This is a genomic window from Parahaliea mediterranea, assembly GCF_003402235.1.
Lineage (GTDB): Bacteria > Pseudomonadota > Gammaproteobacteria > Pseudomonadales > Halieaceae > Parahaliea > Parahaliea mediterranea.
The window spans coordinates 628,542-743,884 of sequence record NZ_QEWO01000002.1; the positions used below are offsets into that span (position 1 = coordinate 628,542).

At 64.6% G+C, this 115,343-nt stretch carries 95 protein-coding genes and 1 tRNA gene (2 of these 96 cut by a window edge); 37 read left to right on the plus strand and 59 right to left on the minus strand.

The window, feature by feature from the left end; all coding sequences use genetic code 11:
- Positions 1-341: the end of a sensor histidine kinase gene (locus DDZ17_RS08280; RefSeq protein WP_116365687.1), read on the plus strand. Its footprint begins 1,189 nt before the window's first position; the window shows 341 of its 1,530 coding nt (coding positions 1,190-1,530); the start codon falls outside the window, past its left edge; it ends in the stop codon at positions 339-341.
- Here DDZ17_RS08280 and DDZ17_RS08285 read toward each other — a convergent pair.
- The 14 genes from DDZ17_RS08285 to ffh all read right to left on the minus strand — a co-directional run bounded on the left by DDZ17_RS08285 (position 292) and on the right by ffh (position 14,584).
- Entirely contained in the window at positions 292-903 is a 612-nt protein-coding gene (locus DDZ17_RS08285) for a hypothetical protein (protein ID WP_241505827.1), read from the minus strand. The genes DDZ17_RS08280 and DDZ17_RS08285 overlap by 50 nt on opposite strands.
- Before the next feature lie 59 nt (positions 904-962).
- Positions 963-2,450 carry a lysine--tRNA ligase gene (gene lysS / locus DDZ17_RS08290; RefSeq protein ID WP_116365689.1) on the minus strand — a complete coding sequence of 496 codons (1,488 nt, stop codon included), beginning with the start codon at positions 2,448-2,450 and terminating at the stop codon, positions 963-965.
- 12 nt (positions 2,451-2,462) lie between these two features.
- A protein-coding gene (gene prfB / locus DDZ17_RS08295; RefSeq protein ID WP_116365691.1) for a peptide chain release factor 2 occupies positions 2,463-3,561 on the minus strand; the annotation gives its coding sequence in 2 pieces (ribosomal slippage) (positions 2,463-3,485 and positions 3,487-3,561; 1,098 coding nt in all).
- A 72-nt stretch (positions 3,562-3,633) separates the two neighbouring features.
- Positions 3,634-4,026: a Cu(I)-responsive transcriptional regulator gene (gene cueR, locus DDZ17_RS08300; RefSeq protein ID WP_116365693.1), complete on the minus strand. Its 393-nt coding sequence runs from the start codon at positions 4,024-4,026 to the stop codon at positions 3,634-3,636.
- 55 nt (positions 4,027-4,081) lie between these two features.
- Complete coding sequence (gene recJ / locus DDZ17_RS08305) at positions 4,082-5,806, minus strand: single-stranded-DNA-specific exonuclease RecJ (RefSeq protein ID WP_241505848.1); 1,725 nt, start codon at positions 5,804-5,806, stop codon at positions 4,082-4,084.
- A gap of 37 nt (positions 5,807-5,843) precedes the next feature.
- Entirely contained in the window at positions 5,844-7,241 is a 1,398-nt protein-coding gene (thrC, locus tag DDZ17_RS08310) for a threonine synthase (protein WP_116365696.1), read from the minus strand.
- Positions 7,242-7,282: 41 nt separating this feature from the next.
- On the minus strand, positions 7,283-8,590 hold the full coding sequence (locus DDZ17_RS08315) for a homoserine dehydrogenase (protein WP_116365698.1): 1,308 nt from the start codon (positions 8,588-8,590) through the stop codon (positions 7,283-7,285).
- 36 nt (positions 8,591-8,626) lie between these two features.
- On the minus strand, positions 8,627-9,823 hold the full coding sequence (gene alaC, locus DDZ17_RS08320; protein ID WP_116365700.1) for an alanine transaminase: 1,197 nt from the start codon (positions 9,821-9,823) through the stop codon (positions 8,627-8,629).
- Positions 9,824-9,975: 152 nt separating this feature from the next.
- On the minus strand, positions 9,976-10,725 hold the full coding sequence (locus DDZ17_RS08325) for a DsbC family protein (protein WP_116365702.1): 750 nt from the start codon (positions 10,723-10,725) through the stop codon (positions 9,976-9,978).
- Positions 10,726-11,001: 276 nt separating this feature from the next.
- On the minus strand, positions 11,002-11,358 hold the full coding sequence (gene rplS / locus DDZ17_RS08330; RefSeq protein WP_116365704.1) for a 50S ribosomal protein L19: 357 nt from the start codon (positions 11,356-11,358) through the stop codon (positions 11,002-11,004).
- Positions 11,359-11,402: 44 nt separating this feature from the next.
- Positions 11,403-12,173: a tRNA (guanosine(37)-N1)-methyltransferase TrmD gene (gene trmD / locus DDZ17_RS08335; protein WP_116365706.1), complete on the minus strand. Its 771-nt coding sequence runs from the start codon at positions 12,171-12,173 to the stop codon at positions 11,403-11,405.
- Positions 12,174-12,219: 46 nt separating this feature from the next.
- Positions 12,220-12,762, minus strand: coding sequence for a ribosome maturation factor RimM (gene rimM, locus DDZ17_RS08340; protein WP_241505828.1), 543 nt, complete (start codon positions 12,760-12,762; stop codon positions 12,220-12,222).
- A 13-nt stretch (positions 12,763-12,775) separates the two neighbouring features.
- Positions 12,776-13,021 carry a 30S ribosomal protein S16 gene (gene rpsP / locus DDZ17_RS08345; protein WP_116365710.1) on the minus strand — a complete coding sequence of 82 codons (246 nt, stop codon included), beginning with the start codon at positions 13,019-13,021 and terminating at the stop codon, positions 12,776-12,778.
- A gap of 168 nt (positions 13,022-13,189) precedes the next feature.
- Complete coding sequence (gene ffh / locus DDZ17_RS08350) at positions 13,190-14,584, minus strand: signal recognition particle protein (RefSeq protein WP_116365712.1); 1,395 nt, start codon at positions 14,582-14,584, stop codon at positions 13,190-13,192.
- Between the two features lie 137 nt (positions 14,585-14,721).
- Between ffh and DDZ17_RS08355 the strand changes: the two genes are divergently transcribed.
- The 6 genes from DDZ17_RS08355 (at position 14,722) to DDZ17_RS08380 (ending at position 23,481) form a co-directional block, all read left to right on the plus strand.
- Positions 14,722-15,522 (plus strand): cytochrome C assembly family protein, encoded by an 801-nt coding sequence (locus DDZ17_RS08355; protein WP_116365714.1) that lies wholly within the window; start codon positions 14,722-14,724, stop codon positions 15,520-15,522.
- Between the two features lie 127 nt (positions 15,523-15,649).
- The gene (locus DDZ17_RS08360) at positions 15,650-16,903 is read left to right on the plus strand and encodes an HlyC/CorC family transporter (protein ID WP_116365716.1); all 1,254 of its coding nucleotides are present in this window, start codon (positions 15,650-15,652) and stop codon (positions 16,901-16,903) included.
- Positions 16,904-16,999: 96 nt separating this feature from the next.
- Positions 17,000-17,791 carry a 2-keto-4-pentenoate hydratase gene (locus DDZ17_RS08365; RefSeq protein ID WP_116365718.1) on the plus strand — a complete coding sequence of 264 codons (792 nt, stop codon included), beginning with the start codon at positions 17,000-17,002 and terminating at the stop codon, positions 17,789-17,791.
- Between the two features lie 48 nt (positions 17,792-17,839).
- A complete protein-coding gene (locus tag DDZ17_RS08370) occupies positions 17,840-18,625 on the plus strand; it encodes an HpcH/HpaI aldolase family protein (protein ID WP_116365720.1) in 786 nt (261 codons plus the stop codon).
- Positions 18,625-20,766 carry a PQQ-dependent dehydrogenase, methanol/ethanol family gene (locus tag DDZ17_RS08375; RefSeq protein WP_116365722.1) on the plus strand — a complete coding sequence of 714 codons (2,142 nt, stop codon included), beginning with the start codon at positions 18,625-18,627 and terminating at the stop codon, positions 20,764-20,766. Before DDZ17_RS08370 ends, DDZ17_RS08375 begins: the two co-directional genes overlap by 1 nt.
- Positions 20,767-20,967: 201 nt before the next feature.
- Complete coding sequence (locus tag DDZ17_RS08380; protein WP_116365724.1) at positions 20,968-23,481, plus strand: TonB-dependent receptor; 2,514 nt, start codon at positions 20,968-20,970, stop codon at positions 23,479-23,481.
- Positions 23,482-23,550: 69 nt separating this feature from the next.
- On the opposite strand, the gene DDZ17_RS08385 is transcribed toward DDZ17_RS08380, so the two are convergent.
- On the minus strand, positions 23,551-24,267 hold the full coding sequence (locus DDZ17_RS08385; RefSeq protein ID WP_170150183.1) for a Crp/Fnr family transcriptional regulator: 717 nt from the start codon (positions 24,265-24,267) through the stop codon (positions 23,551-23,553).
- A gap of 234 nt (positions 24,268-24,501) precedes the next feature.
- On the opposite strand from DDZ17_RS08385, the gene DDZ17_RS08390 reads away from it, so the two are divergent.
- Together DDZ17_RS08390 and DDZ17_RS08395 are read left to right on the plus strand one after the other, a co-directional pair.
- Entirely contained in the window at positions 24,502-26,622 is a 2,121-nt protein-coding gene (locus DDZ17_RS08390; RefSeq protein ID WP_116365727.1) for a TonB-dependent receptor family protein, read from the plus strand.
- A gap of 99 nt (positions 26,623-26,721) precedes the next feature.
- The gene (locus DDZ17_RS08395) at positions 26,722-27,423 is read left to right on the plus strand and encodes a DUF3592 domain-containing protein (RefSeq protein ID WP_206613484.1); all 702 of its coding nucleotides are present in this window, start codon (positions 26,722-26,724) and stop codon (positions 27,421-27,423) included.
- Between the two features lie 13 nt (positions 27,424-27,436).
- Here the strand turns inward: DDZ17_RS08395 and DDZ17_RS08400 are convergent, their stop codons facing one another.
- From DDZ17_RS08400 to DDZ17_RS08430, 7 genes are all read right to left on the minus strand, one after another.
- Entirely contained in the window at positions 27,437-27,628 is a 192-nt protein-coding gene (locus tag DDZ17_RS08400; RefSeq protein ID WP_116365730.1) for a DUF1289 domain-containing protein, read from the minus strand.
- Positions 27,625-28,149 carry a gamma carbonic anhydrase family protein gene (locus DDZ17_RS08405; RefSeq protein WP_116365732.1) on the minus strand — a complete coding sequence of 175 codons (525 nt, stop codon included), beginning with the start codon at positions 28,147-28,149 and terminating at the stop codon, positions 27,625-27,627. The genes DDZ17_RS08400 and DDZ17_RS08405 overlap by 4 nt, the downstream gene beginning before the upstream one ends.
- Entirely contained in the window at positions 28,146-28,748 is a 603-nt protein-coding gene (locus DDZ17_RS08410; protein WP_116365733.1) for an NUDIX hydrolase, read from the minus strand. Before DDZ17_RS08410 ends, DDZ17_RS08405 begins: the two co-directional genes overlap by 4 nt.
- Positions 28,749-29,069 carry a YqfO family protein gene (locus DDZ17_RS08415; RefSeq protein WP_116365735.1) on the minus strand — a complete coding sequence of 107 codons (321 nt, stop codon included), beginning with the start codon at positions 29,067-29,069 and terminating at the stop codon, positions 28,749-28,751.
- 2 nt (positions 29,070-29,071) lie between these two features.
- Positions 29,072-30,175, minus strand: coding sequence for a tRNA guanosine(34) transglycosylase Tgt (gene tgt / locus DDZ17_RS08420; protein ID WP_193940573.1), 1,104 nt, complete (start codon positions 30,173-30,175; stop codon positions 29,072-29,074).
- Between the two features lie 14 nt (positions 30,176-30,189).
- Entirely contained in the window at positions 30,190-31,272 is a 1,083-nt protein-coding gene (gene queA / locus DDZ17_RS08425; RefSeq protein ID WP_116365739.1) for a tRNA preQ1(34) S-adenosylmethionine ribosyltransferase-isomerase QueA, read from the minus strand.
- A gap of 66 nt (positions 31,273-31,338) precedes the next feature.
- Positions 31,339-31,572, minus strand: a complete 234-nt coding sequence (locus tag DDZ17_RS08430) for a hypothetical protein (protein WP_193940563.1) — start codon at positions 31,570-31,572, stop codon at positions 31,339-31,341.
- Positions 31,573-31,755: 183 nt separating this feature from the next.
- Between DDZ17_RS08430 and DDZ17_RS08435 the strand changes: the two genes are divergently transcribed.
- Positions 31,756-31,842: transfer RNA gene (locus DDZ17_RS08435), tRNA-Leu, on the plus strand.
- 26 nt (positions 31,843-31,868) lie between these two features.
- Here the strand turns inward: DDZ17_RS08435 and DDZ17_RS08440 are convergent.
- From DDZ17_RS08440 to DDZ17_RS08450, 3 genes are all read right to left on the minus strand, one after another.
- Positions 31,869-34,214 (minus strand): arylsulfatase, encoded by a 2,346-nt coding sequence (locus tag DDZ17_RS08440; protein WP_116365743.1) that lies wholly within the window; start codon positions 34,212-34,214, stop codon positions 31,869-31,871.
- 22 nt (positions 34,215-34,236) lie between these two features.
- The gene (locus DDZ17_RS08445; RefSeq protein ID WP_116366199.1) at positions 34,237-36,108 is read right to left on the minus strand and encodes a DUF3604 domain-containing protein; all 1,872 of its coding nucleotides are present in this window, start codon (positions 36,106-36,108) and stop codon (positions 34,237-34,239) included.
- 140 nt (positions 36,109-36,248) lie between these two features.
- Positions 36,249-38,567, minus strand: coding sequence for a TonB-dependent receptor (locus tag DDZ17_RS08450; protein WP_116365745.1), 2,319 nt, complete (start codon positions 38,565-38,567; stop codon positions 36,249-36,251).
- 490 nt (positions 38,568-39,057) lie between these two features.
- Between DDZ17_RS08450 and DDZ17_RS08455 the strand changes: the two genes are divergently transcribed.
- On the plus strand, positions 39,058-40,968 hold the full coding sequence (locus DDZ17_RS08455; protein WP_116365747.1) for an acyl-CoA synthetase: 1,911 nt from the start codon (positions 39,058-39,060) through the stop codon (positions 40,966-40,968).
- A gap of 90 nt (positions 40,969-41,058) precedes the next feature.
- Positions 41,059-42,486, plus strand: coding sequence for an aldehyde dehydrogenase family protein (locus tag DDZ17_RS08460; RefSeq protein WP_116365749.1), 1,428 nt, complete (start codon positions 41,059-41,061; stop codon positions 42,484-42,486).
- Here DDZ17_RS08460 and DDZ17_RS08465 read toward each other — a convergent pair.
- From DDZ17_RS08465 to DDZ17_RS22375, 3 genes are read right to left on the minus strand one after another with little or no spacing between them, the layout of a single operon-like run.
- Positions 42,461-43,105: a glutathione S-transferase family protein gene (locus DDZ17_RS08465; RefSeq protein WP_116365751.1), complete on the minus strand. Its 645-nt coding sequence runs from the start codon at positions 43,103-43,105 to the stop codon at positions 42,461-42,463. The genes DDZ17_RS08460 and DDZ17_RS08465 overlap by 26 nt on opposite strands.
- Positions 43,106-43,118: 13 nt before the next feature.
- Positions 43,119-44,411: a Xaa-Pro dipeptidase gene (locus DDZ17_RS08470; protein ID WP_116365753.1), complete on the minus strand. Its 1,293-nt coding sequence runs from the start codon at positions 44,409-44,411 to the stop codon at positions 43,119-43,121.
- Between the two features lie 32 nt (positions 44,412-44,443).
- Positions 44,444-44,860, minus strand: coding sequence for a PaaI family thioesterase (locus DDZ17_RS22375; protein WP_157976543.1), 417 nt, complete (start codon positions 44,858-44,860; stop codon positions 44,444-44,446).
- Positions 44,861-45,026: 166 nt separating this feature from the next.
- On the opposite strand from DDZ17_RS22375, the gene DDZ17_RS08480 reads away from it, so the two are divergent.
- Positions 45,027-45,869, plus strand: a complete 843-nt coding sequence (locus DDZ17_RS08480; RefSeq protein WP_116365755.1) for an NAD(P)H-binding protein — start codon at positions 45,027-45,029, stop codon at positions 45,867-45,869.
- A 48-nt stretch (positions 45,870-45,917) separates the two neighbouring features.
- On the opposite strand, the gene acnA is transcribed toward DDZ17_RS08480, so the two are convergent.
- Together acnA and DDZ17_RS08490 are read right to left on the minus strand one after the other, a co-directional pair.
- Complete coding sequence (gene acnA / locus DDZ17_RS08485; protein ID WP_116365757.1) at positions 45,918-48,641, minus strand: aconitate hydratase AcnA; 2,724 nt, start codon at positions 48,639-48,641, stop codon at positions 45,918-45,920.
- Between the two features lie 113 nt (positions 48,642-48,754).
- The gene (locus DDZ17_RS08490) at positions 48,755-50,206 is read right to left on the minus strand and encodes a TrkH family potassium uptake protein (protein ID WP_116365759.1); all 1,452 of its coding nucleotides are present in this window, start codon (positions 50,204-50,206) and stop codon (positions 48,755-48,757) included.
- A gap of 128 nt (positions 50,207-50,334) precedes the next feature.
- On the opposite strand from DDZ17_RS08490, the gene DDZ17_RS08495 reads away from it, so the two are divergent.
- Entirely contained in the window at positions 50,335-51,870 is a 1,536-nt protein-coding gene (locus DDZ17_RS08495) for an FMN-binding glutamate synthase family protein (RefSeq protein WP_116365761.1), read from the plus strand.
- A 16-nt stretch (positions 51,871-51,886) separates the two neighbouring features.
- Here the strand turns inward: DDZ17_RS08495 and DDZ17_RS08500 are convergent, their stop codons facing one another.
- The 4 genes from DDZ17_RS08500 to DDZ17_RS08515 form a co-directional block, all read right to left on the minus strand.
- Positions 51,887-53,359 carry a pyridoxal phosphate-dependent decarboxylase family protein gene (locus tag DDZ17_RS08500; RefSeq protein ID WP_116365763.1) on the minus strand — a complete coding sequence of 491 codons (1,473 nt, stop codon included), beginning with the start codon at positions 53,357-53,359 and terminating at the stop codon, positions 51,887-51,889.
- 112 nt (positions 53,360-53,471) lie between these two features.
- Positions 53,472-53,747, minus strand: coding sequence for a DUF3144 domain-containing protein (locus DDZ17_RS08505; protein ID WP_241505829.1), 276 nt, complete (start codon positions 53,745-53,747; stop codon positions 53,472-53,474).
- 39 nt (positions 53,748-53,786) lie between these two features.
- On the minus strand, positions 53,787-54,467 hold the full coding sequence (locus DDZ17_RS08510; RefSeq protein WP_116365765.1) for a gamma-glutamyl-gamma-aminobutyrate hydrolase family protein: 681 nt from the start codon (positions 54,465-54,467) through the stop codon (positions 53,787-53,789).
- A gap of 27 nt (positions 54,468-54,494) precedes the next feature.
- Complete coding sequence (locus tag DDZ17_RS08515; RefSeq protein WP_206613485.1) at positions 54,495-55,511, minus strand: amidoligase family protein; 1,017 nt, start codon at positions 55,509-55,511, stop codon at positions 54,495-54,497.
- Between the two features lie 72 nt (positions 55,512-55,583).
- Here DDZ17_RS08515 and DDZ17_RS08520 point away from each other — a divergent pair, with 72 nt between their 5' ends.
- Positions 55,584-57,023, plus strand: coding sequence for an amidohydrolase family protein (locus DDZ17_RS08520; RefSeq protein ID WP_116365767.1), 1,440 nt, complete (start codon positions 55,584-55,586; stop codon positions 57,021-57,023).
- 197 nt (positions 57,024-57,220) lie between these two features.
- Positions 57,221-58,786, plus strand: a complete 1,566-nt coding sequence (locus DDZ17_RS08525) for a SulP family inorganic anion transporter (RefSeq protein ID WP_116365769.1) — start codon at positions 57,221-57,223, stop codon at positions 58,784-58,786.
- A 52-nt stretch (positions 58,787-58,838) separates the two neighbouring features.
- On the opposite strand, the gene DDZ17_RS08530 is transcribed toward DDZ17_RS08525, so the two are convergent.
- On the minus strand, positions 58,839-60,581 hold the full coding sequence (locus DDZ17_RS08530; protein WP_116365770.1) for an N-acyl-D-amino-acid deacylase family protein: 1,743 nt from the start codon (positions 60,579-60,581) through the stop codon (positions 58,839-58,841).
- A 128-nt stretch (positions 60,582-60,709) separates the two neighbouring features.
- Here DDZ17_RS08530 and DDZ17_RS08535 point away from each other — a divergent pair, with 128 nt between their 5' ends.
- A complete protein-coding gene (locus DDZ17_RS08535; RefSeq protein ID WP_157976544.1) occupies positions 60,710-61,867 on the plus strand; it encodes a helix-turn-helix domain-containing protein in 1,158 nt (385 codons plus the stop codon).
- Here DDZ17_RS08535 and DDZ17_RS08540 read toward each other — a convergent pair.
- The 5 genes from DDZ17_RS08540 to DDZ17_RS08560 all read right to left on the minus strand — a co-directional run bounded on the left by DDZ17_RS08540 (position 61,854) and on the right by DDZ17_RS08560 (position 68,618).
- Positions 61,854-62,375, minus strand: coding sequence for a nuclear transport factor 2 family protein (locus tag DDZ17_RS08540; RefSeq protein WP_116365774.1), 522 nt, complete (start codon positions 62,373-62,375; stop codon positions 61,854-61,856). The genes DDZ17_RS08535 and DDZ17_RS08540 overlap by 14 nt on opposite strands.
- Before the next feature lie 93 nt (positions 62,376-62,468).
- Positions 62,469-65,639, minus strand: a complete 3,171-nt coding sequence (locus tag DDZ17_RS08545) for an efflux RND transporter permease subunit (protein WP_116365776.1) — start codon at positions 65,637-65,639, stop codon at positions 62,469-62,471.
- A 3-nt stretch (positions 65,640-65,642) separates the two neighbouring features.
- Positions 65,643-66,752, minus strand: coding sequence for an efflux RND transporter periplasmic adaptor subunit (locus tag DDZ17_RS08550; protein WP_157976545.1), 1,110 nt, complete (start codon positions 66,750-66,752; stop codon positions 65,643-65,645).
- 184 nt (positions 66,753-66,936) lie between these two features.
- Positions 66,937-67,806, minus strand: a complete 870-nt coding sequence (locus tag DDZ17_RS08555) for a hypothetical protein (protein WP_116365780.1) — start codon at positions 67,804-67,806, stop codon at positions 66,937-66,939.
- A complete protein-coding gene (locus DDZ17_RS08560) occupies positions 67,803-68,618 on the minus strand; it encodes a hypothetical protein (protein ID WP_116365782.1) in 816 nt (271 codons plus the stop codon). Before DDZ17_RS08560 ends, DDZ17_RS08555 begins: the two co-directional genes overlap by 4 nt.
- A gap of 165 nt (positions 68,619-68,783) precedes the next feature.
- Here DDZ17_RS08560 and DDZ17_RS08565 point away from each other — a divergent pair, with 165 nt between their 5' ends.
- Positions 68,784-71,477, plus strand: coding sequence for a protein kinase domain-containing protein (locus DDZ17_RS08565; protein ID WP_116365785.1), 2,694 nt, complete (start codon positions 68,784-68,786; stop codon positions 71,475-71,477).
- Here the strand turns inward: DDZ17_RS08565 and DDZ17_RS08570 are convergent.
- A complete protein-coding gene (locus DDZ17_RS08570; protein ID WP_116365787.1) occupies positions 71,448-72,359 on the minus strand; it encodes a LysR family transcriptional regulator in 912 nt (303 codons plus the stop codon). The genes DDZ17_RS08565 and DDZ17_RS08570 overlap by 30 nt on opposite strands.
- Before the next feature lie 157 nt (positions 72,360-72,516).
- Here DDZ17_RS08570 and DDZ17_RS08575 point away from each other — a divergent pair, with 157 nt between their 5' ends.
- A complete protein-coding gene (locus tag DDZ17_RS08575; protein WP_116365789.1) occupies positions 72,517-73,740 on the plus strand; it encodes an acyl-CoA dehydrogenase family protein in 1,224 nt (407 codons plus the stop codon).
- An 8-nt stretch (positions 73,741-73,748) separates the two neighbouring features.
- Here the strand turns inward: DDZ17_RS08575 and DDZ17_RS08580 are convergent, their stop codons facing one another.
- The 3 genes from DDZ17_RS08580 to DDZ17_RS08590 all read right to left on the minus strand — a co-directional run bounded on the left by DDZ17_RS08580 (position 73,749) and on the right by DDZ17_RS08590 (position 77,929).
- Positions 73,749-75,845, minus strand: a complete 2,097-nt coding sequence (locus tag DDZ17_RS08580; protein WP_157976546.1) for a leucine-rich repeat domain-containing protein — start codon at positions 75,843-75,845, stop codon at positions 73,749-73,751.
- Positions 75,846-76,085: 240 nt separating this feature from the next.
- A complete protein-coding gene (locus tag DDZ17_RS08585; protein WP_116365793.1) occupies positions 76,086-76,574 on the minus strand; it encodes a YbhB/YbcL family Raf kinase inhibitor-like protein in 489 nt (162 codons plus the stop codon).
- Between the two features lie 89 nt (positions 76,575-76,663).
- Positions 76,664-77,929 (minus strand): MDR family MFS transporter, encoded by a 1,266-nt coding sequence (locus tag DDZ17_RS08590; protein WP_116365795.1) that lies wholly within the window; start codon positions 77,927-77,929, stop codon positions 76,664-76,666.
- 636 nt (positions 77,930-78,565) lie between these two features.
- On the opposite strand from DDZ17_RS08590, the gene DDZ17_RS22380 reads away from it, so the two are divergent.
- From DDZ17_RS22380 to DDZ17_RS08605, 3 genes are read left to right on the plus strand one after another with little or no spacing between them, the layout of a single operon-like run.
- Complete coding sequence (locus DDZ17_RS22380) at positions 78,566-79,102, plus strand: DUF2975 domain-containing protein (protein ID WP_157976547.1); 537 nt, start codon at positions 78,566-78,568, stop codon at positions 79,100-79,102.
- A gap of 9 nt (positions 79,103-79,111) precedes the next feature.
- On the plus strand, positions 79,112-79,339 hold the full coding sequence (locus DDZ17_RS08600) for a helix-turn-helix domain-containing protein (RefSeq protein ID WP_116365799.1): 228 nt from the start codon (positions 79,112-79,114) through the stop codon (positions 79,337-79,339).
- A gap of 4 nt (positions 79,340-79,343) precedes the next feature.
- Positions 79,344-79,634: a hypothetical protein gene (locus DDZ17_RS08605; protein WP_116365801.1), complete on the plus strand. Its 291-nt coding sequence runs from the start codon at positions 79,344-79,346 to the stop codon at positions 79,632-79,634.
- Positions 79,635-79,725: 91 nt separating this feature from the next.
- Here the strand turns inward: DDZ17_RS08605 and DDZ17_RS08610 are convergent, their stop codons facing one another.
- From DDZ17_RS08610 to hutC, 4 genes are all read right to left on the minus strand, one after another.
- Positions 79,726-80,304: a superoxide dismutase gene (locus DDZ17_RS08610; RefSeq protein WP_116365803.1), complete on the minus strand. Its 579-nt coding sequence runs from the start codon at positions 80,302-80,304 to the stop codon at positions 79,726-79,728.
- Positions 80,305-80,587: 283 nt separating this feature from the next.
- Positions 80,588-82,123, minus strand: a complete 1,536-nt coding sequence (gene hutH, locus DDZ17_RS08615) for a histidine ammonia-lyase (RefSeq protein ID WP_116365805.1) — start codon at positions 82,121-82,123, stop codon at positions 80,588-80,590.
- Positions 82,120-83,814: a urocanate hydratase gene (gene hutU, locus DDZ17_RS08620; RefSeq protein WP_116365807.1), complete on the minus strand. Its 1,695-nt coding sequence runs from the start codon at positions 83,812-83,814 to the stop codon at positions 82,120-82,122. Before hutU ends, hutH begins: the two co-directional genes overlap by 4 nt.
- 14 nt (positions 83,815-83,828) lie before the next feature.
- Complete coding sequence (gene hutC, locus DDZ17_RS08625; protein WP_116365809.1) at positions 83,829-84,530, minus strand: histidine utilization repressor; 702 nt, start codon at positions 84,528-84,530, stop codon at positions 83,829-83,831.
- A 133-nt stretch (positions 84,531-84,663) separates the two neighbouring features.
- On the opposite strand from hutC, the gene hutI reads away from it, so the two are divergent.
- Both hutI and hutG read left to right on the plus strand, forming a co-directional pair.
- Positions 84,664-85,884 (plus strand): imidazolonepropionase, encoded by a 1,221-nt coding sequence (gene hutI / locus DDZ17_RS08630; RefSeq protein WP_116365811.1) that lies wholly within the window; start codon positions 84,664-84,666, stop codon positions 85,882-85,884.
- Positions 85,871-86,833, plus strand: coding sequence for a formimidoylglutamase (gene hutG / locus DDZ17_RS08635; RefSeq protein ID WP_116365813.1), 963 nt, complete (start codon positions 85,871-85,873; stop codon positions 86,831-86,833). Before hutI ends, hutG begins: the two co-directional genes overlap by 14 nt.
- Here hutG and DDZ17_RS08640 read toward each other — a convergent pair.
- Positions 86,816-87,610: an alpha/beta hydrolase gene (locus DDZ17_RS08640; protein WP_116365815.1), complete on the minus strand. Its 795-nt coding sequence runs from the start codon at positions 87,608-87,610 to the stop codon at positions 86,816-86,818. The two genes, hutG and DDZ17_RS08640, sit on opposite strands and share 18 nt — an antisense overlap.
- A gap of 169 nt (positions 87,611-87,779) precedes the next feature.
- Between DDZ17_RS08640 and DDZ17_RS08645 the strand changes: the two genes are divergently transcribed.
- On the plus strand, positions 87,780-88,700 hold the full coding sequence (locus DDZ17_RS08645; RefSeq protein ID WP_116365817.1) for a surface lipoprotein assembly modifier: 921 nt from the start codon (positions 87,780-87,782) through the stop codon (positions 88,698-88,700).
- Here the strand turns inward: DDZ17_RS08645 and DDZ17_RS08650 are convergent.
- Entirely contained in the window at positions 88,684-90,477 is a 1,794-nt protein-coding gene (locus DDZ17_RS08650) for a S8 family serine peptidase (RefSeq protein ID WP_241505830.1), read from the minus strand. The genes DDZ17_RS08645 and DDZ17_RS08650 overlap by 17 nt on opposite strands.
- Before the next feature lie 163 nt (positions 90,478-90,640).
- Here DDZ17_RS08650 and DDZ17_RS08655 point away from each other — a divergent pair, with 163 nt between their 5' ends.
- Together DDZ17_RS08655 and DDZ17_RS08660 are read left to right on the plus strand one after the other, a co-directional pair.
- A complete protein-coding gene (locus tag DDZ17_RS08655; RefSeq protein ID WP_116365819.1) occupies positions 90,641-91,141 on the plus strand; it encodes an RNA polymerase sigma factor in 501 nt (166 codons plus the stop codon).
- 11 nt (positions 91,142-91,152) lie between these two features.
- Positions 91,153-91,860 carry an anti-sigma factor family protein gene (locus tag DDZ17_RS08660; protein WP_116365821.1) on the plus strand — a complete coding sequence of 236 codons (708 nt, stop codon included), beginning with the start codon at positions 91,153-91,155 and terminating at the stop codon, positions 91,858-91,860.
- Positions 91,861-92,590: 730 nt separating this feature from the next.
- Here DDZ17_RS08660 and DDZ17_RS08665 read toward each other — a convergent pair.
- Genes DDZ17_RS08665 through DDZ17_RS08675 form a run of 3 tightly spaced genes read right to left on the minus strand, consistent with a single transcriptional unit; the run spans position 92,591 to position 96,007 of the window.
- Complete coding sequence (locus DDZ17_RS08665; protein WP_116365823.1) at positions 92,591-93,376, minus strand: SDR family NAD(P)-dependent oxidoreductase; 786 nt, start codon at positions 93,374-93,376, stop codon at positions 92,591-92,593.
- A complete protein-coding gene (locus tag DDZ17_RS08670) occupies positions 93,363-93,842 on the minus strand; it encodes a VOC family protein (RefSeq protein ID WP_116365825.1) in 480 nt (159 codons plus the stop codon). Before DDZ17_RS08670 ends, DDZ17_RS08665 begins: the two co-directional genes overlap by 14 nt.
- Positions 93,843-93,883: 41 nt before the next feature.
- The gene (locus tag DDZ17_RS08675; RefSeq protein ID WP_116365827.1) at positions 93,884-96,007 is read right to left on the minus strand and encodes an oxidoreductase; all 2,124 of its coding nucleotides are present in this window, start codon (positions 96,005-96,007) and stop codon (positions 93,884-93,886) included.
- Positions 96,008-96,213: 206 nt separating this feature from the next.
- On the opposite strand from DDZ17_RS08675, the gene DDZ17_RS08680 reads away from it, so the two are divergent.
- Positions 96,214-96,642: an acyl-CoA thioesterase gene (locus DDZ17_RS08680; protein ID WP_116365829.1), complete on the plus strand. Its 429-nt coding sequence runs from the start codon at positions 96,214-96,216 to the stop codon at positions 96,640-96,642.
- Between the two features lie 24 nt (positions 96,643-96,666).
- Positions 96,667-98,016 (plus strand): amidohydrolase, encoded by a 1,350-nt coding sequence (locus DDZ17_RS08685; RefSeq protein WP_116365831.1) that lies wholly within the window; start codon positions 96,667-96,669, stop codon positions 98,014-98,016.
- Between the two features lie 2 nt (positions 98,017-98,018).
- Here DDZ17_RS08685 and DDZ17_RS08690 read toward each other — a convergent pair whose 3' ends face one another.
- Positions 98,019-98,717 (minus strand): hypothetical protein, encoded by a 699-nt coding sequence (locus tag DDZ17_RS08690; protein WP_241505831.1) that lies wholly within the window; start codon positions 98,715-98,717, stop codon positions 98,019-98,021.
- Positions 98,718-99,082: 365 nt separating this feature from the next.
- Here DDZ17_RS08690 and uxaC point away from each other — a divergent pair, with 365 nt between their 5' ends.
- A complete protein-coding gene (gene uxaC / locus DDZ17_RS08695) occupies positions 99,083-100,498 on the plus strand; it encodes a glucuronate isomerase (RefSeq protein ID WP_116365833.1) in 1,416 nt (471 codons plus the stop codon).
- A 33-nt stretch (positions 100,499-100,531) separates the two neighbouring features.
- Here the strand turns inward: uxaC and DDZ17_RS08700 are convergent, their stop codons facing one another.
- The 3 genes from DDZ17_RS08700 to DDZ17_RS08710 all read right to left on the minus strand — a co-directional run bounded on the left by DDZ17_RS08700 (position 100,532) and on the right by DDZ17_RS08710 (position 104,582).
- The gene (locus DDZ17_RS08700; protein ID WP_116365835.1) at positions 100,532-101,566 is read right to left on the minus strand and encodes a LacI family DNA-binding transcriptional regulator; all 1,035 of its coding nucleotides are present in this window, start codon (positions 101,564-101,566) and stop codon (positions 100,532-100,534) included.
- Between the two features lie 9 nt (positions 101,567-101,575).
- Positions 101,576-102,550: a sugar kinase gene (locus DDZ17_RS08705; protein ID WP_116365837.1), complete on the minus strand. Its 975-nt coding sequence runs from the start codon at positions 102,548-102,550 to the stop codon at positions 101,576-101,578.
- A gap of 148 nt (positions 102,551-102,698) precedes the next feature.
- Positions 102,699-104,582, minus strand: a complete 1,884-nt coding sequence (locus tag DDZ17_RS08710) for a tetratricopeptide repeat-containing diguanylate cyclase (RefSeq protein ID WP_116365839.1) — start codon at positions 104,580-104,582, stop codon at positions 102,699-102,701.
- Positions 104,583-104,774: 192 nt separating this feature from the next.
- Here DDZ17_RS08710 and DDZ17_RS08715 point away from each other — a divergent pair, with 192 nt between their 5' ends.
- The 4 genes from DDZ17_RS08715 to DDZ17_RS08730 all read left to right on the plus strand — a co-directional run bounded on the left by DDZ17_RS08715 (position 104,775) and on the right by DDZ17_RS08730 (position 108,221).
- A complete protein-coding gene (locus tag DDZ17_RS08715; RefSeq protein ID WP_241505832.1) occupies positions 104,775-106,400 on the plus strand; it encodes an EAL domain-containing protein in 1,626 nt (541 codons plus the stop codon).
- A gap of 86 nt (positions 106,401-106,486) precedes the next feature.
- On the plus strand, positions 106,487-107,227 hold the full coding sequence (locus DDZ17_RS08720; RefSeq protein WP_157976548.1) for an OmpA family protein: 741 nt from the start codon (positions 106,487-106,489) through the stop codon (positions 107,225-107,227).
- 111 nt (positions 107,228-107,338) lie between these two features.
- The gene (locus DDZ17_RS08725) at positions 107,339-107,791 is read left to right on the plus strand and encodes a nuclear transport factor 2 family protein (protein WP_116365845.1); all 453 of its coding nucleotides are present in this window, start codon (positions 107,339-107,341) and stop codon (positions 107,789-107,791) included.
- 58 nt (positions 107,792-107,849) lie between these two features.
- A complete protein-coding gene (locus DDZ17_RS08730; protein WP_116365847.1) occupies positions 107,850-108,221 on the plus strand; it encodes a nuclear transport factor 2 family protein in 372 nt (123 codons plus the stop codon).
- 65 nt (positions 108,222-108,286) lie between these two features.
- Here the strand turns inward: DDZ17_RS08730 and DDZ17_RS08735 are convergent, their stop codons facing one another.
- Complete coding sequence (locus DDZ17_RS08735) at positions 108,287-110,467, minus strand: TonB-dependent receptor (RefSeq protein ID WP_170150185.1); 2,181 nt, start codon at positions 110,465-110,467, stop codon at positions 108,287-108,289.
- Positions 110,468-110,854: 387 nt separating this feature from the next.
- Between DDZ17_RS08735 and DDZ17_RS08740 the strand changes: the two genes are divergently transcribed.
- Positions 110,855-113,068 (plus strand): molybdopterin-containing oxidoreductase family protein, encoded by a 2,214-nt coding sequence (locus DDZ17_RS08740; protein ID WP_116365850.1) that lies wholly within the window; start codon positions 110,855-110,857, stop codon positions 113,066-113,068.
- 32 nt (positions 113,069-113,100) lie between these two features.
- Here the strand turns inward: DDZ17_RS08740 and DDZ17_RS08745 are convergent, their stop codons facing one another.
- Positions 113,101-113,997, minus strand: coding sequence for a LysR family transcriptional regulator ArgP (locus DDZ17_RS08745; RefSeq protein WP_116365853.1), 897 nt, complete (start codon positions 113,995-113,997; stop codon positions 113,101-113,103).
- 122 nt (positions 113,998-114,119) lie between these two features.
- Here DDZ17_RS08745 and DDZ17_RS08750 point away from each other — a divergent pair, with 122 nt between their 5' ends.
- Positions 114,120-114,710 (plus strand): LysE/ArgO family amino acid transporter, encoded by a 591-nt coding sequence (locus DDZ17_RS08750; protein WP_206613486.1) that lies wholly within the window; start codon positions 114,120-114,122, stop codon positions 114,708-114,710.
- Positions 114,711-114,719: 9 nt separating this feature from the next.
- Positions 114,720-115,343, plus strand: the 5' portion of a protein-coding gene (locus DDZ17_RS08755) for an FMN-binding negative transcriptional regulator (protein ID WP_116365857.1). Its footprint extends 9 nt past the window's final position; the window shows 624 of its 633 coding nt (coding positions 1-624); the start codon lies at positions 114,720-114,722; its stop codon lies beyond the right edge, outside the window.

Consider the following 115,343-nt stretch of genomic DNA (forward strand, 5'->3'; position numbering starts at 1 on the left):
TCATCAATCTGCTCAGCAACGCCTGCAAATTCACCGAGAACGGCGACATCAGTGTCAGCGCCGCCCCGGTGGAAGGGCGCGAAGGCTGGTACCAGTTCGGGGTCAGCGACACCGGCATCGGCATGGATGACGAGCAGCAGGCAAGGGTGTTCGAGGCCTTTGTGCAGGCGGAATCATCCACCAGCGCCAACTACGGTGGCACCGGCCTCGGCCTGGCCTTGTGTCGGGAATACAGCGAGTTGATGGGGGGCGGGATCAGCGTGCGCAGCCAGCCCGGCCAGGGGGCGACCTTTACTGTCGTGCTCCCCGCTGACCCAGCGTCAGTTCGCGCAGCCGCTTGAGGGCTTCCTCGCGCTTCTGCAGGTCTTCCTGCAGCATGCTGTTATTGCTTTCCAGCTCCGAGATGTGGCGGTCCATCATGGCGAAGGACTCCAGCGCATCGCGCATGATCAGGCTGGTGGGATGCACCTTCATGTCCGGGGTCAGTTCCTTGTTCAGGCGGCGCCAGCTCTTGCGCGACGCCTCCGGGTCCAGAAAGGGGCTGCTGGACACCATGCTGACAAAGGCAATACCAATGCCCGCTTCCCACTCCGCTTCCGGCGAAGATTCCAGCCGCTGGTAACGCTGGAAGTACTTCACCGCCTCGATGTGATCCCCCCGGGATAGGGCGTCGTAGCCGCGCTCCAGAAAGGTCTGGTCGCGCGTTGCGGCCTGCGCTTCGCTCCCACCGCAGTCGCAGGGCGCCGGGGCGGCCTGCTGCGGCAGGTTGAGGGTCAACTCCGGCACTGTTTGCGCGTCAGTCGGCGCCGCCGCGCTGACGGGTTGCTCCGGCACCGGCGCGCAGGCCGCCAGGCCCGCGCTCAACAGGACAATCGGAAGGGTTCGCGAAATCAGTTGCGGCATCGCCTTGGGTCAGGTTGGAAAGTGGCCACAGTGTAGCACTTTTCCCGCCGGTGACTGGCCTACTCGGGGCGCATGTGCGGGAACAGCAGCACATCGCGAATCGAGGGCGAATCGGTCAGCAGCATCACCAGCCGATCGATGCCAATCCCCTCCCCCGCCGTGGGCGGCAGGCCGTACTCCAGCGCGCGCACGTAGTCGGCGTCGTAGTGCATGGCCTCCTCGTCGCCGGCGTCTTTCTCGGCCACCTGGGCGCGGAAGCGTTCGGCCTGGTCTTCGGCGTCGTTGAGCTCGGAAAAACCGTTGGCGATCTCACGCCCGCCAACGAAGAATTCAAAGCGGTCGGTAACAAAAGGATCGGCATCGCTGCGCCGCGCCAGGGGCGACACTTCAGTCGGGTAGTGGGTGATAAACGTCGGCTGGTCGAGGCGGTGCTCCACTGTCTCCTCGAAAATTTCGATCTGCACCTTGCCGAGGCCCCAGGAGTCCTTGAGCGCAATGCCCAGGCCCTTGGCGATGGCCCGCGCGCCCTGCTCGTCGGCGAGCTGCTCTGCGCTGATGTCAGGGTTGTAGTGCAGGATGGAATCGAACACGCTCAGGCGGGCAAAGGGCTTGGAAAAGTCATATTCGCTGCCCTGGTAGTGCACGGTGGTGCTGCCAAGCAAAGTGGCCGCCAGCTCCCGCAGCATGTCCTCGGTCAGGTTCATGGCGTCGTTGTGGTCGGCGTAGGCCCAGTAGAACTCCAGCATGGTGAATTCGGGGTTGTGCCGGGTGGACAGCCCCTCGTTGCGGAAGTTGCGGTTGATCTCGTAGACCCGCTCGAAGCCGCCCACCACCAGGCGCTTGAGGTACAGCTCCGGCGAAATACGCAGGTACATGTCCAAATCCAGCGCGTTGTGGTGGGTCACAAAGGGCCTGGCCGCGGCGCCGCCGGGAATCACCTGCATCATGGGGGTTTCCACCTCCATGAAGGCGCGGCGGTTCAGGTAGTCGCGGATAAAGGTGATGATGGCCGAGCGGGTGCGAAAAACCGCGCGCGACTCCGGGCTCACAATCAGGTCCACATAGCGCTGGCGGTAGCGCATCTCCTGGTCCGCCAGGCCGTGGTATTTGTCCGGCAGCGGGCGCAGAGCCTTGGTCAGCAGGCGCGCTTCGCGCATGTTGATGTAAAGGTCACCCTTGCCGGATTTGTGCACCGGCCCGCTGGCGCACACGATGTCGCCCAGGTCCCAGCCCTTGATGGCCGCCAGGGTCGCTTCGTCCAGGCCCTTGCGGTCAACGTAGAGCTGGATGCTGCCGGAGCCGTCCTGAATCAGCAGGAAGGCGCCGCGATTGCGGACCAGGCGGCCTGCCACCGCGTAGTGGGCGTCCAGCGACTCCAGTTCGGCCTTGTCGCGCTCGCCGTATTCGCGCTGCAACTCAGCGGCCTCGGCGGTGCGACGGAAGTCGTTGGGGAAGGCGTTGCCCTGCTCGCGGGCCGCCGCGAGCTTGGCGCGGCGCTCGGCGATGAGCTTGTTCTCGTCTTCGGTGATCGGCGTGTCGTTGCTCATGCTTGTCGTTCCTTACAGCCCGCTTTTCAGCGAGGCTTCAATAAAGTCGTCCAGGTCGCCATCCAGCACCGACTGGCAGTTGCTGGTCTGCACCCCTGTGCGCAGGTCCTTGATGCGCGAATCGTCCAGCACGTAGGAGCGAATCTGGCTGCCCCAGCCAATATCGGACTTGCTCTCTTCCATGGCCTGCTTTTCGGCGCTGCGCTTGAGCATCTCCTGCTCGTACAGGCGCGCGCGCAGCATTTTCCAGGCCTTGTCGCGGTTCTGGTGCTGCGAGCGCTCGCTCTGGCAGGCCACCACAATGCCGCTCTCGATGTGGGTCAGGCGCACCGCGGAGTCGGTCTTGTTGACGTGCTGCCCGCCGGCGCCCGACGCCCGGTAGGTATCTTCACGCACCTGGGACTTGTCCACTTCAATTTCGATGTTGTCGTCGATTTCCGGCGACACGAACACCGAGCTGAAGGAGGTGTGGCGTCGGTTGCCGGAATCGAAGGGCGACTTGCGCACCAGGCGGTGCACGCCGGTTTCGGTGCGCAGCCAGCCGAAGGCGTATTCCCCGGCAAAATGGATGGTGGCGCTCTTCACCCCGGCCACCTCGCCAGCGGAGACTTCCTCCAGCGTGGTTTTGAAGCCGTGGGCCTCACCCCAGCGCAGGTACATGCGCAGCAGCATCTCGGCCCAGTCCTGGGCCTCGGTGCCGCCGGAGCCGGCCTGGATGTCCAGGAAGGCGTTGTTGGGGTCGTTCTCGCCGCTGAACATGCGCCGGAACTCCAACTGCTCCAGCGATTTCAGCAGGTTGTCGATATCGGCGGCAACTTCGGCAATTGTGCCCTCGTCGTCTTCCGCCGCGGCCATCTCCAGCAGGTCGGCGGCATCGCTGGTGCCGCCTTCCAGCTGCTCGATGGTGTGCACCACGGCCTCCAGCGAGGCCCGCTCGCGGCCCAGTTCCTGGGCCCGGTCCGGGTCGTCCCAGACGCTGGGCTCGGCCAGTTCTAATTCAACTTCTGCCAATCGGTCTTTGCGATTGGCGAAGTCAAAGATACCCCCTAAGCACGTCAGTGCGTGCCTCGATGTCCTTGAGGGTGTTCAGCAGCGGATTGATCTCAGCCATGGTTGCGGTTCCTGTCAAAAAAGGCGCGCAGTTTACCTGAAAACCCTGCCCGCCTGCACGGGCGCCGTGGCGTCAACCCGCCCCGCTGAGGTCATCCAGAATGGCGCAGTCGGGGCCGTCGTCACCGCGGCAGCGCCGCGCCATATCGTCCAGCTGGCGCTGCATGGCCTTCAGCTGGGCGATGCGCTCACGCACCTGGCGGCTCTTCTGCTGCACCAGGTCGCGGGCCTGGGCGCTGTGGCGCCCCTGATCGCGCAGCAGCCCCAGCAGCTGGCGGCATTCGTCTAGGTCGAAGCCCACCTGGCGGGCCCGGGACAGGAACTGCAGCTCTTCCAGATCGGCCGCGCGGTACTTGCGGTAACCGTTGTCGGCACGCTGGGGCGGCACTACCAGGCCAATCTGCTCGTAGTAACGGATGGTTTTGGCGCTGAGGCCGCTGGCGCGGGCGGCCTGGGAGATATTCATAAGCCCCTCCAGAGTCAGTAGCAGCAAGAGGATAAACCTTCCCGCTACGGGAGGGTCAAGGGGCGCGCTGCAGGAATTCGATCACCAGCTGCACATTGTGCTGGCCGCGAAATTCGTTGACGTCCAAGCGGTAGGCGGCCTCGATGGTATCCACCGTGGCATCCGGCCACTGCTCGGTATCCACGTTGAAGGCGATGGCGTCCACCACCGAGTCACTGCCCGGCAGGCCCAGCACCAGCTTCAAGTGGCGCTCGCCCACAATGCGCTGGGACACCACCCGGAAGTGGCCGTCGAACAGGGGCTCTGGAAAGTGCTGCCCCCAGGGGCCGGCGTAGCGCAGGGCGGTGGCGGCCTCAAGGTCAAAATCCGCCGGCGCCAGCTCGCCGTCGGATTCCACAATGGCCTGCAGATCCACGGCGCTGGCGTGGCGCGCCACCTCCTCGACGAAGGCCCGGCTGAAATCCTCGTAATGGGCCCGGGGCAGGCTGAGGCCCGCGGCCATGGCGTGGCCACCGAACTTGCTGATCAGCCCCGGGTGGCGGGTCGCCACCGCGTCCAGCACATCGCGAATATGAATGCCCTGGATGGAGCGGGCAGAGCCCTTGATGTCCGCCCCCGCCGCGTCGGCGTTGGCAAAGGCAATGGTGGGCCGGTGCAGCCTGTCCTTTACCCGCGAGGCGAGAATACCGATCACCCCCTGGTGCCAGTCGGGGTCGAACAGGGTCATGGCCAGCGGCGGCTCGCCGCCGGCATCCAGGTCCAGCGCCGCCAGCATCTCCAGGGCCTGGCGCTCCATGCCGCGCTCGATGGTGCGCCGGTCCTGGTTGAGCTGGTGCAACTCGGCGGCGATGCGCCGGGCCGCGTGGGCGTCTTCGCTGAGCAGGCATTCAATACCGATGCTCATGTCGTCCAGGCGCCCGGCGGCGTTAAGGCGCGGCCCGGCGGCAAAGCCGAGGTCCGAGGCCACCACATTGTGGTAACGGCGGCCCGCCACTTCCAGCAGGGCGAGAATACCCGGGCGCGCCTCGCCGGCGCGAATGCGCCTGAGGCCGGCATCCACCAGAATGCGGTTGTTGTGATCCAGCGGCACCACGTCGGCCACGGTGCCAAGCGCCACCAGGTCCAGCGCCTCTGCCATGTTGGGCTCGCGCATGCCGCAGCGGGTGAACCAGTCCCGCCGGCGCAGTTCCGCCCGCAGCGCCAGCATCACATAGAAGATCACGCCAACACCCGCCAGCGCCTTGCTCGGGAAGCCGCAACCTGGCTGGTTGGGGTTGACGATAACCGCCGCGGCCGGCAACGCCCTGCCCGCCAGGTGATGGTCGGTGACCAGGGTGTCGATGCCGTGGGCGCTCGCCGCGGCAACGCCCTCGATGCTGGAGATGCCGTTGTCCACGGTGATGATCAGGTCGGGCTGGCGCTGGGCCGCCAGTTCGACGATTTCCGGGGTCAGGCCGTAGCCGTAGTCGAAACGGTTGGGCACCAGGTAGTCGACAAAGGCGGCGCCGAAGCGGCGCAGGGTTGTCACCGCCAGGGCGGTGCTGGTGGCGCCATCGGCGTCGAAGTCGCCCACAATCAGCAGCTTTTTGCGTGCGGCAATGGCATCCGCCAGCAGGGCGCCGGCGGCCTCGGCCCCCTGCAGGGCGGCGGGCGGCAGCAGGTGGGCCAGGCCAAGCTCCAGCTCCCAGGCGGATGCCACGCCGCGATTGCGATAGACCCGCCCCAGCAGGGGGTGCAGGCCCGGCGCGCTGAAGTCCGCCCCCGGCGCGCGGCGGCGAATCTGGCGCTGGGCGCGACTGGCGGCGCTACTCACCCTCTCAGGCGCTGAGGTTGCCCGCCATAAAGCCCTGCACATCCGCCAGGGTATTGGGCAGGACTTCGCAGCGTTCCGGGCGCTCGAACAGGTCCGCCAGGTGCAGGGGCAGGCTGGGTGCCTGGGTAACGCCGGCCTTGGCCACGGCGTCGGGGAATTTGGCGGGATGGGCTGTTGCCAGGGTCACCACCGGCACCGCCGCCGGCAGGCCGGCGTTCAGCGCGGCGTTGACGCCAATGGCGCTGTGCGGGTCCAGTAGGTATTCGCACTGCTGCCAGGTGGCGGCAATCTGGGCGCAGGTTTCGTCGTCGGAAACCCGGTGGCTGCTGAACAGGCCCGCCGCGCGCTGCATGGCGCTGTCGGAAAAGCGGATATCGCCACTGTCAAAGCGCTGCATCAAATCGGCGATGGCCGCGCCATCCCGGTCGTAGAGATCAAACAACAGGCGCTCAAAATTGCTGGATACGGTGATGTCCATGCTCGGCGACAGGGTGTGCTCCAGCGGCTGGCGGCCGTAGGTGCTGGTGGTCATCACCCGGTGCAGTACGTCATTGCTGTTGGTGGCAATGATCAGGCGCTCCACCGGCAGCCCCATGTTGCGCGCCAGGTAGCCTGCAAAGATGTCGCCGAAGTTGCCGGTGGGCACGGAAAATGCCACCGAGCGAGCCGGCGCCCCCAGGGCGAGACCGGCGTAAAAGTAGTACACAATCTGGGCCATGATGCGCGCCCAGTTGATGGAGTTTACCGCCACCAGGCTGCGATCCGCCGGCAGGAAGGACTTGTCGGCAAAGCTCGCCTTGACCATGGCCTGGCAGTCGTCGAAGTTACCCTGCACCGCCAGGTTGTGGATGTTGTCGCCGACCACGGTGGTCATCTGCCGGCGCTGCACGTCCGACACCCGCTGGTGCGGGTGCAGGATGAAGATATCGATGTTCTTGCAGCGCTTGCAGCCTTCGATGGCGGCGGAACCGGTGTCACCGGAGGTGGCGCCCATAATCACCACCTTCTGGTGGCGGCGCTCCAGTACGTAGTCAAGCAAGCGCCCGAGCAATTGCAGGGCGAAGTCCTTGAAGGCCAGGGTCGGGCCGTGGAACAGTTCCAGCACCCACTGGTTGGCGCCGATCTGCACCATGGGCGCCACCGCGTTATGGCGGAACTCGGCATAGGTGTCGTCAATCAGGGCTTTGAGGTCATCCGCCGGGATGCTGCCGGCCACGAAGGGCTCGATAATGCGCAGCGCCAGCGCCGGGTAATCCAGCGCGGCCATGTCGCGCAGCTCACTGGCGCTGAAGGTGGGCAGGGATTCGGGCACATAAAGGCCGCCGTCGCTGGCCAGGCCCGTCAGCAGGACCTCTTCAAAACTGAGTGCGGGGGCCTGGCCCCGGGTGCTGATGTACTTCACGTCTGCTACCTGTCTTGTTCGCTGCGTCGGCGCTGGCCGGCTCAACCGTCCAGCTCTTCCACCCGGATACGGGAAATACTGTTGCTGATGCTGTCGAGGGCTTCCATGCGTGTTACCGCCTCGTCGACCTTGCCCTGGGCGGCGTGGCTGGTGAGCACAATCACCGGCACGCGGGTGGCCCCGGGGGGCGGCGCCTTCTGGATAATGGCCTCGATGCTGATGCCGAGGTCGCTGAGTATGGTGGCTACTTTTGACAGTACACCTGGCTTGTCTTCCGCCTCGATGCGCAGGTACCAGGGGGTCACCACATCGGCCATGGGCACAATGGGCAGGTCGCGCAGGGCATCGTCCGCCACCGACAGCGACGGCACGCGGTTTTCCTGCTCGGCGCTGATATCCCGGGCTAGGTCCACCAGATCCGCCACTACCGCAGAGGCGGTGGGCGCGGCGCCGGCGCCGGCACCGTAGTACAGGGTCGGGCCCACGGCGCTGCCTTCCACCAGCACGGCATTCTTGACGCCGTTGACGTTGGCCAGCAGGCGCTCTTTGGGGATCAATGTGGGGTGCACGCGCAGCTCCACACCGGCGGCGCTCTGCTTGGCCACCCCCAGGTGCTTGACCCGGTAGCCAAGCTCCTCGGCATAGTCCATGTCCTGGGGCGTCAGGCGGGTGATGCCCTCGGTGTACACCGACTCGAACTGCAGGGGAATACCAAAGGCCAAAGAGGCCAGAATCACCAGCTTGTGGGCGGCGTCGATGCCCTCCACGTCAAAGGTGGGGTCGGCCTCGGCGTAACCCAGGGCCTGGGCCTCGGCCAGCACGTCGGAGAATTCGCGGCCGTGGTCGCGCATTTCGCTGAGAATGAAGTTGCCGGTGCCGTTGATAATGCCCGCCAACCACTCAATGCGGTTGCCCGCCAGGCCCTCGCGCAGGGCCTTGATGATGGGAATGCCACCAGCCACGGCCGCCTCGTAGCGCACGGCGACGCCGTGCTCTGCCGCCAGGGCGAAAATGTCGTTGCCATGCTCGGCAATCAGGGCCTTGTTGGCGGTGACAATGTGCTTGCCGTTGCGGATAGCGGTTTCCACCAGCTCCCGCGCCACGGTGGTGCCGCCGATCAGCTCCACCACAATGTCCACGTCTTCGTCGCGGGCGACATCAAAGATATCGCGGCTGACCCGAGTGGTGCTGAGGTCGCACAAGGGGTTGTCGCGACGCGCGCCCACCAGGCTCACTTCCAGCGGCGCCTGGGCGCGGGCGGCGATTTCCGCGGCGTTTTCACGCAGTACATTGAAGGTACCGCCACCGACGGTACCCAGGCCACACAGGCCGATTTTTACAGGTTTCAAGCTACACCTACTTACTCGTGATCACAGGGCCGGCCATCAGGCCGGGATGGCGCCGTCCTGCTTGAACATGCGCCGGATATTGCGAATGGCCTGGCGGGTGCGGTGCTCGTTCTCGATCAGGCCAAAGCGTACATAGCCTTCACCGTATTCACCGAAGCCGACACCGGGCGATACCGCCACCTTGGCTTCTTCCAGCAGTTTTTTGCTGAATTCCAGCGAGCCCATTTCGCGGTAGAACGCCGGCAACTGCGCCCACACAAACATGGTGGCCTTGGGCGGGGTCACCGGCCAGCCGGCGGAGTTCAAGCCGCCGCACAGCACGTCACGCCGCGATTTGTACATGGCGTTGATCTCGGCAACGCAGCTCTGATCACCCTCCAGCGCGGCGATGGCCGCCACCTGGATGGGGGTGAACATACCGTAATCGAGGTAGGACTTCATCCGCGCCAGGGCCCCCACCAGCTCCGGGTTGCCGCAGCAGAAGCCCACCCGCCAGCCCGGCATGTTGTAGCTTTTGGACATGCTGAAGAATTCAACCGCGATGTCCCGCGCGCCTTCCACCTGCAGGATGGAGGGGGCCACGTAGCCATCGAAACACAGGTCGGCATAGGCCAGGTCGTGCACGACCCAGATTTCGTGCTCGCGGGCAATGGCCACGACCTTCTCGAAGAAGTCCAACTCCACACAGTGGCCGGTGGGGTTGGAAGGAAAACTCAGCACCAGCATCTTGGGCCGGGGCCAGCTGTTGCGAATGGCGTTTTCCAGCTCTTCAAAGAAGGCCTGTTCGCTGTCGGCCATGGGCACGTGGCGAATGTCGGCACCGGAAATCACAAAGCCGTAGGGGTGAATCGGATAGGCCGGGTTCGGCACCAGAATCGCATCGCCCGGGCCGGTGGTGGCCAAAGCCAGGTGGGCCAGGCCCTCTTTCGAGCCAAGGGTGACAATGGCTTCGCTGGCGGGGTCAAGCGTCACGCTATAGCGGCGCTGGTACCAGTCGCAAATCGCCTTGCGCAGGCGGGGGATACCCTTGGACTGGGAGTAGCGATGGGTGTCGCCGCGGCGGGCGGTTTCCACCAGTTTGTCGACGATGTGGGACGGCGTGGGCTGGTCGGGGTTGCCCATGCCAAAATCGATGACGTCCTCCCCCGCCGCGCGCGCCTTCTGCTTCAGCTCGCCGATAATATTGAACACATAGGGGGGCAGGCGCTGAATGCGCTGAAACTGGCTTTCCACGTCGACAGGGTCCGATCGAATGCCGCCCTCAGGCGGCGGGGTTGTCAAAAAAGGTGGGAAACAGTACTGAGTCCACCGGGGGCTGTCAACGCGCCCGGTGGCAATAGCGACAAAAGCCAGTTATTTGAGCCGCGACGCCTCGCAGCCCGGCCTTACTTGAGCCCCAGGGTCACCATCAGTTCATCCGCACTCTGGTAGCCGGGGATCATCTGCCCGGTCTGGGTGATGATGGCCGGCGTGCCGCGCACCCCCAGTTCCTGGCCCAGGGCGTACTCCGCGGCAATCGGGTTACCGGTACAGACGTTGTCCGGCACCGCTTCGCGGTTTTTCAGCTTGGTGAGGGTGTCCTGCGGGTCGTCGGCGCACCAGGCGCTAGCCAGTTGGCGAAAGCCCGGGGAGCCGATACCGGCCCGCGGGTAGGCCAGGTAGCGCACTTCCACGCCGCGCTTGTTCAGCTCCGGCACCTCTTTGTGCAGCTTCTGGCAGTAAAAACAGGTGACGTCGGTGAACACGGTAATGTGCGCCCGGGCCTCACCCTCGGGTGCAAAAATGATCATATCGTCGGGGCTGACCTCCGCCAGGCGCTCCAGGCGCAGGCTGTCGCGGCGCTTCTCGGCCAGGTTCACATAGCCCTGGGGGCCGACGGTAAACAGGTCGCCCACCACAAAGTAATCGCCCTTGGCGGTGGCATAGACCAGCGGGCCGTTGGCGAACTGCACTTCGTACATGCCGGGCAGCTCGCTGGTGGAAACCGACTCGATCCTGAGTCCAGTGGACTGCACTTCCATCGTGGCGCGCAGTTTGTCGGCCACCGCCTTGTCCACCGGCTCGCCCGCCTGGACCCCACCGGCAATCAGCGTGCTGGCAGCGGCCACAAAAGCGGCGATTTTTCGTAAGGTCATAGTCGTTCCCCTGTTCGCCCACAGGCGGTTGTCATAGTGCGCAGGCTTTGAGCCCGCTATCGCTTATTAGTTCCTCACTGCCGGCGCCACAGCGCTCAGGCCCGGGTTGAGGGGTAAAAGGCGCCGCAACAGCGCCCAGTAAAAAAGAACCGAGAGTGCAAAGAGTGTAATACGAAGCACTGGGAAAATCTCGGCGTCGCCCGGCGAAACGCTGCCCCGCCACACAACGAAAAAGCGGCCACAGGGGCCGCTTGAGATACTGCTTTGGATACCGGCTTAGTTGGCCAGCTTTTCCTTGATGCGCGCCGCCTTGCCGCTCAGCTCGCGCAGGTAGTACAGCTTGGCCTGGCGCACGTCGCCGCGACGCTTGACGCTGATGCTGTCCACCAGGGGGCTGTAGGTCTGGAAGGTACGCTCAACGCCCACACCGTGGGAGATTTTGCGCACGGTGAACGCGGAGTTCAGGCCGCGATTGCGCTTGCCGATAACAACGCCTTCAAACGCCTGCAGACGCTCGCGGTTGCCTTCCTTTACCTTCACCTGCACAACCACGGTGTCACCCGGGCTGAACTCAGGCAGTTCTTTTTGCATCTGTTCAGCGTTCAGCTGAGAGATAATCTTGTTGGTGCTCATGGTGCGCTCCTGTCGTATCAAACTCGTAGCTTCACAGCTAGCGATCAATTAAAACCGGTATCAACGGCCGTCCGCTCTGCGCGGTACTGGGCCAGTAGTTCCTCTTCCTCGGGCGTCATCGCCCTGCCCTTAAGCAGGTCCGGGCGACGCTCCAGTGTGCGTCCCAGTGCCTGCTTCAGGCGCCAGCGGCGGATCTTCTCGTGATCCCCGCTGAGCAATATTTCCGGCACTGCCCTGCCCGCAAACTGCTCGGGCCGGGTGTAGTGCGGGCAGTCCAGCAGGCCGTTGGCGTAGGAATCCTCCTCCGCCGAGGCCTCGTGGCCCAGCACTCCGGGCAACTGGCGTGTCACCGCATCGATGACCACCATGGCGGCCAGTTCGCCGCCACTCAGTACGTAGTCGCCGATGGAGAGCTCTTCATCCACCTCGGTCTCTATCAGGCGCTCATCCACGCCCTCGTAGCGACCGGCGACCAGAATCAGGGCGTCCTGCTGCGCCAGTTCCACCGCCCGGCGGTGATCAAAGCGCCTGCCCTGGGGCGAGAGATAGATAACACGGGCCCTGCCCCTGTCACCCTGCTCCGCCACCGCCCTTGCAGCGGCAATGGCCTGCTGCAAGGGGTCTATCTTCATCAACATGCCCGGGCCGCCGCCGTAGGGCCTGTCATCCACCGTGCGATGCCGGTCCACGGTGTAGTCGCGCGGGTTGCTGTGGCTCACTGCCACCAGCCCCTGCTTCACTGCCCGACCGGTCACACCGTGCTCGGTCACTGCACTGAACATCTCCGGGAACAGGCTTACCAGTGCAATATGCATTGTGCCCCGCTCCCTGCGCTCATCCGTGGCGGGACTGGGCACCCGGTCAATCGTCCAGGAACCAGTCCACGGTTATTCTGCCTGTTTCTACATCCACCCGGGTCACCACGTCGCCGGGCAGGTAGGGAATCAGGCGCTCCCTGTCGTCGATGCTGTCATCGGTGGCCTTCACCACCAGCACATCGTTGGCGCCGGTCTCGATTAGGTAGTCGACCCTGCCCAGCAGAACCTCTCCCTCATCGGTGGCGCACCACACCGCCAGGCCTTCCAACTGATGCCAGTAGAAGTCGCCCTCTTCCAGCACCGGCAGACTGTCTGCGGCAACCGCCACTTCCAGGCCGCGAAAGCCCTCCGCGGCAGTGCGGTCATCAACGCCGCGGATATGGGCAACCAGGCCCTTGCCGTGACGCTTTCCGGCGTCGAACTCGATGGGCTCATCGGCCCCGCGACGCCGCAACACCCACCCCGGGTAATTCAGGAAGTTTTCCTGGGGGTCGGTGTAGGCGTGAATCTTGACCCAGCCCTTGATGCCATAACAGCCGGTAATCTTGCCGACTGTCAGCAGCGCGCTGGCCAAGCCTTCACTCACGCGCCCAGCCAACTCAGGCTGCGGCGTTTTCCTTCAGCAGGCGGGCTACGCGCTCAGAGACCTGCGCGCCCTGGCCACGCCAGTACTCAACGCGGTCGGTGTCGATGCGCAGGCGCTCTTCCTGGCCGCGAGCCACCGGGTTGAAGAAACCCACGCGCTCAATGAAGCGACCGTCGCGAGAAGTGCGGCTGTCGCTCACAGTCAGGTGGTAGAAGGGGCGCTTCTTGGCACCGGTACGGGACAAACGAATAGTTACCATATTCCGTAAATTCCTGAAAAATAAGGGGGAATTCGGGCTATCCGGCCAAAATTCCACGGCGTATACCCGGCACCGGGGCCGGAAAGGTGGCGTATCATACGGAAAAAGGGACTTTAGTAAAAGCCCCTCTCAGGGAAATTTTGCAGCAATTCCGCGGGCTTAGGCAGATCAGCGGAAGGGGAAGCCGCCGCCGGGGGGCATCATGCCACCACCACCGCCGCCACCGAGCATCCCGCCCATGCCGCGCATCATTTTCTCCATGCCGCCGCCCTTCATTTTCTTCATCATCTTCTGCATCTGCTTGTGCTGCTTCAGCAGGCGATTGAGGTCCTGCACCTGGGTGCCGGAGCCCTGGGTGATGCGGCGCTTGCGAGAACCAGAAATCAGCTCCGGCTTGCGCCGCTCCAGCGGGGTCATGGAGTTGATCATCGCCTCCATGCGGGCGAACATTTTCATGTCCAGGTTCTGCTGGGCCATCTGCGCCATGTTGCCCATGCCTGGCAGCTTGTCCAGCATGCCGGTGATGCCGCCCATGTTGTTCATCTGCTGCAGTTGGTCGCGGAAGTCCTCAAGGTCGAACTTCTGCCCCTTCTTGACCTTGCGCGCCAGTTTCTCGGCTTTGGCGCGGTCGACCTTCTGCTCCGCCTCTTCGATCAGCGACAGCACATCGCCCATGCCCAGGATGCGCGAGGCCAGGCGATCCGGGTGGAAGGGGTCCAGGGCGGCGGTTTTCTCGCCCACCCCGAGGAACTTGATCGGCTTGCCGGTCACCGTGCGCACCGAGAGCGCGGCACCGCCGCGGCTGTCGGCATCCACCTTGGTGAGGATGACGCCCGTCAGGGGCAGGGCCTCGCCAAAAGCCTTGGCGGTATTGGCGGCGTCCTGGCCGGTCATGGCGTCTACCACGAACAGGGTTTCCGCCGGGTTCAGCACCTTATGCAGTTCGGTGATCTCGGCCATCATGGCCTCGTCCACCGTCAAGCGGCCGGCGGTATCCACAATCAGCACATCGGAAAACTTCACTTTGGCGTGATCGATGGCGGCGCGGGCGATGTCCACGGGTTTCTGGTCCGGCTGGCTGGGGAAGAAATCGACCCCGACCTCACCCGCCAGGGTTTCCAACTGCTTGATGGCCGCCGGGCGGTACACGTCGGCACTCACCACGGTAACCGACTTTTTGTCGCGCTCTTTGAGCAGCTTGGCCAGCTTGCCAACCGAGGTGGTTTTACCGGCGCCCTGCAGGCCGGCCATGAGGATCACCGCCGGCGGCTGCACCGCCAGGTTGAGCCCCTCGTTGGCGCTGCCCATGACCGCTTCCAGCTCGGCCTGCACGATCTTGAGGAAGGCCTGGCCCGGGCTCAGGCTTTTCAGTACCTCCTGACCCAGGGCGCGCTGCTTCACGGATTCAACAAACTGCTTCACCACCGGCAGGGCCACGTCGGCCTCCAGCAGCGCCATGCGCACCTCGCGCAGGGTGTCCTGGATATTGTCCTCGGTCAGCTTGGCTTTGCCGGTGACATTGCGCAGGCTGTTGGACAGGCGATCAGACAAACTCTGGAACATGGGGAAAACTCTTTACTAAACGCTGCTTGCAGGAAGCCGCAGGAAGCTGCCGCGGCACGCTGGCGCTATTGATTCCGCGGGGACAAGTCGGTACAAAGGGGCGCAGTATACGCCACCCGGGCCCATCCTAAAAACCCATGCCACTTCCTCTGATTGCCACCCTGGCCGCCCTGCTTTACCTGGTGGCGACCGGGATGCAACTGGTGTCTCTCGCCCAGCGCGGAGCCACCGCCAGCCGCATGCCGGTCACCGTTGCGGTGCTGGCCATGGCCTGCCACGCGGTGGTGGCCTGGGACAGCATCAGCGCGGCCGACGGCGTCCACCTGGGCTTTTACCGGGTGGCTGCCCTGGTATTCCTTGCGGTTAACACCGTCTGCGTGGCCGCCATCCTATTAAAGCGCCCGCTGCACAACCTGCTGCTGGTGATTTTCCCCCTGTCGGCGGTGGCGGTGATGGTATCCAGCCTGGGCCCGCAGACGGAAAGCGGCAGCCAGCTCGGGCACGGCCTGCTGGTGCATGTAGCCAGCTCCATTCTCGCCTATGCCGTACTGACCCTGGCCGCGGTGCAGGCGGGTGTGCTGGCGGTGCAGGACCGCCAGTTGCACGAACGCCATCCGGGGGGCATTGTGCGCTGGCTGCCGCCCCTGCAGCGCATGGAAAGCATGCTGTTTGAGCTGCTGTGGGTGGGCGTGATCCTGCTGAGCGTGGCCATTGTCACCGGCTTTCTCTTTGTCGAGGACCTGTTCGCCCAGCACCTGGTGCACAAGACCGTGCTCAGCCTGGTCGCCTGGCTGACCTTTTCCACCCTGCTGTGGGGCCACTACCAGCTCGGCTGGCGCAGCCAGACGGCCGTGCGCCTGACCCTGGCGGGTTTTCTGTCGCTGATGCTGGCCTTTTTTGGCTCCAAGCTGGTGCTGGAGCTGATTTTGCAGCGCTGACGCCGCCTTCGGGCCCCTGACTCCACCCGTCTATGGGTGCCGCGAATAGACGCCATACAGCGCTTGCCCCGCCCGGGGTTTTTCTTCAAGATAGCCGTTTGCTCATTACCAAGGGTTTTTTCCTGACTTGAACGAAGCACCGCTGGGTCTTTTAAGCTCAGTTCTGGTAGTCCTCATTTTGCTCTCCGGTTTCTTTTCCAGTTCCGAGACCGGCATGATGTCCCTCAATCGCTACCGGCTGAAACACCTCAGGAAAAACAAGCATCGCGGAGCGCGCCGGGCCAGCAAACTGCTGCAGCGGCCCGATCGGCTGATCGGCCTGATCCTGATTGGCAACAACCTGGTCAACATCCTGGCCTCCGCCATCGCCACGGTGATTGCCATTCGCCTGTGGGGTGACGCCGGTATCGCCATCGCCACCGGCGGCCTGACGCTGGTCATCCTCATCTTCGCGGAAATCACCCCCAAGACCATCGCCGCCCTGTATCCGGAGAAAGTCGCCTTCCCGGCCAGCATTGTGCTGTTGCCGCTGATGAAACTCATGTATCCGGCGGTGTGGCTGATCAACACCGTGACCAACGGCCTAATGCGGCTGATGGGCGTGGACCCGTCCAAAGGCGGCGACGAGCACGTCTCCACCGAGGAACTGCGCACCATCGTTACCGAGGCCGGCCAGCTGATTCCCACCCGCCACCGCGGCATGCTGCTGAACATCCTCGACCTGGAGGAAGTGTCGGTGGACGACATCATGGTGCCGCGCAATGATGTTTACGGCATCGACCTGGACGACTCCGACGAAGAAATCCTCAGCACCATCCAGGCAAGCTCCCACACCCGCCTGCCAGTCTGGCGTGACGACATCAACAACATCGTCGGCGTGCTGCACATGCGTAACATCAGCCGCGTGATCGACAAGCAGGGCCTGGACCGCGGTGCCCTGGAGCGGGAGATGGAGGCGCCCTATTTCATCCCTGAAAACACGCCCCTGCACACCCAACTGTTCAACTTCCAGAAGAACAAGCTGCGCCTGGGCGTGGTGGTGGATGAATACGGCGATGTGATGGGCCTGGTGGCGCTGGAGGATATCCTCGAGGAAATCGTGGGCGAGTTCACTTCCAACCTGGTGGATACCGCCGACACCATCTTCCCCCAGCGCGATGGCAGCTACATCATCACCGGCAACGCCAACATTCGCGAAATCAACAAATCCCTGGACTGGGAACTGCCCACCGACGGCCCCAAAACACTGAGTGGCCTGATTCTGGAGTACCTGGAGTCCTTCCCGGATGGCAACGCCGGGCTGGCAATTGACGGCTACCGACTGGAAATCCTCGAACTGCAGGGCAACGTGGTACAGGCAGTGCGCGCGTCCGCTGCCTGAATTTGCCTGGGGCAACTGTCACGCTGGCGACAGAGCCAGCCACCCGCGAACAGTAAAATCGGCCTCCCTCAAGACCTATAACACGATGAGGTTGTTATGCTTACCGCAGAACTGCGCCAGTCCATTGCTGCGCGTATATCCCGCTGCTTCGCCGAAGGCGGGCAGATTCCCCTGCTCAGCACCGAATATCCCGAGCTGGAAATGGAAGACGCCTACCGCATCCAGGAGCAGGTTGTCGCCGCCTTCAAAGCCCAGGGACGACGCGTGAAAGGCTACAAGATTGGCCTGACCTCCAAAGCCATGCAGGAAATGGCCGGCACCACCGAGCCGGACTACAGCGCCATGCTGGATCACATGTTCCTGCCCGAGGCGAGCCGCACGCCGCGCGCCAGCTGGCAGACGCCGCTGGTAGAAATCGAACTGGCCTTCGTCATGAAGCAACGCCTGGCGGGCCCCGGCATCAACGTGGCGGATGTCATCCGCGCCACCGAGTGCGTGTTGCCGGCCATTGAGATTGTGGACTTTCGTGTGGCCATGACGCCGGGTATGACCGTGCGCGACACCATCGCTGATCTTGCCGCGGTGGGCGGCGTGGTGCTGGGCGGCAATCCGCGCAAGCTCACGGACATTGACGTGCGCGCGGTGCGAGGCGACCTCTTGATCAACGGCGAAGTGCGTGAATCCGGCGCTGCAGATGCGGTGCTCGGCAACCCCCTCACTGCCGTGGCCTGGCTGGCCAACAAACTCAGCGAGTTCGACGTGGCCTTTGAGCCGGGGGACGTGATCCTTTCCGGCTCCTTCCTGCGCGCCCTGCCGGTGCAGGCCGGCGATGAAATCATCGCCCGCTTCGACAGCGGCTTTGGCGACGTCCACCTGGCCTTCGACTGAACCCATTCGCCGGCACGTACCTAACTCGCCCTCCACAGGAACCACGTCATGATCAACCAGGCACTGCAACACTGGCGCGTCGGGGAGAGCTCCCTCGGCGTGTGGTCCAACCTTCCGGACATCCACCTGGCGGAAACCCTCGCCCGCATGGGCTTTGACTGGATCTGCTTTGACCTGCAGCACGGGCTGATGGACTACAGTGACCTCACCCGCCTGCTGCCGGCCATCTGCGGCCAGCCACTGACACCGCTGGTGCGCGTTGCCGCCAACCAGAGCGACCAGATCGGCAAAGTGCTGGACGCCGGCGCCCACGGGGTTATTGTGCCCATGGTCAATACCGCCGACGACGCCCGCCGGGCCGCCGCAGCCTGCCGCTACCCACCGGCGGGCAATCGCTCCTGCGGGCCATTGCGCGACGCCATGATCGAGGGCTTCAACTACCTCGCCACTGCCAACGAACAAATCGCCTGCATCGCCATGATAGAAACCGAGGAAGGCCTGGCCAACGTGGAGGCCATCGCCGCCACTACCGGCATCGACGCCCTCTTCGTTGGCCCCATGGACCTGTGCTACGGCCTGGGCCTGCCTCCCGGCGATTTTGACAGCCCGCCGTTCCGGGCCGCCATCGAGCGCATACTGAAAGCGACCGGCGATGCCGGCATTGCCACCGGCATGTTCGGCTACACTGCGCAGATGGCAAACTCTGCCTTGGAGGGAGGATTCGACTTTGCTTCCGCCGGCACTGATATCAGTTTTTTCCGCAGCGGTGCCCAACAGGCCCTGGCGATCGCCAGTGGAGACAATGAAAACAACCCGAGTGAGGCCGTGTACTAATGAAAGCCCTTTCCACTATAAGAACGATTGCCCCCCTGCTTCTGAGTTCCTGCCTGGCCGCTACCAGCCAGGCCGCAGAGGTCACTGGCAAGCGCCTGGTGGCCGCCGACCAGGAGCCCGGCAACTGGATGAGCACCGGCCGCAATTACGGTGAGGAGCGCTTCTCTCCACTGGCCAGCATCAACGACGAGAACGTGGATGATCTGGGTCTGGCCTGGACCTACAAGTACGAATTGGATCGCGTCGTAGAAGCCACCCCCATCGTGGTCGACGGGGTGATGTATACCACCGGCGCCTACAGCATGGTGTACGCGCTGGATGCGAAAACCGGCAGGGAACTGTGGCGCTACGATCCCAAAGTGTGGCGCGGTATTCAGGGGCGCGGCTGCTGTGACGCCGCCAACCGCGGGGTGGCCGTGTGGGGTGGCAAGGTGTTCGTTGGCGTTTACGATGGCCGCCTGGAAGCCCTCGACGCCAAGACCGGCGAGCGTGTGTGGTCAGTCAATACCCTGATCGACCCGGACCGCAACTACACCATCACCGGTGCGCCCCGCGTCGTGAAGGGCAAGGTGATTATTGGCAACGGCGGCGCAGAGTTCGGCGTGCGCGGCTATATCACCGCCTACGACGTCGATAGCGGCAAGCAGGCCTGGCGCTTCTTTACCGTGCCAGGCGACCCGGCCCAGGGCGACGAAACCGACACCATCACCATGATCCGTAAAACCTGGCACGGCGACGACTACTGGAAACAGGGTGGCGGCGGCACTGTGTGGGATGCCATGGCCTACGATGCAAACCTCGATTTGCTCTACATTGGCGTTGGCAATGCCTCATTCTGGAACCCGGCGCTGCGCTCCGAGGCCAAGGGCGACAACCTGTTCGTGTCCTCCATCGTGGCACTGCGGCCAGAGACCGGCGAATACGTCTGGCACTACCAGACCACCCCTGGCGACGCCTGGGACTACACCGCCACCCAGCACATCATCGTGACCACCCTGCCCATTGACGGCGAACCTCGCCGGGTGGTGATGCAGGCACCCAAGAACGGCTTTTTCTATGTGCTGGATGCTGCCACCGGTGAATTCCTGTCCGCCGAAAAATTCGGCCATGTCACTTGGGCCAAGGGTATCGACCCGCAGACCGGCCGCCCGATTGTCGACTGGGAAGCGGCCGACTACTGGACCAACGGCGAGCCCAAGGTGGTCTTCCCCGGCTCCCAGGGTGCCCATAACTGGAACCCGATGAGCTACAGCCCCGACACTGGGCTGGTGTACATCCCCCAGCAGGTGACGATGGAGTACTTCGAGCCTCTGGAGAAACCGCCGGTGACACGCCCGGGCGTGCCCAACCTGGGCCTGGTAGTACCCAAGGTGCCAGAAACCCTGGACGCCGTTGAAGAGTTGGCCGGTGTGTACCGTGGCAAACTGCAGGCCTGGGATCCGGTCAAGCAGGAAGAGCGCTGGAGCCAGCCCTACGAGCACATCGCCAATGGCGGCACGCTGAGCACCGCCGGTAACCTGGTATTCCAGGGCACCGCGGATGGCCGGGTGCTGGCCTACGCGGCGGATACCGGCGAGCAACTGTGGGAACAGAGCGTATCCAGCGGGGTAGGAGCAGGCCCGATCTCCTACGAAGTGGACGGCGAGCAATACGTGGCCTTCAACGTCGGCTGGGGCGGCGCCTTCCCCATTACCTTCGGAGCCCTGGCCTACCGCACCCACGTGGTGAATGACTCACGCCTGTACGTGTTCAAGCTGAACGGCAAGGCGGAACTTCCCCCCATCAAGCGCCGCAAGATCGAGCTGCCCAACCCGCCACCAGTGGAAGCCGACGAGGCCACACTGGCCGAAGGCGCCGAGCTGTTCGCCCTGCACTGCGGGGTGTGCCACGGCCTGTCGGCGATGAGCGCCGACATTATCCCCGACCTGCGCTACCTCACCCCCCAGGAGCACGAAGACTTCCTGCCCATCGTATTTGGCATCCGCGCCAACAAGGGCATGCCGCCCTTCGGCGGGATTCTCGAGCCCAAGCAGGTTGAGTCCATTCACCAGTACGTGATTGAGCGCGCCCACCATTGGCGTAGCGAACTGCTCAAACAGGACGCCAAGCGCAGCGAGGCGGACAAAGCCGGCGCCCAGTAGGGCCGCCCCTACCCCACTCCCGGCAAGCGCCGCACACGCTGCGGGCCTGCCGGATTCGGGTTGTTCTTCAGACAAATTTTCTGCATGTGTCGCGCTTGTGACACTGCGCAAATTGCCCCCTGACGTAGCATTCACTCTCCCCTGACCAGGCGGGGCATACGCACTCCGCCTGGCTGAACTAACAATTAAAGAGGGAATGAGATGAACTCTGTCATCAGCAATGTTGTTAAACCTGCGTCATCACTGTCTGCCATAGCGCTGGGGCTGTTGCTTGCCCAGGGTAGCCAGGCACAGCAACTGGAAGAAGTCGTGGTCACCGCCACCCTGCGCGCCGAAAGCCTGCAGGACGTACCGATCTCGATGATCGCCATGAGCGGTGAATCCATCAAGGACATGAACATTACCCGGGCGGAAGACTTCGCCGTCGATATGCCGGCGGTGACCATCTCCCAGAACCCGATCTACAACTTCATCTTCATTCGCGGCGTGGGAACGCCCGGCGCCAACCAGGGTATGGAGCAGTCGGTGTCGATCTTCCACGACGGGGTCTACATGGGCCGCCACCAGCTCTCGCGGGCGCCCTTCATGGACCTGGAGCGGGTCGAGGTTCTGCGCGGACCCCAGTCCATCCTGTTCGGCAAGAACACCATTGGCGGCGCCATCAGCCTGATTACCGCCAAGCCCACCGAAGAATTCGAAGGCATGGTGAACGCCAGCTACGGCAGCTATGGTGAAAAAGAACTGAACGGCTACCTCTCCGGCCCTATCACCGACAACCTGCGCGGCCGTATTGCCGCCCGCGGCTACGAAATTGACGGCTATCTGGACAACGTGATGACCGGCGACGATGGCCCCTCGCGCGAGGACACTACCGTGCGCGCGCAACTGGCCTGGGACGCCACCGACAACCTGACCATCACCGGCAAATGGGAAAACAGCCAGTTCGACGCCACCCAGACCACCACCCAGCTGGGCGTGTTCAACCCCTTTAACGCTGGCGCAGTAGCCTTCAACAACCTCAACCAGGCCCTGGTGGCCGCCGCTACCGGCGGCAACGGCCGGGAGAGATACGACGACGAGCGCGCCGTGGTCAACGATGGTGGCGCCCTGCTCGGGCAGGTACTGCCCGAGTTCGCCGGCCTGCCGGGCTTCCCCGACCTGGAAGAAGGCAGCCAGAACGACATGGATGTGGGCAGCCTGACCCTGGACTGGGCCATCGGCGACCACACCCTGACGGCCATCACAGGCTATGCCCAGTACGAGTACCGCGACATCTGTGACTGCGACTTTGCCGCCCTGCCCCTCACCCAGGCCGACGCCCGGGAGGACTACGACCAGTTCAGCCAGGAAATCCGCCTGACCTCTCCCGGTGGTGAGAAACTCGACTACATCGTGGGGCTTTACTACCACCAGAGCGATTTGACCTACAACGCCCGGGACGCCTTCGGTACCTCCATGGCCTACCAGATGGTCGGCGCCCCCAGCCCCCTGCTGGTGCCCAACCTGTCCCGTGAATACACCCTGGATCAGGAGCAGGACATGTGGGCGGTGTTTGGCTCCACCACCTACAGCTTTACCGACGCCACGCGCCTGACCCTTGGCCTGCGCTACTTCGAGGAACAGAAAACCGCAGACCACCGCCTCGACAAGTACTTTACCGGCGGTTGGGACTACAGCGCACTGGCGGGCCTGCCCGCCGGCTCATTGGCCTACGGTGACAGCGCCGCCGACTATGACGACTTCCTGGCAGGCTTTGGTGCGGTGGACCTCGGCGGTGTTAGCGCGGGGCAAGTCACCGAGCTGATCTACGGGCAACTGCTGGGTACCTCCGAGCACGACATCCGCGGCCGCGACCGCAAAGAGCAGGACTGGAACTGGCAGATTACCCTGGAGCACGACATCACCGAGGACGTGATGGTGTTTGCCACCGCCTCCACCGGCACCAAGGGTGGCGGCTTTGACGGCCGCTTCCTGTCCACCAACGATGACCCGCTGTTCGAGTACGAAGAGGAAACCGCGGAAAACTACGAACTGGGTGTAAAGGCCTACCTGCTTGATAACACCATGACCCTGAACGCCACGGCCTTCTACGTTGCGGTGGAAGACTACCAGGTGAACATCTTTGACGGCGCCACGGGCTTTTTTGTGCAGAACGCCGCGGAGATCGAGTCCCAGGGTGTGGAGGTGGACATCAACTGGGCCGCCACCGAAAAGCTCACCGTGCGCTTTGCCGGCAGCTACCTGGATGCCACCTACGCCTCCTGGCCCAATGCGCCCTGCTGGGCCAGCCCGGCAGACGATGTGCGCGGCGGCTGTATGAACTTTGGCACGCCAGATGCCTACCGCGACGCGGGCGGCAGCACCAACGTGTTCTCGCCCGAATGGGCCTACAACCTGAACCTCAGCTATGTGCAGCCCGTGGGCAATACGCTGGAAGCGCGTTTTGTGCTGAACGTGAACTACGCCGACGAGCAGTACACCGCCTCCGATCTCGACCCCATCTATGCCTACCAGGAGTCGTACACCAAGTACGACGCCCGCGTGAGCCTGGGCAGCGTGGCGGGCAACTGGGAACTGGCGCTGGTCGGCAAGAACCTCACCGACGAATACACCAGCACCGCCAACGCCAATGACCAGCCCCTGGTCGCCGGCAATGGCTTCAAGCTGCTGGACCGCCCGCGCAGCTACCTGCTGCAAGCCACCTACCGCTTCTGATCTGCCCATGCAGATCCTGCGCCGGGGAGATTCCCTCCTCCCCGGCGCTTTTTTTACTGCAGCAGCCAGCTACTCGGGCGCATCATAGGCTGTGGTGATCTGCTCCATGCCGGTGAGATACCCGTAGTTCTTCGCCAGTTTTTCCAGGTCGTTCACGTAAATGCGGCCGTAACGCAACTCCACCACCCCGGCCTTGCGCAGGGCCTGCAACTCACGATTGATACTCTGCCGGGATGCCCCCATCAGGCGCGCCAGTTCCTCTTGTGAGAGATCCACATAACGGGCGTTATCCTCGTCGTAGCGGCCGTGGGTAAATGCCAGCCGGTGAATGGCCCGCGCCACCCGCTGATGCAGATTAAGCCCGCCCTCTTCATGCAGCGCGTAGAGCGCTCGCAGGCGCCTGCACAGTGTCAACAGCAGGGTCTGGTTCAGCTCCGGGAACTCCGCCACCAGGGCCTCGAACTGGCGCCGGCCCAACACACGCAGCACACAGTCCTCCAGGGCCAGCGCATGGCTGACGCGCGGCAGGCCATCGATCATGCCCATCTCGCCAATACAATCGCCCGCGCGAAACTGGGCGGTGATGATTTCGCGGCCATCCTCGGTGTAGTTGCATAGCTGCACCACCCCCGCCACCAGTTGGTAGACCTCATCGGAGGAATCACCCTGGCGATACACCGCGCTACCCGCGGCCACCTGGCGCAAACTGCTCATGCGTTCAAAGGCCTCACGCCCCGCCGGAGGCAGGCCGCTGACAAAGTCGTGCATGTGGGGAATAACGCGCATTGCCTGCCTCGCTGATTTTCTTTCCATAGCAATTGCGGTTCCGGCATTCTGCACACTACGCAGGCAAACCGGGTCCGGGCAAAAAATCATACCAGTACCGGCCCGCAGGTGCGATGCAAGCCCAGGCGAACGCACCGCCCCCGCCGCATCAAACGATGCGACAACGTGTCGCATCCCCCTGCGATGCAACCCTCCCTATACTTTCCGCCCCTGCATATCGACCGGAACCACACCATGTTGTTGCTTGCTTTGCGCTCTCCCCTTCATGCCGCCCTTCTCGCCACAGCCGCCATAGCCGCCAGCGGCTCCGCAGCCACTGCACAGAGCGAGGAAAACCGGTTGGAAACCGTGGAAGTGCGCGCCAAGCAGTTGCAGATGGACCTGCTCAAGCAACAGTCGCTGACGCCGGGTGGCCTTTCGCTGATCGACGGTGAAGCGCTGTACCAGCGCAACGTCAGCAACCTGGCGGACATGCTGCGTTACGCGCCCGGCATCTGGAGTGACAGCGCCAGCGGCGGCGACAGCGTGTTTCTCTCCAGTCGCGGCTCCAACCTGGACGCCACCGACTACGATGCCAACGGCATCAAACTGCTGCAGGACGGGCTGCCCGTCACCACCGCCGATGGCAACAACCACAACCGCTTTATCGACCCCCTGGCCGCGCGCTATGCCAGTGTGGCGCGCGGCGCCAACGCCCTCACCTACGGCGCCGCCACCCTCGGTGGCGCCATTAACTTCCAGACCCCCACCGCCCGCGACAGCGCCCCTGTGCAGGCCTTTTTCAGCGGCGGCAGCGACGGCCTTCTGAACGCCCGCGCCAGCATTGGCGGGGTGGGCGACAACGGCCTGGACGGCCTGCTGAGCGTGGAGCACAAGGCCTTCGACGGCTACCGCGAGCACAGCGCCCAGCGCCGCAACGGGCTGTACGCCAACGCCGGCTGGCAGTTCAGCGAGCGGGGTGAAACCCGGCTGTTCTTTAACTGGCTGGACAACGACAGCGAACTGCCCGGCAACCTGAGCGCCGAGCAGGTGGCAGACGACTCCAGCCAGGCCACCGCCGATGCCCTGCGCGGCAACTACAGCCGCGACGTAAAAAGCTGGCGCCTGGCCAGCACCACCCGGTGGAACCTGAACGACAACAGCGACCTCTCCTTTGGCCTGTCCTGGGAAGAACAGTCCCTGCACCACCCCATCGTTGATGTGGCGGTGGATTTTGACGGCCCCGGCCCACAGCCACCCACCCAGGTTTTCAGCCTGCTGATTGATACCGACCACCGCAATATCGGCGCCAACGCCCGCTACAACCTGCGCGCCGGCAACCACGACGTGCTGCTGGGTATCGACCTGGGCGACAACGCCGTGACCGGCGGCAACTACAGCCACCGGGGCGGCGAACGCACCCGGCTGGATACCCGCGTGGACAACAGCGCCCGCAGCGTCGAAGCCTTTGCCGTTGACCGCTGGCAGCTCGCCAGCAACTGGACCCTGGTCTACGGCCTGCAGGCCCTGTGGACCGAGCGCGAAATCTGGAACGAGACCGTGGCCAGCGGCGCCCTGCGCAACCCCGAGGGCAGCTACGACAGCGTGAACCCGCGACTGGGCCTGATTTACGACGTGAGCGACAACGTGTCCCTATTCGCCAACCTTAGCCGCACCTACGAGGCGCCCACCAACTACGAGCTGGAGGACGACGTGAGCGCCAGCAACGCCCTGCTGGACGCCATGAGCGGCACCGTGCTGGAGGTGGGCAGCCGGGGCCAGCAGGCGCTGGGCAACGCCAGCAACTGGCACTGGGACGTGGCGCTCTATTACGGCGAGATCAACGACGAGATTCTTTCGGTGGACGACCCGGCCGCCCCCGGCACCAGCCTGTCGGCCAACGTGGACAACACCATTCATGCCGGCATCGAAGCCCTGGTGGGCGCCAGCTTCGCGCTGGATGCCGCCGGCGTACACAGCCTGCAGCCCACCCTGAGCGTGACTGTGAACGAATTCAGCTTTGATGACGACGCCCTGTACGGCGACAACCAGCTGCCGGCAGCCCCCGGCTATGCCCTGCGCGGCGAGGTGCTGTACCGCCACGCCAGCGGCTTTTACGCCGGCCCCACCTTTGATGTGATTGACGAGCGCTACGCCGACTTTGCCAACACCTACCAGGTTGAGAGCTACCAGCTGCTGGGCCTGCGCGCCGGCTACAGCAGCGAGCGCTGGGAGCTTTTCGCCGAAGTGAAGAACCTGCTGGATGAGGATTACATCGCCACCGTCAAAGTGCGCGACGTGGCGGCGCCAGACGCCGCCGTGCTCGCGCCGGGGGCCCGCCTGTCCGCCTTCGCCGGGGTGCGCTTTGCCCTATAGGGCCCGCTCGTGACACTGCATGGCCGCCAGCGGCACCTTGCCGCCACACCAACAGGTGGATGCTGGCTATAATTGAGTGCAGGCAACAGGGAGGTTCCCGTGAACGCACTCAAAATTGTACCCACCATATTCGCCGTTACCGGACTGCTGATGCTGGGCGGCGCGGTGTGGGGATACCTGAATACACAGGACTTCATCGCCCATGCGACCAGGGCCGAGGGCGAGGTGATCGACCTGGTGCGCTCGCGCTCGTCGGATTCCACCACCTACCGCCCGGTGGTCACCTTCACCAGCGCCGATGGCAGGAAGGTGGAATTCACCTCCAGCAGTGGCAGCAACCCGCCGTCGTTTCACCGGGGAGAAAAGGTAACCGTGCTGTATCGGCCAGAAACGCCAGAGAGGGCGCGCATCGAGAGCTTTTTCTCGCTGTGGGGCCTTGCGCTGATTCTCGGCGGCATGGGCACCATTTTCACGCTGGTGGGCGGCGGCATTATCGCCACCCTGCTGTACCGTAAACGCCTGCATGGCCACCTGCGCCAGCAGGGCACGCCGGTGAAGGCAGAACTGCAATCGGTGGCGCTGGATACTTCGTACAAATCCAACGGCCGCAGTCCCTTTCGCATTTTTGCCCAGTGGCAGGACCCGCGCACACGCAAGGTCTACGTTTTCAAGAGCGAACCCATCTGGTACGACCCCAGCGAGTTCGTCACCACAGAATCCATCACCGTGTATATCGAGCGGGATGACCCTTCCCGCTATTACATGGATACCGCCTTCCTGCCGCCAGCGGGCAACAGCTAGGGGGCACAAGCACTCAACTCAGGCGGATGGGGTTATCCGCCAGCATGCGCTCGCGCGCGCGCTGGATGATGGCGCGCTTCTCCTGCGCACTGGCCATGAACCAGTCGGTAATTTCGGCGGCGCTGCGGTAACAGCCGATGCACACATCCTCGGTGTTGAGCACGCACACGGAAATGCAGGGCGATTTGGGTTCGCCTTCGTTCACGCCTGTTCCTTGAGCAGCGCGTTGAAGTTGGCGGCATTGTTCACATAGTGACTGGCGTTAAGTGCCAGCATGGCGATGGCGTCCTCGCCCAGCGCCTTTTTCACCTTGGCTGGCGCGCCAAGCACCAGGCTGCCGTCGGGAATGTCCATGCCCTCGGTCACCAGGGCGTTGGCGCCAATCAGGCAGTTTTTGCCGACCTTGGCGCCGTTCAGTACCACCGCGCCAATGCCCACCAGTGAGCCGTCGCCAATGTGGCAGCCATGCAGCATGGCATTGTGGCCAACAGTCACGTTAGCGCCCACCACACAGGGAAACCCGGGATCCGCGTGAATGACGGTGCCATCCTGAATGTTGCTGCCGGCGCCGACTTCAATGCGCTCAACATCGCCGCGCAGCACGCAACTGAACCAGACGCTGGCGCTGTCTTTCAGTGTCACATCGCCGATCACCGCCGCGTTGGGGGCGATAAAGTGGTTCTCGCCTTCCAATGCGACCTGTTTGTCGCCCAGCGAATATTTCATGGCAAATCCTCCCAGTTGCGTTTTAAATCGAGCCCGGCATCGTAGACCAGGTTCACAATGCGGGCCAGTACCGCGGCCGTCACCCCCCACACATTGTCATCACCCACTTGATAGTGGGGTACGTAAACCTCACTACCGCCGTAGGGCATGCGCTCCAGGCGAAAACCCTCGCGCCCGTCGAACTGACAGAGGGGCGGCATAAAGGCGCTGTCGAATTCCGCCGGGTCCACCTCGGGCACCACGCTAGCTGGCACCAGGCCAACACAGGGCAGCACCTGATAGCGCGAGCGGGTCAGCAGGGGCGGCATCTGGGCAACGGCGCGCACCGCCTGCGGCGCCAGTGCCACCTCTTCCTGTGCTTCCCTGAGGGCGGTATCCCAGGGGCTGCGATCAACCGCCTCGCGCTTGCCGCCGGGAAAGGCCACCTCCCCCGGATGCAGGGGCAGGTGATGGGCGCGGCGCCCCAGAATCACCCGTGGCTGCGCTTCGTCCGTCAACGCCACCAGCACACCAGCCTGGCGACCCTCGCCCTGCCAGGGCGCATCGCTGACCGGGAAGGCCGCCGCCAGGGGCTTGAGCAGGGCATCGGCGGCGCTCATTCAGCTATCGAACTCCGTCACCACCTGCAGCACGTCGAAGGCCGGCTCCTCGTAAGGGTGAGCCAGGCGCAGGGCGGCGATCACCCCGCGAATGTGCGCTTCATCCACCACCAGTTCCACCCGGTATTCGTCCACCTGCTCCACTTCGCCCGCGCTGCCGATAAAGGGCCTGGCGCCGGCCAGCGGCCGGAACTGCCCCTGCCCCGCCACCTGCCAGCAGCAGCAGTCGTAATCGCCAATGGTGCCGCCACCGGCCTCGAATACCGCCTGTTTTACCGGCTCAAGGTGGGATTGCGGAACATAAAAGCAGAGCTTGTACATTGCTACACCCCTTCGGCTTGGGCGGCGTAGAAGGCCGCGGCGAAGTCATCCAGTTGCCGCGCCTCAATGGCCGCGCGAATACCGGCCATGTGCTGCTGGTAGTAATGCAGGTTGTGGATGGTGTTGAGCTGGGACCCAAGAATTTCGTTGCACTTGTCCAGGTGGTGCAGGTAGGCGCGGCTGAAGTTCTGGCAGGTATAACAGCTGCAGTTTTCATCCAGCGGCAGGGTGCTGGTTTTATGGCGGGCATTGCGCAGCTTGAGCTGGCCCCGGGAGGTGAACAGGTTGCCGTTGCGGGCGTTGCGGGTGGGCATCACGCAATCGAACATATCCACCCCCCGGCGCACGCCTTCCAGCAGATCCGCCGGTGTGCCAACGCCCATCAGGTAGCGCGGTTTGTCCTCGGGCAACAGCGGTTGCATCACATCCAGCACCGCCATCATCTCGTCCTTGGGCTCGCCCACTGACAGGCCGCCGATGGCATAGCCGTCAAAGCCGATTGCCGTCAGCCCCGCGAGGGATTCGCCCCGCAGCTGTGCGTACATGCCGCCCTGCACAATGCCAAACAGGGCCGCCGGGCTGTCACCGTGGGCAGCCTTGCTGCGCGCGGCCCAGCGCAGCGACAGTTCCATCGAATCGCGCGCCTCCTTCTCGGTGGCGGGATAAGGCGTGCACTCGTCGAAGATCATCACAATGTCGGAGCCCAGGCTGCGCTGGATGGCCATGGAGGTTTCCGGGTCGAGAAACACCGGCGAGCCATCCACCGGCGACTGGAACTTGACGCCCTCCTCGGTGATTTTGCGCATATCTCCCAGGCTGAATACCTGGAAGCCGCCGGAGTCCGTGAGGATGGGGCCGGACCAGCCCATGAAATCGTGCAGGTCACCGTGCTGCTCGATAATGTCCGTGCCCGGGCGCAACCACAGGTGAAAGGTATTGCCAAGAATAATCTGGGCGCCAATGTCGCGAATATCCCGGGGCAGCATCCCCTTCACCGTGCCGTAGGTGCCCACCGGCATAAAGGCGGGCGTTTCCACCACGCCACGGGGGAAGGTCAGCCGGCCGCGGCGGGCGGCGCCTTCACCGCCCCGGCGCTCGAACTGCATGTGACACTGGCGGCTCATCGCTCTGCCCTGACGCTTGGCTCCATTTGAGCCCCGGCGGTAATAAACATGGCATCTCCGTAACTGAAAAAGCGGTAACGCTGGCTGATGGCTTCCTGATAGGCCGCAAGAATGCGCTCGCGCCCCACAAAGGCGCTCACCAGCATCAACAGGGTCGACTCCGACAGGTGAAAGTTGGTCACCATGGCATCCACCGCGCGAAAACGGTAACCGGGGTAGATGAAAATATCCGTGTCGCCGCAATAGGGCTGCGGCTCGCCGCTGGCCTGGCTGGCGGTTTCCAACGAACGCACCGCCGTGGTGCCCACCGCAATCACCCGCCCGCCCCGGCGGCGGGTTTCAGCCACCGCCTCGCAGGTGGCGGCACTGACCTCAAGGTATTCCGCGTGCATGGGGTGGTCTTCGATGTTTTCCTCACGCACCGGCTGGAAGGTGCCCGCCGCCACATGCAGGGTCACAAAGGCCCGGCGGATTCCCCGCGCATCAATGGCTGTCAGCAGTTCGTCGGTGAAGTGCAGGCCCGCGGTGGGCGCAGCCACGGCACCTTCGCGCTCGGCAAACACCGTCTGGTAACGACCCTGGTCCTCGGCGTCGTCTGCTCGCTCGATATAGGGCGGCAGCGGCATATGGCCAATCACCTGCAGAATCTCGCTGAGGGGCTCGCCCTGCGGCGCCTTCAGGGCGAACAGCGCCCCCACCCGCTCGGTCACTTCCAGGCTGAAGGGGCCAGGCTCTCCACCGGGTTCGGTGGACAGCAGAATGCGGCTGCCGGGCCTGGGCGACTTGCTGCAGCGCACATGGGCCAGGGCGGTATCGATACCGGTCAGGCGCTCGATGAGGATTTCCAGCCGCCCTCCGGTTTCCTTCTGCCCCCACAGGCGGGCGGGAATCACCCGGGTGTTGTTGAACACCAGCAGGTCATCGGGGCGCAACTGATCCAGCAGATCAGGGAACTGCCGGTGCGCCAGTTCGCCGGTGACGCCATCCAGGCACAGCAGGCGGCTGGCACTGCGTTCCGCCAGCGGGTGCTGGGCGATCAGTTCTGGCGGCAGGTGGTAGGTGAAATCGCTGCGTTTCATACAATGTCGGTATTCAAAAACAAAAAAGCCGGCACAGGGCCGGCTTTATGATAGCGCGAAAAGCCCTTACTCAGCGGCTTCTTCACCGCCTTCTTCAGCGGCGGCGTCTTCGGCCGGGGCTTCCTCTTCCGCCGGTTTCTCGGCGGGCTGGGTCAGCTTGATCAGGCCTTCTGCCAACAGAATGCGGGCTTTCTCTTCGCCGTTAACGGGCTTCTTCGCTGCGTTTTTCACCGCGTAGCGCTCATCGCCACGTTGGTAAATGCTGTACTCGTCGGTTTTCTTAACCAGTTTCATAGCCATGCTCAATCTCCTTGGGTACTCATAACGGGCCGCCTGGCAGCAACCCGCCGTTTTCCGCCATGGGCGGGACGGCGCGGAGTGTACAGGGATTTGCCACCCAGGTTAAGGCCAGCGATTGCAGTTTGGCCGGCGGTTGCTATAATCGCGCGCTTCTCCCGGGGCCCTTAAAGCCCCAACTCCTGTGCCGGAGTGGTGAAATTGGTAGACACAGGGGATTCAAAATCCCCCGCCCTTAAAAGCGTGCCGGTTCGAGTCCGGCCTCCGGTACCACTCAATCAGCGCGGCACGCTTGCGCCCTACTCTTTCAAGCTGACTGTGACTTTCTCTATCTGCCCGGTAAAGGAGAATGGCAGGTCGTAGCTGAAGTCGATGGCGGAGCCTGAATCGGTACCCACGTCGACCCCTTCACCCAGGGAGAACTGCAGCGGCACGGTTCGGGCCAGTTGGCCTTCACCAACTTTTTTACCGTTGGCGGTGAGGGTGACCGCCGCAGCCTTGCCTCGCTCGCCGTTTTTGCCCTGGTAGGCAACGTCGGCCACCAGCGATACCCGGCCGGTGGGCAATGGCGCACTGGAGATGGTGTAGCGATCAATCGCCAGCATGTTGTAGACGAAGTGTGCCTTGCCATCGCGCAGGTAAATGCCATAGCCACCGGTGAGGCCGCCGTGGGTGAAGATCATGCCTTCTGCGCCGGCTTCAGGAATGGTGATGTCCATGGCGACGGAGAAGGATTTGTTCAGCACCGGCGGTGACGCACCGTCGGGCAGTGCGATCTGCCCGGGGTAGTACACGTACTGGTTGCGCTTGCCGGCAAGGCTGGGGCGACCCTGCAGTTCGGCGTTCAGGCGCACGGTGCCGCGCCAGTCGAGAGGCAGTACGTTGTACTTCTCTGCCTCGTCCCAGAACATGGCTTCCAGCTCGGCAACTTTGTCGGGGTGCTCATCGGCCAGGTTGTGCGCCTGGGAGAAGTCCTCGTCGATGTTGTAAAGCTCCCACTCGGCGGTCATCGGGTCGAACTCGCCACGGGTGGGGCTCCAGGGAACGAAGCTGCGGCTGGAAGCCATCCAGCCGTCGTGGTACATGCCGCGATTCACCAGCAGTTCGAAGTACTGGCTATGCCGGGTTTCTGCCGCATTTTTGTCATTGAAGGTCTGCAGGAAGCTGGTGCCTTCTATCGGCTTCTGCTCGACGCCATTGAGCACGGTCGGCGGTGTGATGCCAATCGCCTCGTAGAGGGTCGGGACGATGTCGATAACATGCAGAAACTGACTGCGCAGCCCGCCCCTGTCGTCGATCTGCGCCGGCCAGGAGATAATCATCGGGTTACGCGTGCCACCGAAATGACTGGCTACCTGCTTGGTCCACTGGAAGGGGGTGGACATAGCATGGGCCCAGGCACTAGGGAAGTGATTGAACCACTTGGGCCCGCCCAGTTCGTCGATGTGCTGGATATTGTCCTGCCATTTTTCGGGGAAACCGTTAAAGAACAGGTTTTCGTTCAGGCTGCCCTCTAGCCCGCCCTCTGCGCTGGCACCGTTGTCGCCAACGATGTAGATGAACAGGGTATTGTCCGCGGCGGGGGTTGCTTTCACCGCATCGATGATGCGGCCCATGTGATGATCGACATGGGCGGCGTAACCGGCGAAGACTTCCATCATGCGCGCGTACAACCGCTTCTGGTCGTCGTTAAGGCTATCCCAGGCCGGCAGGCCGGCGCTGCGCTCGGTCAGTTCGGTACCCGCTGGCACGACGCCCAGTTCAAGCTGGCGCGCCAGTGTAGCCTCGCGGTAGGCGTCCCAACCCTCGTCGAACTGGCCGGCGAATTTGTCGATCCACTCCTTGGGTGCGTGGTGGGGCGAATGGTTGGCCCCGGGAGCCACATACAGGAAGAACGGTTTGTCCGGGGAGATACTGGTGCTGCGGCGCACCCAGTCGATGGCCCGGTCGGCGATGTCTTCGGTCAGGTGGTAGTCCGGGTCTTTGCTGCGGGGTACCAGGTTGCGGTTTTCGTAGAGCAGCGGATCCCAGTGGTTCATGTCGCCGGCATTGAAGCCATAAAAGTAGTCAAAGCCCAGGCCGTTGGCCCAGCGATCGAAGGGCCCAACCGCGCTGGTCTCCCAGGCGGGTGTGTTGTGGTTCTTGCCGATCCAGGCGGTCATGTAGCCGTTCTGGCGCAGCACTTCGGCAACACTGCCCGTACTGCGCGGAATAATGCTTGTATAGCCGTCGTAGCCGGTGGCGGCTTCGGTAATCACACCGTTTGCCGCTGAATGGTGATTGCGGCCGGTAATCAGCGCCGCCCGTGTGGGGCTGCACAGCGCTGTGGTATGGAAGCGGTTGTACTTCAGGCCTTCGGCGGCCAGTTTGTCCAGCGTCGGCGAGGGAATGCCGCCGCCAAAGGCGGTGTACTGTCCAAACCCGGTATCGTCAAGCATGATAAGCACGACGTTGGGCGCACCTTTGGGTGCCTGCGCGGGCTGGGGAAACTGCGGGGGATCGGACTCCTTGTAGGTTTTGCCAACGTGCCCTTCAAACTGGAAGTCTGGCCGCGGCAGCACCTGGGGAGTATCCGCCTGGATGCCCGCCGAAAAAAACACCGCTGGCAGCAAAACGGCGGCCCAGTGACTGAAAAATCGAAGCATGATAGGTCCCCTCACGTTGGCGTTATTGCGCTGGATGTGAATCCGGGTAATACCAAACTGCGGAGCTGTAGCCCCGCTCCTGCGCCGTCAGCACCGCCCCTTCCGGCAGCGGCCGGCCATAGCGCACGGCGTCGTAGACGGGCCAGCGCGGCGTCGGTATCTCCAGCACACGCAGGTAGTAAAAAGCCGGCACCTTGGGGTTGAAATCCGGGTCGCGCCAGGTGGTGGCCAGGGCCTGCGTACCAATGCTGTTCTGCCAGGTGGCGGTGTCCAGGTCCACCGTATTGCCTACCGCAGGCAGTTTGCCATCGCTGCCGGGCGCTCGATCGCCACTCCAAGCTACATCGTAGACCTTCTCGCGGGCATTGCCATCGGCATCCACCCAGCCTTTTACGATTTGCAGGCGATCGAGGTTGGCGCCAATCGGGTCGCGCTGGGCGGCCACCAGTAATGTTGGTGCTTCCGCGGCGGCCGGGGCCGGTGGCAGCACGGCACCCATAGGCACACCTCCTGCGTAGCCGATGGCGGCAATATCGGGTGAGTTTGCGTCGGCTGCCTCGAAGTCCCAGCCAGCGAACAGGCGCAGGGTCATGCGGGTGCCGGTGGTGCCGTACACTTCACGCCGCTTGAGGGCGTCCCACAGGGCCTCGCGGGTATTCTCAGTTGCCCACACGGCGGCATAGCCAGAGGACACCTGCTGCCAACGCATGAGATGGATGCTGCCCGCCGATTTGTAAGCACCTTCAGCCCGTCCCGGCGCGGGCTCAAACACCTTGTGCTTGCCAAAGAAATTATTCTCCTCGGCACTGGCCAGCGAGGTATGGGAGTCAGTACTGCCGATTACGCCGAACTCGAAGGGGTTTTCGCCTTGCGCGGCCTGGAACTCAAGGCCCTGCTTCAGCGCTTCCCGGGCATACTCGTAGCGCAGCATGTCGTCGGTCTTGGCCTGGCTGAAGTCCAGGTTGCCCACATCCCAGCTTTCGTAGTCGGCGAACTCATCGTCTGGCGACAACAGTGGGTGTGTTTCGCTGTCACCCTTGATCTGGGTGATCTCGTAGAGCGGTTCCCAGCGCCGCCGCTCTGCCATATAGGCAGGGCTAAACTTTTGCCCACTGCCGGTAACGGGCGCAAACATTTCGCCGTTGGACAGGTTGCCGTTATGGGGTATGGCCAGCACCTGACCGCCGGTAGACGCTTCGTATTCAGCGAGGTGATCCCAGAGTGCTTCGGGGTCGATGCTGGTGCTGGCATTAAACGGCAGGTAGTCCCGTAGCCGGTCGGCGCCATCGCGGTAAAGCACTACGCGGTGCAGGTTATTGCCGGCATCCAGCGCGGTCCATTCGTAACCGATAAAGGCCGTGAACTTTCCCGGGTCATTGAAGCGCTCAGCGGTGTCCACCACTTGGTGCCACACCGGCGTGGCGAGTGCCGGGTCGACGATATCGAAACTCAAATCATCGTTGGAAAAGCGATTGATCATCTCTTCAGCCACACTTTTGTTTTTACCCTGGCGCAGCATTTCGTGCCAGCGCCGGGCGTCGGGGTATTGGGTGAGCGAAGGGTCGCCACTGGCCAGCAGGCCGAACAGCCCGGCCCCATCGGAGTGATCTGCCGCCACCAGGAAATCCAAGGGCCTGGAGAGCCGAACCGGCTGCCCGGAACTGGATTCCACCGTTTCGCCGCGCGCGAACCGGTAGGCTTCCTCCAGACCCAGGCGGTTGCCAAAGGCCGCGGCATCCATCGACAGGTTGGTATGCAGGTGGGTATCGCCCCAGAAAACTTCCGTAGGATAGTCACGCTTGGCGTAGGGAGAATAGTCAGCGGCGTAGACTGTGGAGCAAGCCAGCAGACCAGCCAGCAGATGCTTGCGACGGGGTTTAAAGGTACTGCGCATAACAGATTCCCGGTAATTGAAGGATTGGCGATTGGCGGCCGTCAAGGTGGCATGCCTTGCAAGCCTGGCCCGCGCCTGGCGTGCAGGGCCAGGCGCGGGCGCGCCGTTTGCGGCGGTGGCAAAGGCAGCTCACGAACCATTCAGAACAGGTATTTTACACTGACGCCATAGGTACGTGGCGCTGATACATAATTGCGCATGACGGTCTCGCCGGTGGAGGTATCCAGCAGGCCCAGCGCCCCACCGAGCACCTGGGTAAAATACTGGATAGCATAACGCTCATCGGTGAGGTTCTCACCAAAGGCACTGACCTCCCAGTTGGCGTTGCTGCCGCGCAGCGTCAGGCGCGCGCCAAACAGGTTGTACGCATCGACAGTGGTCTGGGGACTGAGGTCGGAGCCGCCCGCCAGGAAGTCATCAACGTACTGCCAGTCACCGCGGGCAACCAGGCTCATGCCGCTGTCAAAGTCGAAGGTGTATTCCAGTGCTGCCGCCAGTTCCCACTCGGGGGAGTAGGAGTTGCGCTTGCCGGTATTGTCCTGCGGATTGGGGCACTGCGGCGTGCCGGGGGGCGGCAACACGGCACAACCGGGCAAGGGCGATGCATTCTTGAAGTCGGTGAACTCCGAATCCAGGTAGGCCAGCGACAGGTCGAAGCTCAGGTTGTCGGTAGGCAGCATCTTGAGTTCCATTTCCAGGCCCTGCTGACGCAGGGAACCGGCGTTGGTAATCAGGAAGCTGGCGTCACGGAAGGAGCGGTCCTGGAAGTCGTCAATCTCCATGCGGTAGGCGGTGGCATTCAGCTGCATGGCGCCGCCCATCCAGGTGCTCTTAATGCCAAGCTCCAGGTTGTCCACCGACTCGGAGTCAAACACACGCTGGCCAATCAGGGGTGTGGCCACGCCGGACGAATTGATACCGCCGGATTTGTAGCCAGTGGAATAGTTGGCAAACAGCATCATGTCGTCATTGAGGAACCAGGAAAGCACCACGCGATAGGTAAACTGATCGTCGTCGAAGTCGTAATCGCCGGTTTCGGCAGCACGCACTGCCGCGCCAAAGGGGTTGGCCAGTTCCTGGTTGAAGCGGGCGCGCTTTTCGTCTTCGGTATAACGCCCGCCAAGTGTCAGCTCCAACGAATCGCTCAGGCGCCAGCGGGTTTCGATAAAGGCAGCGGTACTTTCGGCGCTCTGGTCGAAACGCAACTGGGTGGCCCCCTGCTGCGGGAACGACTGGCACGCAGGCACCTGTGCAGGCGGCAGCAGCGCGCTGCAGAACGCGGAGCCAAAATTAAGGTCTTCGCCAATTTCGTAGTCTTCATCGAAGTAGTAAAGACCGGCCACAAAGTCCATGCGTTCGCCGAACAGGGCATCTTCCGGTGAAATGAACTGTAGTTCCTGGCTCATGGCGTCGGAATCATACAAGCCACGGCGGGTAAGCAAGTCCACACCGGTGAAAATGACATCGCCGTCCAGTTGGTCGTTCTTCCAGGTGCGCTGCGCGGCAATCCAGCGCAGGTGATAACCGGAGGACAGTGTCCAGTTGAAGTCGCTGGACAGGCCCCACTGTTCATCGTCCAGGCCACCCACCAGGCGCTGGCTAACGGTGCCGTCGAAGGGGTCGCCAATGTCCGGCGACAGCGGCCCAAAGGCGTTGCCCAAGCGGTTCACCAAATCCGGAGGGGAATTTTTGCTGGAGACCTCCGCCGGCAAGATGCCGTCGCCGCCCATCTCGGCGTAGTCGTAGCGCACAATCCAGTCGATACTGTCGCTGGGCTGCCAGCGGGCAGCCGCGCGGCCCACGTTGACATCGCGATCGCCCCAGTCCTTGCCGTCCAGTTTGTTGTCGTAGAGACCATCGTGCTGATCGGTCATGCCGGCAAAGCGCAGGGCGAAGGTATCAGACACGGGCACGTTGACGATGCCCCGCAGGCGGTAGGCATCGTAATTACCCGCCTCCGCAAATACCTCGCCTTCAAGCCCATCAAACTGCGGCGCCACGGTGCTGATCTGCAGGGCCCCGGTGGTGGCGTTGCGACCAAACAGGGTGCCCTGCGGCCCGCGCAGCACCTCAACATTTGCCACGTCTAGGAAGCTGCTGAGGATTGCACCGGGGCGCGGGATGTACACCCCGTCGATGAAGGGCGCCACGCTGGGGTCAATGGCGCTGTTGCCAGAGGCACCCACACCACGCATGCGAATCACCGTTGCCGACGCCTGGGCCTGGCGGTTAATGCGCAGGTTGGGCACCACGCGGGTCAGGTCGTCGGCACTGCCGATACCGGCGCTTTCCAGGGCCTCGCCCCCCATCGCCATAATGGACAGGGGAACATCCTGCAGGCTCTCGGTGCGCTTTTGGGCGGTGACAACCACCTCTTCAAGAGCGGACTGGGAAAGTGCAGGCTGGGCGGTAAGCAGGGCAGCGGCCAGGGCACTAAAAGCACGTAGACGTGGGGGCATCGGGCGATCCTCGGTTATTATAGCTGTGGTTTTTCTAATGATTTTAAGCGGGCCTTTATTGGGGCCTTCTTGTTTTTTTTAAGCCGCTCTTGGCTATTTTTAGATCATCGATTATTGCGACACTAATCCGCCGCCCGAAACCAGTCTGTCATCTACGCGACAATTTACCAGCACGGCACATACACCCTTCTTTAATAGCACTTTGGCGAAATAGAAAAAATAAACGAAAAAAATAGCCCGCGGAAAATGCGCTTGTACAGGCAGCCCCTAAAAAAGCTTCCCATAGCACACACCATTATTTCTACGGTGAATAATGAAGTATTCATAGAATTGAGTTTTTATCCCTGAAAACCGGGTATAGTCTGCGCAAAAGCGGCTGCCGGCCCCACCGGGCGGGTTATCAACGCATCGCCAAGGCGCGATGCGGAGCAAACGCCCCGGGCCGCCCGCACCAACCACCTTCAGACCAACACAGTCATAAAACAACCCCATGCCTTTATCTTCTGAATGTTTAAATATCCGCATTGTTACCATCGACGACATCCGCCAGATCGAATCCATCCCCATTGAACAACGCGGCCTGCCGACCAATACCTATGCATTGCTGCGCGCCAGCGCGGCGCGTTTTGGCAACAGGCCCGCCTTGCGTTTTCTGGCAAGCGCCAGGAAGGGCGAGCAAAGCCACGCCCTGAGCTACAGCGACCTGCTCGCAAAGGTGACCCAGGCGGCCAATGCCTTCCACCAGCTGGGGGTAGGCACGAGCAACGTAGTGTCATCCATGCTGCCCAACCTGCCACAGACCCACTACACAATCTGGGGCGCAGAGGCAGCGGGGATCTACAATCCCATCAACCCTATGCTGGAGGTGGAGCATGTAGCCGCCATCCTCAACGAGGCAAAAACGCGTGTTCTGGTGACCCTGGGCCCCGCCAGCGACCCGCTGCTGTGGCAAAAAGCCCTGCAATTGCAGGCCAGCGTGCCCAGCCTGGCCTATGTGCTAACTGTGAACCTGCCCGGCGTGACCGACCCCGGTGAGCACCTGAATGATAAGGTGCTGGACTTCGATGCGCTGCTGGCCGGCCAGGCGGCCGGCGCCCTTGTCTCTGAACGCGCCATTGACGGGACGGACATCGCATCTTACTTCCACACCGGCGGCACCACCGGAACGCCCAAACTGGCACCACACACCCACTTTAACGAGGTGGTCAGCAGCTGGCAGATTGCCTGCGCGGCGGACTTCAAAAGCAGCAGCAAGGGCCTGTGCGGGCTGCCGCTATTTCATGTCAATGCCGTCTTCGCCACGGGCCTTTCGCTGTGGCTGGTGGGTGGCGAGGCGATACTGGCCACCGCCGCGGGCTATCGCACACCCGCTGTCATCGAGAACTTCTGGCATGTGGTTGAAGCCTACCGCGTCACCTACTTCAGCGCCGTACCCACCATCATCAGCGCCCTGCTGGAAGTGCCGGTGGAGGGCTACGACCTGTCGTCACTGGAGGTCGCCTTCTGCGGCGCCGCGCCGCTCGCCACAGAGCTGATTCGCAAATTCGAAGCCAGAACCGGCCTGGTGCTGGTGGAAGGCTACGGCCAGACCGAGGGCACCGCGGCCAGCACGCTCAACCCGCGCTACGGCGACCGGCGGGTGGGCTGCGTGGGCTTGCCCCTGCCCTACTGCCACATCCGGATTGTGGAAGTCGATGCCGAAGGCCGCGCCGTGCGCGAATGCGCAACAAACGAAACCGGCGTTATCGCCATCAGCGGGGCGAACGTTTTCCAGGGCTATAAACAGGCGGCGCAGAACGTGGGGCAATGGGTGGACGATGGCTGGTTCAACACCGGCGACCTGGGCAGGCTGGATGAAGACGGCTACCTCTGGCTGACCGGGCGCAGCAAGGATCTGATCATCCGCGGTGGCCACAATATCGACCCGCAGATGATTGAAGAGGCCTACTACACCTGCGACAAAGTCGCCCAGGCTGCCGCCATCGGCCAGCCCGACCGGCGCGTGGGCGAGTTGCCGGTGGTGGCCATTCAACTCAAGGCCGGCACCCAGGCCACCGAAGAGGAGATGCTGGCCTTTGGCGCGGCGCACATCCACGAGCGGGCGGCGGTGCCAAAGGCGGTGATTTTCGTGGATACCATGCCGATGACCGCGGTGGGCAAAATCTTCAAGCCGGCCCTGCGCAACGACCTGATTCACACTCTGGTGAGCGGGGAACTCAACGCTGCACTGGGTGCCGACAGTGCGTTTTCCGTCACCGTGGATATCGACAAACAATACGGGCAGCGCGTGACGGTGAGGGCAGCGCTCGCCTTGCATGCCGACATCAAGCAGTGCCTGGGTGACTATCCCTTCGCTCTGCATATTGAGGGCGAAGCCAATGCACGCCGCACGACGACATAGACCCGTGCGGCGGGCAGGCAGCCTGGTGCCAGTAACAAACTGGCCCAACCTTCCGCAATCTTCCCAACCACATCGCAAAGGACAATTGCCATGACCAATAATGACAGCAACGCCATTGCCGAACTGCACCGGATATTCGACGCCCAGCGCGCCGCCTACTTCAACCAGCCTGAGCCAACGCTGGCCGAGCGCATCGACAGGCTGCAACGGGTGCCGGCCATGCTGGCCAGCCGCCACGACCGCGTGGTGGAGGCCATGCACGCCGACTACGGCAACCACCCGGCCCTTACCACTACCCTGTTTGACTATCTTGCGGTGTTCGAGCGCGCCCAGCAGGCACTGGAGAATGTGGAACAGTGGATGCAGCCCGACCCGCGTCCGCTGCCCGATGCGCTGTATGGCAGCTCCAAGGCCTATATCCGCCACCAGCCCAAGGGCGTGATCGGCAATCTCTCGGCCTGGAACTTCCCCTTTGATATCTCCTTCGGGCCGATGATCGACATGCTGGCGGCCGGCAACCGGGTGATTATCAAACCCTCGGAGCAGGTACCCGCCTGTGGCGAGGCAATGCGCGAGATGATCACCGACGCCTTCGCGGAGGACGAGGTGGCAGTGGTCACCGGCGGGCTGGAACTGGCTCGCCACTTCAGCACCCTGCGCTGGGATCACCTGGTGTATACCGGCAACACCCGCATTGGCCGCGAGGTGGCTCTGAAGGCGGCCGAGAACCTGGTGCCGGTCACCCTGGAGTTGGGCGGCAAGAACCCGGTGATCTTTACCGAAAACGCGGTCACCGCGGACAACGTGCGCAAAGTCCTGGCCGTCAAGATCACCAAAAACGGCCAGATCTGTATCAACGCCGATCATGTGTACGTGCCCTTCGAGCAGCGCGAGCGCTTTGTGGAACTGGTGCGCCAGCAGATTGCCGACTGGTTCGAGGATTTCACCCTCAGCGACGATGTGTGCAACATTCTTAACCGCCGCCAGTGGTCGCGCCTACAGGGTCTGGTGGACGAGGCCCGGGACCACAACCCGGCCAGCGTTATTGAACTCGGCACCCCCGCCAACACCGATAATGGCTGCCGCATGCCCTTCACCCTGGTTTGCGACCCGGCGCCCGAGTTGGGCGTATCCACAACGGAGATTTTTGGGCCGATACTGCCCGTATACAGCTACGTGTCGCTGGACGACGTCATCGGCCGCATCCAGGCCGGCGAGCGCCCCCTGGGCATTTACATGTTCTCCGACGAACCCGAGAAGATAGAGCGCGTACGCAGCCGCACTTCATCCGGCGGTTTTACCGTGAACTGTGTGGCGCTGCACGGTGCCCAGTCCAACCTGGGCTTTGGTGGCGTGGGCCACAGCGGCACCGGGCGCCACCACGGCATTGAAGGCTTCCGCGAATTCTCCAACCCGCGCGCTTACCTGGAACTGGCGGACGACGCCCGGGTGGAGCCCCTGCTGGGGCCGCACCGGGAACAGACCGCCGAGTTTATCCAGCAGTTGATGGGGGCCTGACCGCGGCGGGCCCGGCAATGTCCATGGCCTTGCGGTAAGCCGGACGCGCGGTCACCCGCTCCACATAGGCTTTGGTGGCCGGCAGGCTGTCGTCGATGGCCCGCGCGCCCAGCATGCCGAGGGAGGTCAGGTTGAATATCGACATAATGTCGGCACAGCTGAAGTCGGGCCCGCCCAGGTAATCCGATACCGCCAGCCGCGCTTCCAGGGCGCGGTACAGGCCGTCCTCGCGCCGCCGTGCGGTGGTGACTATCTGGCTGTCGGGGTCCGCATTGGGGCCCGCCGCCAGCTTCACAAACAGGGCGCTCTGGAGGTTGTTGTTGAACTGCATCCAGAACAGGTAGTGGGGGTAGTCGGGGCTGCCTGGGTCCACCGACAGGCGGCCGCCGCCGTGGCGCCGGGCGATGTACTCTACAATGGCCGTGGACTCGGCCAGCACCAGGTCGCCATCGGTGATGATGGGCGCGGTGCCCGCCGGGTGCAGGGCGCGGTACTCGGGCGGGGCGAGAAAGTCCTCGCCGCGGTCGTACCACTTGAGTTCATAGGGCAGGCCGAGTTCTTCCATCAGCCACACAATCCGGTCGGACTGCGATACACCGAGATGGTGAATGGTAATCATCAAAACCTCCTGGTCAGTGGGCGCCGGGAACGAGGCCCTTGGCCACCTTACCGCCCTTCATCACAAAGTTCACCGACTCCAGCACCGTGACATCCGCCAGGGGGTCGCCATCCACCGCGATGATGTCCGCCAGGTAACCGGCCTTGATGGCCCCCAGATCATCCCGCTTCATCAGCGCCGCCGCATTCACGGTGGCGGCCTGCAGGGCCTGCGCGTTGCTCATGCCGTATTCCACCATGCGCGCAAACTGGCGGGCATTGTCGCCGTGGGGGTAGATGGCGGCGTCGGAACCAAACACCATGTTCACACCGGCCTCCACCGCCGCGCGAAAGCTGTCGCGCTGCACCTGGGCGATGGCGGCATCTTTTTTCAGGTTTTCCTCGGGCACGCCATTAGCGCGGCCCTGGCTCTGGGTGTAGTCGGTGTTGTAGATATCCATGGACAAATAGGTGCCGCGCCGCTTCGCCAACTTGATGGCCTCGTCATCAAGAATGCTGGCGTGCTCCACACTGTCCACACCGGCCTCGATGGCGGCCTTGATGCCCTCGGTGCCGTGGGCGTGGGCGGCCACGATTTGCGCCCGGTGATGGCCCTCTTCAACAATGGCTTTCATTTCTTCAGGCGTGTACTGGATGGCGCCGACCTGGGTGCCACGGGAGAACACCCCGCCGGTGGCGCAGAACTTCACCGTGTCGGCCCCGTACTTGATGTTCTTGCGCAGGGCCTCGCGCACGGCCCAAGGGCCGTTGGCAACGCCTTCGGACTGGTAGTTCATTTCCGGCGGGTAGAAGTTGTTGTCGCAGTGGCCACCGGTAATGCTGAGGGGGTGCCCGGCACTCCAGATGCGCGGCCCCTCGATATCGCCGGCGTTGATGGCATCGCGCACGGCCACCACCGCGTAGCCGTCGTCACCCAGGTCGCGCACCGCGGTAAAGCCGGCCATCAGGGTGGCGCGAGCGTTGCGCACGGCATTGATGGTCTGGCGCGGGGTGGACTGCAGCATCTCCTCCAGAAAGGGCACGCCTTCGGCCGCGGAGGACAGGTGCACGTGCATGTCCATCAACCCGGGCACCAGGGTCTTGTCACCGAGGTCCAGGTGCTTGGCGCCGGCAGGGGCCTGCAACTGCCCCTGTCGCCCCACCGCCGTGATGCGCTCGCCAGACACCACAATGGCCGGCGCGTCAATGCGCTTGCCGCGCTCGGTATCGATCATGGCGGCGGCGGTGATGTAATAGTCCTCGGCCGCGGCGGCCAGTGGCAGCACAATCAGAGTGAGCAGTGCGCCAAGGCGTGACAGTCTGGCCATCAGAAACTCTCCATTTATAAATTCCATACGGACTATTTGCGCCGCACCAGCTTGGCGGTGGATGAAGAACGGGCAGATACTTCGCCCGCGCCGTTGACAAGGGTGCCTTCAAGGAAGGCGGTGCTGCCGCCCAACTTCACCACTTTGCCAAAGGCTTTCACCGGCCCCGCCAGCGTGGGCGCCAGGAAGCTGACCTTGATTTCCAGCGAGGGCAGCGCCACCACATCGTCTGCCATCATGAAGGCGGCATTGGCCATGGCCGCATCCAGCATGACGGTGACATTGCCGCCCTGCACCACATTCACTGAATGGCAGAACTGCTCGGACACTTCAAAGTGCATCTCGCACTCACCCGCTTCGGGGTCGATATCGGCCACCTGCCCATGGAGCACCTGGATACAGGGGGGAAGCTGTTCGTTGATGTACGCGATGCGCGCTGCCTTGTCCATCGGGGTTCCTTGTTGCGAATGAAAGCCGGTGATCATAGCACCGCTGGGAAAATCAGCTCCAGCGCAGCGGCGTTGTGGTATCGGCAGCGACGTCCCGCCCTCGCTTGTGCTTTCGCCGGGCCTGTGATCAGCTTGGCGCACCTTACACAGGACGCGCGAGGCCGGCATGTTGCACTTTCTGAAAATCAGCGCCTTGACGCTGCTGGCAGCACTGGTGCTGCTGATCATCGGCCTGAACCTCTGGGGCGCGGCCACCCTTGGCAGCCACTCACCCCAGGCCAGCGCCAAGCGCGACGGGCAGGCCAACCGGGTGGTCATGGTGTTCGGCGCCACCGGCTCGGTGGGAGATGGCCTGCTAAAGGCGGCGCTGCAGGACCCGGAGGTGACAACCGTTTACGCCGTAACCCGCCGCCTGTCGCCCCGGCTGCAGGCCGCCCAGGCGGCGGGACAAGTGCAGGTGATACTGCATGAAGACTTCACCGACTACCGGGGCATGGAGGACGTGCTGGCCACGGTGAATACCGTGCTGTGGGGGCTGGGCACCACGTCCATCGGCATGGACCCAGAGACCTACCGGCACATTCACGAGGACTTCCCCACCGCCTTTGTGGCTGCCTGGCTTGCGGCGCGCAAGGCCGGCCCGATGGCCTTTCACTACGTGACCGGCATGGGTACGGGGGAAGCAGAAAGCGCCCAGTGGGCACAGGCCAAGGGGCGCGCGGAACGGCGGGTGGCGGAGATGGCCGAGGGCACGGGCCTCCGCACCTTTGGCCACCGCTCAGTCTGGATACGCCCCACCGATGAAAACGCCCACCTTGGCACGCGGCTGCTGGAGCCGCTGCTGCAGCCGGGGCATCTGGTGATTCGCGCGGTTGACCTGGGCCGTGCGATGCTGGAAATCAGCGCCCGCACGGCCGAGCTGCCAAACGGCACCCTGATCGACAATCGCGATGCGCTGGAATACGCCCGGGTCTATCGGCAACACACGGGGCTGGGCGAGGCGGGCTGACCCTTCACCTTGCGCCCATGCCCGCGCCCTTGCACACGCCCGGGCCTATCAGGCCGCCGCCAGGCGGCGCAGCACGTAGTGCAGAATGCCGCCGTTTTCGTAGTAGGCGTATTCGTTGGGGGTATCGATGCGCACCCGGGCGGTAAATTCCAGTGTCTCGCCGTTGCCACGGGTAACGCTGACGGTGACCTCTTCCTGCCCTTTGGCAACGGCGGGAATGGCAAAGGTTTCACTGCCATCCAGGCCCAGGCTGTCGGCGCTGTCATCCCCCTGGTATTGCAGCGGCAGAATGCCCATGCCCACCAGGTTGGAGCGGTGAATGCGCTCGTAGCTGCGGGCAATCACCGCGCGTATGCCCAGCAGCGACGGCCCCTTGGCTGCCCAGTCGCGGGATGAGCCGGTGCCATACTCGGCGCCGGCCAGCACCACCAGCGGTATGCCCTGCTGCTGGTAGGCCATGGAGGCATCGAAGATGGATTCCTGCTCGCCGTTCAGGAAGTTGGTGGTCCAGCTGCCCTCGGTGCCCGGCGCCAGCTGGTTCTTCAGCCGCACGTTGGCAAAGGTACCGCGCATCATGACCTCGTGATTGCCCCGGCGCGAGCCGTAGGAGTTGAAGTCCTTCACATCCACCCCCTGGGCCTGCAGGTACTGGCCGGCCGGGCTGTCTGGCGCGATGGCCCCGGCGGGGGAGATATGGTCGGTGGTCACGCTGTCGCCCACCTTCACCAGGCAGCGGGCGCCCTCGATGGCGGCCACCCCCGGCTCGGTGCTGGCAATGCCCGCGAAGAAGGTCGGCTTGCGCACATAGGTGGATTCCGGCCAGGGGTAGCGCTCACTGCCATCCACCGGCAGGGCATTCCAGTCCTCGTTGCCGGTGTACACATCGGCGTACTTGTCGCGGAACATGGCGGTATCCAGCGCGCCGGACAGAATACCGTTGATCTCCTCGCTGCTCGGCCAGATGTCCGCCAAAAAAACCGGCTTGCCGTCGGGCCCCTGCCCCAGCGGCTCCTTGAACAGGTCGATATCCATGCGCCCGGCAATGGCGTAGGCCACTACCAGCGGCGGTGACGCCAGGTAGTTGGCGCGCACGTCCTGGTGGATGCGCCCCTCAAAGTTGCGATTGCCCGACAGCACCGAGGTCACCAGCAGGTTGCCGGCGCGAATGGCGTCGGTGATGTCGTCCGGCAGCGGGCCGGAGTTGCCAATGCAGGTGGTGCAGCCATAGCCCACCAGGTAAAAGCCCAGGGCTTCCAGATCGTCCATCAGCCCGGTTTTTTCCAGGTAGCCGGTAACCACCTTGGAGCCGGGGGCCAGGCTGGTTTTTACCCAGGGCTTGGCCTGCAGACCCAAGGCCTGGGCCTTACGCGCCACCAGCCCGGCAGCCACCAGCACGGCGGGGTTGGAGGTATTGGTGCAGCTGGTGATGGCGGCGATAACCACCGCGCCATGGCGCAGTTCAAAGCTGCCCTCGCCGCGCTCCACATGAATGCCCTTGAGGGCCTCTTTGTGCTCGTCGAGCTGGCCGCCCTCGTCTTCCCAGCCCTCTTCCGGCGCCGGCACCAGGGCCAGTTCATCAAACTCCCGCAGCACGCTTTCAAAACTGGGCTTGCTCTCGGTCAGGGGAATGCGGTCCTGGGGGCGCTTGGGCCCGGCCAGGGAGGGCACCACATCGCCAAGGTCCAGCTCCAGGGTGGCGCTGTAGCGGGCCACCGGGGTGCTGTCGTCGTGCCACAGGCCCACGGCTTTCATGTAGTCCTCCACCAGGGCGCGCTGCCGCTCGTCGCGACCGGTGAGGGCCAGATAATCGATGGTGCGCTGATCCACCGGGAAGATGCCACACGTAGCACCGTACTCCGGCGCCATGTTGGCTATGGTGGCGCGATCCGCCAGGGTCAGGTGCTTGAGGCCGGGGCCAAAAAACTCCACGAACTTGCCCACCACGCCGTGCTGGCGCAGCATCTGGGTCACGGTCAGCACCAGGTCGGTGGCGGTGGCGCCCTCGGCCATTTTGCCATCCAGGCGGAATCCCACCACCTGGGGAATCAGCATGGTCACCGGCTGCCCCAGCATGGCGGCTTCCGCCTCGATGCCGCCCACACCCCAGCCCAGTACCCCCAGGCCGTTGATCATGGTGGTGTGGGAATCGGTTCCCACCAGGGTATCGGGGTAGGCCACCGCCTCGCCGCCCTGTTCGGCGTGGAACACACCGCGGGCCAGATACTCCAGATTCACCTGGTGCACAATGCCGGTGCCCGGCGGCACCACGCGGAAGTTGCTGAAGGCCTCCTGCCCCCAGCGCAGAAAGCGGTAGCGCTCCAGGTTGCGCTGCAGCTCGATGTCGGTGTTCTTGCTCAGGGACTGCTCGCTGCCGTAGTAGTCCACCATCACCGAGTGGTCGATCACCAGTTCCACCGGCGACAGGGGATTGATCTGCCCGGCCTCGCCGCCCAGCTCCACCATGGCGTCGCGCATGACTGCCAGATCGACAATGGCCGGCACGCCGGTAAAGTCCTGCAGCAGCACCCGCGCCGGCACAAAGGCAATCTCCTGGCTGGGCTCGGCGCCGGGGTCCCAGTTCACCAGCGCTTCCACGTCGTCGTCGGTGACATAGTCCTCGGCGCCGTGACGCAGCAGGTTTTCCAGCAGTATCTTCAGCGAAAAAGGCAGGCTGGCCACATCGCCCAGCGACGCGAGGTGATCCATCGGGTAGATGCGAAATTCACGGCCGGCGCTGGTCAGGTTGGCGGTTTTGCTGTGGCGGGTACTCATGGCAGTCTCCGTAGCGGCAGGTTGAACGCCGGGCGTCTTGGCGCCCGGATCCAATTCACTATAGCAGTTGGCGGGCCGATGTGCGTGCCGGCACAGGCTGCGGCCAGCGCCCGTCAGTAGCGCCAGAAAACCGGGAAAAACAGCGCCAGCACTGTGAAATATTCCAGCCGGCCGATAATCATGGCCGCCGACAGCAGCCAGATGCCGGTATCGCTCACCACCTGGAAGTTGCTGCCCACTTGCCCAAGCCCGGGGCCCAGCACGTTGAGGCAGGCGGCCACGGCGGAAAAGGCCGACAGCAGGTCAAGGCCGGTGGCCATCAGGGCCAGTGTGAACAGCAAGCTGCTGGCGGCCACAAAGGAGAAAAAGGCCATCACGGCGTGGCGCACATCCGGCGCCACAATCTGGCGCTGGAAGCGGATTTCCTTCACCGCCGACGGGTGCAGCAGGCGCTGGGCGTCGCTGCGCACGGTTTTGAAGGCGATGATGTTGCGGATGAATTTGCTGCCCCCGGCGGTGGAACCGGCGCAGCCCCCCAGGTAACCCGCCAGTATCAGGGCCACCGGCGCCGCCACCGGCCAGGTGGTCAGGTCCTGGTCGCCAAAGCCGGTGCTGGTGATAAAGGACACCAGGTGGAAGGTGGCAAAGCTCAGGGCCTCCCAGAAGCTGTGGTAACGCTGGTGCCACAACAGGTACAGAGCCAGTAGCAGGGAGATGGCCGCCACGCTCAGCAGGAACACGCGGGTTTCTTCGTCGCGCCAGTAGCGGCTCACTTCGCGGGTGAGCAGGATGCGGTAGTGCAGCCCGAAGCTGATGGCCCCCAGCAGCATAAAGAGGTTGGCGATATTCAGGATCAGGTGGCTGTCGAAGTGGCCGAGGCTGGCATCATGGGTGGAAAACCCGCCGGTGGAGACGGTGCTGAAACTGTGGGCAATGGCGTCGAACACGCTCATGCCACCGAGAAAAAACGCCACCGCGCAGCCCAGGGTAATCAGGATGTAAACCAGCCACAGGCTGTGGGCGGCGTGGGTCACCCGCGGTGACAGCTTGTCGTCCTTTATCGGCCCGGAGGTTTCCGCCTTCAGCAGCCGCATGCCGCCCACGTTCAGCATCGGCAGCACCGCCACCACAAAAATCACCACCCCCAGCCCGCCCATCCACTGCAAAAACTGGCGGTACATGAGGAAGGTGGACGGCATGTCGTCCAGGCCATTGAGCACGGTGGCACCGGTGGTGGTGAGGGCGCTGATGGACTCGAACACCGCGTCGGTAAAGCTGACCCCGGTTACCGCCCGGATGGGCAGCGCGCCCAGCACGCCGGTGAGCACCCAGGTGAGGGTGGCAAACACGAGGGCATCGCGGTAGGAAATCTGGTGGATGCGGGTACGCAGCACCAGGTGCACAGTGCCGGCAAGCAGCACGGTTACCGCACCGGGTATTAGGAAGGATTCGGCAATGCTGTCGTCGTGCAGCACCAGGGCCACCGCGCCAAACAGAAACTGCACAGCCCCCATCCACAGGGCGGGCATGGCAAGCAGCCTGAGCGTGTTGGGGGTGTTCACCATCCCGTTGCGGGTATCCGGTCAATCCGGCCGCCAGGCGCGCCGGGTGAAAGATCAGGGGGCAGTATACTTGCTTGCGTACTGTGCCAGAATAGGCGCCATTGAAAAGCCACGCGGAATGGAGAGCGCCAATGAACCCGCTGCAGCAGTTTACCCTGGGTTTTGTTGAAGTCCTTGCGGTGGTCACCGCCCTGGCCATCACCATCGGCCTGCTGGTGCTGCTGTGGATGTACGTGGTGGATGTCACCCAGACCCGCCACGCCATTCGCCGCAACTACCCCATCATCGGCCGCTTTCGCTACTTCTTTGAGCACCTCGGGGAGTTCTTCCGCCAGTACTTCTTCGCCCTCGACCGGGAGGAGCTGCCCTTCAACCGCGCCCAGCGCAGCTGGGTGTACCGCGCGGCCAAGAATATCGACTCCACCGTGGCCTTTGGCTCCACCCTGCCGCTGAACCAGCCGGGCGACATTCTGTTTCTCAACAGCCTGATCCCACCGCTGGAGGAAGACATCAAGCCCCGCAGCCACCTGAGTTTTGGCGAGGGCTATGCCCGCACGCCCTACACCACCGATGCCTTTTTCAATATTTCCGCCATGAGCTTTGGCGCCCTGTCCGAGCCCGCGGTGCGGGCCCTGTCCCGGGGCGCCGCCAAGGCGGGCATCTGGCTCAACACCGGCGAGGGCGGGCTGGCGCCCTACCACCTGGAGGGCCATTGCGATGTGGTGTTCCAGATCGGCACCGCCAAGTACGGGGTGCGCGATGACCAGGGCCGCCTCAGCGACGAGCGCCTGCGCCACATTGCCGGGCATGAGCAGGTGCGCATGTTCGAGATCAAGCTGTCCCAGGGGGCCAAGCCCGGCAAGGGCGGCATTCTGCCGGGCGTCAAGGTGACCGAAGTGATCGCCTCCACCCGCGGCATTCCGGTGGGGCAGGATTCCATCAGCCCCAACCGGCACCGGGAAATTCACGGCATTGACGACTTGCTGCACCTGATACACCACGTGCGCGATGTATCCGGCAAGCCAGTGGGCATCAAGGCCGCCATCGGCCAGACCGCCTGGCTGGATGAGTTCTGCCAGCGCATTCACGAGCTGGGGCTGGATTACGCACCGGACTTTTTCACCGTGGACAGCGCCGACGGCGGCACCGGCGCCGCGCCCCAGAGCCTGATGGATTTAATGGGGCTGCCAGTGCGGCGCAGCCTGCCGATTGTGGTCAACAAGCTGGTGGAGTACGGCCTGCGCCAGCGCATCCGGGTGATCGCCTCGGGCAAGATGATCAACCCGGCCGGGGTCGCGGCGGCCCTGTGCCTGGGGGCCGACTGCGTGAACTCGGCCCGGGGTTTTATGTTTGCCCTGGGCTGCATCCAGGCCCTGCAGTGCAACCGCAACACCTGTCCCACCGGCGTGACCACCCACAACCCGGACCTGCAAAAAGGGCTGGACCCGACCGACAAGGCCGAACGGGTGGCCCACTATGCGCGCAACCTGATGCACGAGGTGGAGATCATCTCCCACTCCTGCGGCGCCACCGAGCCCCGCCTGCTGAACCGCAGCCACGCCCAGATCATCAGCGACCGGGGCCTGCCGGAACCACTGATGGATTACTACCCCCTGCCGGAGACGCGGGCCGAGTACCAGGCCGGCGCGCGCAGCCACCCGGGCTAATGCGCTGCCACCCCGGCTAGTGCGCTGACAGCAGTTCCTCGCCCAAGGCTTCGCAGGCCGCCAGTAGCGCCTGCAAATCGCGCCAGCGCGTGCGGTGGTTGGTAATCGCCACGCGAATGGCCACCGCGCCATGCAGCACAGTAAAAGAAGGGGCGGCAATGCCCCGGCACTGCAGCTCCACCACAATGCGCCGGTTCAGCTGATCCAGCACCGGCGCGGTAAGGCCCCCCTTGCGATAACGAAAACACACGATATTCAGCGACACCGGCGCCAGCAGTTCCAGCTGCGCGCTGGCCACCACCGCCTCGCCCAGCGCCGTTGCCTGCAGGCAGTTGCGGTGGATGGCCCGCCCCAGCCGGCGGGTGCCCATCTCGCGCAGCTGGAACCACACCCCCAGGGCGGCAAAGCCCCGGGACAGTTCCAGCCCGAAATCGTTGGGCCAGGGCGAACCGCCGGCAATGCCCTGGCGCTCGCCCTGCAGGTAGGCATGGGAGGTCTGGAAGGTCTGGCGGTGCAGTTCGCCATCGGCCACCAGCAGGCAGCCGGCGGAATAGCCCACGTGCATCCATTTGTGGAAATCAAAGGCGATGGAATCGGCCGCCTCGATGCCGGCCAGGCGCGGCTTGAGTGCGTCGGACAACATGCACAGGGCGCCGAAGGCGCCGTCCACGTGGTGCCACAGGCCGTGGGCTGCACACAGGGTGTTAATGGCCGCAAGGTCGTCGATGGCGCCGGTGTTCACGCTGCCCACCGATGACACCACGGCAAAGGGGCGCAGGCCGGCGGCGATATCGGCTTGTACACAGCGCGCCAGGGCGGCAACGTCCATGCTGAAATCCGCCGCCACCGGCACGCTGCACAGGGCCTGGCTGCCAAGGCCCATCATCTCCAGCGCCTTGTCTACCGACACGTGGGCCTGGGCGCTGGCGTAAACCCGCAGGCCCGGCAGCACCGCATTGCCGCCGCTGCGCACCGCGCCGCCGGTGGCCCGCTGGCGGGCAATGGCCAGCCCCAGCAGGGTGGCGGTGGAGGTGCCGCTGCAGATCATGCCGCTGGCACCGGCGGGCAGGCCGAACAGGGTGTACAGCCAGTTGAGCACCTGGCGCTCCAGGTAGATGGGCGCATGGTCGCGTCCGCCCATGTTGGCGTTGATGGCGCCGGTCAGCATTTGCGCCACAATGCCGCTGGCGGTGCCGGTGCCGTTCACCCAACCCCAGAAGCGCGGGTGAATGTTGCCCAGGGTATAGGGCAGCACCCGCGCCTGCAGCTCTGCCACCAGCTCCGGCAGCGGCGCGCCCTGCTCTGGCAATGGTGCGTCGGTGCGCCGGGCGGCGGCGGGCAATTCCTGCCAAACCCCTTGGGCCTGGCGCTGGCGCACGTGGCCCAGCGCCACATCCAGGGCGGCGTGGGCCTGCTCGCAAAAGCCGGTCCAGTCGGCTGGGTCCAGCAGGGAGGGGGCATCGATATCGGGAAGGTCGGGGCTGCTCATCAGGTCACTTTTGCCCGTTTTGTCGGCCCGCTATTGTCGGCCCGGCGCTGGCGAGCGGGCACGCACGGTGGGCGGCGGGGCAGGCCCGGGGGGCCTGCGTGCTGACAGGGGCTTACTGCGATTGCTGTTGTTGCTGAACTTCTTCGCGCTTGGCGTCCTGGATGTTCTTCAGGTTCTGGCGATAGGCCTCGACCACCTTGTCGATGCCGGTGGCGTTCAGGCCGCCGCTGTTGCCGGCGAAGGCGTAGGTGGTGTACACGCCGGAGGCGGTCATCAGGGCGGCGGAGATCAGGCGGGTCTGCACGCCTTCGTTTTTCATGGTGTTGGCGAGGTCAATGAATCGCTGCATGCATTTCTGGTGCTGTTCGGCTTCTTCCGGGGTTGCCATGGCTCGGCCCTCTTTATCTGGAGTAAACGGCCGCCAATTCTAGCACTCACCGCCCCCCGCTGTGGAAGCGGCTTGTACCAGGGCGCGAAACAGGTTGAGGTGGGCGGCTCGCGTGGGCAGGTATTCCGGGTGCCACTGCACCCCCTTCAGGAAGCGTTTGCCGGGGGATTCCACCGCTTGCACAAAGCCGTCCAGGTCGCGCCCGCTGACCACCAGCCCTTCTCCCAGGCGGTCGATGGCCTGGTGGTGCAGACTGTTGATGCGCAGGCGCCGGCCGCCGAGTATGGCCTCCAGGGCGGTATCCGGCTCCACCAGCAGGGTTTTGCGCGCCAGCGGCGTGCGCCGGTTGGAAGTGCGCCGGCGCAGGGGGCGTAAGTCCGGCAGCAGGCTGCCCCCCAGCACCACGTTCAGCAACTGGGCGCCGCGGCAGATGCCCAGCACCGGCAGGTTGGCCGGCAGCGCGGTTTCCAGCACGGCAATCTCGAAGCGGTCGCGCTCGGGGTTCATGGGCGCCCGCTCCGGGTCGTGGGGCAGGTACAGGCCGGGGTCGATATCATCACCGCCACTGATAATCACACCGTCGAGCACGGCCGTTGCATCGCGCCGTGGCGTCATGCGCACCGCTTTCGCGCCGCAGCGCCACAGGGCCCAGCGAATAAACCACCAGGCCACCGGCAGGTGGCCGTCGGCCCCGGTCACCCCGATCACCGGCCGCTTCATTGGCGGCCTGTTCGCAGGCGCTGGCAACTACAGCAGTTCCGGCAGCAGCCAGCGGCTCATGGCCTCTGGCCAGTCGTGGAAAAGGCCCCCGGCGGGCGCATCAAAATGCTGGCGATAGGCGCGGCACATGCGGGCCAGGCGGCGCTCGTCGCAGGCCAGGGTTTCCACCTGCAGCCAGTTGCGCCAGGGTGAGGCCAGGCTCCAGTTGCCCTCGTCAATCTGGCAGTTGGGCAGGCGGTAGTGCAGGGTCGGGCGGCTGCCCACCCGCTTGTCGGCCACGGCCTTTTTCACCCGCGCGGCATCCAAGTGGGTAAACAGGGGCAGCATGTCCAGCGCCCGGTTGCGGGTGGGGTTGTGGGCCAGGTAGTCATCAATGAGGGTGGCAAGGTCGGGCGCGTAGTCGGCATCCAGCACCTTGTGCACGTACTTGCGCGGGAACGGGGCGATATAGGGCGTGATGCGCCGGCTGAGGTCCACCTGCTCGCGCTCCACCAGCCACTCGTACAGACACAGGAAACTGCGCAGGTAGGCCAGGATGGTTGGCGCGCCAAGGTCCGGCAGTTCCGGGTTGAAGTGCAGGCCAAAGGCATACACCGCTGCGTGACGGGTGCCCTTGGCGCCCGCCTGGCGCAGGCGCTGCAGCAGCGCGCCCAGGCGCCACAGCTGCTGCATGGGAATGGGCGGGCTCACCACTTCGTGGGGCACCACCTGCTCCGCCACCAGCTTGAGCAGGGATTCCCCGAACTGCTCCAGCTCGCTCTCCTCAGCCAGGTTGCGCTCGCGCCCCAGCTGCTTCAGGTAGGTGTAATCCAGCTCCAGGCCAAAGGTGCCAAAGGCGGTGTTGTGGAGCTTCTGCTCGTAGGCGGAGATCACCTCGGCCTCGCCGCCCAGTTCCGAGAGCACCGCGCCGGCAATGGCCTCGATATCCAGTCCGGAAAACTCCAGCTCCACCCCCATGCGGCGCGGCTGGCCCTGGGCGGTGCGGGTGGCTGGCGGCATGGGCCAAAGGCCCGCCCGGTAGCTGTCGTCGTCGCGGTTTTTCACGTAGCATCCCCTCCCACGCCGTTTCCGGCACTGAAACCACACAGTGCCTTCACTATACACGCCGGAGTTCCCATGCTGCGACGCCTGCTGCTCAGCCTGTGCATGTTGCCTGCCTTTGCCCTGCCAGCCAGTGCCGCCGATTCGCTGCGGCTCACCGATGTGCAGGTGGTGGACGTGGAACAGGGCCGCCTGTTGCAGCGCGATGTGCTGCTGCAGGACGGCCGCATCAAGGCCCTGCTGGCTCCCGGCGAGCAGGCCGCCGGGCACGCCGGCGCCACCGAGACCCTCGACCTCGGCGGGCGCTACCTGATCCCGGGGCTGTGGGACATGCACGTGCACTTCGAGGGCACCGAACTGGTGGAAGACAACGCCCTGCTGCTGCCGGTGTATTTGGCCTATGGCATCACCGCGGTGCGCGACGCCTCGGGCAGTCTGGCCAGCACCGTGCTGCAATGGCGCAGCGAAATCGCCGCCGGCAAGCGTCTGGGGCCGAGCATTTTTACCTCCGGCCAGAAGTTTGAAGGGGTGGATTCCCTGTGGGAGGGCGACCGGGAAATCGCCGACCGGGAGCAGATGCTCTCCGGCATGGACGAGCAGCAGGCCCTGGGTGTGGACTTCATCAAAATCACCGAGAACACCCTGCCGCCCGAGCTGTTCCTGGACACGGTGGCCGAGGCCCACCGCCGGGGCCTGCTGGTGTCCACCCACGTGCCGCTGGGCCTTGGCATCTTCGAGCTGGCCGAGGCTGGCGTGTCCAGCATTGAACACGCCAGCTACCTGCTGCGCCTTGGCAACCCCGACGAAGCCGCCATTGCCCGCGCCGTGCGCGCAGGCGAGCTTACCGCCGAGGCCGCCAACGCCCGCTATGACCGCGGCTTTGACCAGGCCACTGCCAACGCCGCCTACGCCCGCCTGGCGCAACAGGACGTGGCGGTGACCCCCACCCTGATCGGCGGCCGCCAGCTGGCCTGGCTGGATGAAACCGACCACAGCAACGACGCCTTTTTGCGCTACCTGACCCGGCAATTCACCGCCAAGTACCAGTGGCGCATTGACCGCATGGCCGGCGACACCGAGGCACAGCGCGCGGCCCGCAAAGTGCGCTATCGCCAGATTGCCGCCCAGCTGCCGCCCCTGCAGCAGGCCGGCGTCACCCTGCTGGCGGGCAGCGACTCCGCCGCTCTCAACACCTACGTGTACCCGGCCCAGGCCCTGCACGATGAACTGGGCCTGTTCGTGGAGGCCGGCCTCACCCCGCTGCAGGCCCTGCAGGCCGCCACCATCAACGGCGCGAGCTTTATGCGCCTGGGCCAGGACTATGGCAGCATTGCCCCCGGCAAACGGGCAGACCTAGTGGTGCTGGATGCCAACCCGCTGGCGGACATTGCCGCCACCCGTTCCGTGCACGCGGTGATTCGCGGCGGCGAACGCTTTGACCGCGCGGCGCTGGATGCGCTGCTGCTGGCGGCCGCCGAGCGCAAACAGGCGCTGGAGGCGGCGCGCCAGCCATAGGGGCCGCGCTGGCCCTCAGCAACTTCCCCCCTCTTGGCGCCCAGTGGCCAACGCCTGCGGCTGCTCAAGGTTTGAGCAGCCTTGCGCCCTTGGGTATCATGCGCGCCCACGCCGACCTCCCCCGATAACCACAGCCCGGCCGGACCCGAATTTGCCCATCCGCAGCGCACAGCGGGTGGCGCCCCATGGAGAGCCCGATGTTCGAAATGCCCCAATACCGCAGCGGCAACGTCAAAAACGACGTGCTGTCTGGCCTTACCGTTGCCCTGGCCCTGGTGCCAGAGGCCGTCGCCTTCGCCTTTGTGGCCGGGGTCGAGCCGCTGGTGGGCCTGTATGCCGCCTTCATGGTGGGCCTGATCACCGCCTGCATTGGCGGGCGGCCGGGCATGATCTCCGGCGCCACCGGCGCGCTGGCGGTGGTGATGGTGGCGCTGGTGGCAGAACACGGGGTGGAATACCTGTTCGCCACGGTGGTGCTGATGGGGTTGTTGCAGATCCTGGCCGGCGCCCTGCGCCTGGGCAAGTTCATTCGCATGGTGCCCCACCCGGTGATGATGGGCTTTGTGAACGGGCTGGCCATTGTCATCTTCCTGGCCCAGCTCAGCCAGTTTGGCGAACAGGGCGAACCCGGCTGGCTACAGGGCACCTGGCTGCAGGGGTCGGTGATCGACGTGGCCTGGATGCAGGGCAGCGCCCTGTACCTGATGCTGGGGCTGGTGTTTCTCACCATGCTGATCATCCACTTCCTGCCGCGCTTCACCAAGGCCATTCCCGCCTCCCTGGCCGGGATTCTGGTGGTGAGCCTGCTGGTTATCGGGCTGGGGCTGGACACCCGCCTGGTGGGCGATGTGGCGTCCATCAAGGGCGGCCTGCCGAGTTTTCACATTCCTTCTGTACCGCTGAACCTGGAAACGCTGGGGATTATCTTCCCCTACGCGGTGATTCTGGCCGCCATCGGCCTGATCGAATCGCTGCTCACCCTGCGCCTGGTGGATGAAATCACCGAAACCCGCGGCCGTGGCAACAAGGAGTGCGTGGGCCAGGGCGTGGCCAACACCGTGACCGGTTTCTTCGGCGGCATGGGCGGCTGCGCCATGATCGGCCAGAGCCTGATCAACGTGAACTCCGGCGGGCGCGGGCGGCTGTCGGGCATTTCTGCCGCCCTGTTCCTGCTGCTGTTCATTCTGGTGGCCTCGCCACTGATCGAGCAGATCCCCATCGCGGCGCTGACCGGGGTGATGTTCATCGTGGTGATCGGCACCTTTGAGTGGAGTTCCTTCCGGGTGCTGCGCAAGGTGCCGCGCACCGACGCCCTGGTGCTGGTGCTGGTGTCTGCCGTTACCGTGGCCACCGACCTCGCCATCGCGGTGATTGTCGGCGTGATCATCTCCGCCCTGGCCTTCGCCTGGGAGCACGCCAAGCACATCCGGGTGGAGGCGCGCGAAGACCACAAGGGCTCCACCGTGTACGCGGTACACGGCCCCCTGTTCTTCGGCTCGGTGGCGTCCTTCCTGGAGCAGTTCGACCCGCGCCAGGACCGGGATGACGTGATTATCGACTTCGCCCAGTCGCGGGTGGCGGATCACTCCGGGCTGGAGGCCATCGACTCCCTGGCCGAGCGCTACCTCAATGCCGGTAAGACCTTACACCTGGTGCACCTGTCCGAGGAATGCCGCACTCTGCTGCGCAAAGCCGGTGACCTGGTGGAAGTGAACGTGATTGAAGACCCTAAGTACTTTGTGGCCGAGGACAGCCTGGCCTGAGGGCAAACGGGCCCCGCACGGGGCCCGCTGCTGTGGCATAGGCCAGGGCCCGTCAGGCCGCTACCGGGCTCACCATCACCCCCGGGCGGGCATCGGTTGCCGCGCTGCCATCAAAGGTGGTGACGCCGTTCACCAGCGTCAGGCGCATCGGCGCCGGCTGGCGGGTCCAGCGCCAGGTGTGGCCACCCTTGCCGTCCGGCACGTCGTACACCCGCTCCATGTCCCGCGACTCGATCTCGTCAAGGTTGAACACGGTGACGTCGGCGCGCTTGCCCACCACCAGTTCACCGCGGTCCGGCAGGGAGAAGTGCCGCGCCAGCTTGCCGGTCATGGAGTGCACGGCCTCTTCAATGCTGATCTTGCCGGTGTCGCGCACCCAGTAGGTGAGCAGCTTGATGTTCTCGCCGCCGCCGCAGAACATCTGCCCGTGGGCACCGCAGTCATTGATGTTGCCCGCGGCCATCGGGTCCTTGATCAGCGCTTCCACCACGTCGTCGGTCATGGCGAAGGGCGGCATGGTCACGGTGGATTCCAGGCCGTTGGCCAGAATCCATTCGGCCATGGCGTCGGAGGGATGGGGCGCGCCAATCTGCTGCTGGTATTCGCCCACGGTGACATGGGTGGGGCCGGTGCCGTTTTCGCTGTTCAGCAGCTGCAGGTTTTCTGCCCGCCCCCGGGGGAAGGGCGAGAACTCGAAGGTCTCCTCGTCCCAGCTCTTGCGCGCCCGCTCGCGCCAGTTCGCATCGCGCAGAATGCGTGTTTTCTCCTCGTCGGTTTCGGCGGTCACCACTTCGTGCCACACGTAATCATTGCTCTGGGCGAACATCAGGGAGTTCTGCACGCTCAGGGTGGAGGTAATGGGAATGTGGGCGAAGCCGGTCCAGAAGTCCTTGCCGGAGGCCTTGATCTGCTCGTGCAATGCCACCAGCGGCGCCTGGATGCCCATTAAATCGCGCTGGAATTCCAGCGTCGGCACACCGCCCCACTGCACGCGCACGTTGAGCCCCTCCGTCAACCGCACCAGGCGCTGCAGGGATTCGCCAGCGGTCATGTTGCGGAAGGTATCCAGGATAATCTGCAGGCTGCTGCCGGGGTAGCGATCCAGCACTTCCAGCAGCGCGCGGAATTCGGCGTCGTCGGCCATCAGGCTCGGCACCGGCCGGTCTTCCCCGTCGTGGTCCATGAGGTTGGAGGACATCCCCATGGCGCCGGCGGCCATGGCCTCGTCCAGCATCCGGGCCATGTGCTCGATTTCGGCCGGGGTCGCCGCGCGCTCCCAGGCCTCCATGCCCATGGCCGCCAGGCGCAGGGCAATGTGGCCGCTGTACACGGCGTAGTTCAGCGGCACTTTGCAGTGCCGGATCATCGAATCCTTGTACTCGGGCCAGCTTTTCCAGTCCCAGGGCAGTTTGTCCAGAAAGGGCCCTTCGGGAATGTCCTCGAAGAAGGAGAATATCTTCACCACTTCCCGGCGGGCGGCTTCGTCATCCGACAGGGGCGCGGTGGCAAAGCCACAGTTGCCCATCACCTGGGTGGTGGCGCCGTAGCCGGGCAGCGGGTCGAGGCGGTCGTCCCACCACATGGCGCCGTCGTAGTGGGTGTGGGATTCAATAAAGCCGGGAGCCACAACGCAGCCGGCGGCATCAAAACAGGTTTCGCCGTCGGCCGGGCTCAGGCCCTCGCCGATTTCGGCAATCAGGCCGTCGCGAATACGCACATCGGCGCGGTAGGCAGGGGCGCCGGTGCCATCGACGACAGTGCCGTTCTGGATCAGCAGGTTTTGCGGCTCGCTCATGGTTTTATCCTCGTTATCGTTAACACGCTGGCCAGCCCAGCGATGTGCGCCGGCCTGCCACCAATGTACTGCGGCCCACGATGGGCTAGTATCACCATCACAGCGAATACTTGGACGATATTACTGACATGAGCGAGCAGCGCGATGCCGCCAACACCCTCTTTCGGCTGCTGGACGGGCAGCCGGTGGACAGCGCCAGCCTGGACCGCGCCAGCCGCTGGTTTGAGGCCCTGGACACGCCTCTGGATCGCCGCTCTTTCAGGGCCTACGCCGAGGCCCTGCGCAGGCCCCTGCCCGCCGACAGCCCCCTGGCCCCGTTGGCGCCGCGCTGGCGCCGGGTGTGGCGACAGGGGGCGGGGTTCAGCGCCGCCGATGCCGATGCCTTCTTGCAGGATTACCTCAGCCACCTGGACCCCAACCTGCTGTTTCGCGCCCCCATCACCGCCGGCTATGCCCGCTGGCACCGGGCCGACCTCAAACGCGGTTTTGCCTACGGCAGCCAGAGCGAACAGGGCTGGAGCATGCTGTGCTGCGAGGGGGGCGGGGCCAGCCTGCGGGCGGCGGGGCGCAGCCTGGCCTTGCGGCCAGATACAGTGCTGCTGGTGGCGCCCGGTGCCCTCTACCACCTGCAGCCGCTGGCGGGAGCGAATGAATGGCGGTACGACTGGGTGGTATTCCAGCCCGACTCGCGCTGGCGCGACTGGCTGCGCTGGCCGGAATTCAGCAGCCAGATCAGCGCACTACGCATCCACGGCAACCATGCCGGCAAAATTCGCGGCCTGTTCCACGAGTTGGAACACTGCCTGCACGCCGAGGACGCACTGCGCGAGGAACTGTCGCATAACCTGCTGGAGCAGCTGATACTGCGCTGCCGGGCCTGCCTGCCCGCGGGCTACCAGAGCCAGCGCGATGCGCGCATTGAACGCGCCCGGGAGTTCATCCAGGCCCACTACACCCACCCTTTCAGCCTGGACGACGTGGCCCAGGCCGCCAGCCTGTCACCCTCCCGGCTGTCTGGCCTGTTTCGCGAGCAGTGCGGCCTGAGTGTGCTGGGCTACCGCGACGAGTTGCGCATGGCCCATGCCGCGCGCCTGCTGCACGACAGCGCCCTGGGCATCGCCGACATCGGCGCCGAAGTGGGCTACCCGGACCCGGCCTATTTTTCCCGCACCTTCAGCCGCCATGTGGGCATGTCGCCCCGGCGCTATCAACAGGGCGAGAGTCAGCAGGGCGAGGGCCAGCAGGGCGAGGGTCAGCAGGATAAAAGCGGCGTTAACAGTAGTTAAAGGAGGGGTCGCTGCCGTCCCTGGCGGACACGCCGCTGACGTAGCCCTTCTGCGCGCCGCCGGCCGCCTCTGCCGCCAGCGGGAGAATGGTTTGTGTGTCCAGGATATGCTCCCGGTGCACGATGGCCCAGCGCCCGTCGCGGCAGGCCCAGCGGTCCAGGTAGCGGCCGCGACCGACAATTTCCTGCTGCTGGCCCGTGGCATCGGGCTGGGTCCACAGGCACACGGTGACGTAACTTTCGCTGCGGGCGCTATCGCCTTCCACGGCAATCCAGCTCTGGGCGAGCTGGTGGGAATGGCGCTCCATGGCCGCGTGGGCCTGCCACACCCAGTCCACAAAGCCGTGGCCGGTGCCTTCGAAAATATCGTGGTAGAGGGCAGTGCCCCCCGTATGCCAGACGTTGTAGGCGGCGTTTTTATCCATGCGATCCAGCGCGCGGCAGTATTGCGCCAGTACCCGGCGAATCTCCGCCTCCGCCGCCAGTTGCTGCAGTTCCACTGAAGCCATGCCCTGCCCTCTCTCGTTGCCGGTGGGATGGTTGGAGTATAGGCCCGCAACTGGCCCGCCAACACCGCGCAGCAGGCCGGCGGGTGCAGCTATTCAGCCCGCCCCGGCCTTTGCCGAGCGGCGGCTGGACAGCCGCTCGCTCCACTCCAGCACCGCCACCGTGAGCGCCGGCAGCATGGTGAGGGTCACCAGCGCGGCCCCCAGAATGCCGAACATGACAATGGCGCCAACACCCCGGTACAGCTCGGTGCCGGCGCCGGGGATCATCACCAGCGGCGCCAGCCCGCAGATCGTGGTGATGGTGGACATGGCGATGGGCCGCAGGCGCGCCTCCACCGCTTCCTTCACCGCATCCACCGGCACCATGGCCTGCTCTTTTACATTCCGCACGGCACGGTCAACGATAAGAATGGGGTTGTTGACCACAGTGCCCATCAGAATGAGAAAGCCGAGCATGGATATCATGTCGAAGGGCTGCACGATGGTCGCCATGCCGAACAGGGGCAGCAGCGCGCCCACGCCGTTCAGCAGGGCCAGTCCCACAATGCCGCCGGCAATGCCCAGGGGGATGGAGGTCATGATCAGCAGGGGGTAGCCCCAGTGAGTGAAGATGGCCACCATCAGCAGGTAGATGATGAACAGGGCTACCGCATAGTTGCTGACCAGGGCCTCGCGGGTGGCGTCCAGCTGGTCGGCGGCGCCGGAGATATCAATGCTCACCCCAGCCGGGATTTCGCCGCTCTCGCGCATGGCCGCCACCAGTTCGTTGCGCACCTTGGCCACGCCGGTTTCCAGCGGGATGCTGCGCGGCGGGATGATATTGAGGGTTACCGTGCGCCGGCCGTTGACCCGGCGCAGGGAGTTGGTGTCCACCGACTCCTCGATGCTCGCCAGCGCACCCAGCGGCAGCACCGCGCCATTGGGCGTGTACACCGGCAGCTGGGCCAGGTTGTCCAGCTCTGCGTTCTGGCCCACGTCGGAATAGAGGTAGATGTCGATCTTGTCGTCTTCCATGAAGAACTCATCCACATAGCTGCCATCGGTCAGGGCCGACACGGTAAAGCCCAGGTCGTCGGCCGTCAGGCCCAGCTCCGCCGCCCGCTCCCAGTGGGGGTGAATTTCCACCATGGGCTGGGCCAGGGTGAGCGAGGACGGCTGGCTCTGGATGCGCGGGTTGTCGAACACGGTTTCGGCGTGGCGATAGGCGGACAGCGCCACCCGGTAGATGTCCTCCAGCCGGGCGCCGCCGATATCCAGGTTGATGCTGCGGGTGCCGCCGTCGTTGCTGGTGATGATGGAACCCCGGGCGGCGAAGGCGCGCATCCCCGGGTAGCCTTCGTAAATATCGGTAAGGGCATCCATCAGCGGTTCAATGTCGGCGCCATCCACCGGCTCGGCGATAATGCGCATGTCGCCGGTGCCAATGCGCATGTTGAGGTATTTCAGCGCCGGCACTGGCGCGTCGCCGCGCTGGAAGTCTGCCGGGTCGGCATCCACAAAGGGCAGCAGGTGCTGTTCAATCTCGCGCCCGATTTGCAGCATGGCCGGCAGGTTGTAGCCCGGCGGCGCGTTCATCGAGGCAAACACTTTCGGCTCCTCGCCCTCCGGCAGGTATTCCGCCGGTGGCGTGAGCCAGGCGATGATCACCACGCTCAGCAGGCAGGTGATGCCAATGCAGGTATAGCGCCGGCGCGGCGTGGCCAGCAGGGCACTGACGGCCGCCAGGGTGGAACGACGCAGGCGCTCGCCGCTGGCGCTGCCCTCCCCCTCGCCCCGGGGGCGAATGGTGAGCCGCGCCGCCGCCGTGGGCAGCACGGTGATGGCCACCAGCATGGAGGCGAGAATGGCGGCGGAAATGGCCATGGCGATATCAGAGTACAGCTGGCCTGCCTCCTCCTGTACAAACAGCACCGGGATAAAAACCAGCACCGTGGTCATGGTGGAGGCGAACACCGCCGGCCACACCTGGCGCACGCCCTCGATGGCGGCGCGAACGCGGTCGGCCCCGCGGCGCCGTTCCAGTTCGATGCTCTCCAGCACCACAATGCTGTTGTCCAGGGTCATGCCGATGGCGAAGGCGATGCCGGCCAGGGAGATAACATTGACCGTGCGCCCCGCCACCAGCAGGCCCAGGAAGCCGACGATAATGCAGATGGGAATGCCCATCACCCCCACCAGCGTTGTGCGCAGGGAGCGCAGGAAGAGGTACATCACCGCCGTGGCCAGCAGAGCCCCGAGGATGAGGTTCTGCCACACATTGGCGACTGAGTCCTCCACGTAGCGCACATCGTCGGACATCAGCGCCATCATCAGGCCGTTGGGTTCAAGCAGCTCGTCATTCATCGGCTCAAGGTCGGCGAGAATGGCGCGCTTGATGTCGATGACGTTGGAGCCCGACTCCCGGCGCAGGGCAACCATGATGCCGTCCTGGCCGTTGAAGGTAGTAACGTCGCGCTTTTCAAAATGGTCGAGCTGGATGGTGGCCACATCCGCCAGGCGGATAATGGCGTCGCCCCGGCGCGCCAGCACCAGGTCGTTGAGGGAGGCCACCGAATCAAAGCGGCCCACTGTGCGCAGCAGGTACTGCCGCTTGCCCGATTCGATCTCGCCGCCGGAGCGGTCGCGGTTGCGGCTGCGAATGGCGCTGCGCACATCGGCCAGGCTCAGCCCGCGCTGGGCCAGGCGGGCCGGGTCAATGAGAATCTGCACCTGGCGCTCGGCGCCGCCCCACACGCTGACCTCGGACACCCCGGGAATGCGCGACAGGCGCGGCTTGACGTTTTCCTCCAGGAAGTCGCGGGTGAGGTCCATGTCCAGCTGGCGCGGGTTGTCCGGCAGGGGCGTGACAATAAAGAACATGAAGTTGTTGGCGGAGAAGGAGTTGGCATAGATGCGCGGCTCGTCCACCGCCTCGGGGTAGGACGGCACCTGGCTGAGGGCGTTGTTGACCCGAATCAGCATTTCGGTGATGTCGGTACCAAAGGGAAATTCCAGTTCGATTTCCGCCGAGCCGCTCTCGGCGGTGGCAATGATGCGCGACAGATTGGGCAGGTTGCGCAGGTACTCCTCCTGCTCGATGAGGATTTCCTTTTCCACATCCTGCGGCGTGGCGCCGGGCCAGTTGGTGCGCACGCTGATTACCCGCACATCCAAATCGGGGATCATCTGCACCGGAATGCGGGTGGCGGCCACAATGCCCAGCACGCAGACGATCAGCACGGTGACCGTCATCAGGGTGCCGCGGGCGACGATTTTCTCGAACATGAGCTAGCGCCCTCCGGCGGAGGGAGAGGCCCGCCTGACCGTGACGCTCTGGCCGATCTGCAGGGCCTCGTTGCCCTCCAGCACCACCTGCTCGCCGCCGGACAGGCCACTGCGAATTTCCACCTTGCCGTCGAACTGCAGGCCGATTTGCACCAGATTCTCGGTGACGGTAGCGCCGTCACCGCCGCGCTGAATCGTCCACACCACGGTGCGGCCATCGGGATAGCGCAGGGTGGCATCGCGCGGCACCACCAGGCCCTCGCGGCCGGTGGGCATCTGCAGCACCGCACTCACCGACATGCCGGGCTTGAGCATGGGGCTGTCTTCCCCGGGCAGCACGCGCAGCAGGAAGGTGCGGGCGCCAGGGTCGGTCACCGGGACGGCGGTTTCCACCTGCCCGACGTAACGCATTTGCGGCGCGGTGCTCAGGCTGTAATGCACCTGGCCGCCCTGGCGAATGGCCTCCAGGTAATCCTCCGCCACGGGAAAGTCCATGCGCACCGCATCGGTGGCCACCAGATCCAGCACCGCCTGCCCCGGCGTGACCCACTCGCCGAGGTCGGTGAGTTTGGCGCTCACCACCCCGGCGAAGGGGGCGCGCAGGGTGTGCCGCGCCAGCACCGCGCGCTGGTAGGCCGCTTCGGCCACGGCCTGCTCCCGCGCGGCCTGGTCCTGCTGCACTTCCGATTCGATATCCCGCACCAGGCTTTCGGCAATGCTGCGCTGGGGAATCAGCTCCTGGGCCTCTTTCAAACGGCGCTTGGCGTCTTGCAGGGCGTTGCCGGCCTGGCGCGCCCGGGCCTCTGCGCTGTCCAGTTGCAGGGCGGCCAGTTCCGGGTCCAGTTCCAGCAGCACATCCCCCGCCTCCACCCGCGAGCCGGCATCCACCAACAGGGATTGCACCAGGCCACTGGTCGCCGCCGACAGGCGCGAGCTGCGTTGGGCCGTTACCGTGCCGGTCAGGGGCACCTGTTGCAGAATGGCCATGCGCTCAACATCCGCCACGGTGACCGGCACGCCCTCCTGGGCGCCGGCGGGCGCGATGACACACAGGGCCGACACGGCGGCCAGCAGGGAAAGCAGCAAAGCGGGGTGGCGGATGATCAGGGGCACGCTAAAAACCTTGTCGGCGAGAAAATGGGAATGACTATCAAACAGATAGCAAGAATATAGGACAGCCCATTCACTTGCCATGGCCCCGTTACCGGCCAACTGGCATTGCCCGCCAGGCCTGCGTCATCCGGCAGACGGCGCAGGCCCTCAAAATAACGGCACGGCGGCTGGCACCGCCGCCCGCTTACAGCTGCGGGCCCTTGCCCCGGGCGATGCGCTCCGCCACCGCCTTCTCCTGAAGGCCCGCCACCCACTCGCTGGCCGCCAGTTGCGAACGGATGGCGTGCTCCACATCCACCATGCGGGCGCTCACGCCCTTGACCGGGTCGCCGCGCAGGTTGAACGACAAAAACGACGCGCACTGCTCGGGGTGGGCGTACTTCTGCTGGATATCCCGTCCCTGCACCAGGGTGTTCAGGTTAGCGGCAAGCGGCCCGCTGGCGGCGGGGTTGGAACACAGGGTTCGATCCGCCGGGAAGTGCCAGTGCAGGCGCTTCTGCGAGGCCGGCTGGCCGTACTTGCCCACCAGGGCATCGCGGAACTGGGCCCGGGTGATCGGGTTGGCGATATTGTTCTCGTAGCGGGTGATCTGCACCACCCGGCCGGCCAGCGGCGGCGGCGAGAAATCCACCGTCACCGTGAGAATTTCCTGGGTCTGGCGGTCGTGGCGCACCGTGCCGGACAGGCTGCCCAGGAAGGTCTCTGTCTGCAGTTCCTGCAGCCCGTCGGAATAGTGGAAGTAGGCGTTGTGTACTTCCAGCTTTACCTCCGGGTTCAGGCGGCGGAACACCGCTTCCACCTCTTCGCGGTTCATGCCCAGGCGAAAGCCCAGAATGTCGACGCTGTCCGCGCTGGTCTCCGTGGTGGGGGATCCTGCATTGGCAGGGCCCGCTGCGGCAGGGCCCGCTGTGCCAGGGTCCGCTGTGCCAGGATCCGCTGTGACAGTGCCGGCCGCTGCCAGCGCCATCGTCGCAAACAGCAGAGCGGCCCTCAGTCGCCGGCCCTTGCGCATGGCCGCTTGCCACCCGCCCCTTTCACACTGCGCACGGTTCATGACGGCTCTCCTGGCTTCGCTAACGGCTTTCTCTGGTTGGCTGATGGCTCTCTCGGATTGGCTGACGGCCCTCCCGGATTGGCTGATGGCTCTCTCAGATTGGCGGACGGCGCGCGCCGAAAGGCGGCGATGCACTCGTCCTTGGCATTGTGCAAGCCAACCTGCCGCTGGTGCCGATAGCTGTTGAAGCCCACGTACAGGCCGAGCGCCTGCAACAGCCCCACCAGCAAAAACAGCGCCGAACCGCGACTCAAGTAGAGCAGCAGCCCCCCGACCGTACACACCAGCAGGATCAGCCCCAGGTGCGACACCCCCAGCGCACTGAGCTGTGCCCGGTAGTGGGTCAGGCCCAGCAGCGCCAGCACCATTGCGCCCCAAGCAGCCACCGCCAGGGGCAGCAGCAACAGGCCGCCAATGGCACCGCCCAGGGCCAGTTGGTAGCAAAAACGAGCGTAGTTGGCCGGCGCCAGCACGCCGGTCAGCAGCGAATGGCCGGGCTCTGCGGCGCGGGTAGCCTCTCCTGCCGGTTCACGGCTGGAAAGGCCCACCACCGCCCCCACCAGCACGGCCACCAGGCCAAGCCAGAACAGCACCGGGCTGTAGGCCGGCCCCTCGCTGAAGGCCCCCGCGCCCTCGCAGAGGGCAGCGCTGGAATACAGGCACGCCATCAGGCGCGTGCTGTAGTCATCGCCCATAAAGCTGCCGGCCATATCCATGGCATCGGCAAAGGCCACGATAAACCACACCACCGCCAACAACACCAGGCCCAGCCCACCGGCCACCAACAACACACTCAACCTGCGCGTATTCATGTCATCTCTCCTGTCACCGCAACCTGCCGGCCAACGCATCAGCCTACGCATCACAGGCTGGCGCAGGGCCACGCAGTTGTCCTATCTTTGCCCTAACCAATTCCTAACCCCGCGAAAACGGGCGCGGAATCAACACCTTGCAACCACACGAGGAAGCGCCCGGCCATGGCAGAACGGTCTAAACCGACCCTGTACCGCTATCGCTTTGGGGCGGCAGAGTTCGACGAGGCGCGCTTTGAGCTGCGGGTGGCGGGCCTGCCGGTGGACATCCAGCGCAAGCCGTTGGAAGTGCTGGCCCTGTTGCTGGCCCACGCCGGCGAGGTGGTCACCCGGGAGGAACTGCTGGACAGTGTGTGGCAGGGCCGCCCCACGGTGGATAACGTGGTTGCCAACGCCGTCGCCAAACTGCGCAGTGCCCTCAACCCCGAGGGCGCTGGCTACATCATCACCCAGCCCCGGGTGGGCTACCGCTTCCACGGCCCCCTGGAGCGCAGCGCCGTGGGCCGCCAGTTCAGCAGCCAGTTGGACCTGGCCCCGGGCATGGGCGTGCCGGCGCGGCCCAACTTTGTGCTCAGGGAGCCCTTGGGCGGCTCGCGAAACAACGAAGTCTGGCTGGCTCGCCACGCCAAAACCGGCGAGCCGCGGGTGTACAAATTCAGCCCCGGCGGCGAGCGCCTGGCGGATCTGAAGCGCGAGGCCACCCTGTACCGGGTGCTGCGGGAGAACCTGGGCGAGCGCGCCGATATCGCCCGCATCATCGACTGGAACTTCGAGGCGCCGCCCTTCTTCCTGGAATGCGCCTACGCCGGCCAGTCCCTGCTGGCATGGTCCACCGGCGCGCAGGGCCTGGCCAGCCTCACCCGGGAGGCGCGGCTCGCCCTGTTCCTGCAGATCGCCGATGCGGTGGCCGCTGCCCACAGCGTTGGCGTGCTGCACAAGGATTTAAAACCAGCCAACATCCTGATCCATCCAGCGCCTGAGGGCGGCTGGCAGCTGTGCCTGAGCGACTTTGGCAGCGGCCGATTGCTGGAATCCGCCCGCCTGGGTGACATTACCGGCTCGGGGCTCACCACCAGCGGCGCGGTGCTGGACGATGCCGGCAGCGGCACCCCTCACTACCTGGCCCCGGAGCTGCTGGCCGGGCAGCCCCCCACCGTGCAGAGCGACCTGTACGCTCTGGGCATCATCCTCTACCAGTGCCTGGTGGGCGACCTGCGCCGGCCCATGGCCCCGGGCTGGGAACGCGACGTGGACGACCCGCTGCTGTGCCAGGACTTATCCAGCGCCACCGACGGCGACCCGGGGCAGCGCCTGGGGGCGGTCAGCGACCTGGTGACGCGGCTGCGCACACTCACCCAGCGGTGCAACGCCCAGCAGCAACAGGCACAGGCCACGGCACAGGCGCAGCAGGCCCAGCGCGCCCTGCAACGCAGCCGGGCCCGGCGCCCCTGGCTGGCGGCCACCCTGCTAACCCTGCTGACTGGCCTGGGCGCCAGCCTGTATCTGTATCGCCAGGCCAGCATCAGCAGTGAGCGCCTGCAGGCGGTGAACGACTTTTTGTACCGGGACGTGCTGGCCAACACCGGCGCCCTGAAAACCGACAGCGACCCGGACCCCGGCATGCGCCGGGTGCTGCGCCACGCCGCCGACACCGTGGGCGAGCGCTTTGCCGGCGACCCGGGCAGCGAGGGCTGGATTCGCAACGGCATTGCCCAGGGCCTGACCGGCCTTGGCGACTACGCCGCGGCAGAACAGCAACAGCGCCTTGCCGTGGACTTGCTGGGCCAGGCCCACGGCCCCGGCCACCCGCGCACCCTGCTGGCGCGGCGCGGCTACGCCATGCTGCTGCTGGAGCAGTCGCGCTTTGACGAGGCCGAGGCGGTGCTGTCGGCGGTGGATGACCTGCAGCGCAATGCCAGCGCCGTCGACGCCGAGGATGCCTTTGTCCTGCAGGCGCTGCGCGGCATGCTGCGGGCCGCACGCAAAGATTGCCGGGGCGCCCTCGGCGACCTGCGCAGTGCCCAGGCCATCGCCCTGCCGCCCTCCCCCGAAGCCACCTACAACCTGTTCAACGTGCGCTCCTGGATTGGCGAGGCCCTGAACTGCCTGGGCCAGCACCGCGAGGCACTGGCCCACTACCAGCAGCTGCTGGATAAGCTGTTGCAAAAGCCGCAGGATGCCGAGGCTCTGGGCCCGGCCCTGATCGCCTACGCCCGACTCGGCCAGGCCCAGGCCCTGCAACAGACCGGGCAGGCCGGGCAAGCCGAAACCACCCTGCAGGCGGCCCTCGACCAGCTGGAGCGCGGTGTGGGCGACAGCGACCCCTTCACCCTGGGGCAGGCCCTGGTGGTTGCCGGCCGCTACTACCTGGATGCCGGCGAACTGGCGCGCGCCACCGGCTACCTGGAGCGCGGCCGCCAGCTGCTGCTGGGCGTGGACGAGCGCCAGGAAAAAGCCCTGAACGCCCTGCGCATGCTGGCCAGCATCGACTACTGCCAGGGCCGCCTGCAAAACGCCACCCTGCGCCTGGGCGAAGCCCGCGCCGCGCTGCTGGACACCTGGGGCCCCAACGCACCCGACACCCAGGCTGCCAGCTTCTGGCTGGCGGCTACCCTGCTGGCCGGCGGCGACAGCGCAGCGGCCAACAGCCTGGGCAGCGCGCTGGATGCCGATGCGCTGGCCCTGGCCATGGGCGGCGCCGGCTGGGTGCAAAAACTGGCGACCCTGCGGCGCGTGGCCGAAGCGGGCGAGCCAGGCGGGGCGGATAGGCTGCCGCAGGCGCTGTGCCCGGCGCCGGAGCCGCTGCGCGCCTCGGGTTCGGCCAGTCCCTCAGCCCAGCTGACCGGCCAGGGCCTGTAGCTGCTGGCGCAGCCACTGATTGGCCGGGTCGCCGTCGGCGTTGCCGTGCCAGAACAGGTGCCACTGCAGCGGCGGCACCGCAAAAGGCAGCGGCCGGGCCACCAGATCCACCAGCGGCAGCAACACCCGGGGCACCGTCCACAACAGGTCTGTCTGCTGGGCAATGCGGGCCGCCACCAGGTAGTTCTGCACCCGCATGGACACCCGCCGCCGCAGGTTGCGGCTGTGCAGGGCAATGTCCACCTGCCCGCGCCCACGGCGCCGGCTGGATACATGCAAGTGCTCCGCCGCCAGGTAGGCCTTCTCCGTCATCTTGCGCCGCGCCAGCGGGTGCCCCCGGCGCATGGCCACCACATAGGGCAGGCTGGCCAGCGGCGCGTGGCGCAGCTCCCGTGCGTTGAACACCGGCGCATCCAGCAGCAAATCCGAACGGCCGGCGCGCAGCTCATCGGCGGCGCTGGCCCGGTCCACATAGTAGCTGGCCACCGCCACCGTGGGGGCGGCCTGGGCCAGGGCCGCTTGCAGGCCCGGCAGCAGCAGCGACTCAGCCAGGTCATTCATGCCCAGGCGAAAGGTTTTATCCGAAGTGGCCGGGTCAAAGCGCGCCCCGGCCCCCACACTGCGCCGCAGCAGCACCAGGGCCTCGCGCACATCCGCCACCATGCGCTCCGCCACCGGCGTGGGCTGCATGCCATCGGGCGTGCGCAGGAACAGGGGGTCGTCAAAGGCCTGACGCAGGCGGCCCAGGGCATTACTCACCGCGGGCTGGGTCAGGTTGAGCTGCATGGCAACCCGGGTCACATTGCGCTCCCGGTAGAGGGCGTCGAACAGGACAAACAGGTTGAGGTCGATGTGGTCCAGGCGCACGCGGCCCTCCCTCATGTAATAAATTTCTTGAATATTACCCCATCATTAAAATCAATTTCCTTAATGTTGCAACAAGCGGCTAAGCTGTCTCCATTAACCCATCAACCGCATTGATCAACGACTGACACCTTCTAGATTTCCGAGATACCCCATCCAGCACAGGACAACGCCCATGTTCGAATTCAGCGACGCATCACGCCACTACCAGACCCAACTCGCCGCCTTCATGGATGAGCACATCTACCCCAACGAGGCGGCCTATCACCGCCAACTGGCCGAATCGCCCAATCGCTTTGCCGCCCTGCCGCTGATGGACGAACTCAAGGCCAAGGCCCGTGACGCCGGCCTGTGGAATCTGTTCATTCCGCCGTCACTGGCGGGCTTCGCCGACCACGACGGCCTTTCCAACTTCGACTACGCACCACTGGCGGAGCAGATGGGCCGCGTGCTGTGGAGCCCCGAGGTGTTCAACTGCAACGCCCCGGACACCGGCAACATGGAAGTGTTCATGAAATACGGCAACGCCGAGCAGCAGGCGCAGTGGCTGCAGCCCCTGCTGGCCGGCGAGATTCGCTCGTCCTACGCCATGACCGAGCCCCAGGTGGCCTCCTCCGACGCCACCAACATCGAACTGCGCATTGAACGCGACGGCGACGACTACGTACTGAACGGCCGCAAGTGGTTCATCACCGGTGCCATGTACGAACGCTGCAAAATCTTTATCGTGATGGGCAAGTCCGACCCGGACAACCCCAACCGCCACCTGCAGCAAACCCAGATTCTGGTGCCCAAGGGCACCCCCGGGCTGGACGTCATCCGCCCCCTGACCACCCTCGGCTACGACGACGCCCCCATCGGCCACGCCGAACTGCGTTTTGACAACGTGCGCGTGCCCGCCGCCAACCTGCTACTGGGCGAAGGGCGCGGCTTTGAAATTGCCCAGGGCCGCCTGGGCCCGGGCCGCATCCACCACTGCATGCGCCTGATCGGCGCCGCCCAGCGCTCACTGGAACTGGCCTGCGCCCGCGCCACGACCCGCAGCACCTTCGGCCGGGAACTGTCCCAGCACCAGTCCGTGCGCGAAGACATCGCCAAGAGCTTTGCAGAAATCGAAATGGCGCGCCTGCTGGTGCTGAAAACCTGCAAACGCATGGACGACGTTGGCGCCAAGGGCGCCATGGACCTGATCGCCGCCAGCAAAATCAGCGTGCCGATCATGGTGCAGACCATCATCGACCGCTGCATGCAGATTCACGGCGCCGGCGGCCTGACCGAGGATTACTGCATGGCCGAGGCCTTCAACTACGCCCGCTGGTGCCGCCAGGCCGATGGCCCTGACCAGGTCCACCAGATGGCGTTGGGGAAACAGGTGATTCGGGCTTATACCGACGAATAAATCTCACGCTAGCGGTTGCAGGGCTGCACATCCCAGGCGATGAACAGCTCTGCACCCGCCTCAGTTTCAAAAACATAGTAAGGGTCAGCAGAATCCCAGAACGAGGCACCCCTATCGGTGAATAGCTGTTGATTGTCACACGTGATCGGATTGCCTCTGAGATTAACTTTCAGTGATCGAGTAACCCGATCGAAGGCACCTGACATTGACTCGACCCTGTTGCCGTAGAGGTTGATGTCATAGATCAACGGCAACGTATCAAGGACGCCCGCGCCCTGTGGTAACAGGTCATCGATGAGATTATCGCTGAGGTCTATTGTCCGTAATGACGATATCCCCCTGAGCGGGGCCATACTCTTGATCCCATTCCCAGGCAAAATCAGGTGCTGCAGGTTACCCAGCCCGTTCAGCGGCGAAAGATCCAAATGTGAATTGCTGTTGTTGTTGGCATCACGACTGCCGTTCCAGCTTAAATCTAGTAAAGTCAGGGCATCTGCATCACGCAATGAGGAAATGTTGCGAACATTATTTTGGGGTAGCCGCACTTCTTGCAGTTGATCCAGATGTCGCAGAAATGACACATCGCTAATTGCGCCACGCCAAATATACAACTTCTGCAGCCGGCTCATTTCCGCCAGAAAAGTGAAGTCCGCATAACTCTCATCGTAAGTAGAAAATGCCTCGATATTACAGGGGCTCACTACATAACCATCCGGCAGAACACACCTTTCCTCTGGATAACTATCCTCACCAAACAGTGCTGACGGGTAAGCGAAAGATAGGGTCAGGTCCTCCAGCTGTTTAAGTCCCCGTAGAGCGTCAACCTGACTTCGTTTGTCAGTGTCGATCGTCAACGACAAGGTTTTCAGTCGTAACAGGTCTTCAAGGGTGACTAGCTCGGTCACTGGATTATCGCTCAGTCTCAGTTCCTGCAGGTTGGTAAGCGCCGCCAGAGCTGATATGTCCTGAATTTTGTTTCCGTACAGCACCAAGCTTTTCAGGGAAGGCATTTGCGCCAAGGGGCCAATATCAGCAATGCCAGAGGTGATATAACGTAGCCTTTCCAGCTTTGACATAGCCGGACTATTGGCCAAATGGCGCAGCATTTCATCCGCGGAGATACTGCTCCAGTTTCTAGATAAATCGAGTACCCTAAGTTGATTCATACCGTCAAAAAAAGCGGGGTCATCTACGTTTGAATCGGTCAGCACGAGCTCCCGCAATTGCACTAATGCACTCAAATATTCAACGTCGTTCCAAACACTTCTATTCAGGTTTAAGCGCTTCAATCTGCTTAACTCTGCGATGGGCCGTGCACTGTCGATTCGCACATAGGGTAACTCGAGCACCGTGAGCTGCTTCAGGTGTCGTATGAATTCAACCGGGATCGCTGCGTCTTCGTTGTTGAAGGTGTGCCCCAGATCACCATACAACTTAAGAGTTCGCAGTCCTGTGAGCATCTCGAGCGCGGAAAAGTCGATACCACAATCTTGCATTGACGACTTACACCAAAGCTCAGCTTGCAAGGTACGCAGCGAAGAAAACTTGTCCAGACCAGCAAAAGACGAAATGCGCCAGTTGTAGGGCAGGCTGGGAGGCTCTTGGACTACTGATGGGTCTTCGGCACAAACCAGCTCAGTTAATTGCTCAGCGTAAGTAATGCCCTGACTCGCGAAATTCAGACAGGCTCGCAACTCATCATCGTCAACACCTTGTAAAGCCCTGTCAATCTGCGTCCAGTTGGCTGGAGCCCTGGCAAAGAGCGGTGTCAGGAAAAATACCTCATCATCCGCATCTAATAACGACATGAGCGCCGGGTTCGAACCGAAGCCCGAGGTAGTCAGGCGACATGATCCACGCTTGCCGCCACACAAGCCTCTCTCCCGCTTCTGCCAGCCCTTGAAGTAATATCCTTCATTGGGCACAGCAAGAAAGTCTTCATCAAACGACGTGCTGTTCACCGTTACTTTGCAATGCTCACTAGGCTCGCACCGAAAGTTTCCTGCCTCGGTTTGCACGTAGCCGCCAACGGGAACATCGATTGAAATCTTGCACCCGGTCAACACGAGAAACAGCAGAGATGTTATTGCGTTCTGGATTCTCAAACCCACCCCCTAAACTACACTTTTTGCGAGCCCGCATTAAACCCTAGCGATAATTAGAATTCAAAAAAATAAAAAGCGGGCACTCAATTCGCTGGGACATGCATACCACTGCGAATTACGTGGAGGCGATAGTAAGAGCACTGCGCGTAAGCCTGTAGCGGCCAACCCTGCTGTCAGCTAGAGGGGTATTGGTTGCTTTGTTCATTTTGGGGCAGCAATGCGCTGCCCAGCTTAGCTAAATCAAGCGTTCTGGTCGCGCTGGTAACTCCCCACCAGCCGGTTGATCCCCAGCACATGGGGCTCCACTTTGGCCAGGAAGTCCCACAATTCCAGCCCCTCGGGCAGATTCAGTTCGCTGTCCAGGGCCACCACCCAGAAGTAGTACAGGTGGGTGCCGTGGCCGGGCGGCGGCATGGGGCCGCCGTAGCCGGTGTTACCGAAGTCGTTTTTGCCGGCGGTGTAGTCGCTGCAACCCTCCGGCAATTCGGTGACGGTGGCGGGCAGGTTGTAGAGCACCCAATGCACAAAGCCGTAGGTGCCGCGTGGGCTGATGAGGGGCGCGTCGGGGTCGTGACAGAATACCGCCAGGGATTGCGTGCCATCGGGAATGTTATTGAAGCGCAGTGCCGGGGATACATCCTCCCCCTCGCCGGTGTGTTTGGCGGGAATGGCGCCGCCGGCGCTGAAGGCGGAGCTGATAATGCTGATATCGGAAAGCGCGAAGCCCATGGGGTTACCTCTAGTGGCTGATGAACACGGCCCACAAGACTAGCAAAGGAAGGCGCCCCGCGGCCATGCCGCGGGGCGTGTTGGCTGGCTCAGGAGCCGGCGACCACCGGCGGTGGCAGGGCGGGCTCTTTTACCTCGCTCCAGTCGGGGCGGCTGAGCCCTTCGGCGTAGCGGTACAGCACCCACACCAGCCCGCAGAGCAGGAACATGGCGCCGAACAGCACCGGGCCGCTCCACAGTTCCAGCACGATGCCCCCCGCCAGCGGCGCCAGCGACCAGCCCAGCGAGTAGAAGGACGAGGCGCCAAAGTAGCTGCCGCGCAGGTGATCCGGCGCCATCTGGTCGATCTGCACACTCATGGTGGGGAACAGTATGGCCTCTGCCACGCTCACCACGAAGGTGGCGCCCAGCCAGCCGTAGATGAACGTCACCGGGTTGAGCGCCACCCACAACTGCCCCGCCGCCAGAATCACCAGGCCGATGACAATGCGCTGGTTGGTCGGCATGCCGGACATCAGCGACAGCAGCGGAAACTGCAACACAATCACGGTGACCGCATTCACCAGGATCAGGCTGGAAATCAGCGCCACGAGGTTGGGCGCCTCGGCCCGGGTCAAGTATTGCACCAGGGACGAATCCATCTGCGCATAGATGAACAGCGCCAGCACGTTGGCGAGGATAACCACCAGGAACATGTGATCGCGGCGCAGCACTGCCAGGGTGCCACGGAAGGAGGCCGTGCGATCACGCCGCTGCCGCGCCTGCCGCCCGCTGGCGGTGTGGGCAAAGGCCCACACAAAGGCCAGGTTCAGGGCCAGGTAGCTCAGAGCGGTGAGCCCAAAGGTGGACTGCTGGGCAGACAGCCCTGCCCAAACACCCACTATCGGCCCCATGGCGGCTCCCGCATTAATCAGGAAGTAACGCAGTTGCAGCGCCAGTTCCCGCTGGCGGCGCTCCTTCAGCAGGTCGCCGATCAACGCGCTGGAGGGCGGCTCCCAGATGGCCCGGCCAATGGAACACAGGGTCATGGCGGCCACAAAGGCCGGCAGACTTTCGGCAAAGGCCAGCACCGCAAAAGCCAGGGTATTGATGGCTGTGCCCGCCAGCAGAATGCTGCGCCGCCCGTGCCGATCCGACAGCGCCCCCACGTAGAAGCCGAGCACCGCCGCCCCCACCGCCGAGGCGCTGAGGATCAAACCGATCTGGGCGGCGCCCAGGTTGAATTTTTCATACAGCAGGATCGCCAGGAAGGGCCACACCATGAAGTAGGTGCCGCGCCCGAAGAAGCTGCCCACCAGAATGATCCACACCAATGGCGGAAATGCCCGCAATTGCCGCCACGCTTGCCATTTCATTGTTGTTCCCTCCCATTCGAATGGCTGTTTTGTTGTGCGTTGTTGTAAGTGATTGTTCGTTGAACCAGGTTGTCGTTAACTGCCGATCGCCATCGCGTTTTTCGCAAATCCAGACGCCAAAAAAGCAGAAAACCCGGAAGGACGGCCTTCCGGGTTTTCTGAAGAGAAAAGGAGGAAGGCGTTACACCTTCCTCTGCTGTGAGCTCGGGTCAGGTGTTCAGTGGCGCTTTAAAGCCCACGGGGCGCATCTTCTGCACCGGTACGCTGAACGCACTTCGACACAGATAAGCCGCCACGGACAGCGAGTGCTGCCAGCGACAAATGCTTTGTTTGTGTTGGGTGCGGTTCATGGAACGACCTGATCAATCGATATTCAGACAGGCTAGCTTAGCCGTATTCCACAGCGGCGCAATGACAAGCAGCGCCAACTATTCCCATTCCACAGGATGTCGCGCAGGCGCGTCTGCGCCATTGGGCAAGCGAGGCGCAGACGTAGCGCCGGCAAACCGCTCGTCTCTTTACCCTTCCCTGCGCTCTTCCCTGCGCCCTTCCCTGTGCCTTCCCCTATTGACAACAATCAAATATAGGATACATTTATTATTGTTTTACATTAATTTATTGCGAGAGACACGTCCTATGGTGCACCCGAACAGAATTCGCACGGTCAGCCAGTTCATGCGGCACTTGTGCCTGCTGCTGCTGATTGCGCTGCCTTTTTACCTGGCTCATCACTGGTTGCTGCCGGTGGCGGCATGGATCGACGGCATGCCCTTTGACGCCGGCCGCACGCCGCTCTCCGACTGGCCACCGGCACCGGCAAAATCCATCGCCGGTATATTGCTGACGTTTCTTCCCGGCAGTTGCGTGGCGCTGGCCCTGTGGCGCCTGCGCCAGCTGTTCACGCTTTATGCCCAGGGCATCTACTTCGCCGACGACAACGTGGCGCTGTACACCCGCCTGTCCAACTACGCCCTGGCCTTTGTGCTGCTGGTGATGCTGGCCAAATCCGCCATCAGCGTATTGCTGTCTTACGACGGCCCGGCCCCGCACATTTCGGTGAGCTTTACCCATGCCCATCTATTCGCCCTGTTCGGCGCGCTGGTGCTGAAGGTCATCACCTGGGTGATGGCGGCCGCAGCCAGCCTCGAACGCGAAAACCAGTCGTTTGTCTAGGAGGGCGCCATGCCGATCATCGTGCGCCTTGATGTGCAGCTGTCGCTGAAAAAAATGAAATCCAAGGAATTGGCCCGGCGGATAGGCATCAGTGAGCAGAATCTGTCGCTGTTGAAGTCCGGCAAGGTCAAAGGTGTCAGGTTTGAAACGCTGGAGAAAATCTGCGCCGAGCTCGACTGCCAACCCGGAGACATTCTGGAATACAGCAGTTCTTCACCTACTGACAATGAGGACTAAGCCTATGAACAAACGCATCACAGCCCTGCTTTTTACAGGGATCTGTACGGGTCTCGGCACCCTGGCACTCAACAGCCAGGCCGGCGACCCGGCAGGCATGAGCCAGTGCCTTGCCCTGGCCCCGCCCGGGGAGACCTTCTCGGTGTCCCTGCAAATGGACGTTGATACCCAGTCCAGCCCGCTGACTAAAACCGGCGGATTCAGTGTCAGCAACGGCGCGGATGCAGCCGCGGCTGATGCCACCCAGGCAGCCTTCCAGCCGATGATTGATTGCCTGGCGGCGCTGTTCGAATAATCTGCAAAAAAAAGCCCGGCCTGATCGGTATCAGGCCGGGCTTTGCATCACTTGCCGGTCAGCGATGTGATGCCGGTGCCTGGCGCACCAATCAGCCCAGGTTCGCGTTCACGAATTCCCAGTTCACCAGCGCCCAGAAGGCGTCCATGTACTTGGGACGGGCGTTGCGGTAGTCGATGTAGTAAGCGTGCTCCCACACGTCGACGGTCAGCAGGGGCTTGTCGCTGCCGGTCAGCGGGGTTTCGGCATTGCTGGTGTTGACGATGGCCACGGAACCATCGGCTTTTTCTACCAGCCAGGTCCAGCCGGAACCGAAGTTACCCACGGCGCTGGCGGTGAACTCTTCCTTGAACTTGTCGAAGGAGCCGAAGGCGGCGTTGATTTTGTCGGCCACGGCACCGGTGGCAGCGCCGCCGCCATTGGGGCTCAGGCAGTTCCAGTAGAAGGTGTGATTCCACACCTGGGCCGCGTTGTTGAACACGCCACCGCTGGATTTCTTGACGATGGTCTCCAGGTCGGCGTCGGCCAGGTCGGTACCTTCAATCAGCGGGCCGAGTTTGTCGACGTAGGTGGCGTGGTGTTTGCCGTAGTGGAACTCCAGGGTCTCCTGGGAGATGTGGGGCTCCAGTGCATTCATTGCGTAGGGCAGCTCGGGAAGTGTAATAGCCATGGAAAGTGACTCCTGTAGTTGTCGTTCGCAGAACCCGGAAAGGGCGCAGTCAGCGGGTGCGTACTATACGGAAAGTTGGTGACAATTGGCACTTGCCGGGGGCGGCGGCGGTTCGCTTACCCGCCCTGCCCCGGCCAAATGCGCCCGCCTGCACCCTGTACGCACTACGGTGGTGCAGACTGCCGGCAGGACAAACCCGGCGACGGCGCTTGGCTTGCACTTGCTCTTGCATAAGCACGGAGGATGCCAATCTTGCGGCGCGGTTTCAAATGCGCGCCAGCCATCAGAACCCCAGCAAGCTTGCATCCAGGGCAAGGGCCAGCTCGCCACTGGCGATTAGGCCGCTGGCCGCGGCGATATCGGGCGCGAAGTAGCGGTCCTTGTCGTAAAAGGGCACGGCGTTGCGCAGCAGGCGGTGGGCGCCCTCCACTGGCTCGCTGGCATGCAGCGGGCGGCGAAAGTCCAGGCCCTGGGCCGCCGCCAGCCACTCCACCGCCAGTATGCCGGCCACGTTCTCGAAGATATCCGCCAGGCGCCGCCCGGCAAAGGTGGCCATGGACACGTGGTCTTCCTGGTTGGCGGAGGTCGGCAGCGAATCGATGGACGCCGGGTGGGCCAGGGTTTTGTTCTCGCTGGCCAGGGCCGCGGCGGTCACCTGGGCAATCATAAAGCCGGAGTTCACCCCGCCGTTTTCCACCAGAAAGGGCGGCAGGCCGCTCAGGGAGGTGTCGATCAGCAGCGCCATGCGGCGCTCGGACAGGGCGCCAATCTCGGCCAGGGCAATGGCCAGCATGTCGGCCGCCATGGCCACCGGCTCGGCGTGGAAGTTGCCGCCGGAAAGAATATCGCCGCTGTCGCTGAACACCAGGGGGTTGTCGGATACGCCGTTGGCCTCGGCCAGCAGGGTGTCTGAGGCAAAGCGGATCTGCGCCAGGCAGGCGCCCATCACCTGGGGCTGGCAGCGCAGGGAGTACGGGTCCTGCACTTTTTCGCAGTCCTCGTGGGAGCGGCCAATCTCGCTCTCCTCCCGCAGCAGGGCGCGGTAGCAGGCGGCCATGTCCTGCTGGGCTACGTGGCCGCGAATGGCGTGAATGCGCGCGTCGAAGGGGGTGCGCGAGCCGCGGGCTGCCTCCACCGCCATGGCGCCAATCACGGTGGCGCTCTTCAGGGCCACTTCGGCGGCAAACAGCCCTTGCAGGGCAAAGGCGGTACTGGCCTGGGTGCCATTCAGCAGGGCCAGGCCCTCCTTGGGCGCCAGTTGCACCGGCTGCAGCCCGGCAAGGTCCAGGGCTTTCGCCGCACTGATGCGCTCGCCCCGGTGCAGGGCCTCGCCCTCCCCCAGCAGCACGGCGCTCATGTGGGCCAAAGGCGCCAGATCGCCGGAGGCCCCCACCGAGCCTTTGCGGGGCACCGCCGGGTAAACCTCGGCGTTCAGCAGGGCAATGAGGTTCTCAATCACCGACCGGCGGATGCCGGAATAGCCCCGGGCCAGGGAGTTGATTTTCAGCACCATCATCAGGCGCACGGTGCTCTCGTCCATGAAGCTGCCAATGCCGGCCGCGTGGGACAGGACGATGCTGCGCTGCAGTTGCTCGAGTTCATCAGGCGGGATGCGGGTGTTGGCCAACAGGCCAAAGCCGGTGTTGATGCCGTACACCACCCGCCCCTCTTCCAGCACCCTGGCCACGGTGGCAGCGGCGGCGTCGATGGCCCCGTGGCAGCTGCTGTCCAGGTGCAGGGTGTGGGGCGCGCGGTTGACCCGGCGCAGGGTGGCAAGATCGAGCGTGCCCGGGGTGATGGTCAGGGTTTGCCGGGTCATGCGGCACCTCCGTTGTGCTGGCCGGCGCGGCTGATCATCGGCAAATCCAGCTGGTTGCGGCGGGCGCAGTCCAGGGCGATGTCGTAGCCGGCATCGGCGTGGCGCATAACGCCGGTGGCCGGGTCGTTGTGCAGCACCCGGGCCAGGCGCCGGTCTGCGGCCTCGCTGCCGTCGCAGACAATCACCACCCCGGCGTGCTGGCTGAAGCCCATGCCTACCCCGCCGCCGTGGTGCAGGCTGACCCAGGTGGCGCCGCCGGCGGTGTTCAGCAGGGCATTGAGCAGAGGCCAGTCGGACACGGCGTCGGAGCCGTCGCGCATGGCCTCGGTTTCGCGGTTGGGCGAGGCCACCGAGCCGGAATCCAGGTGGTCGCGGCCAATCACTATGGGCGCCTTCAGTTCGCCGCTGCGCACCATGGCGTTGAAGGCCAGGCCCAGGCGGGCGCGATCCTGTAGCCCCACCCAGCAGATGCGCGCCGGCAGGCCCTGGAAGTGGATGCGCTGCCGGGCCATGTCCAGCCAGTTGTGCAGTTGCGGGTTGTCGGGAATCAGCTCCTTGACCCTGGCGTCGGTGCGGTAGATGTCCTCGGGGTCACCGCTCAGGGCCACCCAGCGGAAGGGGCCAATGCCCTCGCAGAACAGGGGGCGGATATAGGCCGGCACAAAGCCGGGGAAGTCGAAGGCGTTCTCCACCCCTTCCTCCAGCGCCATTTGGCGGATGTTGTTGCCATAATCCAGGGTGGCGGCGCCGGCGGCCTGCAAATCCAGCATGGCCTGCACCTGCACCGCCATCGACTGTTTGGCCGCCGCCACCACGCCTGCCGGGTCGCTGAGGCGCCGCTCGGCGCCCTCACTCATCGCCCAGCCCGCCGGCAGATAGCCGTTCAGGGGGTCGTGGGCGCTGGTCTGGTCGGTGACAACGTCCGGGGTGATGCCGCGTTTGACCAGCTCCGGGAACACCTCGGCGGCATTGCCCAGCAGGCCCACGGAGATGGCCTCGCCCTGCTCGCGGGCGCTGTCGATCATCGCCAGGGCCTCATCCAGGCTGGCGGCCTTTTTATCGACGTAGCCGGTGCGCAGGCGGAAGTCGATGCGGCTCTCGTCCACCTCCACCGCCAGCATGCAAAAGCCGGCCATGGTCGCCGCCAGCGGCTGGGCGCCGCCCATGCCGCCGAGCCCTCCGGTGAGAATCCAGCGGCCGCTGGCCTGCCCGTCAAAATGCTGGCGCGCCACCGCGGCGAAGGTCTCGTAGGTGCCCTGCACAATGCCCTGGGAGCCAATGTAGATCCACGAACCGGCCGTCATCTGGCCGTACATCATCAGGCCCTGGCGGTCGAGCGCGTTGAAGTGCTCCCAGTTGGCCCAGTGGGGCACCAGGTTGGAGTTGGCCAGCAGCACCCGTGGCGCATCGGCGTGGGTGGGGAACACGCCCACCGGCTTGCCGCTCTGGATCAGCAGGGTTTCGTCGTCGCCCAGGCGCTTGAGCACCTCGACGATGGCATCAAAGCTCTCCCAGTCCCGGGCCGCACGGCCGATGCCACCGTACACCACAAGGCTGGCGGGGTGCTCCGCCACCGCCGGGTCCAGGTTGTTCATCAGCATGCGCAGGGGGGCCTCGGTGAGCCAGCTGCGGGCGGTGAGCGCCGTCCCCGTGGGGGCCTTGATGTGTCGCGTGGGGTCGTTGCGGGTCATGGGGTACCTCGTTGTCAGGCGTCGATATGGGAACCCAGGCGGTAGCGATCCCCGGGGTGCAAAAGCTCCGCCAGGGACACCACACCGCGGTGGGAGAAGGTGCGCCGGGTGATTTTCAGGCAGGGCTGGTCGCCGGGCATGGCCAGGGCATCGGCAACGCTCGGTGCCGGCAGCACCGCTTCCACGGTCTGGTCGGCCTCGGCCAGGGGCGCCACCGCAGAGAGATAGGCGCTGGGCGTGGTTTGGCTGAAGTCCTGCTGCAGATAGTCCGGAGCCAGGCTGGCGGTAACGTGGCGGCTCTCCCACTGCAGCGGCAGCGCGTTCTCCAGGTGCACCAGCACGCTGTGGTAAAGCAGCTCCCCCGCCGCCAGGCCCATGTGCGCCGCCAGCTCGGCTGGGGCCGGCAGTGCGTTCAGCACCAGCACCCGGCAGCTGTGCACATGGCCACGCTGGCGAATTTCCTCGGCGATATTGCGAATCTGGCTGATGGAACTCAGCGGCCGCAGGTCGGCAACAAAGCTGCCCAAACCCTGGGTGCGCTGCAGCAGGCCCTCGTCCGCCAGTTCCAGCAGGGCGCGGCGGGCCGTCATGCGGCTCACCCCGAACTCCGCCACCAGTTGGTTTTCCGAGGGCACGCGGTCGCCGGGGCGCAATTCGGCCTGCTCAATGCGCCGGCGCACGGCGTCTTTGATGCGAATGTACTGGGGAATGGCCATGGGCGAACACCGGGTGCGGGGCGCTGCGGGCAAACCACTGCACAAGCACAGCGCCGGGAACAGCCCACAGTCTAGCTTGTCTATGGTTGTATATACAAACTAAAATACACAGACCCCACCACAGGAGTACCCCATGGCCCAGCGCTGCGACTGGCTGATCAGCAACCTCCGCCTGGCCACCCTCACCGAAGGGGGCACGCCCTATGGCGAGGTGGCCCAGGGTGCACTGGCTTTGTGCGGCGAGCGTATTCTCTACGCCGGGCCGCAAAGCGACCTGCCGGATCTGGCCGCGGCGCAGCATCTGGATGGCGGCGGGCGTTGGGCCACCCCCGGGCTGGTGGACTGCCACACCCACCTGGTATTTGGCGGCAGCCGTGCCGGCGAGTTCGAGCAGCGCCTGCTGGGAGCTAGCTACGAGGACATCGCCCGCGCCGGCGGCGGCATTCTCAGCACCGTGCAGGCCACCCGCGCGGCCAGCGAAGAGGCATTGTTTGAAAGTGCCCGCAGCCGCCTGCAGCGGCTGGTGCACGAAGGGGTGACCACGGTGGAGATCAAATCAGGCTATGGCCTGACCCTCGCCGACGAACTGAAAATGCTGCGCGTGGCCCGCCGCCTGGGCGAAGCCCTGCCGGTAACGGTGCGCACCACCTTCCTCGGCGCCCACGCCCTGCCGCCGGAGTTCGCCCAGGCGGATGACTACATCGACACCCTGTGCCAGCAATGGCTGCCGGCGGTGGCCGAGGCGGGGCTGGCGGATGCGGTGGACGTCTTCTGCGAGGGGGTCGGCTTTACCCCGGGCCAGTGCGAACGGGTGTTCCAGGCGGCCAGCGCGCTGGGCCTGCCCATCAAGGCCCACGCAGAGCAGCTGAGCGATTTGAAGGGCGCGCGCCTGGCCGCCCGCTACCGCGCCCTGTCGGCCGACCATCTGGAATACCTGGCCGCCGACGATGTGGCGGCCCTGGCCGAAGCCGGCACGGTGGCGGTGATCCTGCCCGGCGCCTTCTATTACCTGCGCGAGCAGCAGTTGCCGCCCTTGGACGCCCTGCGCCAGGCCGGTGTGCCCCTGGCGGTGGCCACCGACCTGAACCCCGGCACCTCGCCCATGGCCTCGCTGCTCACCGCGATGAACCAGGCCTGCGTGCTGTTTCGCCTGAGTCCCGAAGAGGCCCTGCGCGGCGCCACCCACAACGCTGCCCGGGCCCTGGGCCTTGCGGATCGCGGGCAACTGGTGGCCGGCCAGCGGGCCGACATCCTGCTGTGGGACATCGACACCCCCGCGGCCCTCAGCTACGCCCTGAACTGCCACCGGCCAACCGCCCGTTTTGTCGGCGGTGACTATTATGACGCTGAGTAACGCCAGCCCCTGGCAGGGGCGGGTGGATGCCGAGGACGGCGACCTGGGCCTGCGCTGGCATCAGGTCATCCAGCGCGGCGCTGGCAGCGGGCCGGGCGCCGCCCTGTTGGGCTTTGCCTCCGACATCGGTGTGCGCCGCAACAAGGGCCGCCCCGGTGCCGCCGCAGGCCCCCGGGCCCTGCGCGGCGCCCTGGCCAACATGGCCTGGCACCACTCAACGGGGCTGCTGGATGCGGGGGATATCGAGGCCGGCGACGATCTGGCCGCCAGCCAGGCGAGCTATGCGGCGCAGCTTGCCGAGCTGCTGGCCCAGGGGCATTTTGTGCTCGGGCTTGGCGGCGGCCACGAAATTGGCTGGGCCAGCTATCTGGGCTGCCGGGATTTTCTGACCCGCCGCCATGCGGGGCAGCGGCTGGGCATCATCAACTTTGATGCCCATTTCGACCTGCGCCTGCCGGCGCCCCACGCCAGTTCCGGCACGCCCTTCTACCAGGTTGCCAGGGACTGCGAGGCCCGCGGCCTGCCCTTTGACTACTGCTGCATCGGCGCCGCCCCCACCGCCAACACTGCCGCCCTGTTCCAGCGCGCCGCGGCCCTGGGCGCCGTTCACCTGCAAGATACCGACTGCCACAACGACGCCGCCCGGGCTCTGCTGAGTGCGTTTATCACCCCGCTGGATGCCCTTTACGTCACCGTCTGCCTGGATGTATTCCCCCCGGCCAGTGCGCCGGGGGTCAGCGCGCCCGCCGCGCCGGGAGTCGACCCGGCGTGGGTGCTGCGGCAGATTGCACTGATCGGCGAGCTCTGCCGCGACTGCGCTGTGCACTGGCTGATGGCGGACGTGGCGGAGCTCTGCCCGCCGCTGGATATCGACGCCCGCACCGCCCGCCTCGGTGCCCGTGTGCTGGACACCCTGCTGGCAGCGCGCCGCCTAGGCCCGAGCGGCTAAGCGCTCCAGCAGGTTATCCAGCGCGCTCACCATGCGCTGCAGGTCGGGCGCCTCCGACAGGCGGTGGTCGCCGTTCTTGATTAGCTGCAGTTCCACATCGGGGCTGCGAATGCGCTCGGCCAGTTCCAGGGTCAGCTGCCAGGGCACCGAATCGTCCCGCTGGCCCTGCAGCATGACCACCGGCATATCCAGGGCAATGCCCTCACTGCCGGTGCCGCCGCTGGCCTCGCCGCAAAGAAAATGCTGCCGCGCCTCGTCAATCAACTGCCGGCTGATGGGCCAGGGAGCCTCGTCGTACTCTGAAGGCAGCAGGCACACACCCTCGCAATCCAGCTGCTGGCGCTGGGCCGCTGTCAGCCGGTCCCGGTACAGGCGGTCGGTAAAGTCCGGCGCCGGGGCAATCAGCAGCAAGGCGCAAACCCGCTCGGGCCGGGCCAGCGCCATCAACAGCGACAGCCAGCCGCCCATGGACGAGCCCACCAGCACCTGCGGCCCCCGGGTGACCGCATCCAGCACAGCCAGCGCGTCCGCCAGCCAGGCGCCGATGGTGCCCTCGGCAAATTCACCGCTCGAAGCACCGTGGCCGCTATAGTCAAAACGGGTAAAGGGCCGCCCGGTACGCGCGCTCCACGCCGCCAGGGCCTCGGCCTTGCTGCCCAGCATGTCCGAGTGAAACCCGGGGCAAAAAAGCACCCCCGGGCCGCTGCCCTGGCGGTGGCGGCAGGCAAGCCTGCGGCCGTCGGGGCCGGGGATATCAAAATGTTGCTCGTCGATCATTCACTCACCCTGTGTGGATACCGCGCGCCGTGACATACCATGCCGTGACACACTAGCCGTGGCCCACCAGCTGCTGTACCCAAAGCCGTGGCACACAAAGCTTGAGGCGGCCTGCATCCTTGGTTAGTCTTTCGCTTCTGCCCCGATTCGAGTTCAAGGATCCCCCCGAATGCGATGGCCCTCCGGCACGGGCGTCCTGTTGGCGCTCGCTTGCTGCCATTTCGCCCACGCGGACGAAAAAACCACCAGCCGCCCCGCTGAATACGCGGCGGAAGTGGGCGTGGGCCTGGAGTATGACAGCAATGTCGCGGTGGACGAACTCGATGCCAGCAGTAACCAGAGTGACTACGCCGCCACCCTGGATGCCGAGGTGTCGATGAAAAAGGCCCTGTCGGACAAAACCGACCTGGGCCTGTCCTACGACTTCAACCAGAACCTCTACCGGGATTTCGACAACGTCAACCGCCAGACCCATATCCTCGGAGCCAACCTCTCCCACGATGTGGGGGGCGCGGATATTGGCCTCACGGGGTTTTATATCAACTCCCGCCTGGATGGCAGCAGCTTCCTGCGCCTGAGCCGGCTCTCCCCCACGGTGTCAGGCTTTCTCGGCAAGAAGTGGTTTGGCCGCGCGGCCTATGTGTACGCCGATAAAACCCTGGCCCAGAGCCCGGAGCGGGACGCCAGCACCCAGGCCGCCGAAGCGGATCTCTACTTCTTCCGCCGGGGCCTGCGCAGTTACTTCAACTTGGGTTACCGCTTTCGCGACGAAGATGCCGAGGGGGACCCTTTCGACTACCAGTCCAACGCCCTCAAGCTGCGCTACATCCACCGCTTTGACCTGTTGCAGCGCTCCATCAAGCTGGAGCTGGCCTGGCGCTACGAAATGCGCGACTACCAGTCGGACACGCCCAGCATCGGCGCAGAGCGGGAAGACCGGCGCCAGCGGCTGCAGCTGGACCTGGAAGTACCGGTGATGACCCGCGCGGCGCTGCAGTTCTACGCCGGCTACGGTGATTTTGAATCCAACTTCGCCCCGGCCGATTACAACCAGAACATCATCGGCAGCCGCTTTATCTACCGCTGGTAACCAGCGCCAGCGGCTGCAGCAGGCCGTAGCCGTACACTTCATCGCGCCCCGGCGCACCGAGATCCTGCACACTGCGGTACAGGCTCTCCAGCACGTTGGTGCCGGGTTGCAAAAAGCGCAGCCGAGCCGCCGCGGTGGTCGCGAAGGGCACGGCAAAGGAAGTGCCCGAAGACGTGGCGTAACCGCCCCCGGCCCGGGCGTGCAGCATGCCCACCCCGGGGGCGGCAATGTCGAGATAATCCCCGCGGTTGGCCAGGCGGAAGGCCCGGCCGGCGGTATCCACCGCCGTGACCGCAACCACCGAGGGGTAGGCGGCGGGGTACTTGGGCTTGGCTACCGGGCCGCCGTTGCCCGCCGCCGCCAGAATCAGCACCCCGCGTTCAGAGGCCCGGTCTAGTGCGGTTTCCAGCAGGCGGTTGGGCGGCCCCGCCAGGCTTACGTTGACCACGTCCACGCCGGCGGTCACCAGCCAGTCCAGGGCCCGCACCAGGCTGACCGTGGAGGCCACCTCGCCGCGCTCGCCATCCTGCTCGAAGACGCCGGCGGCAAACAGTTTGGCGTGGGGTGCCAGCCCCTGGTAATCGTCGCTGTTGGCGGCAATGATCGAGGCGATAGCGGTGCCGTGGAAGGCCGGGGTCCGGGCGTTCTGGCGCACGAAGGACTGTGACTGAATGCTGGAGTGCACCAGCGCCGGGTGGCTGGTGTCCACCTGGCTGTCGATCATGCCGATGCGCAGGCCGAGTTCGTCGACATCCGCCGGGAACGGCACCGCAGTGCGCGGGGCAATACCCTCAATGCTGTGCTCAATGGGCGAGCCGGCCGTATAGAAGTGGTTCAAATCCACATCGGCGCGCTCGGAGCCCACCACATCCACCACCCCCTGGCGCACCTCGGAAATCTCGAAGGTGGACGGCGCGGCGACCTCCGCCAGGCGCAACCCCATGCCGGGCAACTCGGTGACGTTGTCGAACAGGTAGCCCTTCTCCGCCAGTTCGTCGAAGGCCTCGGGTTCCGCCATGACCAGCCACTGGGCGGTCTGGATGCGGTCCTCGTTCACTTCCAGTTTGTTCTCGATCTCGTCCAGGATCTCGTCGATCTCGCTTTCCAGGCGATCCTCGATGGTGGTGGCCACGGCGGCTTCGACGTTGCTCTCAACGCTGGTTTCCACCGATTCCTCGACCTGGCTCTCCACCTGGCTTTCCACCGCGACTTCGACAGTGCTCTCGACGGTGTTCTCTACGGTGTTTTCGATCGTGTCCTCGATCCCGGCTTCCACGCCCGCTTCAACACCGTCTTCCACCGAGTCCTCGACGGCCACCTCGACACTGCTTTCCACACTGTCTTCCACCGCCGATTCCACCACCTGCTCGACGTTGTCCTCAACGGCACTCTCCACACCGGATTCGATGGATTCCTCCACCCCGGTTTCGATGGACTCCTCTACGCTGGCCTGTACGTCGTCCTCGATATTGGCTTCGATTTCCTGCTCGATATTGCCTTCGATGGTTTCTTCTACCGTGCCTTCGACCTGGTTGGCGACCTCTTCCTCGACCTCTTCCTCGATATCGCCTTCAACGTCTTCTTCGGTTTCCTCCTCGACCTGGTCGGTCACCTCTTCTTCCACCTGATCGGTAACTTCCTCTTCGATCTCGTCATCCCCGATAAAGCAGCAGGGGGTATTGGCGCCCACCGGAGCCGGCCCCGCCAGCACGAGCGCCCCAACCATCAGGGATAGCGCGCCGGTGTGCCGCAGGCGCAGCAGTGCGCGCTTCAGCAAAGAGGCTCGAATAAGCGTCTGGAAACAAGGTGAGTCAGGCATAGGGGGACCTGCTGCGCGTAGAAAAGGAAGGACCTGTACGAAAGACGTCTCAGCACAAGATATATTCCGGTAGATGGAATAGAATCCCCGCCCAACACGTCAAGGTCATAACAGGGACATTATGCCATCACTCAACAGCTCTCAGCGAGAGGCTTTGCTCGCGGAGCTGAGTGGCCTGAAGAGATTCTGCTTTTCTCTCACTGGGAGTCAAGCCGATGCGGACGATCTTCTGCAGGCCACCGTGGAAAAGGTTCTCGAGAAGGGAATGCCCGAGGACGCCCACCCGGCAAAGTGGGCGTATCGGGTGTGCAAGAACGCCTGGATCGATGAACTGCGCTCGCGGGAGGTCAGGCAGCGATATCCCGAGCAGGCGGAAGAGCCGGAGAGCTCTCCTTCTGCGGAACAGGTTGCCGGCCGCGAGCGGCAGGTAAGTGCGGTAGGTGCCGCCCTGGAACAGCTGGCAGACGAGCAGCGCCTGGCGCTGACGCTGGTAGCGGTGGAGGGCAAAACCTACGCCGAGGCCGCCGAGATTCTGGAGGTTCCCGTTGGGACCATCATGAGCAGGATCGCACGGGCACGGAAGCAACTGGCAACCACCATTAGTTTGGCTGAAGACGACTGACCGAGCGCTATATGACCACTCAGGATCTGGAACTGCTATCACAATACCTCGACGGCGAACTGCCCGCCGGGGACGTTGCCCGCCTGGAGCAGCGGCTGGCCCAGGAGGCCCCACTGGCGGCCGAACTGCGCCGCCTGAAGCAGGCCGACGACGCCGTAAGGGCCTTTGCCGAGCAGGGCGCCGCCGGGGGCGTGCCCTCGCACGTCGCCGAACTGCTGGCGCCGGTATCCCAGTCGGCCCGGGTTATCCCCTTCCCGTCACGCCGTGGCCGCGCCGCCGTGGGCTTTGCCATTGCCGCCTCGCTGGTGGCCAGCGTCGGCCTGGTGCTGGCGCCCCAGTGGCAGGCGGGCGATGACGGCCCGTTGCTGGCACAGGCCCTGGAAACAACCCCCTCCAGCGCTGATGAGTGGCTCACCCTGGCCGATGGCCGTTCGCTGCGCCCGGTGCTGAGCTTTGCCGGCGATGATGGCCGCTGGTGCCGCGAGTACCAGCTGCAGGACGGCGGCCAGCAGTGGCGCGGGGTTGCCTGTCGCGGTGACAGCGGCTGGCAGACCGAAGTGCAGGTGGGCGAACCCGCGGATCTCGACAACAGCGGCGACTACCTGCCCGCCGGCGCGGACGATGTCGATGCGATTTCCGACTTCATCCATCGCCATGCCGCCGGCATTCCCCTGAGCGCCGCCGAGGAAGCCCGGCTGATCGACCAGCACTGGCGCTGATACCGCCGGGGCCGCACAACCTGCGGCCCCAACGCTTCCACGGCTGATTGACTGCCGCGCCTTTTCCTTTCCGCCCCTCCCCTTTTCTGTTCCGTTTCCGCTCCTTTTCCTTTTTCCACGCGCCCGTTACCGCGCCTCCCAGCCCTGCCACCTGCCCCGCCGCAGCACAGGGCCGCCCAGCAGCGCCCGGATGCCAGCGATCTACCGCCATCTAATACGCCGTGATAAGGGATATGAATGCAAAGACGTGCGAACGAAACAGCGCCGGGAAAGGCACCATTGATGAAATGACGAAGATGACGAAAATATAGAGGAGGAGAGTGGCAGAGCCTGCCGCCCCATGTCGACGGCAGGCTCTGGAGTCCAGGCCCGGAGGGCTAGCGGTCCCCGGTCCTGTGTCCCGTTGCCAGTTTCGCCCTTACAGCTCACTGACGGGTGCCGCAACCACTTGCGCAGTCGCGGCGGGCGTTTTTTGAAAGTCGAGGCAGGTGTTGCCGGTCAGCGCCTCCGTTCTGCTTCGGAGGTCGATACCCAAATCAACGCGACAAACCTGCGCTCAAAGCGGTTTCACTCCACTTTCATACACTTGACGGGTTGGCGCTGGCACTTATTCCCGAAAAGTTCGATTTTTTTGTGCAGTGATAACCGCCTCAGTGGCTTATCGGCCGGCGCACGCGGAACTTGAGGGCCGGCGCCCGGGGCGGCCTGGGGGCCACACGGGCGCGGCAAGCTACAGCAGGGCCTTGCGGATGTTGTCCGCCAGCGCCAGCAGGGCGTCGCGCCGCGGCATGGCCAGCAGGCCGTCGAACATGGCCCGGTTCTGTTCGCCCGCTACATGGATTGGCCCCTGCGTCAGGTGATCGAGGGCCTCCGCCGCCACCTCCCGCGGGCTCATCATGCCCTCCAGGGTGCTGCGGTCGATGCCCTGCTTGTCGTGGGCCTCGGTGTCGGTACTGCCCGGGCACAGGGCCAGCACGTCGATACCGGCGGGGGACAGCTCGCCCCAGAGGCCTTCCGCCAGGCTGTTGGTGAAGGCTTTGGAGGCGGCGTACACCGCCGAGTACGGCACGCCGATCAAGCCCTCCACCGAGCTGGTGATGATAATGCCGCCGCGCCCCCGCGCCCGCAGGGCGGGAATCAGGCGATGGCAGAGTTGCATGGGCGCCTGGCAATTGAGTTGCAGCAGTTCGGCCATCACCGCCGGGTCGTTGGCCTCGTGAGGGCCCTTGAGGCCAAAGCCCGCATTGCTGACCAGCAATCCGCAGTCGCGGCCCGCCATCGCCTGGGCCAGGGCCTCGATGCCGGCCGCGTCGGCAAGGTCGGCAACCAGCACATCCACCGCCACCTGGCACTCGCTGCGCAGGCGCGCGGCGAGTTGCTCAAGACGCTCACCGCGGCGCGCCACCAGCAGCAGGTTGAGGCCCCGGGCGGCCAGTTCCTCGGCAAAGCCAACCCCGATCCCGGAGGAGGCGCCGGTGACCACCGCCAGCGGCCCGTAGCGCTCAGGAAATGCCATCGGGCACCACCTTGCCGTTGTGCTTATCTTCAAACAGCTCCACGATGACGGGGTCGCCCTCACGTTCCATGTAGGCCACTGCCAGCCCCTCGGCAAACTGGGTGTGCCAGATGGCCCGGTAGCCTAGCCCTTCGGCCCCCGCTACGGCCGTCTTCAGCTCCGCCACCTTGAAGCGCACATGGTGCATGCCCTCGCGGCCGGCATCCAGGAACTCCTTGTGCGGCGAGCCGCCGGACACCCACTCGATAAACTCAATCTCGATATCACCACTGCGGGCAAAGGCGATATTGAGCCGGCAGGGCTCGCGCTGCCCGCGGTAGTTGTATTCGTAGGCATCGAACTCGTGATAGCTGAAGGGGCCAAACACCCCCTGGTAGCGCTCGATAGCCGCTTTGACATCGTGAAACACAAAACCCACCTGATCCATCGGCCCGAGGTCCAGTTGGGTGCGAAGTTCGTCTGTCATGGTTATTCTCCTGTCGAACCGTTTCGCTGTGGCGGGGTGACTCAGTCGAGACTGGCCACCAGTTCCGCCGCGGATTCCATGGCGCCCTCGATATAGCTGACGCCCCGGCAATCACCAATGCTGTGTACGCGCATCCCCTGGCTTTGCAGTTGCTCCGCCAGGCTCAAATCGCCGGTGGCGCCCTGGGCGACGATGACCTCATCGGCGTCAATCCGGCGCTGCTGGCCACGGTAGTTGGTGTAGCTCACGCAGTGCTCGCCAATGGCGATATCACGGGCACGGTTCAGCAGCACCACGCCCTCTTCGCGCAACTCGTGTAGCAGGCGCAAGCGGCGCACCAGGTAGAGCCCGGCCCCCGGCCGGCTGGCACTGTCGACCACGGTCACCTGGCGGCCGCGGTGGGCGAGGTATTCCGCCAGCTCAAGGCCCACCAGTTCGGCACCTATCACCACAATACGCTTGCCCAGTGGCAGCCAGGCGCGGGACACCTGGCGCAGCAGCCAGGGGTGCTTGTTGGCTCCGGTCACCGCGCCGGCGCGGGTCATCAGGCGGGTAAAGCCGCTGGTTTTGGCCTGCAGGGCCGCGTTCTGCTCGCCCAGCACCAGGGCGCGCATCTCGTCGCCGCTGTACACAAAGGCCTGATCCTTGCCGGGGATGTCCGGCAGGTCGCGCCGGGCACCGGTGGCAACGATGACTTCGTCCACCCCCAGTTGCGCCAGCAGCGACGGGGTGGCGCGGGTATTCAGGCGCACCTCCACCGCAGACTGCTCGGTCTGCCGCCGCAGCCAGCGCAGCAGGCGCTCGTTGGGCTCGTAGGCAATGCTGGCAAACTGCAGGGTGCCGCCCAGGCGGTCGGCCGCCTCCAGCAGGGTGACCCGGTGCCCCTTTTCCACCAGGCGGCGGGCCGCTTCCATGCCGGCCGGCCCGCCACCCACCACGGCAAAGTGGCGAGCATGGCTGGTGGCAATCAGGCTGCGGGTCAGTTCGTGGGCGGTTTCCGGGTTCACCGCGCACTTTACCGGCTTCAGCACGTAAATCTGGCTGACGCAGCAATAGCAGTACACACAGGGGCGGATATCGTCCAGCTGGCCTGCCATCACCTTGTTCGGCAGATCCGGGTCGGCCAGCAGCTTGCGCCCCATGCCGAGCAGATCGAAGTGGCCGGCGGCAATGTGCTTGTCGGCGGCGGCCGGCTCAATGCGGCCGGAGGTAATCACCGGAATGGACAGGGCCTGCTTGATGCTGGTGGCGCCGGCCACCAGCCGTTCCGGGGTGTGGGGAATGTTCGATTCGGAGTGGTTCACGCCCATGGAGGTGTCGTGATAGGCGCTCACCGTGATGGCGTCGACGCCGGCCTGCTCCAGCAGGCGGGCGGTTTCCCGCGCGTCCGCCAGGCTGATGCCCTCCGGGTTGCCGAACTCGCCGGAATCAATCTTGACCCACACCGGATAGTCCTTGCCCACCGCTTCGCGCACGGCGGCCACAATCTCCAGCAGGAAGCGGGCGCGGTTGGCCAGGCTGCCGCCGTAGTCGTCGTCACGCTGGTTGGTGAGGGGCGAGAGAAACTCGGAAATGATGTAGCCGTGGCCGCCGTGAATCTCCACGCCGTCGATGCCGGCGGTTTTTGCCCGCACCGCCGCCGCGGCAAAGTCCGCCACCAGGGTGGCGATGTCGTCCTTGGTCATCACATGCAGGCGGGGCTCGGGCGCGTCCGGGTTGAACATGGCCGCCAGTTCTTCCTCCAGGAAGCCGTCTGCCATGTCCCCCTGCTTCACCACCGGATAGGAGGGCACCCACATGGGCCGGCCCTCGGCGCGATCCTGGGCCGCCACCAGCCCACCGTGGTGCAACTGGGCGGCCAGCTTGGCGCCGTGGGCGTGCACGGCATCGGCCAACTTGCGCCAGTCGGGAATGTGCTCGTCGCGGGAGATGGCGGCCTGCCAGGGCTGGTTGGCGCCGTTGGGCCAGCTCACACCCACCGAGCCCAGTACGATCAGGCCGGCGCCGCCCTTGGCTTGGCGCTCATGGAAGGCGTGCAGACGTTCGCTGGGGCCGCCGCCTTCGGCGCCGAGGTTGGTGCCCATGGCGGTGACCACCATGCGGTTTTTCAGGTGCAGGCTGCCGATCCGACAGGGGGACGACAAATTCGCGAGGGGCTTGCTCATACAGCAGACTTCCGGGCAGCGTAATCAGAGTAGTTTGCCGCCCATGGTAGCCAACTCGGGGCCCCGCCGTAGCCCCGCACTCCCCCGCCGGGAGCGATTGCCATGCCCAGTTCAACTATGTAATCACGCAGCGCGGCACTGACCGGATTGACCACCCGCCCGCGCTTTGCCATTCTCGACGGCCCTTCCCGGCAAAGACCCCATCCATGGCCCGCAAAACCATCGACCTGCCCAGTCAATTCCTGTTCCAGACCGACTACGACGTGCTCTACACCGACGTCAACAATGCCAACCACCTGGGGGCCGACCGAGTGCTGCCCATCGCCATGGAGGCCCAGCTGCGCTTTATCAAGCAGATCGGCTACGAGGATGCCATCGCCTTCGAGGACGCAGGCCTGATCATGGCCCACTCGGAGGTGGCCTACCTGTCCGAGGCGGGCTATGGCGACCGGCTCAGCGTGGAGCTGGGCGCCGGCGAATTCACCGGCAAGAGCTTCCAGTTCATCTACCGCATCAGCAACCTGAGCCGCGAGCGGGAAATGGCCCGGGTGGCCACGACCCTGCTGTTCTTCGACTACAAACAAAGTTGCGTGGTGCCGGTGCCGGATGCCTTTCGCCAGCGCTGCAGCGCCTGACCCTTAACAACAATGGAGCGCCCCATGCCAAATCGTTACAAAACCGCGTCTTTTTCTGCCCTGAAGGCCCGCCTGTTCACCACCGCCGGGCTTTTCTGTGCGGGAATTTTTACCGCCAGCCTGCCCGCCCAGGGGGCGGAACAGCCCCTGCAGGCCGCCATCGCGGCCAGCGAACAGCAGGTTATCGCCTGGCGCCGGCATTTCCACCAGCACCCGGAGCTGTCCAACCGCGAATTTGAAACCGCAAAAACGGTGGCCGCGGAGCTGCGCAAACTGAAGCTGGACAAGGTGGAAACCGGCATCGCCCACACCGGCGTGGTGGGCACCCTGGTGGGCGGCAAGCCGGGGCCGGTGATCGCCCTGCGCGCCGACATGGATGCCCTGCCGGTGGCCGAGCAGACCGGGCTGCCCTTCGCCTCCACCGCCAAGGGCGAATACAACGGCGCCGAGGTGCCGGTGATGCACGCCTGCGGCCACGACGCCCACGTGGCCATGCTGCTGGGGGCGGCGAAGGTGTTGGCGGAGCAGCGCGCGCAGCTGGCGGGCACGGTGAAATTCGTGTTCCAGCCGGCGGAAGAAGGCCCACCCGGGGATGAGGCCGGCGGTGCCGCGCTGATGATTGACGAGGGCCTGCTGCGCGGCAAGGACGCGCCGGAAGCCATTCTCGGCCTGCACGTGTGGCCCAACGACGCCGGCGAGATTACCTATCGGGCCGGTGGCTTCATGGCGGCGGCGGACAACCTGGCCATCACCGTCACCGGACGCCAGACCCACGGCTCCTCTCCCTGGCTGGGGGTTGACCCCATCTACACCGCGGCCCAGATCGCCACCGCCCTGCAGGGCCTGCCCGGCCGCCACCTGGACATTACCCGCGGCCCGGTGGTAGTCACGATTGGCAGCATTCACGGCGGTGTGCGCGGCAATATCATTCCCGACACCGTTACCCTGGCAGGCACCCTGCGCACCTTCGACATGGCGGTGCGCGACGACCTGCACGAGAAACTGCGCCAGACGGTGGCCTCCATCGCCGCCGCCAATGGCGCCAGCGTGGAGGTCACCATCACCGAGGCCGCCCCGGTCACAGTGAACGACCCCGCCCTGCTCAGGCGCATGATGCCCACCCTCGCCCGGGCCGCCGGCGCCGAGCGGGTGCAGGAGGGGCCGGCCATCACCGGCGCAGAGGATTTCGGCTACTTCGAACAGCACATTCCCGGGCTGTTTCTGCACCTTGGCGTGGGCGATCCGGATGTGCCGCGCAGCGAGCGCCCGGCCAACCACTCCCCCTTCTTCGACATTGAGGAAAGCGCCTTGATTACCGGCGTGCGCACCCTGGTGGGCTTTGCCATGGACTACCCGGCCAGCGCGCCGCAGTAGGTTCAGATCGGCAGGGGAATAAACACCGTCGAAGCGGTGTGCACGGCGCTGGTGATCAGGCGGTCATCGGCGTCGGCCGCCACCCGCGCCAGCAGGTCCTGCAGGGCGATCAGCTTGCCGAACAGGCGCTCGAAGCTGAGGTTGTCGACCACGCCCTCGTTTTCGTGGCTGATAAGAACCGGGCGCCCGTCGGGGTAGCGGGTGTTCTTCAGCTTCCACACCAGCACCTCCACATTGCGGGCGCTGGCGGACAGGGCCTCGGCGTTGAGTTGGTCCACCATGAAGAATTCGGGCCGGTAGTCGTAGGCCTGGCGCAGCATGCCCCCCAGCCCCGCCACCAGGGCAAACACCCGGTCGCCACGATAGTGGGCATCAAAGGCGAGGTTCATTGCATCAATCCCCTGGCGACCCTGCAGCTCGGGAAAGTCCAGCTTGCGTTCGTTGACCTTGAGCTGGGCCAGGCGGCCCTCGATGGTCATCCCGGGAATTTTGTCCAGCTCGGCGGGGTTGCGCCGGTACAGCTTGACGGTGAGCTCGCGCACCAGGCGGCGGGTTTCGCTGATGGCCTCGTCGGTCACCAGGTCGATGTCGGATTTGGCGAGGTTCTTGACGCTGTAGCCACCACAACCGGCGAGGGAGAACAGCGCGGCCAGCAACAGCAGCCGCGCCAGCCGGCCAACGCCTTCAGTAAACCGGCACATCCCGCTGGTAGGTATCCCTGTCCAGTGGCAGCGCGCCGAACATCAGATCGGCGTTGGCCCGGGTGAAAGCCGCCAGGCTAATGATTTTGCGGACCAAGCCGCCTCCCTGTGCATCGCGGTGATTACCTCGCCTCATACTAAGGGCATTGCTGCGACAATGACAGGCCGCTCGACAATAACCCGGGCGACAATAATCTGGGCAACAACAACCTGGGCAACAACAGAGCGCCGATTTTCCAGGGGCAGAACTCACAGGACTGAACACACAAGGACCGAGCATGCAGTTGCCACCGGCAAAGTGGCACCGTAGTATGCCACCGGTAGCAACATTCTGAATTCCGACGCCGGCAAACAGGTTACGCCCCATGCCCAAGACGCTCTCCCTGCACCCCGACCGACTGTTTCCCGCCGATGCGGGCACCCGCGCGGTGGCGCGCGCGCTCTATGAGAGCGTGAAAGACCTGCCGATCATCAGCCCCCACGGCCATACCGACCCGGCCTGGTTTGCCCACAACAAGCCCTTTGCCAACGCGGCGGAACTGTTCATCACCCCCGACCATTACGTGTTTCGCATGCTCTACAGCCAGGGGGTGAGCCTGGAGTCGTTGGGCGTGCCCACCGCTGATGGCTCTCCCGTAGAGACCGACGGCCGCAAAATCTGGCAGTGCTTTGCCGACCACTACCACCTGCTGCGCGGCACACCGTCGCGCTTGTGGCTGGACAGCGTGTTCTGCGAGGTGTTCGGGCTGGAGCAGCGTCTGGACAGCGCCACCGCCGATGCCTACTACGATGCCATCAACGAGCAACTGGCCACCCCGGCCTTTAGGCCCCGGGCCCTGTTTGAGCGCTTTAACATCGAGCTGCTGGCCACCACCGAGAGCCCCCTGGACGATTTGGCCCACCACCAGGCGATCCGCGACAGCGGCTGGGGCGGCCGGGTAATCACCACCTACCGCCCCGATGCCGTGACCGACCCGGACTACGAGGGCTTTGTGGCCAACCTGGAGCGGTTCGCCGAACTGACCGGCGAAGACACCACCACCTGGGCCGGCTACCTCAACGCCCACCGGGTGCGGCGCGCCTTCTTCAAGCACATGGGCGCCACCGCGACGGACCACGGCCACCCCAGCGCCGCCACCGCCAACCTGGGCCAGGCGGAGGCCACCGCCCTTTTCGATGCGGTGCGCGGCGGCCGGCACACGGCGCAGCAGGCCGAGCTGTTCCGCGCCCAGATGCTGACCGAGATGGCCGGCATGAGCCTGGAGGACGGCCTGGTGATGCAGATTCACCCGGGCAGCTTCCGCAATCACAACAGCGCCGTGTTCCGCCGCTTCGGCCGCGACAAGGGGGCTGACATTCCCGCCCCCACCGGCTACGTGCAGGCGCTGAAGCCCCTGCTGGACAAATACGGCAATGAACCGGCGCTGGAGATCATCCTCTTTACCCTGGATGAAACCAGTTACAGCCGCGAGTTGGCGCCGCTGGCCGGGCACTACCCCTGCCTGCGCCTGGGGCCGCCCTGGTGGTTCCATGACAGCCCCGAGGGCATGCGCCGCTTTCGCCAGCAGGCCACCGAAAGCGCCGGCTTTTACAACACCGCCGGCTTCAACGACGATACCCGCGCCTTCCTGTCCATTCCCGCCCGCCACGACGTGGCACGGCGCATGGACTGCGCCTTTCTGGCTGAACTGGTGGCAGATCATCGCCTGTACGAAGAAGAGGCAGCGGAGCTGGCGGTGGAGCTGGCTTACCAGCTCGCCAAGCGCGCCTACCGGCTGTAGCGGGGCTGCTACCCGCAGAGCAGCCCCGGCGCGTCAGCCGGGCGCGGGGCCGCTGCTCTGGCGCAGCAGCAGCGTCGGCGACAGCGCCGAGGGCAACTGCGCCGCCTCCTCGGCCCGGCCGCCAATGCAGCACAGCAGCTTCTGCACGGCCAGCGCCGCCATGGTGTCGTTCGGGCGGTGGAAGGTGGTGAGGGGCGGCACCAATTTGCAGGCCAGCGGGCTGTCGTCGTAGCCCGCCACCGAAAGCTGCTGCGGCACCTTGATATCCAGGGTCCAGGCGGCGTGAATCACCCCCGCTGCCATTTCATCGTTACTGGCGAAGATGGCGGTTGGGCGCCGCTTGCGCAGCAGCAGGCGGCGGCCTTGCTCGATGCCGGACGCGTAGGTGAAGTCCCCCTCCAGGATATTGGCCGCCGGCAGGCGGGCGCCCAGTGCCGCCAGCGCCGCGCGAAAACCGTCCAAGCGGACTTCCGTGGCCAGGCGCTGCCGGGGACCGGTGATGATGGCGATGTCCCGGTGGCCGTGCTCGACAAAGTGACGAGCCAGGTCCGCCATCACCGCGCCGTCATCGGACACCACCACACGCTCCGGCTTATCCACCCGCGCCGCCGCCAGGCGCACATAATGAAAGCCCTCGGCATCCAGCGCCGCGGCCAGTTTGTCGTTGGCCGACAAGGGCGGCAGGATCACCACCCCGTCCAGCTTGGAACGGGTAATGAAGGTCTTGACGCCCGACACCAGGGTGCGGGCGCGGTGGTCACAGGGATGCACCACCAGTTCATAGCCCGCCGCCACGCACACGCTGAGAATGCCGCGCTGCACCGCGTGGATGACCAGGGCGTTGGGGTCGTCGTAGAGCAGCCCCAGCAGGTAAGAGCGGCTGGACGCCAGCCCCCGGGCCTGGGGGCTGGGCACGTACTTGAGCTGCTTGATGACCTGCTGGATATGCTCGCGGGTCTTCTGGTTGACCTTGGGGGAGTCGTTCAGCACCCGCGACACGGTGCGTTTGGACACGCCGGCAATGCGTGCCACATCGTTGATGGTGGGGTTGGCGGATTCCTTGCTCACGTTACTGCCTCATATTCCCTGCTCGCCGTCTGGGCTTGCATCGGCGCCCGGCATACGCGCCACCGGAATGATGGCGCCGCGCACCTGGATCACCTCGGCCGCCAGGCGGTGGCCACAGCGGGCCGCGGCCTCCGGCGGCTTGCCCTGCAGGCGCGCCGCTAAATAAGCGGCGTTAAAGGCGTCGCCGGCGGCGGTGGTATCCACCGGCCGCTCCACGGTTTGCGCGGGCACCCACAGGGCCTCACCCCGGTGCCAGACGTGGCAGCCCGCCGGCCCCTGCTTGAGCACGATTTCGCTGGCACCCGAGGCGGCAATGCGCGCCAGGGTGGCCTCGGGTATGCGATCGCCAAACAGGGCATTCTCATCGTCGAAGGTAGGCAGCACGATATCCGCATGCTCACAGGCGCGGGTAAAAGCTGCCCGCGCCAGGGCGCTGTCCGTCCAACCCGCCGGGCGGTAGTTACCATCAAACCCCACCTGCACCCCGCCGGCGCGCAGCTCGGCCAGCAGGGCAAACAGCCGCTCGCGGCCAGCCTCGGGATAAAGCGACAGGCTGATGCCCGAAAAGTACACCAGATGCCGCTGCAAAAGCGCCTGGCGCAGGGCATCCACCCGGCCGGCATCATCAAACAGTTCGCGGGCCGGCGCGGCACTGCGCCAGTAGCTGAAGTGGCGCTCGCCGTCCGGGTCGGTGTCGATCATGTACAGGCCCGGCACCCGCCCCGGCAGGCGGAATACCTGGTCGGTACCCACGCCTTCGGCGCGCCAGCGGCTGATCAGCCACTGGCTGTGGCTGTCATCGCCAAGCGCCGTCACAAAGTCGGCGGCAATGCCGAGCCGTGCCAGGTAGACGGCGGTGTTCAGGGTGTCGCCACCGTAGCCCAGGCACAGATTGCGCGATGCCCCCTGCCCCGGCTCGCCGGACAGTTCCAGCATGCACTCGCCGATGGCGGCAACCCGTGGTTGGCTGTTGTGTGTCGTCATGGGTAAGGCCCGACATGGCGTTGCCGCACTGTGCGGGCACGACGCCACGTTTGTTATTGTTCCTGCTAATTCAGCCCGCCAGGGCACCAGTTATGCCACCGGTAGCAGTCTATCGGGGGTACCTTTGCCTGACAAGCGCGGGCCGGCCTCAGCCGGCACCGTACAGCTGGTCTTTACCGCAGGATTTGGCGCGGTACATGGCGTTGTCGGCAGCGGCGTAAAGGCTGTCGGCATCGGCGCAGTCGGCGCTGAAACTGGCCACGCCGATGCTCACCGTGATGCAGACCTCACCCCCGCCTGGCACGGCAAAGCGATGCTCGCGCACCCGCTCCAGCAGGCGCTGGGCCACCATGGCGGCATTGCGCTCGCCGGTGCGCGGCAACAGGCACAGAAACTCCTCGCCCCCCACCCGGGCCAGTTCGTCACCCGGGCGCAGCAGGGCCGCGCCGATGGTGGCGATGTCGCGCAGGATGGCATCGCCCGCCGGGTGCCCGTAGCGGTCGTTCACTTGCTTGAAGTCATCCACGTCCACCAGCACGATGGACAGCTCGCCGCGGTCCAGCGGCAATTCGGCACACAGGGCCGCCAGCCGATGGAAGATAAAGCGACGGTTATACAGGCCGGTGAGGGCATCGCGACTGGATATCTCCCGCAGCTGGCGGGCGTTGCGCACCTGCCAGACCAGGAAAAACAGCACCACCGCACTCACCCCGATCCAGAAAAACAGGGTCAGGCGCTGCAGCTCGTTACTGCGCCGTTGCTGCTCCAGTTCCAGCGCATCGATGCGCGCCTCTTCCTGCAACAGGGAGATTTCGTGGTCCTTGCGCACGTTTTCCATCTCGACCCGCAGGGTCATCAGGCGCTCGGAGGCGCTCTCACGCAGCAGCGCCACAATCTGCTCGTGATATTCGCGCAACAGGGTATAGGCACGCGCCATGTCGCCGAGCTCGGCGGCCACTTCCGCCTCAGCCAGCCCCACTTCCAACTCCCAGTGGGTGCCCGTGAATTCGGTGAGGCGGGCAAATACATCCCAGGCGGCGGCGATAGCGCCGGCGGCCTCTTGCGCCCGGCCCGCCCGGGCAAGGCACACCGCCTGCCGCTTGTAGAGCTCGGCCTTGAAATCTTCCGGCGCGCCGGCTTGCAGCGCTTCGGCAATCACCGGCAGGGCCCTGTCGCAATCGCCCATTTCGGCGTAGGTCATGCCCTGCCCGTACAGGGCCGAGAAGCGCCCGTGCTCACTGTGATGGGCATCCGTCAGCTCGCGGTAGCGGCGGAACATCTCCAGCGCGCGCTGCCACTGGCCGGCGTAGCGATAGGAAATACCAATGCCGTAAGTGGCCTCGGCCTCGTACACCGAATAGCCGAGGTCCGCGTAGCTGGACAGCGCCTTGCGGTAGTGGGCAATGGACTGCTCGTATTCATTCACATAGCCATACACCGCGCCATAGGCCTCATTGACCAGGGCGATCAGGAACACGTCCTGCAGCTTGACCGCCGCCGCGAAGGCCTCCTGTAAATGAGGAAAAGCCTGTTCGCTGCGACCGCCCATTCCCTGGGTAAAGCCCAGCTCCACCAGGGCAAACACATAAAGAAACTGGTCACCGGCGCTCTGCGCCTGGCGCGCCACCGTCTGCATCTGCGCGGCAGCCCCCTGGTAGTCGCCTTCGCGGCGCACCCGCACCGCATCCAGCACCTGCAAAAACTGGCGAATGCGGGGCGCTGTGTGCGCATCCGCCGCGGCCAGCCCGGCGGCCACGGCGCGGTCATACTCGTCGTTGAGGTAGAGGTACTGCAGGGCGTGGGCCAGGCGCAGGTAGTAGCGCGCCTGCACGGCATTGCTCGCTCCGTCGATGCGGGGCGCCATGGCCTGCAGCCGCGCCCGGGCGGCCCACGGGTCCTTCCACACCAGCATGTCCATGGCCCGCAGCTGGGCGGCAATTTCCTCATCCACAGACGCAGAAGCAGGCGCCACCGCCCAGCCGGTGGCAGTGCACAGCAGCAGGGCAACAGCGCAAACAATGTGACGGAACAAAGGGATGGTGAAACTCCGGTCTGGGGCGGCGGGGCAGTGTACCACCCGCCCCGCAACAGGCTACCAGCGGCGCACGCAGCTGTGACCAGGCTCCCACTTCTGCCCGCCGCGCCCACCTGCACCTCGCGCCCATTGTCCCGGGGCGCTGCGGCGTCTAATGTAAGCACTGAATTCAATCACCGGATGCCACGCTTGGCCCCACTACGCCACCCCACCACCGCCCGCCGCGAACGCGCCGTGCTCATAGCCCTGTTGATTGCCATGGCGGGCGTGATCAGCCTGATCACCCTGCTCGGCTGGTATCTGTGGCGCGAGTCTGTGGTGGCGGAAGAGCAGCGCCTGGGCACCCTGGCCGAACGCCTGGGCCACCAGGCGGAGGACGCCCTGGTCGACGCCCGCAGCCTGCTGCAAGATCTCAATGCATCTCCCCTTGTGCGCTGCTCGCCCGCGCATATTGCCACCCTGCAACAGGAGGCAATCGCCCGGCCCTACATTCGCGCCATTGGCTACTGGCAGGCGGCCGAGCGGCGCTGCGGCGTGGGTTTTGTCCAGGGCGCAGCACTTACACCACCCTCCGCCAGCCGCATTTACGACAACGGCGTGGTGGCCTGGTGGCCCAGCCCCGATACCGCCGTGGGTGATGTGGAGCTGTTCCTGATGCGGCTGGGAGACCACGACGTGGCCATCGACCCGCGCCTGCTGCTGGACGCTGGCGCGCTTGACGACCCATCGGCCGGCCAACTGCCGGGCCAGGAGGGCGGCCAAGAGAGCAGCCAGCAGGCGGGGCTGTGGGTAGAGGGCCTGCTGATGGTGAGCGTGCCCGCCAATGCCCGGGTGCCCGCGCCGGATACCCTGCCGCCGGGGCTCACCATTGAAGGCGGCAACGGACGCATTCTGGCGCGCTTTTCCCTCGATACCGTGTTCCCAATGGATGTGGTGGCGGTGCAGCCTTCGCGCCAGTTCGTGCAGCGCTACCTGCCCTCGCTGGCCACCGCCTCACTGCTCGGCCTGGCCCTGGTGGTGCTGTGGGTGCTGGTGGTGCTGCGGGTATCCCGGCGCCGCCTGAGCCTGACCGCCGAGCTGCGCAGCGCCATCGACAGCGGCGCCATCGACGTGGTGTACCAGCCCATCGTCGACCTACAGAGCGGGCGCTGCGTGGGGGCCGAGGCCCTGGCCCGCTGGCAGCGCGCCGGCGGCGAGCACATCAGCCCGGACGTGTTCATTCCCCTGGCCGAGTCCGGGCGCATGATCACCAACCTGACACTAACCCTGCTGGAGCGGGTGGCGGGCGAGCTGGGGGGGCTGCTGCGCGAACAACCGGGCTTTACGGTGAACATCAACCTGTCACCCCAGGATCTCGAAGACGCCCGCCTACCCCAAAGCCTGGACCGTGTGCTCACCGACGCCGGCCTGCCGGCCAATGCCCTGAAGCTGGAAATTACCGAGCGCGCCCTGGTGGACAGCGATACCTCCCGCCAATTGCTGGCGGAGCTGCGCCGCCGCGGCCACCAGTTGGCAGTGGACGACTTCGGCACGGGCTATTCCAGCCTGTCCTACCTGGAGAGCTTTGAGCTGGACACCCTGAAGCTTGACAAGGCCTTCGTCGACGCCATCGAAACCCATGCCGTCACCAGCTCGGTGATTATCCACATCATTGAAATGGCCCACTCCCTGCAACTGAACATGGTGGCCGAGGGCATCGAGTCCGAGCACCAGGCGCGCTGGCTCGCCGCCAACGGCGTGCAACTGGGCCAGGGCTACCTGTACAGCCGCCCGCTGCCCGCCAGGGCCTTCCGGCGCTACCTGAAAGGCCACTGACGCGATGTAATCGGCCCGGGCGCATTGCCCCCGGCCCGTTCATTTGGCGTAGAATGGCGCCGATCAACCACCACAGGATGCACTGCTTGCCCGCCCCACTCTTTCGCTCCGCCGCCTTGCTATCTCATGCCGCAGCGGCGCTCTCTCAATACGCCTCGGCGCCCTCCCGTTTTACCCCACTGCTCGTGGCGGGCCTGTTGCTGGCGGCCGCTGGCTGCAGTCAGAACCCGCCCGCCGGCGGCAGCGCACCGCGCCCGCCGGCACCGCCCCAGGGCCCTGCCCTGCCCCAGGCCAACAGCGACACCGAAGTGGCCAGCCAGTTGGCGCGTGCCACCGCCCGCCACGGCAATGCCCTGCCGGCAGACACCGTGGGTTACTACCTGGATATCCAAACCGCCAAGCTGCAGACCCTGTACGCCAGCGGCGTGCAGATCCAGCGCCAGAGCGACCACATTCGCCTGACCCTGCCGGGGGGCGGCAGCTTCGATACCGGCAGCAGCCGCCTGTCGCCCGCCGTTCACCGCACCCTGGACACCCTGGCCGGGGTGCTGCGCGAGTATGACCAGAGCCTGGTGCTGGTGGCCGGCCACAGCGACAACCAGGGCGATGCCGCCTTCAACCTGCGGCTGTCACGGGAGCGGGCCATGGCCGTGGGGCGCTACCTGAACGCCCAGGGCGTACAGGCCCAGCGCATTGTTGTGCGCGGCTTTGGCGACAGCCAGCCGGTGGCCGACAACAATACCCCCGAGGGGCGCAGCGCCAACCGCCGCATCGAACTGGAGCTGTGGCCCCTTGCGGCCCCCGCCGTGGCGGCGGGTACGTCATAGCAACCCGCCGGCGCTTTTTTGCCGGCGGCGCTTGCCAGCGCGGGAGGCACTTGCCAGTCTGGGTGCAACGCCACTCTCCACTGGCAACTGAAACCCCGACAGGAACCCCCGATGACACTGGAAACCCTGCTGGCCGAACGCGCCATCTACCGCGCCCTGGTGCACTTTGCCCGGGCCATGGACGAACGCGACTGGGACGCCCTGACCGCCCTGACCACCGACGACATCAGCGCCGACCTCGGCGCCGGCAGCCTGGACGGCCGCGCGGCCCTGGTGGCCAACATGCGCGCTTTTCTGGACGACTGCGGCCCCACCCAGCACCTGCTTGGCAACGTGTTGATCGAGGTGGAGGGCGAACGCGCCAGCAGCCGCGCCTACGTCAGCGACATGCACCTGGGCCAGGGCGAGCGCGCCCATCTCACTTTCTCTACCCTGGGTGACTATCACGACCAGTGGCGACGGCAGGACGACGTGTGGCGCATGTGCCACCGGCGCAAGTTGAACCGCGCCCATCTCGGCGATATTCGAGTACTGGGTGCGGGCCCTGCGGGCTGGAACGACTGAGCAGCAGGCCTGCCTTCCCTCACAGACGCCCACCGACAACACCCAAGGAGAGCCCGCGGTGTCCGAAGCCCTGATGCAGCGCTACTACCAGACCTACAACAGCGACGATCCACAGGCCCTGGCGGCCTTCTACCACCCCCAGGTGGAGCTGCACTCGGCCCAGGGCGTGATGCGCGGCCGCGAAGCGGTGCTGGATACCTACCGCTACCTGATTGGTGTGTTTGAAGACCGGATGCAAGCCACCCGGATTGTCATGGAGGGTGACACCGCCATGGTCGACATTACCGACCAACTAACGGCGCGCAGCGCGGTAGAGGACTTTATGGGCACCGCCCTGGCCGCGGGGGAAACCCTGACCCTCACCCTGCGCGGGCACTACCGCATTGAAGATGGCCAGTTCCGCCATATCGTGATTGAGGCGCTGGGCTAACGGGGGCCAGCCCCCCAAGGCAAGCCCCCTTGCCCGTCGCAACGGCGGCGGGCAAAGGTTGCGAATTACTGCCCGAAGTCGTAACGCACATCCACGCCCCACACTCGGGTGTTGCCCCAGCTGCTGGCGTACAGGCCATCCGGCGGGTTGATGCCGAAGGTCTTCACGTCAAAACCCCCGGTGCGGTACTCCTCGTCCTCCAGATTTTTGCCCCACACCGACAAGCTGAAGCCGCTGCCGAACAGCTCGCTCAACTCAACCCGCGCATCGAGCAGGGTGTAGTCGTCACCTTCGATCAGCGGCGAGGGCTGCACCTGGAAGTACTGGTCGTCGACGTAGGCGTAATCCACCCGGATCAACAGGTTGGCAAAATCACCGAGTTGCTTGTTGTAGCGGGCGGTCACGCTGGAGGTCCACTCCGGCGCCAACTGGAAGTGGTACTGGTCGGACACGTCAATCGGCTCAAGGGTGGCCAGGTCCTGGCTTTGGTAGGTGTCGTACTCCGGGTCCAGCCAGCCGAGGGTGGCGGAGACCTGCAGCGCATCGGTAATCACCGCCGTCGCCTCCATCTCCACCCCCATCATGGTGGCCGAGGCGGCGTTCTCAATGCGGCTCAAAAAGGTAAAGTTGACCGGATCCAGGCTGTTCACCTGCACCTGCCAGTCATCCAGCTCCTGGTAGAAGGCGGCGATATTGGTGCGCAAGCGATTATCGAAAAAATCCGCCTTCATGCCGATCTCAACCGCCTGGATCTCGGCATCGTCGTACTGCGAAAAGTCGGCCACCGTAGTGGCGCGGCCGTTCAGGCCGCCGCTCTTGAAGCCCACCGAATAGCTGCCATACAGCAGTATTTCGTCCGCCGGGGCATAGCTCACCGTTACCCGGGGCGAGAAGTTGTCGGTGTCAAAGGTATTGGTGGGCGCCAGCTCGCTAACCGGCAGGGTGGCGCCGGTGGGCGGGAAAAACAGGCTGGAATCCACCACCTTCTCCTCGTCGGTATAACGCCCGCCAAGGGATGCCTTCCAGCGCTCGTTGAAGTGATAGGTGGCCTCGGCGTACACCGCCCAGGTATCGGTTTCGGTATCCAGCGAAATCACCGTGTTGGGCACCGGCGAGGCAAACTGCTGCTGCAGCACATAGCTGCCCTCATCGGCACTCAAGAAGATGCCCGACACAATCTGCAGGTCGCCATTCAGGGCTGAGCCGAGAAACTGGAATTCCTGGGTGAACAGCTCGTAGTCCTGGTCCAGCGGCCCGGAGATGAAATAGTAGGGCATTGAGGTGCGGAAGCTGCTGAGCTGGGTACGCCGCTGCCCAGTGAGGGACTTGATCACCAGGTCGTCAATGGGGCCCACGTCACCCAGGGTAAAGTTGAGGGTCAGGCCGTTGAATTTCTGGTCGAACTGGTCGTAAACCTCCTCCACCGTGGTCACTTCCCGGTCCAGGCCCGGGTCACTGGTGCTGGAAATACCGGGGAATACTACCTCCAGGCCCGCCTCCACCAGGGTCGGCTGCCAGCCATTGGGGGTCTGGTCGGCGTCAAACCAGTCGAACACATAGTCCGCGCTAAACCAGTCGGTAACATCCGCCGCCAGCGCCAGGCGGGCGGTTTTGTAGTCCTTGTCGTTGAGGTCGGAGAAGCTGGTGTTCTCAATCAGGCCATCGCGCTGCTGCTGGCCGTAACTGAGCCGGGCGGCAAAACCGTCCATCATCGGCACGTTCACGCTGAACTTGCCGCCGCGCAGGTTATCGCTGCCCAGGTTGCCCACCACGTAGCCTTCGAATTCATCATGCGGGCGCACGGTGGTGATATTGATGGCGCCGCCGGCGGTGTTCTTGCCGAACAGGGTGCCCTGGGGGCCGCGCAGGATTTCAATCTGCTGGATGTCGATCAGGTCGAAAAAGGCACCCTGCATACGCGAAATATAGAAGCCGTCGACATAGGTGCCCACCATCGGCTCCTCGGTGATGATGTCGTCGGTGCGGCACATGCCGCGCAGGCAGGCAGCCAGCGAGCTGTCGCCGCCAGCGCCGCGCTGCAACTGCAGGTTCGGGGTGGTGGTGGAAATAGTGGTGAGGGTCTCCAGCCCCAGTTCGCGCAGGGTATTCTGGGAATAGGCGGTCACCGCTATGGGCGTTTGCTGCAGGCTCTCCTCTACCTTGCGCGCGGTCACCACCACCTCCTCCAAGGCGCCCTGGGCCAGGGCCATGGGCGACGCGGCGCTGGCCAGTGCCAGGGCTGGCACCAGGGCCGCCATCCGGGCAGTTGCGGCGCGACGGGGGCGGCTCCGCCCGGCCGGAAAATGGCTTGTGTGCTGTGACTGGATAGTACGGCGCATGTTTACCCACCTCTGTGTAATCGTTATTTGCAATCGCGGGGTTGGCGGGCGCGCGGCATGGGTTGCGCGTGCCCGGCTCACTACAAAACATATCACTTTCAATGTTTATAATGGAAGTTGTTTATCAATAGCTGCCGAAGTGGCAGTACAGTTTATTGGTACAGCGCCCTCTACCGGCGCACACCGGCTGGCAAATCGCCGGGGCTCTGATATGTTTTTTTAGGCAACTGGCCAAACGCTGCGCAGCGCCAGCGCCACACAGCAACGTCCATACACAATAAAAGAGGACGCGCCATGCCCACCGAGCCGCACCGGGAAACCTGCCACACTCCCCACAAAACCGTCCGCCACACATTCTGCCGCGCCTGTCACGCCTGCTGCAGCGTGCTGGTGGACATCGAGGACGGCGTTGCCACCGCCGTGCGCGGCAATCGCGACAGCCCGCTATACCAGGGCTTTTGCTGCATCAAGGGCCAGCACTACGCCGACCAGTGCAACCACCCCACCCGCCTGCTGCACTCACTCAAGCGCCAGGTGGATGGCAGCTACCGGCCCCTGCCTGTACAACAGGCTATCGATGAAATTGGCGACAAACTGCTGGCCATTCGCGAGCGTCATGGCCCCCGGGCCATTGCCGCCTACATCGGCACCTTTGGCTCCACCTCCTCCTCGGCCAATACCCTGCTGTCCTCGGCCCTGATGGACGCCATTGGCAGCCCCATGAACTTCTCCTCCAACACCATCGACCAGCCCGGCAAGTTTGTGGCCGCCGCCCTGTTCGGCGAATGGATGGCCCCCAGCAACAACTTTGCCGAGGCCGACGTGGTGATGCTGATTGGCCTGAACCCGCTGGTGTCAATGTCGGGCGGCATGCCGCACACCAACCCCGGCAGGCACCTGACCGCGGCCCTGAAACGCGGCATGCAGTTGCTGGTGATCGACCCGCGCCGTTCGGAAACCGCGCGCCGGGCCACCATTCACCTGCAAAGCGCCCCGGGCTGCGATGTACTGATTCTGGCGGCCATGCTGCGCACTATCATTGCCGATGACCTCATCGACCGTGACTTTGTGGCCGCCCACACCCGGGGGCTGGCGGCCCTGCAGGCGGCGGTGGCGCCCTTCACGCCCGAGCGGGTGGCCCGCGAGGCGGGCGTGGATGCCGCCACCCTTATCGACATGGCCCACACCTTCGCCCGCGCCGGCAAGGGCGTGGCCACCGCCGGCACCGGGCCCAATATGTCCGGCAACACCACCCTGCTGGAATACCTGGTGCGCTGCCTGAACACCGTGTGCGGGCGCTGGGCGCGGGCCGGCGAGCGGGTGATAGAGCCCGGCACCCTGAGCGAATTCATCCAGCCCCGGGCCCAGGCCATGGACCCGCGCCCCGAGTGGGCCTACGGCTTTGGCGAACCCCTGGTGCGCGGACTGGCCAACACCGCGGCGGGCCTGCCCACCGCCGCCCTGCCCGACGAGATCCTGCGCCAGGACGAGGGCCGGGTGCGGGCGCTGATCAGCCACGGCGGCAACCCGGTGTCCGTGTGGCCAGACCAGATCAAAACCCTGGCCGCCTACGAGGCGCTGGAGCTGAGCGTGCAGATCGACCTGCGCATGTCCGCCAGCGCCAGCTGCAGCGACTACGTGATCGCCGCGCGCCACCCGCTGGAAATGCCGGGCATTTCCCTGGTTCACGAATTCATGAGTAGTTACGCGCCGGGCTTTGGCACGGTGGCCCCCTGGGCCCAGTACACCGATGCGGTGGTAGAGCCACCGAAAGACTCCGATGTCATCGAGGACTGGCGTTTTTTCTACCGGCTGGCCCAGCGCATGGGCCTGCCACTGACGGTAAAGCCCATTCTCTGGGCCGGCGAATCCGCCACCGCGCCCTGGCCACTGGATATGCAGCACGAACCCGACACCGAGGCCTTATTCGAGCAGATCACCCGCAATGCGCGAGTGCCGCTGGCGGAGGTAAAGCGCCACCCCGGCGGCGCGATTTTCGATGAGCCCGCCGTTCATGTAGCGGCCGCCGAGCCGGGCTGGCAGGGCCGGTTGGACCTTGGCAATGCACAGATGATGGCGCTGCTGGCGCAGCAATTGGAGCGCGCCACAACCGCACTGGAGGCACACCCCTACCGGCTGATTTCACGCCGCCAGATCAACGTACTCAATTCCACCGGCCACGAACTGCCGGGCCAAACCCACGGCAAGGCCTACAACCCCGCCTACCTGCACCCGCTGGACCTGGCGGCCCTGGGAGTGGATGCCGGCGCGCGCATACGCATCCGTTCGGCGCGCGCGGACATTACCGCCATCGCCGAGGCGGACAACAACCTGCGCCGGGGCACCGTATCCATGACCCACGGCTGGGGCGACCGCCTGGACCCAAGCCTGGATATCAGCGAAGTGGGCAGCTCCACCGCGCGCCTGATCGCCAACGACGTGGACTACGAGCCCTTCACCGGCCTGCCACGCATGAGCAACATTCCGGTTTCGGTGCAGGCGTTGTAGGCCTGCAGGCCCGCAAAGAAAGAACCATGCTTTCAGCTGGACAACAGTGACTTCGACGCTCGCCCCTTCACGCAGGTGGTTAATTCCGTCAGCAGCGCTGTCGATGCACGCGCTACCTGCCAGTACAGCGGCACATCCAGATAGCTGTTATCAGCGAGCGGGACCAATTCGCCACTTGCAATCAACGGCGCCACTAAAACCTCCGGCTGCATTCCCCACCCCATACCGGCCTGGGCGGCGGTAATGAACGCCTCGGTGGAGGGCAGCAGGTGTCGCGGGATGTCTACACGCCGCCGGCAATGGCGACGCACCCAGTGGGATTGCAGCGTATCCTTGTTGTTAAAGGCCAGGCTGGGCGCCGCCGCCAATGACTTTGCGCCAAGCCCACGTGAAAAGTACTGCCGCACAAAAGTCGGGCTGGCGGCCGCAATGTAGCGCATAGCTCCCAACGCCACACATTTACAACCAGCCGGTGGTTCGGCACTGTCGGTCACGGCGGCCATGACTTTGCCATTGCGCAACCAATCCGCCGTATGTCCTTCGTCATCAACCACAACCTCCATCAGGGCGTCGCTCTGTGCGGCATAGTCTGCCACCGCCCCGGTGAACCAGGTGGCCAGGCTATCTGCATTCACCGCCACGGGTACTGCCACTCGCGACACCTCACCGCCCAGCAGTTGCGGCATTCCCTTGCGCAGTTGCTGCTCCAGGAGCATCACCTGGCCCACGTGCAAGCACAATCGGCGGCCTGCGTCGGTTGCAACACAGGGCTGCGCTCGCTCGACCAGCGCACAGCCCACTCTTTCCTCTAACGCCCGGATACGCTGGGAGACGGCAGACGGCGTAACGTTGAGCACCTGGGCCGCGCGTTCAAAACTGCCTTCACGGACAACCGCAGACAGGGCGGACAATGCAGAATAGTCGAACATTAGTAGTCCTAATGCAGGTTTAGTTTTTGTAGTTTTACTTATGAATGGTGCATTGGCAATGTGCGCCGATGATTCAGGACATTACACATCAGGCAGCCTCCGCATACACGCAAGGGCTGGCCTTGAGCCTTGGGCTCATCATCGCCATCGGTGCGCAGAACGCCTTCGTACTCCGGCAGGGGCTGCGTCGAGAGCACATTGGCAGTATCGCCCTGTTCTGTGCCCTGGCAGATGCCCTACTGATTACCGCCGGCGTGCTGGGCATGGCGCAGGCCTTGGGTGAGCGTGAGTGGCTGGCCAGGCTCATGGCGCTGGCTGGAACCGCCTTTCTCGCCGTCTACGGCTGGCAGGCCCTGCAAAGAGCCCGACAACCCGAGACGATGACAGTGGCCGGCACGGGAGAGGCCATCAGCCTGGCCAAGGCGCTGTCACAGGCCGCCGCATTTACCCTGCTCAACCCCCACGTCTACTTGGATACTGTCCTTCTGGTGGGAACAGCCGGTGCGCAGCAGCACCCTGAACTGCAAGCCTGGTTTATTGCCGGCGCCTGCAGCGCCAGCTTTATCTGGTTTGGCGCGCTGGGTTATGGTGCGCGCTGGCTCGCGCCCTGGTTTGCACAACCCAAGTCCTGGCAACTGCTGGACGGACTCATTGGCATCATCATGTGGGTGCTCGCCACACTGCTGGTACAACATGCGATAACCGCAAACTAGGGCAACAGAATGCACTTCAGAGATAAGCACCAATTCCCAGCAACAAGTGACCTTGGCGACTTCATTGACAGCAACCCACTCGGAACCTGGGTAACAGAAGGAAACGCCAGGCTAACCGTCAATCATCTACCGCTGTACCTCGACCGCACCAGCGGGCCGTGCGGCACGCTGATTGGCCATGTGGCACGATCCAACCCGGTCTGGCAGGCGCTTGACCATAGCACCCCATCGGTCGTCGTTTTCCACGGACCACAGGCGTATATCACGCCCAGCTGGTATCTGGCCAAACAGGAGCACGGAAAAGTTGTTCCAACATGGAACTATGCAGTCGTTCACGCACACGGTATTGCCCGGGCCGTCGAAGATCGCCAATGGCTGCTTCACATGCTCAACAAACTCACCGACGCCAACGAATCAGCTCAACCCACACCGTGGTCGGTAGACGACGCCCCCCCGGAATACATTGATGGGATGTTAAAAGCGATCATCGGTATTGAAATCCCTATTGACCGCCTGGAAGGGAAATTAAAAGCCAGTCAGGACAAAGCACTTCGCGAGCGAATGAGCGTTGCCAAAGGGTTAAGCGAAGCACCAAGCCTCAATGCGAATTTGATGGCCGCACTGGTTGAACCC

What these genes read in the sequence shown, in the direction of transcription:
- DDZ17_RS08285 (WP_241505827.1), bottom strand. Translation starts at nt 903, where the DNA reads ATGCCGCAACTGATTTCGCGAACCCTTCCGATTGTCCTGTTGAGCGCG.
- lysS (WP_116365689.1), bottom strand. Translation starts at nt 2,450, where the DNA reads ATGAGCAACGACACGCCGATCACCGAAGACGAGAACAAGCTCATCGCC.
- cueR (WP_116365693.1), bottom strand. Translation starts at nt 4,026, where the DNA reads ATGAATATCTCCCAGGCCGCCCGCGCCAGCGGCCTCAGCGCCAAAACC.
- DDZ17_RS08325 (WP_116365702.1), bottom strand. Translation starts at nt 10,725, where the DNA reads ATGACCTTACGAAAAATCGCCGCTTTTGTGGCCGCTGCCAGCACGCTG.
- rplS (WP_116365704.1), bottom strand. Translation starts at nt 11,358, where the DNA reads ATGAGCACCAACAAGATTATCTCTCAGCTGAACGCTGAACAGATGCAA.
- trmD (WP_116365706.1), bottom strand. Translation starts at nt 12,173, where the DNA reads ATGCATATTGCACTGGTAAGCCTGTTCCCGGAGATGTTCAGTGCAGTG.
- rpsP (WP_116365710.1), bottom strand. Translation starts at nt 13,021, where the DNA reads ATGGTAACTATTCGTTTGTCCCGTACCGGTGCCAAGAAGCGCCCCTTC.
- ffh (WP_116365712.1), bottom strand. Translation starts at nt 14,584, where the DNA reads ATGTTCCAGAGTTTGTCTGATCGCCTGTCCAACAGCCTGCGCAATGTC.
- DDZ17_RS08355 (WP_116365714.1), top strand. Translation starts at nt 14,722, where the DNA reads ATGCCACTTCCTCTGATTGCCACCCTGGCCGCCCTGCTTTACCTGGTG.
- DDZ17_RS08365 (WP_116365718.1), top strand. Translation starts at nt 17,000, where the DNA reads ATGCTTACCGCAGAACTGCGCCAGTCCATTGCTGCGCGTATATCCCGC.
- DDZ17_RS08370 (WP_116365720.1), top strand. Translation starts at nt 17,840, where the DNA reads ATGATCAACCAGGCACTGCAACACTGGCGCGTCGGGGAGAGCTCCCTC.
- DDZ17_RS08375 (WP_116365722.1), top strand. Translation starts at nt 18,625, where the DNA reads ATGAAAGCCCTTTCCACTATAAGAACGATTGCCCCCCTGCTTCTGAGT.
- DDZ17_RS08380 (WP_116365724.1), top strand. Translation starts at nt 20,968, where the DNA reads ATGAACTCTGTCATCAGCAATGTTGTTAAACCTGCGTCATCACTGTCT.
- DDZ17_RS08385 (WP_170150183.1), bottom strand. Translation starts at nt 24,267, where the DNA reads ATGCGCGTTATTCCCCACATGCACGACTTTGTCAGCGGCCTGCCTCCG.
- DDZ17_RS08390 (WP_116365727.1), top strand. Translation starts at nt 24,502, where the DNA reads ATGTTGTTGCTTGCTTTGCGCTCTCCCCTTCATGCCGCCCTTCTCGCC.
- DDZ17_RS08405 (WP_116365732.1), bottom strand. Translation starts at nt 28,149, where the DNA reads ATGAAATATTCGCTGGGCGACAAACAGGTCGCATTGGAAGGCGAGAAC.
- DDZ17_RS08410 (WP_116365733.1), bottom strand. Translation starts at nt 28,748, where the DNA reads ATGAGCGCCGCCGATGCCCTGCTCAAGCCCCTGGCGGCGGCCTTCCCG.
- DDZ17_RS08415 (WP_116365735.1), bottom strand. Translation starts at nt 29,069, where the DNA reads ATGTACAAGCTCTGCTTTTATGTTCCGCAATCCCACCTTGAGCCGGTA.
- tgt (WP_193940573.1), bottom strand. Translation starts at nt 30,175, where the DNA reads ATGCAGTTCGAGCGCCGGGGCGGTGAAGGCGCCGCCCGCCGCGGCCGG.
- queA (WP_116365739.1), bottom strand. Translation starts at nt 31,272, where the DNA reads ATGAAACGCAGCGATTTCACCTACCACCTGCCGCCAGAACTGATCGCC.
- DDZ17_RS08430 (WP_193940563.1), bottom strand. Translation starts at nt 31,572, where the DNA reads ATGGCTATGAAACTGGTTAAGAAAACCGACGAGTACAGCATTTACCAA.
- DDZ17_RS08440 (WP_116365743.1), bottom strand. Translation starts at nt 34,214, where the DNA reads ATGCTTCGATTTTTCAGTCACTGGGCCGCCGTTTTGCTGCCAGCGGTG.
- DDZ17_RS08445 (WP_116366199.1), bottom strand. Translation starts at nt 36,108, where the DNA reads ATGCGCAGTACCTTTAAACCCCGTCGCAAGCATCTGCTGGCTGGTCTG.
- DDZ17_RS08450 (WP_116365745.1), bottom strand. Translation starts at nt 38,567, where the DNA reads ATGCCCCCACGTCTACGTGCTTTTAGTGCCCTGGCCGCTGCCCTGCTT.
- DDZ17_RS08455 (WP_116365747.1), top strand. Translation starts at nt 39,058, where the DNA reads ATGCCTTTATCTTCTGAATGTTTAAATATCCGCATTGTTACCATCGAC.
- DDZ17_RS08460 (WP_116365749.1), top strand. Translation starts at nt 41,059, where the DNA reads ATGACCAATAATGACAGCAACGCCATTGCCGAACTGCACCGGATATTC.
- DDZ17_RS08465 (WP_116365751.1), bottom strand. Translation starts at nt 43,105, where the DNA reads ATGATTACCATTCACCATCTCGGTGTATCGCAGTCCGACCGGATTGTG.
- DDZ17_RS08470 (WP_116365753.1), bottom strand. Translation starts at nt 44,411, where the DNA reads ATGGCCAGACTGTCACGCCTTGGCGCACTGCTCACTCTGATTGTGCTG.
- DDZ17_RS22375 (WP_157976543.1), bottom strand. Translation starts at nt 44,860, where the DNA reads ATGGACAAGGCAGCGCGCATCGCGTACATCAACGAACAGCTTCCCCCC.
- DDZ17_RS08480 (WP_116365755.1), top strand. Translation starts at nt 45,027, where the DNA reads ATGTTGCACTTTCTGAAAATCAGCGCCTTGACGCTGCTGGCAGCACTG.
- acnA (WP_116365757.1), bottom strand. Translation starts at nt 48,641, where the DNA reads ATGAGTACCCGCCACAGCAAAACCGCCAACCTGACCAGCGCCGGCCGT.
- DDZ17_RS08490 (WP_116365759.1), bottom strand. Translation starts at nt 50,206, where the DNA reads ATGGTGAACACCCCCAACACGCTCAGGCTGCTTGCCATGCCCGCCCTG.
- DDZ17_RS08495 (WP_116365761.1), top strand. Translation starts at nt 50,335, where the DNA reads ATGAACCCGCTGCAGCAGTTTACCCTGGGTTTTGTTGAAGTCCTTGCG.
- DDZ17_RS08500 (WP_116365763.1), bottom strand. Translation starts at nt 53,359, where the DNA reads ATGAGCAGCCCCGACCTTCCCGATATCGATGCCCCCTCCCTGCTGGAC.
- DDZ17_RS08505 (WP_241505829.1), bottom strand. Translation starts at nt 53,747, where the DNA reads ATGGCAACCCCGGAAGAAGCCGAACAGCACCAGAAATGCATGCAGCGA.
- DDZ17_RS08510 (WP_116365765.1), bottom strand. Translation starts at nt 54,467, where the DNA reads ATGAAGCGGCCGGTGATCGGGGTGACCGGGGCCGACGGCCACCTGCCG.
- DDZ17_RS08520 (WP_116365767.1), top strand. Translation starts at nt 55,584, where the DNA reads ATGCTGCGACGCCTGCTGCTCAGCCTGTGCATGTTGCCTGCCTTTGCC.
- DDZ17_RS08525 (WP_116365769.1), top strand. Translation starts at nt 57,221, where the DNA reads ATGTTCGAAATGCCCCAATACCGCAGCGGCAACGTCAAAAACGACGTG.
- DDZ17_RS08530 (WP_116365770.1), bottom strand. Translation starts at nt 60,581, where the DNA reads ATGAGCGAGCCGCAAAACCTGCTGATCCAGAACGGCACTGTCGTCGAT.
- DDZ17_RS08535 (WP_157976544.1), top strand. Translation starts at nt 60,710, where the DNA reads ATGAGCGAGCAGCGCGATGCCGCCAACACCCTCTTTCGGCTGCTGGAC.
- DDZ17_RS08540 (WP_116365774.1), bottom strand. Translation starts at nt 62,375, where the DNA reads ATGGCTTCAGTGGAACTGCAGCAACTGGCGGCGGAGGCGGAGATTCGC.
- DDZ17_RS08545 (WP_116365776.1), bottom strand. Translation starts at nt 65,639, where the DNA reads ATGTTCGAGAAAATCGTCGCCCGCGGCACCCTGATGACGGTCACCGTG.
- DDZ17_RS08555 (WP_116365780.1), bottom strand. Translation starts at nt 67,806, where the DNA reads ATGAACCGTGCGCAGTGTGAAAGGGGCGGGTGGCAAGCGGCCATGCGC.
- DDZ17_RS08560 (WP_116365782.1), bottom strand. Translation starts at nt 68,618, where the DNA reads ATGAATACGCGCAGGTTGAGTGTGTTGTTGGTGGCCGGTGGGCTGGGC.
- DDZ17_RS08565 (WP_116365785.1), top strand. Translation starts at nt 68,784, where the DNA reads ATGGCAGAACGGTCTAAACCGACCCTGTACCGCTATCGCTTTGGGGCG.
- DDZ17_RS08570 (WP_116365787.1), bottom strand. Translation starts at nt 72,359, where the DNA reads ATGAGGGAGGGCCGCGTGCGCCTGGACCACATCGACCTCAACCTGTTT.
- DDZ17_RS08575 (WP_116365789.1), top strand. Translation starts at nt 72,517, where the DNA reads ATGTTCGAATTCAGCGACGCATCACGCCACTACCAGACCCAACTCGCC.
- DDZ17_RS08585 (WP_116365793.1), bottom strand. Translation starts at nt 76,574, where the DNA reads ATGGGCTTCGCGCTTTCCGATATCAGCATTATCAGCTCCGCCTTCAGC.
- DDZ17_RS08590 (WP_116365795.1), bottom strand. Translation starts at nt 77,929, where the DNA reads ATGAAATGGCAAGCGTGGCGGCAATTGCGGGCATTTCCGCCATTGGTG.
- DDZ17_RS22380 (WP_157976547.1), top strand. Translation starts at nt 78,566, where the DNA reads ATGGTGCACCCGAACAGAATTCGCACGGTCAGCCAGTTCATGCGGCAC.
- DDZ17_RS08600 (WP_116365799.1), top strand. Translation starts at nt 79,112, where the DNA reads ATGCCGATCATCGTGCGCCTTGATGTGCAGCTGTCGCTGAAAAAAATG.
- DDZ17_RS08605 (WP_116365801.1), top strand. Translation starts at nt 79,344, where the DNA reads ATGAACAAACGCATCACAGCCCTGCTTTTTACAGGGATCTGTACGGGT.
- DDZ17_RS08610 (WP_116365803.1), bottom strand. Translation starts at nt 80,304, where the DNA reads ATGGCTATTACACTTCCCGAGCTGCCCTACGCAATGAATGCACTGGAG.
- hutH (WP_116365805.1), bottom strand. Translation starts at nt 82,123, where the DNA reads ATGACCCGGCAAACCCTGACCATCACCCCGGGCACGCTCGATCTTGCC.
- hutU (WP_116365807.1), bottom strand. Translation starts at nt 83,814, where the DNA reads ATGACCCGCAACGACCCCACGCGACACATCAAGGCCCCCACGGGGACG.
- hutC (WP_116365809.1), bottom strand. Translation starts at nt 84,530, where the DNA reads ATGGCCATTCCCCAGTACATTCGCATCAAAGACGCCGTGCGCCGGCGC.
- hutI (WP_116365811.1), top strand. Translation starts at nt 84,664, where the DNA reads ATGGCCCAGCGCTGCGACTGGCTGATCAGCAACCTCCGCCTGGCCACC.
- hutG (WP_116365813.1), top strand. Translation starts at nt 85,871, where the DNA reads ATGACGCTGAGTAACGCCAGCCCCTGGCAGGGGCGGGTGGATGCCGAG.
- DDZ17_RS08640 (WP_116365815.1), bottom strand. Translation starts at nt 87,610, where the DNA reads ATGATCGACGAGCAACATTTTGATATCCCCGGCCCCGACGGCCGCAGG.
- DDZ17_RS08645 (WP_116365817.1), top strand. Translation starts at nt 87,780, where the DNA reads ATGCGATGGCCCTCCGGCACGGGCGTCCTGTTGGCGCTCGCTTGCTGC.
- DDZ17_RS08655 (WP_116365819.1), top strand. Translation starts at nt 90,641, where the DNA reads ATGCCATCACTCAACAGCTCTCAGCGAGAGGCTTTGCTCGCGGAGCTG.
- DDZ17_RS08660 (WP_116365821.1), top strand. Translation starts at nt 91,153, where the DNA reads ATGACCACTCAGGATCTGGAACTGCTATCACAATACCTCGACGGCGAA.
- DDZ17_RS08665 (WP_116365823.1), bottom strand. Translation starts at nt 93,376, where the DNA reads ATGGCATTTCCTGAGCGCTACGGGCCGCTGGCGGTGGTCACCGGCGCC.
- DDZ17_RS08670 (WP_116365825.1), bottom strand. Translation starts at nt 93,842, where the DNA reads ATGACAGACGAACTTCGCACCCAACTGGACCTCGGGCCGATGGATCAG.
- DDZ17_RS08675 (WP_116365827.1), bottom strand. Translation starts at nt 96,007, where the DNA reads ATGAGCAAGCCCCTCGCGAATTTGTCGTCCCCCTGTCGGATCGGCAGC.
- DDZ17_RS08680 (WP_116365829.1), top strand. Translation starts at nt 96,214, where the DNA reads ATGGCCCGCAAAACCATCGACCTGCCCAGTCAATTCCTGTTCCAGACC.
- DDZ17_RS08685 (WP_116365831.1), top strand. Translation starts at nt 96,667, where the DNA reads ATGCCAAATCGTTACAAAACCGCGTCTTTTTCTGCCCTGAAGGCCCGC.
- DDZ17_RS08690 (WP_241505831.1), bottom strand. Translation starts at nt 98,717, where the DNA reads ATGTGCCGGTTTACTGAAGGCGTTGGCCGGCTGGCGCGGCTGCTGTTG.
- uxaC (WP_116365833.1), top strand. Translation starts at nt 99,083, where the DNA reads ATGCCCAAGACGCTCTCCCTGCACCCCGACCGACTGTTTCCCGCCGAT.
- DDZ17_RS08705 (WP_116365837.1), bottom strand. Translation starts at nt 102,550, where the DNA reads ATGACGACACACAACAGCCAACCACGGGTTGCCGCCATCGGCGAGTGC.
- DDZ17_RS08725 (WP_116365845.1), top strand. Translation starts at nt 107,339, where the DNA reads ATGACACTGGAAACCCTGCTGGCCGAACGCGCCATCTACCGCGCCCTG.
- DDZ17_RS08740 (WP_116365850.1), top strand. Translation starts at nt 110,855, where the DNA reads ATGCCCACCGAGCCGCACCGGGAAACCTGCCACACTCCCCACAAAACC.
- DDZ17_RS08745 (WP_116365853.1), bottom strand. Translation starts at nt 113,997, where the DNA reads ATGTTCGACTATTCTGCATTGTCCGCCCTGTCTGCGGTTGTCCGTGAA.